This window comes from Achromobacter sp. JUb104 (genome assembly GCF_024806975.1).
GTDB classification, from domain to species: domain Bacteria; phylum Pseudomonadota; class Gammaproteobacteria; order Burkholderiales; family Burkholderiaceae_B; genus Achromobacter; species Achromobacter spanius.
Map to the genome: position 1 here is coordinate 791,197 of NZ_JANUEY010000001.1, position 109,313 is coordinate 900,509.

Here is a 109,313-nt window from a genome sequence, read left to right on the forward strand (position 1 = left end):
CCGACCAGGTCAAAGATGCCCATCAACGCTAGCAGGCCGGCGGCTTGCACTTCCAGCATGCCGTGGTCGCCGCACAGCGCGATCAGGTGCGTGCCGACCAGGCCATTGGTGGTGAAGCCGCAAATGAAGAACGTGGCGAACAGGAACCAGAAGGTGGGCGTCTTGGACGCGCGCGCCAGGGCGCCGAACGTGGCGGCCAACATGCCGGTGCGCGGCGCAACGGGGGCGGGCGGGGCGTGCGGGTCGCTACCGAAGGGCACTAGCCCGACGTTGGCCGGGCGGTCGGGCACCAGCCACCAGGCCAGCGGCACCATCGCCGCGGCGGCCGCCGCCACCGTCCAGACCACGCGCGTCCAGTCTCCGGAAGACGCCAAGGTGGCAAGAATGGGCAGGAATACCAGCGTGCCGCTGGCGGTACTAGCGGTCAGTAGCCCCATCATCAAGCCGCGATGCTTGGTGAACCAGCGGTTTACGATCGTGGCGCCCAGCACGGAGGCGACGGCGCCGGAGCTCAAGCCCGAGAAAACGCCCCAGCTCATCAGCAGGTGCCAGGGCTCGGTCATGTACGCGCTGACCGCGCTGGAGGCGGACATCAGGACCAGCGCGGTGATCAGCACGCGGCGCAAGCCAAAGCGTTCCATCGCGGCGGCGGCGAAGGGGCCGACCAGCCCATAAAGAAAGATGCCCGCGGCGGCGGCGAATGAAATGGAACTGCGGCTCCAGCCAAAGGCATCTTCCAGTGGTACCAGCAGTACGCTGGGCGTGGAGCGCAGCCCGGCAGATATCAGCAAGGCCAGGAATATCACTGCGACCACAACAAAAGCGTACTTTTGCCCGGCGCGGCGGAAGGGGATTGGGGGGTGAGCTATACTCATGTTACTTACCGGTACGTATCTGGATTTGCGAGTTTGCGAATAGTACGTACCGGTCAGTAACATCGTCAAGCGCTTTTTGATGGATGTGTTTTTTGCGCCGTTTTCAGGAGTCCAGCATGGCCACCAAGCCCAACCCCGCGTCCGATATCCCGCCCGATACCGCGGCACAACCCGCCGCCAAGCCGCTGCTTGCGGCCGACCGCATCCGCAAGACGGCGCGCGAAATGTTCTACCGCGATGGCATCCGCGCCGTGGGCGTGGACGCCATCGTCAACCAAGCCGGCGTGACCAAGCCCAGCCTGTACCGCAGTTTTTCGTCCAAGGACGAATTGGCGGCGGCCTATCTGCGCGACTATGACGCCGAATTCTGGGCGCGTTTCAACGCCGCTTGCGACGCACATCCGGGCGACCCGCGCGCGCAGTTGCTGGACTACCTGTCCGGCCTGGGCAAGCGTGCGGTCGTAAACGGCTACCGCGGTTGCGGGCTGACCAACGCGGCAGTCGAATACCCCGAACCCCACCATCCGGCCCGCGCGGTGGCCGTGGAGCACAAGCTGGAGCTGCGGCGCCGCTTGAACGAGATGGCGGCAGGCATGGGCGCACACAACCCCGAGGCCTTGGCCGACGGCTTGCTGCTGTTGATTGAAGGCGCCTTTGTTTCCAGCCAGCTATTCGGCGAGGGCGGCCCGGCCGGGCGAGTGGCGGACATGGCCGACAAGCTGATTCAGGCGCATCGAGTCGGCTGAATGGGGGACGGCGCTGCACAAGACTAGTGCTTAACGTGGTGCCGCCTGCACCGCTTTGGTGGTGTTTGTACCCATTGCACAACGATTAAAAAAATGCTTGAAGTTTTTATTGCGACGCAACAAACGCGGATCTAACATGAAGTCGTGTTGTTCCACATCGCGCTTTCTCAAGGAGAGAATCATGAGCGATACCGCGTTGAAAAATGCCCGTATGTCGGATGCGCTGGAGCGGTCCTTGATCCGCGAGGCCGTCAAAGCGGAAACCCTGTCCGGTCCCTTCAACCGTGGCCTGTGGCTGCGCCTGAAGGTGCGCGTGGCCTCCTTCGGCGGCGCTGTCGGCGAAGTTCTGCACGACATGGACGTTGGCCGAAAGCAGCATCCGGTCGTCTCCGCCTACCACTAAGGCGCGAGCCCGCCCGCCGCCACAACGGCGCAAGCGGCAAGCCAAAGAAACGCCAGCAGACGCTGGCGTTTTTTTTGGCCTAGACCACCATGTCGACAAGCAGGTAGCCGTCCAGGATCACGATGCCCACGGTGGCGCTGATGGCGGCCCAGGCCCAGGCGCCGCGCAGCGCATAGTGGCCCATCACGCCCTTGCGGCAGGCCAACACCACCAGCGGGCCCAGCGCGAAGGGCAGGGCCAGGCTCAGGATGACCTGGCTAAGTACGAGCAATTCGTCGGGATCCTTGCCGCCCGTGAAGATCAGCAGGCCGACAGCCGCCGCGCCCGCAATCAAGCGGGTGACCAGCGCACGGCGCCGATCCGACCAGTTGCTGCGAATCTGGAAACCCTTGGACAGGATGCGTCCGGCCAGTACGCCGGTGATCGTGGAGCTTTGCCCGGCGGCGTACAGCGCCACCGCGAACACGACCGCGGCGCCGATGCCCAGGTTGTGGCCGATGACGGCGTGCGCGTCATCCAGGCTGGATACGATCAGGCCCGAGCCGGACAACGAGGCCGCCGCCACGATCATGATTGCCGAATTGATCAGCATGGCCACGCCCAGCGACACGATGGTGTCGTTGCGGGCCACGCGCATCGCCATGCCGCGCGCGGACGACGGCAGCGACTGCGCGCGTTCCGCCAGCGAGCCGGAATGCAGGTACAGGTTATGCGGCATCAAGGTGGCGCCCAGGATGCCCAGCGCAATGAGGAAACCCTGGGGATTGCGCAAGGCTTGGCCGGTTTCCGTCACGCCGTGCGCCACGGCCGTCCAGGCGGGATTCGCCTTGAACAGCAGGAACACGAACGACGCGGCCACCACGCCCAGCAGCACGGCAATGACCCGTTCATGGCGGTCGGCGTTGCCGCGCGTCAAGGCCAGCACGGCAAACGTACCCACGCCGGTGACGGCCACGCCCGCGATCAGGGGCAGGTCGAACAACAGCCGCAACGCGATGGCCCCGCCGATCAGTTCGGCCAGGGCCGTGGCCAGAATGGCGGCTTCGCCCGCCTGCCACGCGGCCTTGGACCAACGCGCGGGCAGATGGCGCGCGGTCAGCGTGGCCAGGTCTTGTCCGGTAGCCAGCGCCAGGCGCGACACCAATATCTGAAAGCCCAGCGCCAGGAATGCCGAGGTGATGACGACCATCAGCAGGCCGTAGCCGAAGCCGCTGCCGCCCGCGATGTCTGTCGCCCAGTTGCCCGGGTCGATGTAGCCCACGGCCACCAGAATGCCCGAGCCCACCATGCGGCGCAGATTCGCCGACACTTGGGCGTCCTGGGCCAGAGCGGCTTTGCCGCCTGAGATCGCGTAGATGAATCCGGTCATGCGGCGCTCCTGAGAATGGTTCTCATTTTCTAGAAGCGACTATCCGCCGTCAAATTGATTTTGGAAAAGCTTGGGATAGGGTGGGCCAATCGGGTGGACCGACCGGGCGGGCCGATCGGGTATCCCAGACACGTGGGCCAATGGCGCCGGCCTGGGCCAGCCCCATCAGCCGGTGTCGCGCTTAGGACTTGAGCTTTGCTTCCATGGTGATCTTGGCGTTCAGCACCTTGGAAACCGGGCAGCCGGTTTCAGCCTTGCGCGCGGCCTCTTCGAAGGCCTGGGCGGTGGCGCCCGGAATGACAGCTTCCACGGTCAAGTGCACGGCGGTAATCGAAAAGCCATCGTCCACCTTGTCCAGCGTGACTTCGGCCTTGGTGTCCAGGCTGGTGGCGACCATGCCGGATTCGGACAGGATGTTCGACAGCGCCATCGTGAAGCAGCCGGCGTGCGCGGCGCCCAGCAGTTCTTCGGGGTTCGTGCCCGGCGTGTCGCCAAAGCGGGTGTTGAACCCATAAGGTTGGGCCTTGAGTGCGCCGCTTTGGGTGGAGATCGTGCCCTTGCCAGTCTTCAGATCGCCCGACCAGGCGGCGGATGCGGTTTTCTTCATAGTGACTCCTTTAAGGGATGGGCGCGTGCGTCGCGGGCGCGCCCGGTGCAAAAATACGACCGCCGGCAAGGCGGCGTGCCTTGCCGTGCAAGGCATGAACGATGATAAGACGAGGCCGGGGGGCGGGCGCGGAATCCACCGGTGCGCAACGGCAAGCCGATGTAACGGCATCGGCTATCTTGTGCGGATCGTGCGCGGTACGACGCGGTCCATCAGGCAAAATAGCGGCATCTGTTTAACCACCCCAAGAGCTGCTGTCATGCCTCGCAATTTTCTTCGCTATGCCTGCGCCGTCGCGCTGGTGCTGCCCACCTTGACGTCCCAAGCCGAAATCGTGATCGGTGTGGATGTGTCCACCACCGGCCCCGCCGCCGCCATTGGTATCCAGACCAACAACGCGATCCGCCTGTGGCCCGACACGCTGGGCGGCGAGCCGGCGCGCTATGTGGTGCTGGACGATGGCACCGACGTCAGCCGCGCGGTGAAGAACCTGCGCAAGCTGACATCCGAAGACAAGGTCGACGCCATCGTGGGCCCCAACACCACGGCGGCTGCCCTGGCCGCGCTGGACGTGCTGGCTGAAACCAAGACGCCGATGATTGCGCTGGCCGCCTCCAGCGTCATCGTGGAACCCCTGTCCGATCCCAAGCGGGCCTGGGCGTTCAAGATGCCGCAGAACGATTCGCTGATGGCCACCGTGCTGGTCGAGGACATGAAGAAGAAGGGCCTGAAGAACGTGGCCTTCATCGGGTTTGCGGATTCCTATGGCGATAGCTGGTGGAAAGAGTTCACCGCCGCGGCCGGCAACGACCTGAAGATCGTCGCGCAGGAACGCTTTCAGCGTACCGACGCGTCGGTGGTGGGGCAGGTGCTGAAGGTAATCTCGGCCAAGCCGGACGCCGTGCTGATTGCCGGCGCGGGCACGCCCTCGGCCTTGCCGCAAAAGACCTTGCTGGAACGCGGCTACACCGGCGCCGTCTATCAGACCCACGGCATCGGCACGCTTGAATTCCTGCAGGTTGGTGGCCGGGATGTGGAAGGCACGCTGTTCCCGACCGGCCCGGGCGTGGTGGCGCGCGAGCTGCCCGACAGCAATCCGGTGAAGAAAGTCGCCGTGGCGTTTGCCGACAAGTACGAAGGCCAATACGGCGCCAATACGCTGACGCAATTTGCGGGTGACGCTTATGGCGCCTGGATGCTGCTGGATTCGGCGGTGGGCCGCGCGCTGAAAACAGGCGCCAAGCCCGGTACGCCGGAATTCCGCGCCGCGTTGCGCGATGCGCTGGAAAACACGCGCGATCTGGTCGTGCCCAATGGCGTGCTGAATATTTCGAAGGACAATCATCAAGGGTTTGACGAGCGCGCCCGGGTGATGGGCATCGTCAAAAACGGCCGCTTTTCGTACGCACAATAGCGTAGCCATGTTTTCCTACGTTTCGTAACGTCTGCTGACGCTCCATAGGGCATCGGCACCCAAAAGCAGGCTTAGGCCTGCTTTTTTTACGACTATATGATTCGTGTCGAAATCATTTAATAGCGTATTATTTTTAGTGAAGCCATGCACCTAGAAATAAATTTGGGAGAAAAAATCCATGACCTTGCTTCAATCCAAACGCTTGCTGCTGGCCTTGGGCCTGGGCGTGTTGGCCGCGTGTTCCGACTCGGGGGGCGACAAGCCCACTGCGGCTGGCGGGGCGCCCGCAAGCGCCACAAACACGCTGGAAGCCGCCAAGGCGGCAGGCAAAATCCGCATCGGTTACGCCAACGAGGCGCCGTTTGCGTACATGGACAGCAAGGAAGCCAAGGTCACGGGTGAATCCGTGGAGATTGCGCGCGTGGTGCTTAAGCGCATGGGCATCAACGAGGTGGAAGGGGTGCTGACCGAGTTCGGTTCCTTGATTCCCGGCCTGGCCGCCAAGCGTTTCGACATCATCGCCGCCGGTATGTACGTGACGCCCGAGCGTTGCAAGCAGGTGGCGTTTTCGGACCCGACCTATGGGGTGGGAGAGGCCTTCCTGGTGAAAAAGGGCAATCCCAAGAACCTGCACAGCTATGAAGACGTGGTGAAGAACCCGGATGCGAAGCTGGGCGTGGTGGTGGGCGCCATCGAGGGCGAATACGCCGAAAAAGTGAAGATTCCGTCGGGCCAGATCGTGGTGTTTCCAGACGCTGTCAGCGCCTTGTCGGGCGTGCAGGCGGGCCGCGCCGATGCCTACGCCGCCACGGGCTTGACGGTCAACGACCTGATGGGCAAGACGCAGGAGGGCAGCGACCTGGAAAAGGCGGACCCGTTCACCGACCCGGTGATCGACGGCAAGGGCGTACGCGGCTACGGCGCCTATGCGTTCCGCACCGACGACAAGGACTTTGCCACGGCTTTCAACGCCGAACTGAAAAAATTCATCGGCACGGACGAGCACAAGAAACTGGTGGCGCCTTTTGGCTTTACCGAAGATGAACTGCCACAGGGCGTGACGGCCGCCAAGCTCTGCGCCGGCCAGTAAGGAGCGCCGATGCAACTTCTCTCGGAACATATCGCGGCGCTGGTGCCGCCCCTGCTTGAGGGTCTGGGGGTCACGCTCCAGATCATGGCGGGGGCCGTCGTGTTGGCGGTGCCCCTGGCGCTGGCCTCGGGCATCGGTCGCCTGTCAACGTTGCGGCCAGTGCGTTGGCTCTCATCGGTGTACGTCGAGGTCTTTCGGGGCACGTCGGCCCTGGTGCAATTGTTTTGGTTCTATTTCGTGCTGCCGCTGTTCGGCGTCCAGTTGCCGGCCATGCTGGTGGGCATTGTGGTGCTGGCCTTGAATGCCGGGGCCTACGGCGCCGAGGTGGTGCGTGGCGCCATCCGGGCCGTGCCGCCCGGCCAACGTGAAGCGGGCATCGCCCTGAACCTGACGCGCGCGCAGATCATGCGGCGCATCGTGGTGCCCCAGGCGATACCGGCCATGCTGCCGCCCGCGGGCAATCTGCTGATCGAACTGATGAAGAACACGGCGCTGGTGTCGCTGATCACCATCACCGACCTGACCTTCCGTGGCCAACTGCTGCGCAGCGAAACTCTGCGTACCACCGAGATCTTCACCTTGATGCTGTTGATGTATTTCGCGGTGGCCTTGGTGATCACGGCCGGCGTGCGCATGCTTGAGCGGAGGGTCCGCGTCCGATGACACCGATATTTGATTGGTCTTTCGCGCTGGAGATCCTGCCGACGCTGGGTTCGGCGCTGGTCATCACGATTCAGGCGACGTTATTGGGCATGCTGGTGGCGATTACGCTGGGCCTGGTCCTGGCCATGCTGCGGCGCTCGCGCTTGCACATTGTGTCGCTGCCCACGGCGTTCGTGATCGAGTTCATCCGCAGCACGCCGCTTCTGGTGCAGATGTACTTCCTGTTCTACGTGTTGCCGCTGACCGGCGTGCAGATGTCGCCGTTGGCGACCGGCATCGTCGCGCTGGGCGTGCATTACGCCACGTATTGCGCCGAGGTCTATCGCGCCGGCATTGAAGCAGTGCCGCGCGGGCAGTGGGAAGCCGCCACGGCGTTGAACATGTCGCGCTGGCGCACGGCGGTGGGTGTGGTGCTGCCGCAGGCGATTCCGCCGGTGGTGCCCGCGCTGGGCAACTATCTGGTTGCGATGTTCAAGGACACGCCGCTGCTGTCGGCCATCACGGTGGTTGAACTGCTGCAGCAAAGCAAGATGATCGGATCCGCGACGTTCCGGTACACCGAACCCCTGACGCTCGTGGGCGTGCTGTTCCTGGCCTTGAGCCTGGTGGCGGCGTGGGGTGTGCGCGGCCTGGAGGCCCGCCTGCAACGATATGGAGGAAAGCGATGAGCGCCAGCTTGACCATCAAGAATCTGCACAAGCGTTACGGAGAGCTGGAGGTGCTGCGCGGCATCAATCTGGAAATTCCGGCGGGCCAGACGGTGGCCGTGATCGGGCCGTCCGGGTCGGGCAAGTCCACCTTGCTGCGCGTGCTGATGACGCTGGACCAGCCCACCAGCGGCGATATCGAAATCGATGGCCAGACGATGTGGACGGACGAACAGGGCCGGCCCGTGGGCGTCAATTCCGAATATCTGCGCCGCGTGCGCGGCAAGATCGGCATGGTGTTCCAGCATTTCAACCTGTTCCCGCACATGACCGCGCTGGGCAATGCCATGGAAGCGCCTATACACGTGCTGGGCATGTCCAAGGACCAGGCGCGCGAACGCGCCGTGGAATACCTGGACATGGTGGGGCTGGGCGACAAGCTGGATGTCTACCCGGCGCAGTTGTCCGGCGGCCAGAAGCAGCGCGTGGGCATTGCGCGCGCGCTGGCCATGTGCCCGGAAATCATGTTGTTCGACGAAGTGACATCGGCGCTTGATCCCGAGTTGGTCGGCGGCATTCTGGAAATCTTGCGCAAGCTGTCGGCCCGCCGCAGCATGACGATGATCATCGTGACCCACCAGATGAAATTCGCAGAACGCAGCTCCGACCGCACGCTGTTCTTCGACCAGGGCAACATCGTCGAGGACGCGGAATCTTCCGTGCTGTTCAGCCAGCCGAAAGAAGCGCGTACGCGGCAGTTCCTGGATTCGGTGATCGAAGGCCAATAGCCGGGGCGTTTAACCCTGACGGGGGCGATGGGATTGCGCTTTGCGTCAAGCGCGGGCGCTATGCTTTCGCATCCCATGCCCGGAGGCGTCCATGAGTCACCTGTTCAGTCCCACGTCGGTCGGCAATGTCCCGCTGGCCAATCGCATCGTCATCGCACCCATGTGCGAATACTCGGCCGAAAACGGCTGTGCCACCGATTGGCACATGATCCATCTGGGTCATCTGGCCTTGTCCGGCGCGGCGTTGCTGTTTACCGAAGCCACCTCGGTGGAGCCCGATGGCCGCATATCGCCGGGAGACCTGGGGCTGTGGTCGGACGAGACCGAGGCGGCGTTGGGCCGCGTGGTGGCCGCGGTACGCCGCTATTCGCCCATCAAGCTGGGCATCCAGTTGGGCCATGCCGGCCGCAAGGCGTCCAGCGACGCGCCCTGGAACGGTGGCCAACTGGTGCCGCCGTCCGAGGGCGGCTGGCAGGGTTGGGCGCCGTCGCGCATTGCGCACAAAGCATCCGAACCGCCGCCGCTGGCGCTGGATGAAGCCGGCCTGGCGCGCGTGCGCGATGCCTTCGTGGACAGCGCGCGCCGCGCCATCCGCCTGGGCTTTGACGCCATCGAGCTGCACGCCGCGCACGGCTACCTGCTGCATCAGTTCTTGTCGCCCGTGGCGAACCAGCGCACGGATGCCTATGGCGGCTCGCTTGAAAACCGCATGCGCTTTCCGCTTGAAGTGTTCCAGGCGCTGCGTGAAGCCACGCCGTCTTCGGTTGCGTTGGGTGTGCGCGTATCGGCCACGGATTGGGTGGAGGGCGGCTGGGATCTTGAGCAGACGCTGGTCTTCGCGCAGCAGTTGAAGGATCGCGGCTGCGAGTTCATTGACGTGTCCAGCGGCGGTGTTTCGTCGCAGCAGAAAATTCCGGTGGGGCCAAACTACCAGGTGCCGTTCGCGGCCGAGATCAAGCGCCAGGTGGGCATGCCGACGATTACGGTAGGCCTGATCACCGAGGCGCAGCAGGCCGAGGACATCCTGGCCGACGGCCAGGCGGATATGGTCGCGCTGGCGCGCGGCATGCTGTATGACCCGCGCTGGCCCTGGCACGCGGCGGCGCAATTGGGCGGGCAAGTGGCGGCGCCGCACCAGTACTGGCGTTCGCAACCGCGCGAACTGAAGGAACTGTTTGGCGAGACGCGCTTCGGCCAGCGCTGAAGCTGAATCGCCGTGCCTGCAATGAAAAATCGCCGCTTGAAGCGGCGATTTTTTTTTACCCGGCACGGTGTGCGGTGGTCTTACAGGCGCGCGTAGGCCTGTTCCAGTTCGCGCGCCATCGCGTCGGCGAAATCCGCGCTGGTGGGGTCCAGTTGCGACAGCAGGCGAGCCAGCACGACGTTGTCTTCTTCGCCGTTCCAGATCTTGATGTAGGTGCCTTCCTTGTAGCCGTGCTGCTGGCGGAAGATGTTCAACACGTTCTTCGACACGTATTGCGTGTAGGCGTCGTTCCAGCTCATTTCGCACGCCGTCATGGTCTGTTCCAGCACCTTGTAGCTGGCGCGGCCGCAGACGGCCAGGCCGCCGATCAGTTCCAGCAGTTCGGGCACGGGCAGGGCGCCCAGCGAATAGGTCTTGCCGTCCAGCGTGACCGAGGCGGGCGTGGCCAGGTCGGCCATCAGCGCGCGCGCGGCATCGGCTTGCTGGCCTTGGGCTTGGACGATGGTGTGCGACAGGTAGAAGTGCAGGATGTCCACCAGTTCCATCTGCACCTGGGGCAGGTCGATGGTTTGCTTCTTCCACCACTTCCAGCCGTAGTGCTCAAGCGCTTCGGCGGACTCAACAAAAGCGGCGCGCAGGAAACGCGATCCGCCATTGACCCAGTCGGGATTGATCATGCTGTTCAAGTGGTCTTGCAGCTTCAGCATCGTGGCCGCTTGGGCCTGGTTCAATCCGACAACGTTATTCACTTTTACTCCGTAATTCTTGAGGGTCTTTGCGACGGCGGCGGAAATGTTAGCACCAATGCCGGGCGGCCCAGCGGCGTCAGTTGTCTTTGCGGTAGGACGACGTTTTCAGTGGCGGCAGTTTGCTCAGCGGCGTGCCGCGCGCCTTGCGTGCGCTGCCGGCAGCCTTCAGCAGCATGACCGCGAAGAACCCCAGAAATACCGCGGGCATCAACTCGTCCAGCTCGAAATGGGGGGTGCGTAGCACGCGGAAGGCAATATTCGCGGCCGCCCAGCCTGCCAGCACGCCGCCCACGGTCAGGATGACGCCGAATTTGCGCTGGCGCGCGCGTTGGGCCATCGAGATTTCAGCCGCGTCTGACGGGGCGGTGGCGCCGGGGGAGCCGGTGTTGCGCGCGGGCGGGGCCGTGTTGCCCCAGGGGGCGGTGGACAAGGAGTCGCCCGACGCGGGGGCCGGTACGGGGACCGGCACGGCAACGCTGGCTTGGCGCGACGCACGGCCCTTTTCGGGCACCTTGCCGGGCGTGACACCGCCCGCGCTCGACAGGTTTTCAATGTAGCGCGCGAAATCGCCGTCTTTCGGCTCCAGGTCAATCGCCATGCCATTCTCCGATCAGTTGCCGCGGCCTTGCCCCGCCCGTTGCCGAGCCGGTTGACGGCGCTTGCGCACCATGGCCAGCAGAAGCCCGCATCCTAGCAGCACTGACAGGCCCGCGCCGATCATCATGGCGATTTGCTGTGCGTTTTCCGCCGTACCCAGGCTGCGCGCGGTGATGTAGCCCGGCGCCAGCATCAAGGGCATCCACAGCAGCGCCGACATGACATTGGCCAGTTGGAAGCGGTGGTGCGCCATGCCCATCACGCCGGCGACGGTGGGAATGGTTGAGCGGATCGGCCCCAGGAAGCGGCCGATCAGCACCGAGGCGAAACCATAGCGATAAAAGAACAGCCGCGCACGCGCCACGCCGGTGCGTTGCTGCTTGAGCGGCCAGCGGCGCAACACGCCAGGGCCGGCCCAGCGGCCCAGCCAATACGACACCGCGTCACCCACAATGGCGCCGGCAATACCCCAGGCGACCACGCCCCAGGGGTCCAGCGTGCCCGCGCCAATCAGGCCGCCCGTCAGCAGCATCAGCGCCGTGGCGGGGATGAACAGGCCCACCAGTACCAGCGATTCCCCCAGGGTCAGCAGGAACGTGATGGGGCCGGCCCACACCTGGTTGGCCTCGATGAAGAGGCCGATCTTGTCGATATATTGATCCATGAAGGCGAAGTCTGAAAATTAGCTGAAAGCAATCGGGTATCTTAACGCCTGGCTTGATGGCCAAATGTTATCTAGGCTGTCTGATTGATGCGGTTGATGGAAGATTCGACTGGGAAACTATGGATTCGGTAACACAAGCCGTGCTGGGCGCGGGCATACAAGGCGCGCTGCTGGGGCGCTTCCAGGGGCGCAGGGCGTTGATCTATGGGGCGGCGCTGGGAACGCTGCCTGATCTTGACGTATTGATGCGGTACCCCGATCCGGTGTCCCTCATGACCTACCACCGGGGCTTCTCCCATTCGGTATTCGTGCTGACCGGCCTGGCCATGCTGCTTGCCTGGCTGATACGCAAATATTGGCCACAGGCACCCTATAGCGGGCGGCGGCTGTTCCTGACGATATGGCTGGTGCTGGTGACGCATCCGATACTGGATTCATTCACCGTCTACGGCACGCAGCTTTTCTGGCCGATGACCACCATTCCCGAAAGCTGGTCGGCCATTTTCATTATTGATCCCGTCTACACGGTGCCGGTGTTGCTGGCGGTGTTCTACGCCATTGCCGTCGGGATGACGCAGCGCGCGCGCCGCTTCCTGGCAGGCGTGTTGGTCTTCAGCACTGCGTACCTGGGCTTTGGCCTGGCCAGCCGCATGGCCGCCGAAGACCGGGTGCGCGAGGCCATGCGCGAACAGGGCATCGCCGTGACCGAACTGCGGGCTGTGTCGATGCCGTTCAATACCCTGGTCTGGCGCGTCATCGCCAAGACGCCGGATGGCCACTACTACGAAGCCGTCAGCAGCCTGTTTGATCGGGGCCCGCCCGAATGGCTGCGTCAGCCGCTGCATCTGGACTTGGCGCAAGCGCTGGATGACGTCCCCCTGCACCAGCGCCTGCAATGGTTTACGGACGATTGGCTGCGTTACGACGCCATCGGCGACGCCTTGGTCGTGAGCGATTTGCGCATGGGCATGGCGGGGCATTACACCTTCCGCTTCAAGATGGCGGAGCGCACGCCGGAGGGCGGCTGGAAGCCGGTCACGCCGTCCAGTTGGCCAAGCGAGCGGGGTGGTTGGGAAGAGTTGAAGCTGGTGCTGGCGCGCATCCTGCATGCGCAGCCGCCGTTGCCGCTGGCGCAGTGGTCCACGCTGGCCGACCGGTAGTTCACAACAGCTGCATTCCCTTAATTAACTTACGGCTGTTCAAGCCCCCGCCTGATACGGGGGCATTTGTTCGCCGCAACATCCCGTATTGACCGCGTTCCCGGCCCTGCATTATGCTTGTTCTCTATTAAGGAACTTTAGTTCCAATTTATGGAACAAACATGAGCATTCTAGACGGAGTCCAGCGCGTCCTGTCGCTCTACGCGGACGGCGCCATGGAACTGAGCTTCACCGATGTCGCGGCGCGCCTGGCCATGCCCAAAAGCACGGCGTCGCGCGTGCTGAACCAGATGCAGCACTACGGCTTGCTGGACCAGGACCCGGCCACGCGCCGGTATCGCCCCGGCGCCTTGCTGGCCCAGGCGGTACGCGCCGGCATGGCCGCCACACCGCTGGACGAAGCTTGCCGCGACGTGCTGGCAAGGCTATCGGAAGACAGCGGCCTGACTGCCTATCTATCCACCTTGAACCAGCGCGAAACCGTGGTGTTGCAGCGCTTGAACGGCTCGCATCCCGTGCAGGTCCTGTCGCCGCCCGGTTCGCGTCGCAATGCCTCGGGCACCGCGATGGGCCGTGCGCTGCTGTCGCGCTTGAGCGATGCCGAATTCCAGGCGCTGTATGGCGCTGACCCCGCGCAGCCCTTGCCCATGGAAGGGCGTGATTGCCCCGCCACCGTGGGCGACCTGGCGCGGTTGGTCGAGCAGACGCGCGCCGATCACTGCGGCGTCGCCATCGACCAGGCCATGCCCGGCATCGGCGCCGTGGCCGCCGCCGTGCGCGATCCCGCCACGGGTGAGTTGCGCGGCCTGTGCCTGTCGTTCGTATCCTTCCAGGCCGATGCCGAGCGCGTGGCGCGCCTGCGCGACGCGGTGCTTACGCAAGTGGCCGGGCTGGGGCGCCAATTGAACGACCCCTACTGGCTTACCTGAATTCTTCCCTTTTGCTTTGTTGACGGAATCTTTTCCATGAACCTTTTGCTACTCAGCAATTCCAGCAGCGACGCCGGCTATCTGGTGCATGCCCTGCCGGACATCCGCGAACTGATCGACACGCTGCCGCCCGGCGCGCCGGCCGTGTTCGTGCCGTTTGCCGGCGTCACGCGCGGTTGGGACGACTACACCGCGTTGGTGGCCTCGGCCCTGGCGGACACGGGCTTGGCCATTGAAGGCCTGCATCGTGCAGCGGACCCCGTGGCTGCGCTGGAAAATGCCGCCGTCATCATCGTGGGCGGTGGCAACACGTTCAACCTGTTGGGGCAATTGCGTCGCCAAGGCTTGCTGGACGTGGTCAAGCGCCGCGTGCGCGCGGGTGCGGCGTATCTGGGTTGGAGCGCCGGTTCCAACCTGACGTGCCCCACCATCTGCACCACGAACGACATGCCCATCACCGACCCGGGTGGCTTCGACGGCCTGGACTTGATCACGTTCCAGATCAACCCGCACTACACCAACGCGCATCCGCCCGGACACCGTGGCGAAACGCGCGCCCAGCGCCTGGCCGAGTTCTGCACGCTGAACCCGGCAATGCCGGTGCTTGGGCTGCCCGAAGGATCGGGCCTGCGCGTGCGCGGCCAGCAGGTCTCGCTGATCGGCCCGCACGACGCCCCGTTGTTCCTGGGCCGCGAAGAGCCGCGCGTGTTCCAACCGGGTCCGCTGGAGATTCCGGCATGAAGCAGGTGATCGACACCATCGAGCTGCTGTCCTCGGCGCACATTACCGGCGACGCGGTGGCCAAGGTGCTGCGCGACGCCGGCGATTGCGAGGTGGAAGTCACCCGCCTGGAACGCGACGGCGCGGCGACCGATTTCCTGTCCATCGTCATTCCCGGCCTGGATGCCTCCGCGCCGCAACTCGGCATCGTCGGCCGTCTGGGCGGGATTGGCGCGCGGCCCGCCGTGACGGGCCTGGTGTCCGATAGCGATGGAGCCGTGGTGGCCATTGCCGCCGCGCTCAAGCTGATGGCAATGGCGCGCCAGGGCGACGTGATGCCGGGCACGGTGCGCATCCGCACGCACATCTGCCCGCGTGCCGGCACCCGCCCGCATCATCCCGTACCGATGATGCGTTCGCCTTTTCCCATGCGCGAAATGATGTCGCACGAGGTGGACCCGCGCATGGACGCGATCCTGTCCGTGGACACCACGCGCGGCAACCGCCTGGTGAACAAGCGCGGCGTGGCGCTGACGCCTGTGGCCAAGCAGGGCTACCTGCTGCGCATTCCGGAAACGATGCTGGACGTGATGGGCTGGGTCAGCGGTGAACTTCCCGTGACCCTGCCGCTGACGACGCAAGACATCACGCCCTACGAAAACGGCCTGTGGCATGTGAATTCGCTGATGCAGCCGACGATCGTCACCGACGCGCCCGTCGTGGGCGTGGCGTTGACCGCGCAAACCACCGTGCCCGGTTGCGCCACCGGCGTGACCAACGCCGTGGATGCCGACGTGGCGATGCGCTTCTGCATCGAAATCGCCAAGCTGTACGGCCAGCGCAAGATGACGTTCTTCGATGACGCCGAGTGGGCCGCCTTGCAGGCGCGCTACGGGTCGATGGCGCACTTGCAAACCGTCGGCCGCCAAGACGGCGGTGCGGCATGAGCGCAGCCCAAACCCGCCGCGTCGCGTTCTTCACGATTGGCCAATCACCGCGCAGCGATGTCGTGCCTGAAATGGCGCGCCTGCTGGGCGATGCCGTGCATATCGATGAGTTCGGTGCGTTGGACGGCCTGGATGCCGCCGCGCTGGCCGCGATGGCCCCGCGCGACGGCGCCTACCGTTTCGCCACCCGCATGCGCGATGGCGCGCAAATCGAACTGGACGCCGCCGCCGCCGAAGCCCGGTTGGCCGACGTGATGCGCCAGGCGGACGGCGCCGGTTATGACGCGCTGGTGCCGCTGTGTACCGGCACCGCCATCGCGCCGATGCGCACGCTGGTGGTCGAGCCGCAGCAAGTGGTTGACCATCTGGTCGCGGGCCTGTCGCAGCATTGCCGCAACGTGGGGCTGGTGGTGCCCTTGGCCGAACAGGTCGACTTCTTTCATCTGGCGGTGCCGCTGTCTTGCGGCACGCAGATCGTGCACGCATCGCCTTACGAGGCCGATGCGGATCAGGCCGCGCGCAACTTTGCGCAAGCGGGGCAGGCCTTGGCATCGTGCGACCTGATCGTCATGCATTGCATGGGCTACAGCCAGCGCATGCGCGATGCCGTGGCCCAGGCCTCGGGCCGGCCGGTGCTGTTGTCCAACCGCATCGTGGCACAGGCCTTGTCGCAGTTATTGGAATAAAGCCGCCGACGTTTCAGTACGGCATGGCGGTGGCGGATTTTTGCCGCCGCCACGCCGGATGAGCGGCATGGGGAGACGAAGCTGTCTTCGTCAATTTAATGTTGGGAGTGTTTTTCATGTTCAGCCGTACCTTGCACCGCGCCGTTGGCGCCCTGTCCGCCGTCGCTGCCCTGACGGTCCTGCCCGTGCTGGCCGCGCCCGCACACGCCGCCGATGCGTGGAAGCCCACCAAGCCCGTGCGGCTGCTGGTGGGTTTTGCACCCGGCGGCTCGGCCGACACCTTGGCGCGCCTGCTTGCCGACCCGCTGTCCAAGCGCCTGGGTCAGTCGGTCGTGGTTGAAAACCTGGCCGGCGCCGGCGGCAACATCATGGCGTACCGCCTGTCGCAGTCGCCCGCTGACGGCTACACCATTGGCATCGCGGCCGCAGGATCCATGGCCATCACGCATGTCTTGAATCCCAAGGGCACGAACTACAAGCCGTCTGACTTCACGCCGATCACGCTGGCTGCCGTGCAGCCCAACGTGGTCATCGTCAACAAGGACGTGCCGGCCAACAACCTGGCCGAGCTTAAGGAATATTTCCAGAGGACGCCGACCGCCACGTACGGCACGGCGGGCGTGGGTATTTCCAACCACCTGATCGCCGAAACCATGCTGTACAAGATGGGCGTGAAGGTACCGCACGCGGCATACCGTGGCGCGGCGCCCGTCATCACCGACCTGCTGGGCGGCCACATCGCCATGACGATGGACAACATTTCGACCGCCGCGCCGCTGGCCTCGCAAGGCAAGGTCAAGGCGATTGCCGTGGCGTCGCTCAAGCGCGCGCCGCAGTTGCCCAACGTGCCGACGCTGGACGAGCAGGGCCTGAAGGGTTTTGACATGCCGACGTGGCAGGGCGTGTTCGCGCCCGCGGGCTTGCCGGCCGACGTGCTGGCCGCTTACTACGCCGCGCTGCAAGACGTGCTGAAGGACCCGACGCTGGTCGAGAAGATGGCGGGGCTGGGCTCCGAGCCGGTCACGGGAATGACGCCGGAGAAGACGGCGCAATTCCTGGAAAAGGACCGCCAGCAATGGGCCGATACCGTGAAGGCCGCGAACATCAGCCTCGAGCAGTAAAAGTAGAAGGGCCCCACGCGGGCCCCTTCTTTTTTTAAGTGCGGAATCAGCCAGAAAGCCTGGCTGACGAACCCCCGGGCTTAAACGAAATCAGGCCGGAAAGCGTGCTGCGATTTCCGCGATCAGGCGGCGCGCGGCTTCCAGCTTGTCGCCCGCCGGCAGCGGGTGCGCGCCTTGCTCGTCGAACAGCACCAGTTCGGTGGTGTCCGCGTCCATGACCTTGTGCGCCAGGTTACCCACCAGCAGCGGGATGCCCTTGCGCTGGCGCTTGGCTTCCGCGTGCTCGGCCAGCTTTTCGGTTTCGGCCGCGAAGCCGACGCACCACGGGCCGTTTTCCAGCTTGGCCACTTCGGCCAGGATGTCCGGATTCGGTTCGAATTCCATCAGCGGCGCGCCGCCGCCTTCGCTTGTCTTCTTCAGCTTTTGCGTGCTGACGTTCTTCACGCGCCAGTCGGCCACGGCGGCCACGGCAATGAAGATGTCGGCATCGGCCGCGCTGGCCATGACCGCATCATGCATCTGGCGCGCGGTCATGACCGACAGCGCCGTCACGCCGCGCGGCACGGGCAGGAAGGTGGCGCCGGTGATCAAGGTCACGCGCGCACCGGCTTCGCGCGCGGCACGGGCCAGCGCGTAGCCGGTCTTGCCCGACGAGCGGTTGCTCAGCACGCGCACCGGGTCGACCGGTTCGGACGTGGGGCCCGCGGTCAGCAGCACGTGGCGTCCCGCCAGCAGCTTGGGCTGGAAAAATGCAATCAGGTCGCTCAGCAGTTCATGCGATTCCAGCATGCGGCCGTCGCCGGTTTCACCGCAAGCCTGTTCGCCGGCCGACGGGCCCAGCACGCTGATGCCGTCCGCGCGCAGTTGTTCAACATTGCGTTGGGTAGCCGGGTTGGCCCACATCTCGCGGTTCATGGCGGGCGCCACCAGCAAGGGGCAGGCGCGCGCCAGGCACAGCGTGGACAGCAGGTCGTCGGCCATGCCGTGCGCCAGCTTGGCCATGAAGTCGGCGCTGGCGGGCGCGATCAGCACCGCGTCTGCGCCGCGCGTCAGGTCGATGTGCGCCATGTTGTTGGGCACGCGCGCATCCCAGGCGTCCACGAATACCGGCCGGCCCGACAGGGCTTGCATCGTCACGGGCGTGATGAAGTGCGTGGCCGCCTCGGTCATCACCACGTCGACGGTGGCGCCTTGTTCGGTCATGCGCCGCACCAGCTCGGCGATTTTGTAGCAGGCGATGCCCCCGGTCAGACCGAGGACGATGCGTTTGCGGGCGAGATCGAGCATGAGGGCGTGGCGGCGGGTTCAGCGCCGTGAAAACGAGGAATGGAGGGTGATTTTATTCTGCATTGCGGCATTGCGCCGTTCGCCATGCATTCAGGGGGTATCAAACACGGCAAAAGCCAGGGGGAGGGGATGGCCGGGGCAGGACTGCCCCGGCGCGAAGTCGTCAAGCCTGCGGCTTCTTGCGGGCGCGCAAAAGCTCGTCCAGCACCAGCAGCACGGCGCCGCAACTGATACCCACGTCCGCCAGGTTGAAGGCGGGAAAGTAGGACTCGTTCCAGTAGAACAGCAGGAAGTCCACTACGTGGCCATAGGCCACTCGGTCGATGACGTTGCCGACGGCGCCGCCCAGAATCAGCGTCAGCGCCAGGCTGAAGCGCGGTTGGCCATGCGTGCGCCGCAGGATGATCGTGATGACCACGGCCGCCACGATTCCCAAGCCGGTGAACAGCCAACGCTGCCAGCCTTCTTCGGACGCCAGGAAGCTGAACGCGGCCCCCCGGTTGTACATCAGCGTGAAGTCGAACACCGGCAGCACGTTGACGCGCTCGCCATATTGGAACGAGGTGTTGAAGTACACCTTGGTCAATTGGTCCAGCACGATGATCAACAAGGCCAGCGCCAGCCAGCCGCCCACGCGCGCCGGCGCGGCGCGGGCGGGCGCCGTGCCCGTCACTCCCGAATCGGAGGGGCGGGCCATGTTCACGCCTTGTCGCGGGCTTCGCCCGAGCCGAACAGGTTGGACACGCAGCGGCCGCAGATCTCGGGATGGTCCGCGTCCTGGCCCACGTCAAGGCGCCAGTGCCAGCAGCGTTCGCACTTCTTGTGCGTCGACGGCGTGACTTCGATGCGGGTGTCGCCTTCGCCCGCATGCACGGTGGCACGCGACACGATCAGCACGAAGCGCAGGTCGTCGCCCAGGCTGGCCAGCAATTGCTGGTCGTCGCGGCTGGCGTAAAGATCCACTTCGGCTTGCAACGACGAACCGATGTCGCCCGCCGTGCGCACTTCTTCCAGCTTGCGCTGGACCTCGGCGCGGATGGCGCGCAGGCGCGTCCACTTTGCCGACAGCGCGTCGGCATCGGCAAACGGCGGCAGCGCGTGATAGACCTCGGTGAAGATCGTCGTGCGGGCGGCGTCGGCCTGGTGCTTGAGCGCCGAGCCCACCAGTTCCTTCCAGGCTTCTTCGGCCGTGAAGGACAGGATAGGCGCCATCAGCTTGAGCAGCGTCTGCGTGATGTCCAGCAGCGCGGTCTGCGCCGAGCGGCGCGCCACGCTATTGGGCGCCGACGTGTACAGGCGGTCTTTCAGGATATCCAGGTAGAAGGCGCCCAGGTCTTCCGAGCAGAACGTCTGCAAGCGCGAGACCGCCGGGTGGAAGTCGTAGCGTTCGTAGTTGGCCTGCACTTCCGACTGCATCTGCGCCGTCATCGCCAGCGCGTAGCGGTCGATTTCGAACAGATCGCCATACGGCACGGCCTGCGACACCGCGTCGAAGTCGGCCACGTTGGCCAACAGGAAACGCAGCGTGTTGCGGATACGGCGGTAGCCTTCGACCACGCGCTTCAGGATTTCGTCCGAGATGGAAAGTTCGCCCGAGTAGTCGGTGGAGGCGACCCACAAGCGCAGGATTTCCGCGCCCAGCGAGTCCGACACCTTTTGGGGCGCGATCACGTTGCCCACCGACTTGCTCATCTTGCGGCCTTGGCCATCCACTACGAAGCCGTGCGTCAGCAGCGCTTTGTAGGGCGGCTGGCCGTACAGCATGCAGCCCGTCAGCAGCGACGAATGGAACCAGCCGCGATGCTGGTCCGAGCCTTCCAGGTACAGGTCGGCGGGCCAGCCGAGTTCAGCGCCATGCGAGCCGGCGAAGTCGCCATCCTTGCCGCCCAGCACCGTTGCGTGCGTGCTGCCGGAATCGAACCAGACGTCCAGCGTGTCGCGGTTCTTTTCGTATTGGTCGGCTTCGTCGCCGAGCAGGTCGCGCGGTTCCAGCGCTTGCCAGGCTTCAATGCCGCCTTGCTCGACGCGCTGCGCCACCTGCTCCAGCAGTTCGGACGTGCGCGGATGCAGCTCGCCGGTTTCCTTGTGCACGAAGAAGGCCATCGGCACGCCCCATTGGCGCTGACGCGACAGGGTCCAATCCGGGCGGTTGGCGATCATGGCGTGCAAGCGGGCACGGCCCCAGGACGGGTAGAAGGCCGTGGCGTCGATACCGGCCAAGGCCGATTCGCGCAGGGTCGGGCCGCCGTCCTTGGGGGCCACGTCCATGCCGGCAAACCATTGGCTGGTGGCGCGGTAGATGATCGGCGTCTTGTGGCGCCAGCAGTGCATGTAGCTGTGCTTGTGCTTTTCGACGTGCATCAGCGCACCGGCTTCGGTCAGCGCTTCGACGATCTTCGGGTTGGCATCCCAGATGGACAGGCCGCCGAACAGCGCCAGGCTGTCCACGTACTTGCCGTCGCCCATGACGGGGCTGATGAAGTCGGTGTCTTTCATGCCGTGCGCCTTGCACGACACAAAGTCTTCAATGCCGTAGGCCGGGGCCGAGTGCACGACGCCCGTGCCCGAGTCTGCCGTGACGTAGTCGCCCAGGTAGATCGGTGCGCGGCGGTCGTAGGCGTCGTTGAACTGCGCCAGCGGATGGCGGAATTCGATTTCGGACAGCGCCTCGCCGGGGGCCGTGGCGATGATTTCGCCTTCCAGGTTCCACGATTTCAGGCAGGCTTCGACGCGGTCTTTCGCGACGAGCAGCAGCGGGCCGAACTTGGGCGCCGGCGACACACGCACCAGCGCGTATTCGATTTCCGGATGCACGTTCAACGCCTGGTTGGACGGGATGGTCCAGGGCGTGGTGGTCCAGATGACGATGGCGCCGTCATCCACCGAGTCCAGCCCGAAGGCGGCGGCCAGCTTGGCCGGTTCAGCGAACGGGAAGGCGACGTCAACGGCGGGGTCGACGCGGTCGGCGTATTCGACTTCGGCTTCGGCCAAGGCGGAACCACAGTCAAAGCACCAGTTCACGGGTTTCAGGCCGCGAAACACGTAGCCCTTGTCCAGGATGCGGCCCAGCCCGCGGATCTCGTCGGCTTCATTGCTGAAGTTCATGGTCATGTACGGGCGATCCCATTCGCCCAGCACACCCAGTCGCTTGAAATCCTTGCGCTGGCGGTCGATCTGCTCAAGCGCGTAGGCGCGAGCCTTCGACTGCACTTCCGCCACGGGCAGGTGCTTGCCGAATTTCTTTTCGATCTGGATTTCGATCGGCATGCCGTGGCAGTCCCAGCCTGGCACGTAATGCGCGTCATAGCCGGCCATGTTGCGGCTCTTGACGATGATGTCCTTCAGGATCTTGTTGACCGCGTGGCCGATGTGGATGTCGCCGTTGGCATAGGGCGGGCCGTCATGCAGCACGAAACGGGGCCGGCCGCGGCTGGCTGCTCGGATCGCCTGGTAGACGTGGTTTTCCTCCCATTGCGAAATCCAGGCGGGCTCGCGCTTGGCAAGGTCGCCCCGCATGGGGAAGGGGGTATCGGGCAGGTTGAGGGTCTTTTTATAGTCCATGAACGGCAAAATAAGCGCGCGCGTTTCGCGCGTCTTCGGCGATGGCGGCAGTCAGGGAAGGGAGGTCAGGAAATTTTTCTTCGTCCCGCAGCTTGTGCAGGAATTCGACGCGTACGAGTTTACCGTAAGCATTGATCGTGTCTTCGAGCAGGTGTGACTCAAGTAGCACTCTGCCACGGTCTTCGACGGTTGGGCGCACGCCCAGGCTCGCCACGGCGGGCAAGGGCCGGTCGGCCAGCCCATAGACCTGCACCACGTAGATGCCCGAGCGCGCGGCGCAGCGTTCGGCCACGCGCAGGTTCATGGTGGGGTAGCCCAGGGTGCGGCCCAGCTTCTGGCCGTGGATGACGTGGCCGCTGATATGGAAGGGATGGCCCAGCAGGTGGCGGGCGCGGTCCAGATCGCCCACGGCCAGCGCCGTGCGCACCTCGGAACTTGAAATGCGATGGCCCTGCTGGTCGGTCACGTCCGCTAGCGTCTGCACCTCGAAGCCGTGGTGCATGCCGGCCTCGCGTAGCAGGTCGATGTCGCCGCTACGCTTGTGGCCAAAACGGAAGTCTTCGCCCACCAGCAGCCATTTGGTCTGCAGGCCCTGGACCAGCAGGTTTTCGATGAACGCATTGGCCGACATTTCAGCCAGCCGGGCGTTGAAGCGCTGCACCACCACCTGAGAGACGCCGTAGCGCGCCAGCGCCGACAGCTTGTCGCGCAAGCCCGAGACTCGGGTAGGCGCCAATTCGGGGCGTTGGTTCAGCGTGGCGAAATACTCCCGGGGATGCGGCTCGAACGTCATCACGGAAGGGGTAAGACCGCGCTCGCGGGCGGCCTGGCAGACGCGAGCCAGCATGGCTTGATGCCCGCGATGGACGCCGTCGAAATTGCCGATCGTCAGCGCGCAAGGAGCGCGCCGGTCGGGCGGAGGCAGGGATCGGTAGATACGCAGCGATGGTTTCACGAGCGAGAGTTTACAATTTTGGATTCCGGGTTTGTTCCAATCCCCTCCAATCATTCACGCGCCGACGGTTTTTATCGTGCTTGGATGAAGGCGGACAAGCCCGTTGCGCCACGCAAATCGCGTCCCTGTCGGGGCGCGTTGGGGGTAATTATTGGATTCTTTATCTTGCCGGACACACAAATTTCCAAGCGCCGCCTTGTCATCCTGATATCGGGGCGGGGCAGCAACATGCAGGCGCTGGCCGAAGCCTGCCGCAACGAGGGCTGGCCGGCCGAAATCGCCGCCGTCATCGCCAGCCGGCCGGACGCAGGCGGCCTGGAGTGGGCCGCCGCCCAAGGCATTCCCAATGCGGCGCTGTATCACAAGGACTACCCCAGCCGCGAGGCTTTCGATGCCGCCCTGGCCGCCGAAATCGATCGCTATGCGCCTGATTACGTCATTCTGGCCGGTTTCATGCGCGTACTGACGCCTGGCTTCGTCAACCATTACGCTGGCCGCCTGGTCAATATCCACCCATCGCTGTTGCCGGCATTCCCTGGCCTGCATACGCATGCCCAAGCCTTGGCGACCGGCGTGCGTGTGCATGGCTGCACCGTGCATTTCGTGACCCCGGTCCTGGACCACGGCCCCATCATTGCCCAGGGCTGTGTGCCGGTTCTGGCTGGGGATACGCCGGAACTGCTGGCCAACCGCGTGCTGGCCGTGGAACATCAAGCTTTTCCGGCAGCCGTGCGCTGGTTGGCCGAAGGCCGGGTTACCCTGACAAACGACCACCGGGTGGACGTGCAGGGGGATCCCGCACGCCTTTTCACCTGGTCGCCGGCCGCCTGAGCGGCCCTGAATCGCTTTTATCGGGCGGAACTCCTCCGCCCCACTGGAACACACCATGACTAAACCCCAATCTCCGCGTTCTCGTCCGGCAGGCTCCCCGAGGGCCGCCTCCGAAGGGCGCGACGGTCGGTCCTTCTTTTCGCGTCCCAAGGGCGAAGCCCGCGAGGCGCCGGTGCGCGAACGCGCCGAACGAGGGCGTGAAGAGCGCCCCAGCCGCGATGCCGGCCGCCCGGCGCCCCGTCCGTCGTTTGACGCCCCGCGCGGCGAAGGTCGTGGCGAACGCGGCGGCTTCGGCGGCGACCGCCGCGAAGGCCAAGGCCAGGGACGCCCCGCGCCCCGTCCGTCCTACGACGCCCCGCGTGGTGAAAACCGTGGCGGCGAGCGTGGTTCCTACGGTTCGGAGCGCCGTGGCGGCCAGGGACAAGGCCAGGGTCAAGGTCAGGGCCGACCGGATTCGCGTCCGTCATATGGCAACGCCCCGCGTGGTGAAAGCCGTGGCGGTGAGCGCGGTTCCTATAGTTCGGATCGCCGTGAAGGCTCGGGTCGACCGGATTCGCGTCCGTCGTATGGCAACGCCCCGCGCGGCGAAAGCCGTGGCGGTGAACGCGGTTCCTATGGTTCTGAGCGTCGCGAAGGCTCGGGCCGCCCGGATTCGCGTCCGTCATATGGCAACGCACCGCGTGGTGACAGCCGTGGCGGCGAACGTGGTTCCTATGGCTCGGAGCGCCGTGAAGGTTCGGGTCGTCCGGATTCGCGTCCGTCGTACGGCAATGGCCCGCGTGGTGATAGCCGTGGCGGCGAACGCGGTTCCTATGGGTCAGAGCGCCGTGAAGGCTCGGGTCGTCCGGATTCGCGCCCGTCGTACGGCAATGGCCCGCGTGGTGAAAACCGTGGCGGTGATCGTGGTTCCTATGCTTCGGATCGCCGTGAAAGTCAGGACCGTTCGGATTCGCGTCCGTCCTATGACGGCCCGCGCAGCGACGACCGTGGCGAACGCGGCCAATATGCTGGCCACCGTGGTGGCGATGCCCATCAGGGCAGTCGTGATCAGAACGCGCCAAAGCCGCAGTTCAATCGTCCCCGCCAGTCTTATGCGGCCATCCGCATCGATCAGGTCCAGCGCGTTTTGGGCGAAATCCTGCAATGGACCTATCCTGCCGATGCCGCGCTGTCGCATTGGTTGCGTCACCACCCCAACCTGGGCGCGCGTGATCGCTCCGAGGTAGCCGAGGCCGTCTATGACGTGCTGCGCCACCTTCGCCGTTATCGCCAGTTCGGCGAAAGCGGCGTGGGTCCCGCATCGCGCCGCCTGGCCATCCTGGGCTTGAACGCGACGCTGGGCGCCGAGGCGCTGGAAGAGGGCATGGACGCCGCCGAAGCCGAATGGCTCAAGCGCGTGTCGCAGATTGACCTGGCAACCTTGCCGCGGGCCATTCGCGGCAGCATTCCCGATTGGCTGGACGAGCGCCTGGCGCTGATGGACAGCCCGGACACCCTCGTCGAAGCGCTGAACCGTCAGGCCAGCCTGGACCTGCGCGTGAATCCCCTCAAGGTCGAACGCGATGCCATGTTGACCGAGCTTCAGCAAAGCGCCGGCCGCTACGAACCCGTGGCGATGCCGTATTCGCCGTGGGGCATCCGCATGGAAGGGCGCCCTGCCATCAACCGCTGGCCGCAGTTCGAAAACGGCAGCATCGAAGTGCAGGACGAAGGCAGCCAGTTGCTGGCGCTGCTGGTCGCCCCGCGCCGTGGCGAAATGATCATCGATTTCTGCGCTGGGGCCGGCGGCAAGACGCTGCTGCTGGGCGCGTTGATGCGCTCCACCGGCCGCCTGTACGCCTTCGACGTCTCGGCCGCCCGTCTCGCGCGCGCCAAGCCCCGTTTCGCGCGTAGCGGCTTGTCGAACGTGGTGCCTGTCGTGATCGACAGCGAAAACGATTCCCGAGTGAAGCGCCTGGCCGGCAAGGCCCAGCGCGTGCTGGTCGATGCGCCGTGCAGCGGCATCGGCACCTTGCGCCGCAATCCGGATTTGAAGTGGCGTCAGCACCCCCAGGCGCTAGCTGAACTGGGGCAGTTGCAAGAGCGCATTCTGAACAGCGCCGCGCGTTGCGTGGCGCCGGGTGGACGTCTGGTCTATGCCACCTGCAGTCTGTTGGCGGAAGAAAACGAAGTGCAGGCCGAACGTTTCCTGGCCAGTCACCCCGATTTCGAACGCTTGGATGCGGCCGAGATCCTGGCCTCGCGCTGCGAAACGCTGAAGTTGGAAGGCCCGTATCTGCAATTGCGTCCCGACGTGCATGGCACCGACGGCTTTTTCGCGGCGGTGTTCGAGCGCAAAAAGAAGGGCGCGGCATCGGAGCCGGCAGCGGAAGGCGTAGCGGCTGACGCTGACCTGGCGGAAGACGACGGCCAGGACGTGCTGGCGGAAACCGGCGTAGACGTCACGCCGGTCGACGCAGAAGCGGCTGAGGTCAAACCGGTGACGGAACCCGTGGCCGCTGCCGAGGCTGCCACCGAGGCCGATACCGACGTGCCAGGCAAGCCGGCCTGAGGCCTCCCGGGGTAGCGCGCGCCGGCTATTTGGCCGGCGTGACGCCCACCGTGGCGCTGTAACGGCGGGTGCCCAAGGTCTTGTTCTGGTATTTCACCTGCCAGGCCAGGGTGTCCGAGCCTGGCTGGTCGGCGATATAGACCACCTGGGATACGGCTACCGACTTATAGGCGCAGCGGCCGGAATCGCTGGATTGCCCGCGAGTCTGCACGATGCTGGCCTTACCCAGGCGCGGCTTTTCCGTGATCACCACGTAGGGCGCCCGCAGCGCCAGGCAGTCCGACCCTCGAATTTCGTAGTACGACGCCAACACGGCCACGTCGCCCGACTTTATTGACTGGGCGGACACGGGGGCGTGTAGCGCCAGCGCAAGGAAGGCAAGGGCCGAAAACAATAAGGGACGGGTTTTTGTCGGTGACATCAGTGGGGCAAATGAGACAGTTCTGCGGCATTTTAGGGGTGAAATTTTGCCCGGTGCGTGTGCCCTGGGAAAAACAATCGCGGCAGAAGCCCCCTTACTCCCCCAGCCCCCTCGCTGACAGGAACTTTAATTGCGGGATATGGCCAAACCCAGGTGTCTTTGCGAATACCCCCATCTACCAGGGGTAGCCGGCCCAAAGCGCCGCATGTCCGCAAGGCTAGCCTCGCGATCTGCCCGAAGTGATCGCGAGCGTGGCTTTTTTTGCTCTAAAAGCAGGGCTTAGTCCTTGATTTCGCTCAAAAACTATTTTGAAACTACCTTGTCATAAGACGGCAAAGGTAAGCTAAACTTCAGGCACTTAACAAGCGAGGCTCATAACAGCTTTATGGATTACATCCTCTCCTTCATTGCCGGCGGTCTGACCCAAGCCACTTGGTGGCAGATTGTCGTTTTCACCTTGGTCGTGACGCACATCACGATTGTTGCGGTCACCGTCTTCCTCCATCGCAGCCAAGCGCACCGCGGTCTGGATCTCCATCCAGCCGTCATGCATTTCTTCCGCTTCTGGCTCTGGATGACGACCGGCATGGTCACCAAGGAATGGGTTGCCATTCACCGCAAGCACCACGCCAAGTGCGAAAAGGAAGGCGATCCTCACTCGCCCATGCTGTTCGGCATCTGGAAGGTGCTGTTCCGCGGCGCGGAGCTGTACCGCGAAGAATCGAACAACAAGGAAACCATGGCCAAGTTCGGCCACGGCACGCCTGACGACTGGCTCGAACGCAACGTCTACAGCAAGCACAGCTTGTGGGGCGTGTTGTCCATGCTTGCCATCGACGTCGCCCTGTTCGGCGCTGTCGGCGTCACGGTGTGGGCGGTTCAGATGGCCTGGATTCCCTTCTGGGCAGCTGGCGTCGTCAACGGTATCGGCCACTACTGGGGCTACCGCAACTACAACAGCCCGGACACCAGCACGAACGTGTTCCCCTGGGGCATCGTGATTGGCGGCGAAGAGCTGCATAACAACCACCACGCCCACGGCACGTCGGCCAAGTTTTCGGCCAAGTGGTACGAATTCGACATCGGTTGGGCCTACATCAACATCCTGAAGTTCTTTGGCCTGGCCAAGATCAAGAAGGTTGCGCCCAAGCTGAAGCTGGACGACACCCGCACCGGCATCGATCTGCGCACCCTGCAAGGCGTGATCACGCACCGCTACGAAGTCATGGCCCGCTATGCGGACGTGATCAAGAGCGCCGCTCGCGAAGAAATGAACAAGTTGAAGGCCTCGCGCCAGGAAGGCAACGCGGATTGCGGCTATACCAAGCTGCGTCAGGTGCGTAGTGCCCTCCACCGCAACGAGGACATCCTCCAGCCGGAAACCCTGGCTGCCGTGGACAGCGCCATTGCCCAGAACAAGTCGCTGTCGACGCTGGTGCAAATGCGTCGTGAACTCGGCCGCATCTGGGAAAGCTCCAGCGCCAGCAGCGAACAGCTTCTTCATGACCTGCAGGCCTGGTGCCAGCGCGCCCAGCAAAGCGGCATCGCCGGGCTCGAGCAATTTGCTCAACATCTGCGCCGCTACGCGGCATGATGCTAGAGAAGCTCAACCCTGAACAACGCGCCGCAGTAACGTTAGAACCGCAGCACGCCCTGGTCTTGGCCGGGGCGGGCAGCGGCAAGACCCGGGTACTCACTACCCGCATGGCCTGGCTGATTCAAACCGGCCAGGCCTCGCCTTTTGGGCTGCTGGCAGTCACGTTCACCAATAAGGCCGCCCGCGAAATGCTGGCGCGTATGTCGGCGATTTTGCCGATCGATACGCGCGGCTTGTGGATCGGCACTTTTCACGGCCTGTGCAACCGCATGCTGCGCGCGCATCACCGCGACGCCGGCTTGCCGCAAAGCTTCCAGATCCTGGATGTCACCGATCAGCTTGCCGCCATCAAGCGCCTGATGAAGGCCAATGGCGTCGACGATGAAAAGTACCCGCCGCGTGACGTGCAGCGCTTCATCAACGGTGCCAAGGAAGAAGGCCTTCGTCCGCAAGACGTCGAGGCCTACGATGCCCATCGCCGCCGCCTGATCGAGATCTATCAGCTTTACGAAGCCCAGTGCCAGCGCGAAGGCGTGGTCGACTTCGCCGAGCTGCTGCTGCGCGCCTATGAACTGCTATCGCGCAATGCGCCGGTACGCGAGCATTACCAGCGCCGCTTCCGCCACATTCTGGTGGACGAGTTCCAGGACACCAACACGCTGCAATACAAGTGGCTGCGCCTGCTGGCCGGCGGTGGCGCGGCGATGTTCGCCGTGGGCGACGACGACCAGTCCATCTACGCCTTTCGCGGCGCGAACGTCGGCAACATGTCCGACTTCGAGCGCGACTACGCGCACGGCACCGTGATCCGCCTGGAGCAGAACTACCGTTCGTTCGGCCACATTCTGGATTCCGCCAACGCGCTGATCGGCCACAACAGCGGCCGCTTGGGCAAGAACCTGTGGACGGACCAGGGCGAAGGCGAACCGGTGCGCGTCATCGAACAGCCTTCCGACGGCATGGAAGCCCAATGGATCGTGGACGAAATCCGTTCGCTCATCCATGACGGCAGCCTGCGCCGCGAGATCGCCGTGCTGTACCGCAGTAACGCGCAATCCCGCGTGATCGAGCACGCCATCTTCTCGGCCGGCATCCCGTACAAGGTGTATGGCGGCCTGCGCTTCTTCGAACGCCAGGAAATCAAGCATGCGCTGGCATATTTGCGCTTGATGGCCAACCCGCACGACGACACCTCGTGGATGCGCGTCGTCAATTTCCCGACGCGCGGTATTGGTGCGCGCACGCTGGAGCAACTGGCCGACGCGGCCCGCGCGCACGACACCAGCCTGTACGGCGCGGTGGCGCTGGTGGGCGGCAAGGGCGGGTCCAACCTGGCCCAGTTTGCCCAACTGATCCATCGCCTGATCGAAGAAACGCGCGACCTTCCGCTGCCGGAAATGGTTGAGCACATGCTTGAGGCCAGCGGCCTGAACGCCCATTACAAGGCGGAACGCGAAGGCGCCGAGCGGCTGGAAAACTTGAACGAACTGATCACGGCGGCTGCCGTGTTCGCGTCGGAAGAAAACTACGACGGCATGCCTGCCGGCGTGGTGCCCGAGCAGGCCGCCTCGTCGACGCTGATGCCCGGCGTGGTCGACGCGCCCATCGTGGCGTCCGACGGCTTGACCCCGCTTGCGGGATTCCTGTCGCACGCCGCGCTGGAAGCCGGCGACAACCAGGCCCAACAAGGCCAGGACGCCGTCCAGCTCATGACGGTGCATGCCGCCAAGGGCCTGGAATTTGACGCGGTCTTCATCACCGGCCTGGAAGAGGGGCTGTTCCCGCACGAGAACAGCATCCTGGAACAGTCTGGCTTGGAAGAAGAGCGCCGCCTGATGTATGTGGCGATCACGCGCGCCCGGCAGCGTCTGTACATCAGCCTGGCGCAAAGCCGGATGCTGCATGGCCAGACGCGCTATGCGATGCGCTCGCGCTTCCTGGACGAAATTCCCGAAGAGCATCTGAAGTGGCTGTCCCCCAAGGCCGGCCTGGCGCCGCTCAGCAGCACGGGCGCGGGCTGGGGCGGCGGCAACCGTGGTGACGCATTCGGCCGCAAGGCCACCAATACCATTGCGCCGCGTCAACCTCGCGGCATTGCAAGCGGTGTCACGGTGGGCGACAAGCAGTATCGTGTGGGTCAGGGCGTGCATCACGCGCGGTTTGGCGATGGCACGATTATTGGCTTGAGCGGGGCCGGTCAGGACGCCCAGGCAGAAATCCAGTTTCGCGATGTGGGCGCCAAGACTTTGGCGCTGGGCATTGCGAAGCTTGATATTGTTCAGGGTTAAACATGGCCACGAATGAATCCCCAAAAGCCGAGCTGGCGTCGCTGCGTGCCGAGATCGATGAAATCGATCAGCAAATCATGCTGCTGCTCGGCGTGCGCTTCCGCTGCACGGACATGCTTGGCGAATTGAAGACCAATCACGGTATGGACCTGGTGGACCCTGTCAGGGAATCCCAGCAGGTCGAGCGCATCCGTCGTTTGGCCGAAGAAGCGGGCGTGCCGCCCGCCTTGGCCGAAACCATCCTGCGTGAAGTGATCGACACCGTGGTCGATAACCACACCCGCCTGCGCGAGCGCCCGTACTCATAACGGCAGGCCAGCGGCGTTCCCGAGCTTGCGCCGTGCAAGCGCCCGGGACGCCGCTTTCTCCTTTCCCTACAAGACTTTCAAGAACGCCAAGAGGGCGTCGATGTCGTCCGCGCTGAGATCCAGTGGCCGGATGTGTTCCGACTTGCGCGGCGCGTAGGCGTCAGTCGGGTCGGCCGGCGCCGGGTCCCGACCCATGCCCGCGTTGTACATGCGCAGCAGGCCCTTCAAATCCGTGAACAGACCGTTGTGCATCCAAGGCCCGGCCCGCGAGACATTGCGCAGGCTGGGTGTGCGGAACGTGCCAAGATCGGCGGGGTCGCGCGTGACCTCAAATCGGCCGAGATCCTGATTGCGGCGGCCATAGAACGACAGCCCGATGTTATGGAATTGATGGTCCGTCAGTAGCGGGCCGTTGTGGCAGTTCATGCATCGCGCCTGCGTGCGGAACAGATGCATGCCCAACAGTTCGCGCTCGTCCAGGACATCGTGCTGGCCATTCAGAAACGCATCAAAGCGGGTGGTTTGCGGGCGGATCGTCGCGACGAAAGCGGCGAGCGCGCGGGCCAGCCGGTCGGTGTCGACCGCCGCGGTATCGACCGCCTTTCCATCAATCCCGCCACCCGGCCCGAACGCCTTCAGAAACTGCTCGGGATACGGCGGCAGGGTTCGCAGGCGGGCCATGGCATCACCCAGGTCATGATTCATCTCGCGGCTGTCCTGCACCGGCCCCAGCACCTGGGCTTTCAGCGATGCCGCTCGCCCATCCCAGAAGAGGCTGGGCGCGAAAGGCGCCGCCAACAAGGGCGTTGAACGCCGCCGACCCATCAGGCGGTCTTCGCCGATTGCCAGCGGACGCCCATCCGAGAAGGCGCGTTGCGGTTGATGGCAGGAAGCACAAGACACCTGGCCCTTGCGTGACAGGTGCGCGTCGAAGAACAGCATCTGCCCCAAGGCCACGACATCAGGCTGTTGAATGTCTTGCGCCAACTGCGCTTGGTCTGCGTTGGCTGCCAGCCATGATGTCGGCGGTGCGCCGGGCGGCGGCACGGTGGCCCATTCGGTCCACGTGATGCCGGCATCAATGTCCGGCGCGGGCCAATCGCTGGGCGGGCCGGCGTATTGCGCGCGCAGGCAGGCACCGTCCCATTCGCCACCGCTGAAGCAAGCCGCAGCCGGCTCCGCCCGCGCGGCCGCGCCGCAAGCCATGACGATAACGAGCGCCGCGCCCGCAATGCCACGGCGAATAGGCACACCGCGCATCAGAAGCGGTAACTCGCTTGTACCCAGATCTCGCGGCCAACTTGGTACGTGCTGCGGTTGGTCGACAGATTCGGGTTGCTGGCGGTAATGGCCGGCGTCTTGTTCAAGACGTTCAGAACGTCCACGGTAAAGGCGACGTTGCGCGCGAAAGTGGGTTCCCAAATCAGGCGGGTGTCCCAGGTCCAGTACGAGGCCAATCGGGCGCTGCGGTAGCTTTGTAGCGATTCCGGGCGCGGGCCAAAGCCCACGTAAATCGATGACATCCGCGAGCTGCGCCACTGGACGCTGTTGTCCCAGGTTAGCCCGGCCTTGGGCCAGATGCCGGTCAGGCTCAACGAGGCTTTCTGCGGCTGATGGAATGTCGTCGGTGGCAGGTCGATGGCGCGCATGCGCTCGCCGTCGTAAAGAATGTATTCATCCGGGTCTCGCGCGCCGCCCTCATAGCCCTCGACCAGATCGGCGTTGACCCGGCGCTTCTGATAGCTCCAGTCGGCGCGCGCCGTCCAGCGCGTGTCCATGAGCCGCCACGGTTCCAGCGTGCGCAGCGTCAGGCTGATGGTGTCGGTGGTGGACTTGCCGTCGTTCAGGTAGCGATAGCCCTGGATGCTGTCGCCAGACTTGCTGACCTGGTCGCGTCCGTTGCGGTGTACGTAGGCGGCCACGCCTTCCATGCCGCCCATGCGCTGCCTGACCGACAGCGCCCATTCGTCGTCGTAGGGGGTGCGCAACCCTTCATAAGACACGTAGTAGGGCTTGGAGCCATCGGCCACGGGGTTGCCGTTGCGGTCCAGCACCTGACGCCGCAGCGTGTTGATCCGTTCTTCCAACGCAATGTTCAGCACGTCGGAACCGTAATAGCGGGCCCAGCCGCCGCTGATCACCGTATTGCCGTCGCCGAAAGCGTCCCAGTCCAGCCGTGTGCGCGGCGACACATTGGTGTTGTCCAGAAACGTCTCGCGGTCGGCACGCAGCGCGCCAGTGAAGGCGACGCGGCCCAACTCCACACGGTCCGACACGTAGACGGACGCGGTGTTGTACTTCGTTGCGACGGTGCCTTGCAGGTTATGCACCTTGCTGGTTTGACGTTCGCCTCCGTTGGCCAGATGGTTTGCAATGTACGAATACGAATCGCTGAATCGCTCGAAATTCACCGCCACACGCTGCATGTCCACACCCACATAGGGCGTGTGCATGAAGGGCCCCGTGCGTATCGGGTCCAGGTCTATCCGGCCTTTCAATGTCCAGGTGTCCTGTTCCTTTTGTTCCTTGCCGTAGCCGCCCGTGGTGAATTGGGGAATGGAGGGAAACTTGTGCGTGACCAGCTCGGTGGCATCTGATGAGCGGTTGCTAAGCGCATTGTCCCAACCCGCCTGCACGGACGCGCGCCCACCCTGGAAAGCGTGATCCAGGTTCCAGCCGACGCCGCGCGCGGCGTGCGTGTTGTCCCATTCCGTGTTGCGGAACGTGTCGCTTGCCAGGGTTTCGCGGCGGTCGCTGAACTTCAGGGTCAGGTCGGAAATGGTGTCCGCCGTGGCGCGCACGGTGAACTTGCCCAGGAAGTTGTCGATGCGGTCGGTGTAGTTGTCTTCGCCTTGCATGGGCTGGTCGGCGTCCACGCCCATGTTCCAGCGGCGGATGCTGGATTCGCGTCGCGACATGCTGAGTACCGCGCCGGTCTTGTCGTTGATGGCGATGTCGCCAATGGCGGTGTAGAAGCGCTTCTTCCATTCCGGCGAAAAGCCCGGCTTGCCTTGGCCCCAACCTTTTTCATCCCCTTCGGCGATCTTCTGCTGGGTCATTTTTGACGTGTTCCAACGGTAGTCCAGTTGCAGATGGTTTTCACCGGACGGCCGGCGCAGCCGCGCATCGACCACACCGCCCGTGAAGCGGCCGTATTCCACGGGCACAAAGCTGTCCATCACGCGCACTTCGCCCAGCAGGTTTGTGTCCACGAAGTACGACTGCGAATTGCTGGGAATATTGCCGATCTGCAGGTTCAGGTTTTTACTGGCGGGATCAACGCGGTTGGTCGCATCCATGCCGTCGATCTGGAACAGGTTTTGATATGGGCTGGAGCCGTGGAAAGAAATGTCTTCCACATTCATCGAGCCGCGGTTCGTTGAGCCATTGGCCGTCGCGTTCGTTCGCACGGCGGGGTGGGTGGCCACAAGCGAGGTCAAGTCCTGGTTAGCCGTAGGCGTGGTGGCGATTTCTTCCTGCGTGTAGACGCGCTCGTCGCTGTGTTCGCCATAGACCTTCACCGCGTCCAGCCGCAGCGCTGAAAACTGGTTGGTCTTGTCGACGTAGATCACGTAGCGGCCCGGGCCGTCATTGCGCAGGGCAAGTCCCGAACCGCGCAGCAACTGGTCCAGCGCGTCCAGCGGCGACAAGGTGCCGTGCAATGCAGGCGCCGATTTGCCCACGACCGCCGCCGGCACGAAGGACACTTCCAGATTGGCTTGCTGGCCCAACGCGAGCAGGGCGGAACCCAAGGCCTGGGCCGGAATGTCGAACGCGACAGCGGTGGCGCGCGTCTGCGCCAGCGCCGGGTTCACCAAGGTCAGCGCCATGCTCAAGGTGGCCGCGGCGGCCGCGCCGGAAGGCAGGCGGCGGAAGAAAAAGCGGGAAGCCATGCGTAAGTCCTAAGCAGTAATGTCAGCCGTAGGACGTCGGCACTGCCCAAACCCCTCATCAAAATCGTGATGAATAATTTATATCGATTCTCATTTACCGATTAAGTACGGATGTAGACATGGACGCCGATCTTGGGGCTGGTGCGGCTTCGGCTTCGTGCGCGCGGCCGGGGCGCCCTCAACGCAAGATCAGCAAACCCGGCAAGTCCGTCACGCGCACCGGCGTCTGCGCCAACAGCAATTCCAGCGCGCGGCGGGCGTCAGCCACATTGGCGGTGCCCGACACGCGCTGTGCCCGGGCGGCATCGCCCATCACCATGATGTGTTTGCCGCTATAGCGGGCCAGCGCCTGCGCCGCGGTCTGCAAGGGCACGTCGTCAAAGCTCAACAGCCCGCGCGTCCAGCCGGGCGATGCCGTACCCGCTTCGGCGCTGCGCTTGATACCCGCATCGGATACGTCAACGGCTTCGCCCGCCGACAAGGTCGCGCTTTGGTCTTCAAAGCAAGGCAGGCAATGCACCGCCACCTGATGCGCTTGCACCGCAACGCGGGTGCCGTCGTCTTGCAGGTCCACCGTGAACCGCGTGCCAAGCGCCGTGGCCGAGGCGTCGCGGGTGAGGACCGAGAAGGGGGCCATGCCGTCTTGCCGAGGCGCGGGCTCGAACTGCGCGCGGCCCGCCAGCAAGCGAACTTGTCGTCGGCCGTCGGTGTAGTCCAGCGCCAGCGCGCTGTGCGCGTCCAGCACGACGCTTGAGCCATCAGGCAGCGTCAGCGCCAAGACGCCGGCGCCGGCCACATAATCGGCCTGCTGCGTCGGGCTGCTTGACCCGAACCAGCCCGAGAACGCGGCCGTCAGCAGCGCCAGCATCGCGGTTGCCCGCAGCTTGCGCGCGGGGCGCTTGCTGAGCTTGCCCCGATCAATTTCACCCATGCGCCGCCACAGTCGCGACAAGCGGTCATAGGCGGCCGCGTGCCGGAAATCCGCGCGATACCAGGCTTCAAACGCCGCATGCTCGGCATCGTCCAGACGCTGGCCGCTTTGCCGGATGACCCAGCGCGACGCTTCTTCCACGGGGTCGCCGGGACGGATGCGGGAGGTCGCCATCAGTCGGCCAACATCACTCAGCCAACGCCACGTCGCAGGCTAGCAGGATGCGCATCATGTGCTTTTCAACCGCGCTGATGGAAATGCCGAAACGCTCTCCAATGGCGCGATAAGTCAGCCCTTCGTGGCGATGCAGAACGAAGACGTCCAGGCTGCGGCGCGGCTGGGTGAGCAGGGCGGCTTCCAGGCGCCGCAAGATCTGATGGGCAGAGGCAACGTCGAAGGTGTCGGCGGCATACGCCACGGGCAGGGCGGCGGCGTAGTCCGCGGTGGCCGTCATTTCACGTGTGCGGCGGCGGTGCCAGTCGGTGGCGATGTTGGCGGCGACCCGGAATACGTACGCGCGGTCATTGTCCGGGCGGGTGCGGTCGTTGAATTCCGCCAGCTTGATCCAGGTGTCTTGGGCGCAGTCCTGGGCCACATCGCGCGAGCCTGTGCGCATCGACAGAAAGCCCAGCAGTTCGCGGTAGTGGCGGAGAAATACGTCCGTAAGGGTCGACATGTTGCTGGCGTCCGGCGCCAGAAGGAGTCAAATTCGGGACGAAGTATAAATGATAATGCTTATTATTAATAGTTGAGGGAAAGGGGCTTGGACGGCGTGCAGAGTCGCCACCCACATGCCCCTTCCATGCCCCTCGTCAGGCTTCGCTTTGGTCGATTTCTTCCAGGGAACCCTGGATTTCCAGCCATTGCTCTTCAAGATCGTCCATGCGCTTGGCGTGTTCACCATGCTCGGCCATGACCTTCTGGCGTTCCGCGCGGCGCGCATCGGAATACAGGTCCGCGTCGGCGATGATGGCGTCCAGCGCGTGCAGCTTGGTGCGCAGTTTTTCCATCTCGGCCTCGACCTTGGCCAGCTTCGATTCCAGCGGCTTGCGCAGCGCCGACAGGCGTTGGCGCTGTTCGGCCTCGGCCCGGCGTTGCGCCTTGCGGTCCACGACGGGTTCGCTGCCTTCAGCGCTTTCGCGCGCGGCTTCCGCGCGTTCACCGGCATTGCGGGCAGCCAGCCAATCCCGATAGTCTTCAAGGTCGCCGTCGAACTCGCGCACCGCGCCGTCCGCGACGATCCAGAAGCTGTCCACGGTGGTGCGCAGCAGGTGCCGGTCGTGTGACACCAGCAGCATGCTGCCGCCGAAGTCGGCCAGCGCGGCAGCCAGGGCCTCGCGGGTTTCCACGTCCAAGTGGTTGCTGGGTTCGTCCAGCAGCAGCAGGTTGGGCTTTTGCCAGACGATCAAGGACAGCGCCAGGCGCGCTTTTTCGCCGCCGGACATCGGGCCGACCTTGCTGGTGACGGTGTCGCCGGAAAAGCCGAAACCGCCCAGGTAATTGCGTAGTTCCTGTTCGCGCGTTTCCGGCGCCAGGCGCGCCAGATGGGCGATAGGCGTGCTGTCCACGTCCAGCATGTCCAACTGATGCTGGTGAAAATAGCCGATGGCCAAGCCGCGCGAGGCGCGGCGTTCGCCGGCTTGCACGGGGATTTCTTCCGCCAGGGTCTTGATCAGCGTGCTCTTGCCCGCGCCATTGGCGCCCAGCACCCCCACACGGCTGCCCGCGCGCACCATCAAGGTGACGTCGCGCAGGATGGGAATGGCATTGCCGTCCGCGTCCGTATAGCCGGCGGACAGGTGCTCCAGCGTCAGCAGCGGGTCGGGTACCTGGTCAGGCGAAGGGATGCGGATGTCGATGCCCGCTTCCGCATGCAGCGGCGCCAGCACCTGCATGCGCGCCAGCGCCTTGACCCGGCTTTGCGCCTGCTTGGCCTTGGACGCCTTGGCCTTGAAGCGGTCGATGAAACCTTGCAGACGCGCGGTTTCGCGGGTCTGGCGTTCGTAGGCAATGTTGGTCTGGCGCAGGCGCTCGGCGCGTTGGGTCAGGAAATCACCATAACCCCCGCGATAGCGCACCAGCTTGGCGTGGTCGAAATGCAGGATGGACTTGGCCACCGCGTCCAGGAACTCGGTGTCGTGGGAGATCAGCATGACGGTGCCCGGATAGGCGCCCAGCCATTTCTCCAGCCACAGCATCGCGTCCAGATCCAGGTGGTTGGTGGGCTCGTCCAGCAGCAGCAGTTCGGACGGCGCCATCAGCGCGCTGGCCAAGGCCAGGCGCATGCGCCAGCCGCCGGAAAAACTCTCGACCGGCAGCATCCATTCGCTGGGCTTGAAACCCAGGCCGGCCAGCAACTGTTCGGCGCGTGATGCGGCGCTCCAGGCGCCCGCTTCGATCAGCGCGGCTTCCACTTCGGCGATCTGCGTGCCTTGGTCGTCCGTGAGTTCAGCGCGGCGCGCCTGCAATTCGCGCAGGTGCGTGTCGCCGTCAATGACGAATTCGCGGGCAGGGCGGTCGTCGGCGTCCAGTTCCTGCTTGACGCTGGCGATACGCCATCCCGCAGGCAGGTTCACCGTGCCGGCGTCCAGGTCCAGCGCGCCGGTCAGCAGCGCGAACAGCGAGGACTTGCCCGCGCCGTTCTTGCCAACGATGCCAACGCGCTCGCCCGGGTGCACGACAAATTCAGCGCTATCCAGCAGCACTTTCGTGCCACGGCGCAGGGTCAATCCAGTAGCGCGTATCACAGGCTGAGTTGCTCTCGGGTAAGCAGCAGAAGCTGGTCCGACGCTTCTTCCGTATCCAGCCACACGGGCGACAACTGCGGGAAGGCGGCTTCGAAGAAGTCGCGCTCGTGGCCGATCTCCAGCACGATCACGCCGTCGGGCGTGAGGTACTGGGGAGCCGCCGCCAGAATGCGCCGCACGAGGTCCATGCCGTCCTCGCCGCCGGCCAGCGCCAGATGCGGTTCATGGCGGTATTCCTGCGGCAGCACATCCATGGAGCCGCTGTTCACATAAGGCGGATTGCAGATGATGACGTCGTACTGGCGCGCGGGCAGGGCGTCGAACAGATTGCTTTCGTGCAGGTCCAGCCGGTCTTGCAGACCGTAGTCGTCCACATTGCGGCGGGCCACTTGCAGCGCGTCGGCGGACACGTCCACCGCATCCACGTGGGCGTAGGGGAAGGCCATGGCCGACAGGATGGCCAGGCAGCCCGAACCGGTGCACATGTCCAGCACGTTTTCCACGGCGGTCGCGTCCTGCACCCAGGGTGAAAGCCCTTGGTCCAGCAGTTCGGCGATGGGCGAGCGCGGCACGATGACGCGCTTGTCCACATAAAAGCGGTGACCGCGCAGCCAAGCCTCGTTGGTGAGGTAGGCGGCGGGCACGCGCTCGGTGACGCGGCGTTCCAGCAGGTCCAGCACGCGGTCGCGTTCTTCACGGACGACACGGGCATCCAGGAACGGTTCCAGCGTGTCCAGCGGCAGGTGCAGGGCGTGCAGCGTCAGGTAGACCGCCTCGTCCCAGGCGTTGTCGCTGCCGTGCCCCAACGCCACCTGGGCGCTGTTCAGGCGCGACACCCCATAACGGATGAGGTCGCGCAGGGTGTGCAATTCTTGGCGGGCGGATTGATACATAACAGGCCTTTTGTTCCCGATTCAGCGTGCCGAACCGGGAAAAAACACCCCCCTCTGAAAGGGGGGCAGAGCGTCCGCGTAGCGGCGTTTTATTTGGGTACCAGCAGGTTTTCCAACGTGCGCCGATAGATGTTCTTAAGCGGCTCCAGCGACGCCACTTCGATGCGTTCGTTCACCTTGTGGATCGTGGCATTGCCAGGACCGAACTCAATCACCTGCGGGCAGATCTTGGCGATGAAGCGGCCGTCGGACGTGCCACCGGTGGTGGACAGTTCGGCGGTGACGCCGGTTTCAGCGTGAATCGCCTGCACCAGCGCATCCGTCAACGAGCCGCGCGGGGTCAGGAACGGCTCGCCGCCCAAATCCCAGTCCAGGTCATATTCCAGGCCGTGCTTGTCCAGCACCGCATGCACGCGCGCCTTCAGGCTTTCCGGCGTGCTGGCCGTCGAGAATCGGAAGTTGAACAGCGCCACGGCTTCGCCCGGCACCACGTTGGTGGCGCCCGTGCCCGAATTCAGGTTCGACACCTGGAACGTCGTGGGCGGGAAGTACTCGTTGCCCTGGTCCCATTCGATGCTGACAATCTCGGCCAGCGCCGGCGCCAATTGGTGCACCGGGTTGCGTGCCAGGTGAGGGTACGCCACGTGGCCCTGGATGCCCTTTACCGTCAACTTGCCCGACAAGGATCCACGGCGGCCGTTCTTGCAGGTGTCGCCCAGCACATCGCCGGAAGTCGGCTCGCCCACGATGCAGTAATCCAGCTTTTCGCCGCGCGCCTTCAGGGCGTCGCAAACGATGGCGGTACCGTCGATGGACGGACCTTCTTCGTCCGACGTGATCAACAGCGCGATGGAACCGCCATGCTGGGGGTGGGCCGCCACGAATTCCTCGGCCGCCACCACGAAGGCAGCGATCGAGCTTTTCATGTCGGCCGCCCCACGGCCGTACAGCCAGCCGTCGCGTTCGGTGGGTACGAACGGGTCGCTATCCCACTTTTCGCGCGGACCCGGAGGCACCACATCCGTGTGACCGGCAAACACGGTCAGCGGCGCGGCGCTGCCGCGCCGGGCCCACAGATTGGTGACGCCGCCTTGTGCGATGGTTTCGCACGTGAAGCCGATGCGCTCCAGCCGGGCGGCAAGCGCCGCCTGGCAATCTTCATCCGCCGGGGTGACCGACGGACGGGCGATCAGGTCCTTGACCAGATCCAGTACGGCAGACGTGCTCATTACGCCCTCAGCAGATCATTGATGCTGGTCTTGGCGCGCGTTTGCGCGTCGACACGCTTGACGATGACGGCGCAAGCCAGGCTGTGCGAGCCATCGGCCGACGGCAGCGAGCCGGGAACAACGACCGAACCCGAGGGCACGCGGCCGTACATGATCTTGCCCGTGGCGCGGTCATAAATCTTGGTGCTTTGCGACAGAAACACGCCCATGGCCAGCACCGAGTTTTCTTCCACGACCACGCCTTCAACGACTTCCGAACGGGCGCCGATGAAGCAGTTGTCTTCAATGATGGTGGGGTTGGCTTGCAGCGGCTCCAGCACGCCGCCGATGCCGACGCCGCCCGACAGGTGGACGTTCTTGCCGATCTGGGCGCACGAACCGACGGTGGCCCAGGTGTCGACCATGGTGCCTTCGTCAACGTAGGCGCCGATGTTCACGTAGGACGGCATCAGCACCACGTTGCGGCCGATGAAGGCGCCGCGGCGGGCGACGGCGGGCGGCACCACGCGGTAGCCGCCTTGCTTGAAGGCGTTGTCGCCGTATTCCGAGAACTTGAGCGGCACCTTGTCGTAGAACTGCAGCGGCGCTTCGCCCATGATGGCGTTGTCGCTCAGGCGGAACGACAGCAGCACGGCCTTCTTGATCCACTGGTGCACAACCCAGTCGTCGTTGATTTTTTCAGCTACGCGCAGGCGGCCCAGATCCAGCCCGTCAATGGTGTGTTCCACCGCTTCGCGCACCTCGGCGCTGGCGTCGGCGGGCGTCAGGTTGGCCCGGTCATCCCAGGCTTTTTCGATGGTGGTCTGCAGGTCGAGAGTCATAGCGGCTCAGCTTTTAAAGGTTGATCAAACAGAAGTGTGTACAAAATGGGCGATGCGCTCGGCTGCCTGCACGCAGTCAGCCAAGGGCGCCACCAGCGCAATACGAATGCGGCCCTGGCCGGGATTCACGCCATGTGCCTCCCGCGCCAGAAAACTGCCCGGCAGAACGGTAACACCCGTGCGGCCGTAAAGGTCGCGCGCGAACGCCGTATCCGAGCCCGGCGTGGCCGCCCACAGGTAAAAAGAAGCCTGCGGCCGTGACACATCCAGCACGTTTTCCAGAATGGGCACCACCGCATCGAACTTTTCACGGTACAGGCGCCGGTTGTCTTTCACGTGCGCCTCGTCCGTCCAGGCGGCGATACTGGCGGCGGACACCAGCGGGCTCATGGCACTGCCATGATACGTGCGATACAGCAGGAAGCGGCCGATAAGCGCAGCGTCACCCGCCACGAAGCCGGAACGCAGGCCGGGCACGTTGGAGCGCTTGGACAAGCTGGAAAAGCACACCAGGTTGCGGTAGTCGTCCCTGCCCAGGCGGCGCGCGGCCTGCAAGCCGCCCAGCGGGGCGTCGCCTTCGTCCAGGTAGATCTCGGAATAGCATTCGTCCGACGCAATGACAAAACCGTGGCGGTCAGACAGCTTGAACAGCGTCTCCCATTCGTCCAGCGACATGACGTTGCCGGCCGGGTTGCCCGGCGAGCACACGAACACCAGCCGCGTTTTCTTCCAGATGGCGTCGGGCACCTGGTTCCAGTCGCTGGCGAAATTGCGCAGCGGGTCGGCGTTGACGAAGTAGGGCGTGGCGCCCGCCAGCAGGGTGGCGCCTTCGTAGATCTGGTAGAACGGGTTGGGGCAGATCACCACCGAACCGGCCGACGGGTCGATCACAGTCTGGGTGAAGGCGAACAGCGCTTCGCGCGAGCCCAGCGCCGGCAGCACCTGGGTGTCGGCGTCGGGCGCGGGAATGCTGTAGCGGCGGGCCAACCAGTCGGATATCGCCTGGCGCAGCGCCGGATCGCCCTTGGTAGAGGGGTAGACCGACAAGCCTTCCATGTGGTTGCGGATCGCCTCCGCCACGCGCTCGGGCGCGGCGTGCTTGGGCTCGCCAATCGACAAATTGATAGGCGTCAGGCCGTCCGGCTGCGAGCTGGCAGAGGCCAGCAACGCGCGCAATTTTTCGAACGGGTAGGGGTGTAAAGCATCGAGGCGCGGATTCATGACGCAAGATTTTAACAAGCAAGCTACAATAGCGGGCTTGACCTTTAGCGAAGGTGGCGAAATTGGTAGACGCACCAGGTTTAGGTCCTGACGCCGTAACAGGTGTAGGGGTTCGAGTCCCCTCCTTCGCACCATACAACTGAGAATCGTTGAATCCCTATAATCAGGGTCTTTAAAATCAACGGTTTAGCGGGAAGGGTGGGTGATCGGTTGACTGCTAAAAATCAAGAATTCGCAGCTTCCGGCCCCATCCTGGCCCCATCTCAGGCCCCACATGGCAAGCATCCAAAAGACGGCAAAAGGGTATCGGGTCCAGGTCAAATTATTGGGCCAACGCGATAGCCAGGTGTTACCCACGCGGCGCGAAGCCGTCGAATGGGGTGCTAGGCGTGAGGCGGAAATCCGCGACAAGGCCACAAAACCGGCCGGCGACTTGCACACGTTGCGCGAAGCGTTGCGAAAATACAGCGATGAGATTTCACCTCTCCGAAAGGGCGAGCGGTGGGAGCAGGTTCGCCTGGCCGCCTTCGAAAGCTACCTTCTACCCTTGGACCTTCCGATATCCAAGGTCACGCCGCAGCACGTTGCGGCATTCCGGGACGCGAGAAGCAAAAAGGTTGGCCCCTCGTCCGTGCTGCGCGAATTGAGCCTGCTGGCGTCCGTATTTGAGGCCGCGCGCCTTGAATGGGAGTGGGTTGACCTAAATCCATGTCGGGGCATCAGAAAGCCACTTAAGGGCAAGCACCGCGAACGGACGATACATATCTGGGAGATTCGAAAGATGCTCCGCGCGATGGGGTATGACCGTCGCGCCCGCGTTGCCAGCATGGGCGAGGCCATCGCACATTGTTTCCTTCTGGCGCTTCGCACTGGTATGCGCGCCGGCGAGCTTTGCGGCCTGACCTGGGAGCATGTCTACGACCAGCATGTCCACCTTCCAAAAACAAAAAGCGACCGTCCGCGTGATGTGCCTCTATCCACGCGGGCGGTCGCAATTCTGAAAAGAATGCAAGGGTGGGACGACAATCTGGTGTTCGGCGTCAAGTCGGCTTCGCTGGACGCACTGTTTAGGAAGTACCGGGGGCGCGCGGAGGTGGAAGGATTTACCTTCCACGACAGCCGCCATACCGCAGCAACGATGATTTCCAAGAGGATTGACGTGCTGGACCTGTGCAAAATGTTTGGATGGACCGATCCGAAGATGGCGATGGTTTACTACAACCCTCACGCATCAAGCATTGCTGCGCGATTGGGTTAGATACCGACGGAGTTCCGCGCCGGTAATACGCCCGTCCACCGGGCGAATCTTCCCTTCGAGAATGCGCTTTTGCAGCGTGTTGTAGCTGACGCCAAGGCGCGTGCAGGCATCTTTCAGGTGGTAGCACACCATGTCCTCAATTGCGTAGTTCGCGCCGATCCTTGCGGCTTCCACCAGCATCTGTTGAAGTTCGTGCTGTTCAAGTGTGAGTGTCATTGACGTCCCTTGCTTCTTACGCCGTCTTTGTCTGCCTCGGCTTGTTCGGCCCGCCAATTCCGGTAGCGCTCCAGGCTTCCCTTAGCGCTGGCGGTCGGCGGCGTGATGCCCTGATAGTTGTCCAGCCACGCCTGCACCTCGCCGCCTGACCACATCTTGCGCAGGTAGGAGGGGAATAGGATGCGCACCGCCTTGCTGGCCTGGGGCGCGGCAAACGCCAGCTCTAGGCTATAGCCCTTCGCGCGCATTTCTGCCTCGTCGGGCGGTGCTACGTTGCGTGTGTCGCGCCAGGCTGTCGCCCCGGGCGTCGGCAGCGTCCAGAGGGCACGCCACGCCACCGGCTGCGCCTCCCCGGCTACAGGGGCGCGCAGCGCGGACAGTGCCTTGTGCGCCTCGTAGATGAGGAGGGTCAAGCCGTTCTCGCCGCCGTGCAGGCCGATCCATTGGTAGAGGCGGGCGCCGACTGCTTCGATGCTCTGGTAGCCGTACTTCTGGATGACCGCATTGACGTACTCGTCGCTGAGCGGGCGGGCGGCGGGGGCGGTGTGGTTTTGGTCGGTCATGATCTAATTCCGTTGGGTATCTGACGGCGAGGTCGCGATGTTGCTTGTTTTATGGTTTCTCGGTGCTGGTTTCGCCGGGGTAATGTGGGGAATCGTGATTGCGTCGCTAGACACATCGGTCAAATGGTGGGAAGCCCTGTCCGCAATTGGCACTTGTGCCACTGCGTTTTTGGCTATTGCTGTGCCTTGGTGGCAGAACCGTGATCGTCGGCGAGAGGGCGTCCAAAGTCGAGAAATGCTCAATTGGGCTATGGCGAATGAAACGGAACAGATCGCTCGTGCGCTAGAGGGGCTAATTTCCAATTGGCAAGATAACGGTAGGACGCCCACTGCTGAATCGATGGCCCCCATTCATAATCGGATCATCGCCGCGAAACAGAGGATCGCGGACGCATTCGGCATCAACATGCTCAGCGATCTGGCGCAGGTGTTGGCCGAAGTTGAGCAAAAGACCAAAGACCACCGAAAAATCGGCTCGTGTACGGACAAAGACTTCTATCAGGACATCAAAATCAGAATCCGTATGACGACGGAGTTCATTCATCACTGGATGAGGCAGATTGCAGAACGGGCGAACGCGGCTGGCCTACTATTGACGGCGCATGGAGTCACTGACGTGCCCAAAGCTGCGCCCATGAGATCGCTGACGGGTGCGTTCATGCGGTGGATTTCTCCTGATCGAGTGCGATAAGGGCCTGGGTATCGGGGGCGGCTTGCTGGGCGTCCTTGGCGGCCTTCTCGGCGCGTTTGGCGCGGACGGTCTCGACGGCGCCATGGGCCTGGAACAGATCCAGGAGGGATGCGGCCGGGATAGTGATGGTTTCGCTGGCTACGCGGCCTTTCTGGATATCTAGGAGGGTGGCGCGCTGGTTGGCGTCCAGTCCCTTGATGAAGGCATCAACGCCGCTGATGAGCGGGGACACGACCTTGCGGGGCAGGGGGCGGCCCTTGATGTCACCGACAGTGGTCTTTCCCCGATTACGCAGAAACTCGCCGGCAGCCTCGCCATATTTTTCGACTGCGGCAATTGCTACGGTGGGCTTGACCAAGTCAGCCAGGATGAGGTCATGAACGTCGGTATTTGCGTTCGCCAGCGTCAAGAGCTTGCCGACCCACACGGAAGAGACTCCTTCCTCGGCGGCGATGCGTTCGCAGTCCCACTTGAATCGCGCCAAACGTGCATAGCCGAAGGCGGTTTCCAGAGTGAGCAGGCCCTGGCCTTTCGAGCTTGAAATAACGCGCTTCGTCCGCTCGGCATCGTTGCCTTCGAACGCAACGACGTCGATCATCACGAAGCCTTCCTTGTCCTGGAGCGGAGCGCCGGCAGCAATTGCCCGCCCGATGTTCCTGTGTCTGCGGTGGCCGTCAACGATCCACACGCCACCCTCGGCGCGGGGGCGAACCTCAAGTGCGGGGTACTGCCCCCCGGCCATGATGTGCCGAAACAAGCTTTCCTCGGCCGCTTCTGCCTGCTGGCGCAGCTTGCCGCCCAGGCGTTCTATGGGGGCGCGGAGATTGAATCCGGGTTCCACGTGCAGATCCTCATACCGGACCTGCATTGCGTGGGCGCGCTTGATTTCTTTATTGAGGATCTTTTGTCGGAACGACACGGGGGCGCTGAAATCGGTCATGCTGGCACCTTGAGGGACTTGGGGCGGCGGCCAGGCCGCTTTCCGGAGGGTTGGAGAGGATGGCGGCGGCCTTCCCAGATGTTGCGAATGGTCTGCGGGGTTACTTGGTAGCAATGGGCCAATTCAGTGCTGTTAAGCGCTCCTTTGACGGACCGGATGAACGCGACCTCCAAGCGGGTAAGCGGCTTGGGCTTCGAATCAACCCAGCGGAATCGGCTGCGCGGGATAGGCAGCTTGGGCACCCAGCCGGCGCGATCCCGCAAAATGAATTCGATCCCGTTCATATCGCGAAGCTCAGGAGCCAGCCGAGGATCGGGCGCCCGAAGAGGACGAATCCCGCGAAGCCGACACCGGCGGCCCATGCCCACACAGCGGGAATGTCCGCGTCTTTGTTCCAATTGCCTCGGCCTGCGTGGTCACGTGGGGCAATGAGGTTGGTCAGCTTGCACACGGCTTGCGTGATGGACGGCAGCTTGCGGCGGCGCGCGGCAGGCGCGGTTGCAGTGATTGCGTTCATGTTGCTTTCCAAGGATCGGCCGCGACATAGCGGCGGTTGAGGTATTCGCAGGCGGGGACCAGGGCCACCGCCGCCAAGGCGAGCAGGGCCAGGCCCCACCAGATGGCGGGAATATTCGTAGGCATGGAGATCTGCGCAGAATTGCGCGGAGGTTAAGCGGTGGCGGGCGACCGGAGAGGCAATCGCGAGTGTGGCGCGCCGCCGCTGTGCATAGTTTCAGTTAAGCGAAGTTTGCTGCGTCAGCGCTGCACTTATGTTGCTGTCGTATGGCAGCAAAAAGTTCCACTCTTGCGTAGCCGTGCACATGTCGAATTTGTCCCCCCATTTCAGCTCGGGAGTGGGTTTGTATGGCGTCGTCGTGGTGTAGGAAAACATGAGCTTTCCCGATTTACCTGTGGAGTCACGCCATTCGCCGATACTCGAGAATGCCGGACGATTCTGCGGATCACGGACATGCCCTTGGATAACGATGGTTCCATTGGGCTTGCCTCGATGGCCGAAACTGGCAGTCCTTCCGTCTCTTGCGAAGCGGATCTCGCCCCATACTTTGCCGCCGCTCAGCACTTGTGAGCCAAGGAGTTTTTTGATCTCCTCCGCCTCGCCTTCCGAAAGTCTGAAAGGTTTAGCGCCGAGCAAAAATTGTGACGATTGATCTGCGAAGAAGTCCTTGGTGTATTCGTCGTATTTTGGCGGAAGGGTTGGGTACGGTAATAGAGGGGCGTATAGAACTAGGGAGACAAACAACGAAATGGGTGAGACGAACTTTGGAATTGAACCCCAGCTTTCTGGCAATTTCGGAATCTTTAGAGGTCCGATCTCGACCCCTCCTAGCCACGGTGCGATAGCGACGACGAACAACGTCGTCGACACGATACCTGAAAAGGCATCGGGCACGCCCATCCACGCGTAAATGCTCTGCATTGCGTACTCACTTTGTCAGCAACACCTCTTTTCTTGGGCAGAAGATAGTCAATGCGGTGGAATTTGTCTTTACCTAGAATTGACTACGTGGCGGTGCGGCCTGAGTGACATTTTGAGCGTGGAAATGCGGTGGTTTACCTGTTGATGGCATTGCCGAAGTTGAGGATGTCGATCAGTTCTTCGATGAAGCGGATGAGCATGGTGACCATGGGGAAGCTCCTGGTAGATGCGCGCCTTGACTAAGGCTAGGTGGGTTACAAAATGCTATAAACAGGATTCCGTGGTGGGTTGAGTGCCACGTCCTGCCGAATCAAGCGAGATCAAAAAATGAAAAGCGTTTTGGCGAGTGTCGCCGTGGGTTTGCTGGTGCTTACCCAGGTGTCCATTGCCGCTGAGGTCCGCATCCCGCGAAGCATGCCGGGTGATAAGGGCAAGTATTACTTGCTGGAGAAGTCCACGAAGGGTGGAATCATCACGGCCGTTGCGAGGCGAGACGGTGTCGACAGCGTTGTTTTTACGCGCACCGAGACTAACTGCAAAGCCAGAAAGATGCGTGTGTTGGGCGAAAGCGAAACCTCGATCCGGGACATCAACAACACCCCGTCGAATTGGTTTGATCTCGTCCCAGGGTCGAGCAAAAGTGACCTTTTCAACTATCTATGCAAGAAGTGATCACTCGGTAAGCGGCTCCGCACGCGTGGCATGAGCGGGGGGCTGTCAGGCTTCATCCTGGGTGCCGCGTTGAAACTGTCCAGGCATCCATCCGTCCCATAGGTCGGACGGCTCGGGATAGTTCAGCATCGCGGCGTAGCATTCCGGATGCATGCGGTCGGATTGGGGGCCGTCCTCCCAGATGTACGAACGCGCCTGCGCCCGTTCCCCGGCTTCGATGCGCTCAGCGCACCAGCCGCATTTATGCGGCTTGCGCACCTTCACTTCCTTGTTCGAAAGTTCGCGGTATTCCACGTCATTTCCTCAGTGCAGGGGATCAGTCGTCGTACTGCTCGGAAGCAGCCGATTCCACGTCGTCCGCATCCATGTCGAATTCGAGGCGCGTGCGGCCGACGTAGAGGGCGAGCAGGGTGGCTTCGAATCCGCCAACAGCATTGGGTAGGCTCCCAGGAGTGATTTGCTTGCCGCCCAGCTTCATCGAGTAGCAGCGGCCCTCCTTATCGAAATCAAGTCTGTAATCTGCGGCGTACTTCTTGGTCTCGCTGGTCCCGGTGCCGTAAAGGCTCCCTTTGTTTTTTTCGCGATCAAGGTAGATGTGCGAGAACCCGTACTGTTGCTCAAACAGCGCGTAAAACGCCTCGCGTTCCTCGACGTGCAAGCCGTGTCGCGCATCCTCCAACAGCTGGGACAGCTTGACCGTGGCGGGTACGTCGGGCATCACGCTAGCGACAGCCTTCTCCAGCGCGGTGTTTAGCGCGGCTGCGTTCTGGCCGTGAACCGCATTGCGCAGAACTTCATTCAATACGTGCTGGAACTTGGCGACATCGGCTATTTCGATGCCGTGGGGCAGTGCGCCAGCAAATTGTTCCTTGATTGCGGTGCGGAAAGTGCTGCGGTAGCCCGTGGCGTCATCAATGGCGTCGGTGATGGCCCCAATGATGTGCTTGTCCAGAATGGGCTGGAGCTTTTCGGGGGCGAGTGCCTGTGCCAGTGCTGCTTCCAGGTCGATGCTGATCTTTAATTCCATGGGGCGGTTCCTTTGCGCGGGCATGCGCTTGGGTGTGGGAGAGCTTCGGTAAGCGCTGACTTGCAGCGCTGACCGAAACCCGCTTTTCAGCCGCTGGTTACACTCAGGCCGAAAGCGACTTTTGGGAGTGGATGTGCACTTAAAGCTATTTGCGGCGGGGGTTGCCCTCGCCGTCTGTTCGTCGGCGTTTGGCGCTTCGGTTAGCACGGAGGACAGGAAGGCATGCGCTGTTACGTCCAGTCTGGGGAAAACCGTAATGGAGGCACGGCAGGCTGGTATGCCTATGTCGGAGCTGATGGACCTCTTTTCCAAGCCTGACAGAGCGGACGATGGAGAATTGAGCAGAGCTTTGGTGGAATGGGCCTTTGAAGAACCAAGGTATTCCACCGAAGCGGCTAAAGAGCGAGTCATTAGAGACTTTGAAAACGAGGTGTATAGAGCTTGCTATCAAAGGGCTAAGGAACGGTCCCAGCGGAAGTAAAGCTCGCCGGGGTTATCGTCGCCACGCCCGGCTGGGCGTTGCTTGGCAGTTGAAGCCCAAGCACACAGGGTCCGGGGGCGTGCTGGCGCCTGGTTGTCCTGTTTCGCCCTTCCTCCCTCTCGGGGGCGGGCGGCCTAAGTTGTTAAAGAGCATGCTGCCGTCCTGCTTCCCGTGCCCACCCGACTTTGTCGCGGTAACGTCCTCTCGCTGGGATACGAGGCCGAGGGCTTCTTGCGGCGCAGTGTTTGCAACGCGTAGATGAATATTAGGCGTCGCCTAATTTATTGTCAATAGGCTATGCCTAATTATTGAGGCGTGTGGGTGCTCGCGTGAAGTACGAACGCGCTAACAGCAGACCATCATGAGGAAGTTTGGAAGCGCAGCTTGGGCCATTGCGCTTCCCGGCGGGCTATGGGCACCGGCGGGTTTCGGGCAGACTGATGCGAACGCCCGAAATCAGAGATGCATTGATCTTGCAGCCGCACACAAGGTTGTGGCCGGCTCGAGGAACGTTAGGATTTACCCAGATCAGGCGCATGCCCAGATGAAGGCGGACAAGTCTTTCAAGTTCTCGGAGACCGAGCTGAAGGGCATCGTCAACAATGTGTACTTCGGTGGCGCTAGCGACATCGGCCACCCAATGGCGGTCTATAAGGCGGTCTACGATTCGTGCATGCGGGGCGGCCCAGATCCGCGCTGGAAGCCGCTGCAATAAAAAAGCCACCCGGAGGTGGCAATTCCAAAAACACGACACTAGCTATGCTAGCCAACCAAATCCCTTCGCCATTAGCCCCGCTAAGCCTAAAGCTACAGCGATCAGCGCGCCAAAAAGCAACCGAAAATCGGTACGAGCGTCCGAACGGATCCCCCGAACCTCAGTCTTCAGTTCGGATATCTCGCGCTGGATGTAATCCACCGACGCTTCCAATTTGGCTACACGCGCTTCCATACCGCCATTATCCCCTCCGTTTCCATTGGCGGCAATAGGAGGTGCTGGCGGGCCACCGGTGTTCGGCAGCGGTGCCTGCGCCTTTAAGCGGTCAAGTAATTGCCGCGTCTCCTTCACATCAGCCGATTCAATCATGATGCGTCATCACCTTCTTTTCCCGGAGGAGACAGCGATTCAGCCAACAACTGTCTAACCAAAGGGGCGATTGCGTCTGCGCGGATAGTGTCTGAATTGGTTCTGACGGCTGCTTCTAAAATAGGCACTACTCCCGAACCAAAGTCGACTATGGCCTGCCGGAGTTTCATGTATTCACGCGCCAGCACTTTTTGGGATGCGTGTAATTTCTGATACTGACTAATTAGGCGACTTAGGTCGGTCTGCTGGGTTGGATCGTTGCCTAGATCTGCGAAGATCTTTTGCATGTCTTCGTAGGTGGGGCGATCGTTCGGTTTGGAATTTTCATTCATATCTAGCGCCTAGCTCCGCAATAACCGCTCATCCACGCCGTTCCTAAGGTCGTAAGGCGACCAAAGGATGTGACCGACTATCCGCACGTCCTGACCGTTGTCCAGCTTCAGGGGGAAGGGAGGGTGCGCGGGGTTCAAGGACTTGGCTAGTAGCGTTCCATCGCGCTCTCGTTGGATGCATTTCACTACCATCTTGCCGCCTAAGTTGATCGCGTACACGGTGCGTGAGTCGATCTTGCGAACGTTCGTTATCGGTTCTTCGAAGAACAGCATTGGCCCTTCATTGCGAATTACCGGCTCCATGCTGTCGCCATCCGCATAGACGATCTTCATGCGCTCGATGGGCAGCCTGAACGATTCCAGGAAGGATCGGCGGAACAAAATTCCGCCGATTTCCGTCTCGTGGTAGTTCTCGATACCCAGACGCCCGGCAGCCAAGCGCACGTCCAACTCAGGGATCGAGAGGAATTCTTGATCGTTAGCCGAATAGCCGGCATGCGGCACGTGGCCCACATTTGGCATCTGATTGAGGCGGAGCGTGGCGCCGACCTCTCGTGCCGCAGCGCCGCGTTCCCAATGTTGGGAATCCGAGCTGGCCCGCATCGGGAATTCGTCACTCGCGTTGTCCATGTTGATCAGGCGAGATGCGGCCTTTGGCGTCTCGGTGACCTTCACGCCGAGCTTGAGCTGGGCAATCACTACCGCGAGCGCACCTTGCAACGCATTGATGTGGGCCGGGGGCAACGCCCGCACATCTCTCTCCGAAATGTCTGGGAAGGGCCAGGGCTGGGGCTCAGGCGCCGTCGCTTCTGGCGTCGCTGCACCCATGTCGGGCCACGCCTTTAGCCCCCAGTGGTCAGGACCAACCACATCCGAGAAGTAGCGCCATAGTTCCGGAAGCTTGTCCTTCGATATCGACCCCTTCTTGATCCAGTCATGGATGGAGGGAGGCTTCACATTGAAATGGCGTGCGATCGCAGCCTGCGACGCGACTGCGCCGCTAGCAATCTTCTTTTCAATTGCCGCTTTTATCGCGGCGCCTAGGTCAGTTCCATTAAGCATTGCCTAACTTTCGCCTTGTGGTGCCGCATTAGGCAATTCCTATTGACATTAATTAGGCGTCGCCTAATAATGCGGCATGGACATGAAAAAACGACACGAAGCCCTATCCCGGGCATGCGATGTAGCCGGCGGTCAGGCGGCGCTCGCTCGAATTCTTCGGGTCACTCCCGTCAGCGCTCATGACTGGGTTCATCTGAAGCGACCGCTACCTTCCGAACATTGCCCCCTAATCGAAGAGGCGACGGGCGTGCGCTGTGAGGAACTACTGCCTACGTTCCGATGGGACGTGCTTCGTAAATCTGCGCGCCGGCTCAAGAAGCGGTTGGCGGAAAGCGGCGGGGCGAGGGCGGCATGACATCAATGCACGCATCCAATCGTGTTCGGCTGTCGCTCGGCGGGAGCCCTCCCATGCATAGCCGCTGCCTAAAACGAAACCACTGTCGCACGAGCGCTGGGTGCGGATTGGTATTCGGTTTTGCATTCAGGGCACGCGAGCTTCGAATGCCAGCCGTATGCGATCTGGAGTACCGCCTTCTTACCAAGGTTGTCCATGCAGGGTTGGCAAAGGCTGTGCGGTGGCTCTCCATTTGCGGCCGATTCCTTCAGGCGAAGGACGAACGTGCCTGGATGGATTTCTTTCATCTCATATCGGTCCCTGTCAGTCGCTTGCTTTTCCAGCTCAGCGACACGTTGGCGAAGAGCGCGGCATTCGTCTTCCGCCGAGCGTTCCGCCTGGGCGCTCGCAAACAGTTTCTGTTGGAGGTCCAGACAGGAGTTCTGAACCTCGATCAATACCCGTGTGATTTCCTGCTTGGCGTCGGAGATCTTGCGCTCATCTCGTGCACTGAGTGCGTTTTGCGCCAGGCCGATGGCGGCGCTGAGGCTGCTGAAGGCGGAAGCAATGTCCATGGTGCCCCTTATGTCGGGAGTCAATGACAGCATCGGCTCGACATCCGGGGGCGCGGAGCCTGATGCGAGAAGCGAATTTCTTGTCAGTGCGTCGGCCCTGGTTGGCCTTGAGGAAGCTCGCTTTCCAGCTTCTGAAGTGCCGACTGCATTTGCTCTATCAGGTCTCGAAGCTGCCCAGGCGTTAAAGCGTAGTGCCGGCCGGGGTTGGCCTCTTCCGGGCGTTGCATTGGATTCGTCAGGAAATCGAACTTGATTACCGCCAAGCCAAGTTGTGGGACGGGTCCAGCCGTCCAATTCGCGACAGGGAAAAGCGGAATGTTTTCAGCCATGGTCAGCCCCCTCCAATAGGGGCGAGAGTTTTGTGTGAGAGCAACCATTCTAAGGGGCTGACCACCCATTTTCAGGAGAGAGCGCATGGACAGCGCGACGACGCCGGCCCAGCCGGCACCGCAGCCGGCGGCACTGGCAAAGCCTAGCGACAAGATCCAGATTGGACCGCTGGACGTGTAGGGCGCTTGTTGTTTTTCCATGCGGCGAATCGTAAAGCCGCTGCTTAGCAATAGATACGTTCAGGAATCGAAGAAATGAACATCACCACTGCGGCCGATCTGACGGTGCATGAATACAAGGGCGGCAGCGAGTCGCTGGGTCCGCTGGTTGGGATTTCGGCCGCCGTGCTGCGCAACAAGGTCAACCCGAACAACACCACGCATCACCTCACGCTTGCTGAAGCTGACCGTGTTGTGCGGATGACGGGTGACGCGCGGATCTTGGCCGCGTTTGCGCACAGCAACGGCTATCTGCTGGTCAAGGCACCCGACAACTGCGCTGAAAGCGACGTGTCCGTGTTGGAACAGGTGGCCGCGCTGATGGTCGCCCACGGCTCCTTTGGTCAGGAGGTCTACGACGCTTTGGCAGATGGAGGTGTCGATCAGCAGGAAATGATGCGCGTGAATGCGGCCGGCCGTGCCTTGATGGAAGCGGTGGCTGGTGTGGCTCGTCGCCTTAGCGGGATGGCCGACCAATGATGCAGCGTGGAACTTCTGGTGTACCCGTGCGGGCGCGTATCGCGTCCACGGAGCGTAAGGGGGCGGCGCTGTCGCGCGCGGCTGCAATGATGTGCAACGGCGCGAAGTTTCAGCGGTGGGTTGTTTCCCGCGTTGGCGCCGCCCCCGATGGCGTGTCGGCCCAGCAGCACGCCGCGCAGTTCGTCCGCGACGTGTGCGGTATCACCAGCCGCGCGGATCTGGACCACAACGCCGAAGCGGCCACGTTGTTCCATACAGCGGTTCGCATCCCGTTCGTAGATTGGAGCGGGATCTATGGCTGACTGCTTGCACATGTTCCGGGGCTACCGCGTGCCGTCTGCGACCGTGCAAGCGGTCAAGCAGGCCATTATCGACACCCAGCGCCGCGTCGATATCAAGGCGCTGCAGGGAATCGTCCAGCCCGCCCTGGTGGCCGTGGACCCGTGGCCCAGCACATCGCGTGCTGATGCTGCCGCTCTTGCGGTTCAGTCGTTCCTGTTCGACGCGACCCAAGCAGGATTGGTCACCCGGCGTATGAACGGCTGGAAGTTCCCGTACTGGTGGCGGGTCAAAGCTGCATCGGGGGCGGGATGTCGTTGACGCGCCGTACGCCCCTGAAGAACAAGACCCCCATGAAGCGCAGCGCGCCGATGATGCGTGCTGCGCCGATTCGGACCACCCCAATGCCGCCGCCCCGTGCCGCCATCAAGGCGCGCAAGAAGCGCAAGAAGAAGCCCAAGACCGTCTATCGCAACCCCGCTCTGTTGGCGCTTGCCAAGGGCGAGGAATGCCTCACGCGGGTTCCAAGCTACTGCTGGGGCGGAACTGAAAGCACGGTATCGGCCCATTCGAATCGGACGCGAGACGGCAAGGGGAAGGGCATCAAGGCTCATGACTGGGCCATCGCGTTCGCCTGCGGCGGTTGCCACTTCTTCCTGGACCAGTCCAAGGCTCCGAGAGAAATGAAGCTGAGCTATTTCATCCCTGGATTGCGCCTTACGCGCCAGCGAATCATCGACCTGGGCAAGTGGCCCGAGGAAGCGGAGCGCGGCTTTCAAGCGCTCTATGGAGTCACCGAATGAACTACTACAGCCACAACATCGGCGACTACGCCCAGGCCACGATGCACTTGAGCCTGGTTGAAGACGCCATCTACAGCCGCCTGCTGCGTCGTTACTACGCCGAGGAACAGCCCATCAAGGACGATCTGCCACAGGTCTGCCGGTGGGTGGGGGCGCGCAGCGAGGAAGAGCGCGCGGCTGTGCCGATGATCCTGCAAGAGTTCTTCGAGCTTGTGGATGGGGCATGGCGCAATAAGCGAGCGGATAGCGAAATCGCCGCGTACCAGCAGAAGGCGAAAACCAACCGGGATAACGGGAAGGCGGGCGGAAGGCCCAAAAAGAAACCCAACGAAACCCAGTCGGTTTCTGATGGGTTGCCAGAAGAAACCCAAACGGATGCGAAAGCAAACCCAGTCGGGGGCCAGCAAGAACCCACTCGTAACCCTAACCAAGAACCAAGAACCAATAACTATTCCGTTCCTAGCGGAACGGGCGGCACGCCGCCGCAGCCGCCATCAGCCGTAGAGAAGATTTTCGCCTTGGGCCTGCCCTTGCTGATCGCTGCCGGCCAGCCCGAGAAGCAAGCCCGCTCCATGCTGGGCATGTTCCGCAAGGGCCACGACGACGCCGACATCGTGCGGGCCATCCAGCAATGCGTGGACGACCAGGCCATTGAACCGGTTGCCTACCTGCAACGTGTCCTGCGCTCCGGTGCAGCACGGCCCAGCCGCCCGCAGAGCGCGGCCCAACGCCGGGCGTCTTGGAATGAAGAAATGGGCGCGTCGCTTTCGCAAGGCGTGCCGCAAACCGAAATCGACATGGGGATCATCGATGTCACAACTCACTAATCCGACCGCTGGCAATGGCATTGGCGATCTGGTGGTCGCTGAATTGCGCCTCATGTACGGCACGAAGTTTGCTCAGGCGTGGGAAGGGCTCACACCTCGCGAGGTCAAGCAATCTTGGAATCAGATGCTGGCCGGCTTTACCGAAGCCGAGGCCCGCGTGGGCATCGTTGCATGTTTGAGCCGTGACTGGCCGCCCACGCTGCCCGAGTTCATCCGCTTGTGCCGCCCCTGGATGACGCCCGAGGTTGCGTTCCATGACGCAGTGGCCGGAATGACCGCGCGCCGCCGTGGCGAAATTGGGAACTGGGCGCATCCGGCGATTTACTGGGCAGCGGTGGCCGTTGGTACGCATGATTTGCTGAACTGCGGCTATGCGGTGCTGAAGGCGCGGTGGGAACGGGCATTCGGTGACGAGATGGCGCGCGGCCAATGGCACCCGGTCCCCACGCCTGCGGCCGCCTTGCCCGCGCCGGGTGCTACCCAAGCCACGCCGGAAGAAGCGGCCAAGGCACTGAAGGCGATGGGGGCGGGCGCGATCCTGAACGAGTCGGGACGCGACCCCCGCCGAGGGGCAAAGCGCATTCTGGACGCTGTGAAGAAGGGCGGCACGCAGTACTCGCCCACGGTGATTGCCATGGCGCAGGCCGCGATGGACGCTTACCCCGACCAGGGGGCGCGAGCATGAGCGCAATGGCACGCAACAAAGGCGCGTCGTATGAGCGCAAGGTGGCCAACATGCTGACCGAGGCAACCGGCAAGGTTTGGCGGCGGCGCGTGCGCAACGCGGTTGGTGATAGCGATGTGGTGGCGGACGATCCGGCCTTCGCGCGCATCAGCATCGAATGCAAGCACGCCAACACGCTCTGCTTGCCCGCATGGTGGCGTCAGGCGCAGCAGCAGGCCGGCGAACAAGGCGTACCGGTGTTGATCTACAGGCAAACCGGGGCGCGTGGCGAATCGGTGATGGTCGATGCCCACGACGTGAACCCAAAGATTTTTCCTGTCCGGGGGCGGCACACCGTAATCCTCGGATGGGAAGCGGCAATGCAATGGATGCGGGAAATGCTGCCCGCGAAAGTGACTTATTCCCCGGGGATTATCTGATGACCACCTTGACCCTTTCCCGCCTGGCTTCGACCCCGGTCGTGGAGGCGAAACCCAGCCGACTGTTTGCGACCGCTCATGCGGCGCTGACCTTCGCCTATAACCACACCGACCAGGTGTATGACAAGCCCATGATGGCTCGCATGGCGCGGGCGCCGTCAGAGGGTAAGGGCTTGGGCGGCACTGACGGGGCAGGGCAGGCCGCCTTTGTCTTCGGGGCGCTGGATCCGTTGCCCCGCCTGTACCGAGCCATCCTAGTTGCGCGCTTTGTGCCCCGAACGGACCGCTGCAAATGCTGCCAGGGCACCGTTGATCGGCATGATTGGCTCGCGGCGGTACGCGAAATCTCTGACGCGGCTGCGTGTGGTGCCTTGTCGGCGCATCCGACACCGCGTGTGCTGCGTGACGCGATTGTGGCGCGCTACTTTGGCAAGGATGTGAAGCTGTCAGATGCCGCCGAACGGGCGGGCGTCAGCGCCGCGACTGCAACCAACCACAACGGGAAGATCAAGCTTTGGCTGTATGGCACGCGGACCACGAAGCAGAAAGGTGGCGAACGCAGCGCGGGCCAGAAGGGAGTCGAAGCGCTGGCGATGGAGCACGCGGCGGATCTGCTGTCTGCAAAAGGCCTTTGTGATTGAGATCTTGCGAGGTTGAATTTTCTCTGCTAAAGTTCGCCCTGTTTAGTCACTTTGAATAAGTGCGTACATAGAAAGCCCGCCAGCGAAAGCAGCGGGTTTTTTCATTGCTGACGGGTTTTTTTTACTTCTGACCGCGCTCATATCGAAGTATCTTCAATGCTCCTACTTGGAATTCCTCGGGGATGTGAGCATGAAAATGAAAGTGAGCAAGTTCGGGCGCGCCGCCCTCCTAGCATGCGTTCTGGTTGTGCCTGCGATACAGGGGTGTGCGACAAATACTGACCCCCGCGTTGCGGCGGCGGTGGACGACAAGCCCTTCTATACTTGGTTTAACGGTCTGGTGGACCAGATCAAAGCAGACCCGAACTACAAGCGCATGCCCATCGATACAGAAGCCGAGGCGAACCAGTTTATGGTGGAGTTGCACGACGCTTACCGACACCGAATCTCCAAGAAAGACTTCGCCGCGCTCCAAAATAGTCGATATCCTAACCATCAAAACGAAGTTTCGTTCATCGTATCGAGGCTTCCATAAACGGCGCTATGTCTTCCGATTGACAGCCGTTTTGGCTTTAAATGCCCGCCAGCGAAAGCAGCGGGCTTTTTGCATTTCTAGCGGGCTTTAGTTGGGGTCGGTGAGGCGACAGGCAACTGCGAGAAGAGTGGTGCCATCCGATAGCTGGTAATGGTTTTGACCCATCCAGGACACAGCACTCCCGTCTTGCAGGCAACAATAAAAAAACGCCTGCTCCCCATCGTCGCAAGGCAGCGATCGGCATCGGCGCTCAATAACGTACGTGGTTCCATTTGGGCTTACCGCAATCAACTCGGTAGTGCGCTTTGTGTAGACCGTATGCATGGCACGATTCCATTTGACTAGGTGGCCGATCCCGCCCCGTCCTCATTTGGTCACTCTGACGTATGACGGTCAATACGTCTTTAGCCCACATCCGCCGCCCTCGCGGGGCAGGGATTAGGGTTTGTCCCAGATTTGCGGGCACGCTCAAGGGGAGCTACCGGCCTTCCAAGCCTCATACGCAGGTTCGATCGGGCCAGCCCGCTCCAGGGCTAATTCCAAGACGAGTGCGTGCCCACGGCCTTGGCGATCTTCCCATCGGGCATTTTGTAGATTCCTTTGCCAAGCCATCCGACTGGCTGCCCATCAGGGAGGCAACAGTAGAAAAATGCATCCGGTCCTTCGTCACCGGTCAAACTTCTACATCTTCTCTCGATACGGTAGGTTGTTCCGTCTTCAGCCATTGCAATTACTGCAATCAAGCGCTTGTTGTGATTTGCCGGCACTCGCTCGCTCCTTTTTAAACAGGATTTAGTCTTCGAGTTTCGCCCGGCACGGTGGGTTTGTGAATCGGACTTTTGGTCTCGTCCGGTCCCAATCGAACGAAGCCCCGATACGGGTCGTCCGGTCGGGGCTTTTGCATTGCCGCTGAAGAAGACGGCGACAGCAGGAGAATCGCGAGTCCCTGACTAACAGCCGAAACACGGGGTAAGCAGTAATCGACCCAAGGCTGACGCACTTATACAGGCGGCGGCCAGGTTACATGGAGATTCTCAAGTGGCAAAGCCGATCATTCATCAGGGTTCTCCCCGACTGCCAACTAAATTGCGTGAGTAATAAAGTGCGTCACACGGTCAGAGGGAGCCGCCATGAAGCAAAGAAAGTCGCTGAGAGTATTGTCCGCAGAAATCGGTCAGTTGGAGCATCGCGTGTACGCGCTACGTGCAAAGAGGAAAGCGTTGGCTGTCCGCGAAATTGTTCGTTTGATGCGTGAATCCAAAATCATGCCGGATGAGATAACGGCCGCGTATCAGCGTCTTTCGCCGAAACCCCCGGATGTTCAGGTACCGCGCTTGGATAGGCGTTCCCAAGTAGCGCCCAAGTACCGAGATCCTGAGACGGGACACACATGGACAGGGCGAGGCGTCACTCCACGTTGGCTTGCGGCCGCAGAGTTAGACGGCCGCAATCGTCAGCACTTTATCGTCGAATCGTGCACCCGACACTAGGCCCCGGACGCATTCCCAGGTCGTTTCGAACGAGGCCCATCGGGGCAGGACAGCTGGGGCTTTGCGTTTCTCGCTGCCGCCGCAAGCGCAGACCTGACTGCGAGCGCTCATTGGTCAGCCTCGCGGCTGGCCGCTGCCGCGCCTTTTAAAAGCGCGGTGATATTTGTGGTTTTGACCTGAATGACGGGGCCTGGCGCCGTTGAGTACCGAATGTCTACCCAGTTGCACTCAGCGATACGATGGAAATGATCTTCAATGGTTGCCAGGTCGACGTCGAAGCCCACGGTTACCAGCACCCACAAAGAGGTGCCGCCTCGCGCAGGCAGGTCTTCTAAGGCCAAGGCGAACAGTAACGCCGCCGTATCCGCTCCCAAGTCTTGATCCGCAACAAAAAACACTTGGATCAGCGGGTTTGGAGTCTTCTTCCAGCCCACGAAATTCTCTTCGAGGGAAATGCCTTCTGGGCATCTGGAACATATGCCGTTTACCGTCTCCTGATCTCCAACCAACTCCACCAGGAATTTTGTTGTGCGAGGGGCGGCGTGGCCCATGTGCTTTGGCTCCAATTCGTAGCGGTGAGGGATCCGCGACTTAAGCACTGCGTCTGCCTTCTGGTCTCCTGATCGGCCTGATGACCGGAGTCTATCGGCCGAGTGTATATCGGCTTGAGTCAAAAGCCGTCGGTTGATTTGGCCGAGCCCACAGCGCGGCGAGGAATCGATGCCCTCTGCCCGCTTCACATATAACAAAGCCCCGGTACGGATTCTCCGGTCGGGGCTTCTGCATTGCAGCTATAAAACTCCAACCTTCGCCGAGGGCCGCGCGCTGGGCATGGCGTGTGGGGAAGGGATCATCGCGCCGTGCGGTGTGCAGTTGGTGGCACCCGGCAAGGTTGGCGCTGAGGGTTAATTCAGTTCCGCCACGTTTGCCGGAACTCCTGATCGAACCACATTTCGGCTACGTCCACGGCGGGCATCACTGAACGGAACCGAAGCAGTTCTGGATGGGATTGTTCCAGCCAGGCTCGGAAGTCTGAGAACCGCAAGTTCTGATCGGGAAGACCGGCATAGTCGGTGCGCTTCCATTGATGGCACAGCTGTCGGATGGCCCGTTCGCACTCAGCTTTTGTCACTGTTGGCTCGATGTCGGTAGTGGTCTAGGAGGATTCGATATGTCGCGAGAAATGATGGCAAGCGCACGGCGAGACATCACACAGGCGAGGCGCGCAGGCGCTGATCCGGAGTTTTGTATGGCTGCGCAGCAGGCACTCGAAGATTGCAGCCGAATGTACCAGCATAAGCTCAAGGGCTTGCCGAAGCTTGAGACTGGTATGCGGCGGGAGCGTCGAGCGTATTACATGGCTCAGTATGTCTTCCGCCTGGATGCAATAGCGGCAGTGGCGCGCGCCTACGCTGCGCGAGTTCGGGCTGTGAGAGCGTAGGCATGAAGCTAAAGACACTTAAGCCGCGCATTGTAATGGCTGGTTCAAGGTTGACCGCAGCGCCCACGCCCAGCGCCAAGCGCATGACAGGCCGCAAGCTGCAAAACCGTCGGTTGCGCGTTTGGTCCGCTGATCCGCACTGCGCGCGTTGCGGAACATTGACCCTGTACCCGAACGGCTTCGAGCTTGACCACAAGGTAAGCCTATTCGATGGCGGCGATGACACCGACGCAAACACCCAGGTGCTGTGCGTGTCCCGTGACGCGCACGGACGCAAGGTCGGCTGCCATGACGCCAAGACGCGGCAGGACATGGGATATAGAGCAAATGGGAGGGCGTGATAAGGCGGTCAGAAAAATCCAGCTAAAGCTTCGACCGCCTTATTTGCATATCCCAGAAGCTGCTGGCCCGCTCCAGCAACTTTTGCTGTTTTCTCCACGAGGTCGGCGCCACGTTTGATGGTGTCAAAGTGCTTTTGTATACCTCGCTTTTCTTCGTCGGTCGCCGTTGCGACAGCAGCGGCAATGGTCTCTTTCTCGAGTGTGAACTCGCCCATTGCGGCATTCAAGGACTGCCGCAATGGCGCGATACCCGAAATGGAGTAATCAGCTAATGCTGCATTCATGGAATCGAGCTGGCGTTTGATCATTTGCCGCAAGGACCGCGGTAGCTTCCCGCTTTCGAGTGTGGCCCTCATGGCTTCGAGATGTTCATTGAACTGCTTCAGTTCGTCATCAGATGCAGGCGCTTCGGTCATGCCTATTGTGTGGGCGGCCCACCGTAGTGCCATAACGTTCTCACCGCTGAAAGCGCCTCGAATTTGATCCCATTGCTTGTTCAACGAACCGGCCGATGTCGCGGATTTCAGCTGTGCAATGGGCTGGAGATAGAGGTTTCCAGGAAGGCTTAATTCGTTGAGAGTCTGTGCAAGGTCATTCAGCTGATTCTGAATGGAGTCGAGCCGTTGCGAAATTGAGTGGAGTTCCTCGGAATTTGGATTGGCCTTTTTTTTTAGAAAGATCTGGGCCCATTGCACGTTCGCTTGGACACCTGGGATGTCGTGCCGCTGAGCATCTTCCACAAAGTTCAACAACCGAGAGGCGGGGTTCATAACTTGCTGAGTTCCAGTCTGAGGATTTACCGACCATGAATATACGCCAATTTGTTACCAACCCTCGCAACGCGGCGATCCAATGGAAATGGATCGCGGCCTACGCGGTCTTTCGGACGTGCCGAATGCGAGTTCCGGCTCCGACTGCCAGATTTCTCGTAACCATGAACTTGGCTGTTGGCAGTTCTTGGTGCGGCGCAGTATGGAGAGCGATCCGATCGAAATCAGTTGTCGTTCTTTAGTACCCGAGGCCCCCGGGGGGGCGTCGAAAGTTGGGCGGGCTTTCCCGTTGGAAACCACCTGTTCCCTCACGCACAGAAAATTTCCCCGTTTCGGAAAATTGTTAACCCACTTTTGTTAACCAAAACCTATGGCATTAACCGACAAAAAGCGCCGCTTCGTCGACGCGCTGCTGTCGGGTCTATCCGGTGCGAAAGCCGCTATCCATGCGGGTTACAGCGAAAACGGGGCGGCCCAAGCAGCCGCTCGATTGATGCGTGACAAGCATGTGCTGGCCGCTCTGGGGCGGACTGCCCAAGTTAACAAAACAGTTAACAAAAATTCGGTTAACAAAAAGCCGGGTTCTGCACCGCCGGCTGACGTTACCAGTGACGAACCATGCGCCGCCGACTCCGGCGAAAGCATGGGCCTAAAGGCGCTGGGCCTGACCTCAGACCCACGTGCCGTGCTTGTGGCGATCATGAACGACCTCGGCGAAGAACCAAAGCTGCGGATGGAGGCTGCGAAGGCTCTGATGCCGTTCACGCACGGAAAGATTGCTGAACAGGGCAAGAAGGGCGCCAAACAGGAGGCAGCGACCAAGGCGGCGGGCGGTCGGTTTGCGCCACCGCCGCCGCCTACGCATCTGCGCGTTGTCGGGAAAGGCTAGGTCATGACCTGGACAACCGCGTGCCCGGATTGGGCGGAACGTCTGCGCACGCGCAAGTCGATCATTCCGCCGCCCGTCTATCCCGACCAGGCCGAATATGCGCTGGGCATCTTCAAGCAGCTCAAGGTCGTTGATCTGGCCCAAGTCTATGACGAAGCCATTGGGACGTACCGACACCAGACCTTCGGGGAATGCTCCGAAGAATGGGTTTTTGACTTTGTGCGGGCGATCTTCGGCGGATATGACGTCGAAACCGGAAAGCAACGTATCCGGGAATATGGGCTGCTGATCAGCAAGAAGAACACGAAATCGACTATTGCCGCCGGCATCATGTTGACGGCGGTAATCATCTGCTGGCGCCAGGAAGAGGAACACTTGATCCTGGCCCCAACCAAGGAAGTCGCAGACAACAGCTTCAAGCCGGCGGCGGCAATGGTTCGGGCGGATGAGGAGCTGTCGGACATGTTCCACGTCCAGGACCACATCCGCACCATTACCCATCGCACGACTCGCAATAGCCTTAAGGTGGTAGCTGCCGACACTGACACGGTGTCGGGCAAGAAGTCCGGTCGCATCTTGGTGGACGAATTGTGGCTATTCGGCAAGCGTGCTAACGCTGTGGCGATGTTCCTTGAGGCGCTTGGCGGCCAAATATCGCGTGATGAAGGCTGGGTGATCTACCTGACCACTCAAAGCGATGACCCGCCCGCAGGCGTCTTTAAAGAGAAGCTGGCGTACTGGCGCGATGTCCGTGACGGGAAGGTGGTCGACCCGAAGACATTGGGCATTCTGTACGAGTTCCCGGAGGATATGTTGGAGGCAAAGGCCTATCTTGACCCGGCCAATTTCTACTTCACCAATCCCAATATCGGCCGCTCAGTCAGCGCCGAGTGGCTGGAGGATCAGCTCAAGCTGCTGCGCGCCAGGACGGACGGCGCGTTCCAGCAGTTCTTGGCAAAGCACCTCAACGTCGAAATCGGCCTGAATCTGCGGTCTGACCGTTGGGCTGGGGCGGACCACTGGCAAGCGCATGGCGACCCGAGTCTGCGCCACCTTGATGATTTCCTGCTTCGCGTGGAGGTCATAACAGGAGGTATCGACGGTGGCGGCCTAGACGACTTATTGGGGCTTGGGTTGGTAGGCCGAGAGCCTGGGACGGGGCGCTGGTTGCATTGGGGGCGAGCTTGGGCGCATCCGTCCGTGTTGGAGCGCAGAAAGGAAATAGCGCCGCGTTTGCGGGACTTCGAGCAGGACAAAGACCTGGTCATCGTCAACCGGATTGGGGACGACGTGGCCGAGTTGGCCGAGATCGTCAAGAGGGTGTATGACGCCGGGCTATTCCCCGAAAAGGAAGGGGTCGGGGTTGACCCTAGTGGCATCACATTTGCGGAAGCATTTGCAGATGCGGGCATCCCAGACAACGTTCTTGTCGGTGTTTCGCAAGGTTGGCGCCTTGGAGGCACCATCAAGACCGTGGAGCGCAAGCTCGCGGAGGGGGCCTTTTCTCACGGCGGACGCCCAATGATGGCGTGGGCCGTCAGCAATGCGCGCATCGAGCAGCGCGCGAATTCAATTCTCATCACGAAGCAGGCCAGCGGCACGGCAAAGATTGACCCGCTGATGGCGCTTTTCGATGCCGCGCAACTGATGGCGCTGAACCCATTGGCCGGCCCCAAGAAAATTCAACAAGGATTCGTGGTGATGTGATGGGACTACTTTCCAGATTCTTCGGCTCGGACGGCCAGGCAGTACAGCCAGACAGCCGACAAGAGCCAGCAATAGGCAATATCGCCGACGGCGGGACGGTCTCATCGTCCGACATCCGCATGTTTGAGATTTTTGGTGATCCTCGGACAGCGGCCGCCGCTGTGGTCAATGACCAGACCGCAATGCGGGTGTCGGCCGTGTATGCGTGTGTCTCGCTGATCGCCGGATCGATCGCCCAACTGCCGCTTCCCGTCTTTGAGCGCGTGGGCGGGGCACGTCAGCAAGTGGACCACGCGTATTGGTGGACGCTGAACGAGCAGTTTTGCCCCACCTGGGTGGCGTCTGCGGCGTGGGAATTCTTGGTGACGCAGATGCTGCTGCGGGGCGATGGTATTGCATACATCGTCCGCAATCGTGCCGGCACCATGACGAACCTTATCCCCTGGCCCCGCTCTCGTGTGGAGATCCGGGAGCAGGAGCGCGAAAGCCCGCGCGAGCTGCGGCGGTTGCAATACACCTTCTACGATGACAAGGGATTCTTCACGGTCGATCAGGATGACGTGATCCACATTCCCGGATTCGGATTCAACGGCATCAGTTCGATGTCCGTAATTCAGTGGGGCGCGCGCAACGGCATTGGCATCGCCATCCAGGGTGACGAGCATGCTGGGAAGTTCTTCAGCGAAGGGGGCAAGCCCGAGGTCGCCATCAAGGCGCCAGCAGCCATGTCTTTCGACATGCAGGAAGACTTCCGCGCCGCCTGGGTTGCCAAGTATGGAGGTATCCAGGGGAACCGCCGTATTCCGCTGATTCTGACCGAAGGGTTGGACATCAAGGAATTGACTATGTCGGCGGTGGACCAGCAGCTGCTGGAGTCCCGGCAATGGCAGGTGATCGACATGGCGCGCGCCTTTGGTGTCCCGCCGCACATGATCGGCGAAATGACGAAGTCCAGCAGCTGGGGTAGCGGTATTGAGCAGATGGGTATCGGCTTTGTGAAATACACATTGGCCCCTCACTTGAAGCGGATCAAGGGCGAGTTGAACCGAAAGCTATTCCGCACCGCGCGGTATTTCACCGAGCACAACACAGATGGGCTCATGGCCGGCGATTCCAAGGCTCAGGCGGAGTACTTCGCTAAGGCATTGGGTGGGCCAGGTGCGCAGGGCTGGATGAGCGTAGATGAGGTCCGCCGCGTGAAGAACCTCCAGCCGTTGGGCGGCGAGTTTGACCGCCCGACGCGGGCGGGCGAGCAAGCGCAAGCCGAACCCGAGCACGACAACGATCAAGACAGGGAAACCCAGAATGAAAATTCCGAAACTGCTTCAGATGGCGCGTGACAACGCCTCTGGATCGAAGCCGCTGCGCGCCGAGTCGAGCAACGGTGAGCATACGATCTACCTGCATGGGGTTATAGGCGGTTGGTGGGGCGATATCGACGCGACCGAATTTGCCAAGGCCCTTTCCAGCATCACGGCCGAAACGATCCACTTGCGCATTAACTCGCCGGGGGGCGACGTGTTCGACGCGCGCGCGATGATGACTGCCATCCGCCAGCATTCGGCGAAGGTAGTCGCCCACGTGGACGGCCTGGCTGCTTCCGCAGCTACCGACGTTTGCATGGCCTGCGACGAAGTAGAGATCTCGCAGGGGGCGTTCTTCATGATCCACAACGCCTGGACGGTTGCCATCGGCAACAAGGCCGACATGCGGGAAACTGCCGATCTGCTTGAAAAGGTGGACGGCGCGATCATGGCTGACTACGTGGCCCGCTCCGGCCAGTCGGCGGATCAGGTCAAGACCTGGATGGACGCGGAGACCTGGTTCAGCGCCGACGAGGCGCTGGAGCATGGCTTTGTCGATCGCATTGTTGACGCCGCTGCGAAGAAGTCGACCACATCCAACGCATGGAATCTGGCGGCTTACCAGAATGCGCCCAAGGCGCTGACCAAGCCGAAATCTCCCGTTGTGGATGATGCCCAGGTCAAAGCCTTGCGAAATGATCTTGAGAGGCGGTTTTCGCTGATCGAGGCCACCCCTGCATAAGCGGCTCCCGCACGCAGGACAACCCACCGCCTTCGGGCGGTTTTTTTTCGACTGAAGGAACCTAAGTTATGGCTTTCAATCTTCAAGCCGAGCGGGAGCGCCGCAACGCGCTGGCCAAGGAAACTCGCGCCCTGCTGGACAACAACCCCGGCGCCAACTGGAACGCCGACCACCAGAAGAAGTACGACGACAACACGGCTGAAATCGACCGTATCGACGCCTCCATCGAGCGCCATCAGAAGATGATGGACCTGACGGCCGAAAGCGACCTGCATGACGCTGGCGTGCGTGAACATGATGCCCGCCCCGGCGCCAAGGGCAATCGCGGCACCGACGTGGCACTGTTCGATAAGTGGTGCCGTGGTGGCGACAACGCACTGAGCGCCGAGGACTGGACGCATATCCGCGGCGCCATGAGCGGCAATCCGGCGGTCAACCCGGAGCAGGGTGGCTACACCGTGCCCACCACTGTGGCCAGTTCCATCCTGGATGCGCTGAAGGCGTTCGGCGGCATGCGCGCCGTGGCCAACGTCTTCACGACGGGGGGCGGCGAGCCCATGCAATATCCGACCAGCGACGGCACCAACGAAGAAGGCGAAATCGTTGCCGAGAACCAGTCGGCGACCGACCAGGACGTAAGCTTCGGCACGAAGGGCCTGCAGGTCTACAAGTTCAGCTCCAAGGTTGTGACCGTGCCCTGGGAACTGCTGCAAGACAGCTCGTCCGACATCGAAGGCTTTATCACGCAGCGCCTGAATACCCGCCTCGGTCGCGTCACCAACCGCCACTACACGATCGGAGCCGGCACGTCCGGCCCCATGGGCGTGGTTACCGCCGCCGGTGTCGGCAAGATCGGCGCCGTCTCGGCAATTCCGGTGATCACCTACGACGACCTGGTGGACATCGAGCACAGCGTGGACCCGGCGTACCGCCTGGGCGCGAAATGGATGTTCCACGACGACATGCTGAAGATGATTCGCAAGATCAAGGATGATCAGGGGCGACCGATCTTCGTGCCGGGCTATGAGCAGGGGAACCCCGGCGGCGCGCCGGATCGCTTGCTGAATCGTGACATCCAAATCAACCAGCACATGCCGGTGCCGGCGGCCGCCGCCAAGTCCATCGCGTTCGGCGATTTCAGCCTGTACAAGATCCGCGACGTGATGGCGATCACGCTGTTCCGCTTCAACGACTCGGCCTACGTGAAGAAAGGCCAGGTTGGCTTCCTGGCGTGGATGCGCTCGGGCGGCAATTTGATCGACGTGGGCGGCGCAGTGAAGCTGTTCCAGCACGGCGCCGCCGCTTAAGCGGCCCCGGGTGATCGCAGGCCGGCGGGTGATCCTGCCGGCCTTCTCTTTCAAGGAAGAAACCATGGCACGAAAAACGACAGCCCAGGCCGCGCCGAGTGGCGATCCGCCGGCCCCGTCCGCTCTGTCTGACCAAGTGGACGCAACGTCGCCCGCTGCCGCTTCGCCTGGGGTTGGTGAGGCCGGAGGCACCGAACCGGCGGCGACACTGCCGGGTCCGCCCGATGCGCCGGCTCCCGAGCCGGACACCCGGGAACGGGTGAAAGCTCTGGTGTTGCACGACAGCATCTACGGCAAGTGCGGCGAAGTGCGCGAGTTTGACGCCGACCATGTTTCCGCGCTGAAAGGCGCTGGCTACATCGACCCCCACCCGAAAGCGGTTGAATCGGCAGGAGGCTGACCATGCTGCGCCTGATTACTGCCGCGTCGGTTGAACCCGTGAGCATGGCGCAGGTAAAGCGGCTTCTGCATATTGACCACGACGCACTGGACGAGGATATCCCCGGCGTCATTACCGCCGCGCGCGAACTGGTCGAACGCAGAACGGGCTTTGCATTGGCCGAGGCATCGTATGAATGGACGCCGGTCGGCGGCCGAGAGTCCCCGCTGCCTATCTGGCCCGGTGAAGCCACCAGCGAAGCCGGCGCTTTCCCGATTCTGTTCACAAGCAAGCCGGGGCCAGTGCCGGAGCCGTTAAAGCTCGCGATTGTCATGTTGGTGGGAGACATGCTTGAAAACCCCGAGGCTGCGGGCGAAAAGGTACTCCATGAGAACCCAGGATTCGCGCGCCTCGTCTTTCCCTACACGCGAGTATTGCCATGACGGCTCGAGAGCGGAATCGCCGAATTCTGGTGCAGCGCCGCTCCGGCGCGACTGATGAAGCGGGCCAGCCGCTGGATGACTGGAAGGAAGCAGGCTCGCTTTGGGCGGGCATCGCGAATGAAACCGGCCTCGGTGCTATTCGGTCCAGCTTGCAGGGCAACGTGTCGCCGTCAATCGCGCGTTACAGCTTCCTCGTGAGCTTCGATGCGGCCAAGGCGCTGGGTATTGATGAGGGAATGCGCGTCATTCACGACGGGACGATTTTCGAAGTCAAAGGTATCACCCGCGACTTCAGGGACCGAAAGAGGGCATTCCTGATCTGTGAGCAGGGGGGCAACGATGGCTAGCGGCATTCAGGCGAAGTTCGATAGCACCGGCTGGACGGCGGGCCTGGATCGTCTATTGGGACCGGCACGGGTCAGCCTGGCGCGCTCTATGGCTGTTGCGGGGGGCGAGGTGCTGCGCGATGAGGCCAAGACGCGGGTCAACACCCACAACGGGGTGCTGGCCGGGGCCATCTATCTGGCCTTCCGTGACAAGTATTCGACCGAAAAGGAAGTCCAGTACGCCGTCACCTGGAACAAGAGCAAGGCACCCCACGGGCACCTGGTGGAGTTCGGGCACTGGCAAATCTACGCGGTGATCCGCAAGCCGGATGGGAGCTATGTCACGGACAAGCGCCGCAGGCTGGCGACTCCGAAATGGGTGCCCGCTTATCCGTTCCTGCGGCCGGCATACGAGGCGGCCTCGGCACGGGCGCGTGCGGCAATGATCCAGCGGGGGCGCGAGCGGCTACCGCAATTGCTGGCGGGCCAGGGGGGCACCGATGGGCCTTGAAGCGAAGTTGAATGCGCTCCTGGGGCCTTTGGTGGCCGGACGCACTTACCCCGACGTTACGCCGGACAAGCCCGTGTTTCCGTTGATCGTTTACCAAGGCGCTGGCGGGAAAGATCAGTGGTACGTCGAGGGAAAACGACGCGAAAAGCGGCATCAGCGCGTGCAGTTTTACGTTTGGTCCGCAACCCGCGCCGAGGCGAACGCCATTGCCGACCAAATCGGCACTTTGCTTTGCGAAAGTGACTTTCCAGCCGTGGAACCCTACGGCGCGCACACCAGCCTCTACGAAGAGGCCATCAAGAAGTACGGCACCCGCCAGGATTTTGGTATCTGGTTTCTTCCCGCCTGATTTTTCCACCCTGCTTAAACACTAGACCCGGCCGCGCGCCGGGTTTTTCTTTTGAGGAAAGCCATGTCTTCCATTTTTATCAACGGCTCGCAATTCCGCTTTTCTACCGCGCTCGCAGCGGCAGTGGCGATCAGCGCCATCACGAACGGAGAGGACCCGGTCGCCTCTGTCGGAACCCCTCCAGAAGATGGCGACATCCTCGTGCTCGGCTCGGATTGGGCCGCGCTGAACGAGTCGGTATATCGCGCCATCGGTGCTACCGCTGACGGCTTCAAGATCGAAGGCGCCGACACCACGGCGCTACGGCTGTACCCAGCAGGCCGTGGCGCCGGTTCCTACCGCAAGGTGACCGACTGGGTGTCGCTAGACCAGATCACCGACGTGCAGATTACGGGCGGCGAACAACAGTTTCACACTTTCCAGTATGTGGAAGACCCGACGAAAAAGCAGCGTCAGAAGCCTACGGTCAAAACGCCGACGGTGCTGACCTACACCATTGACCATGACCGGAAGAAGGCCTGGTACAAGGCGCTGATCGTCGCGGATCGATTGGGCGAGCCCATCGTGCTGGAAACGATGTACCCGGATGGAAGTGTCACCTATTACTACGGTTATCCGTCCTTTCGCAAAGATCCGACTGGCGGCCAGAACGTCAACCTGCAGAACGGCTTCACGCTGTCGCTGAGCACTGACTCCGTGACCTACGACGAGGCGTAAACCATGACGTTCATCATTAAAGGGAATCCCGTCATTGAAGCTACGGTGACCATCACGGGCCAAGGCCGTACTCAGAAGTTGGAGTTGGCGTTTCGACATAAGACCGACGATGAGTATCGAGCGCTAATGGCGAAGGTCGAGAAGGGCAAGCTCACCTCGGGCGGGTTGTTGCTGGAACTGGTTGCCCGCTGGAATGCGGACATGCCGCTGGATGAGTCGGGTATTAACGCGCTGCGCCAGCACCAGCCGGGCGCCGACCTTGCCATCGTGCAGGCCTACAACAGGGCACTACAGGTCGAACTGGAAAAAAACTAAAGGCGGCGGTGGCGGCGTTCTATTGGGCGCCGCCTTCCGCCGATGCGCTCGCGCGAGCGGGAATCCGATCCAAGGCTGCACTTTTCAAGAGGCCGCCAATCGAGGTGTGGCCGGATCTTGCTGACGCCTTTGCGCTTTTCGTCCGCAATCAAACTCAATGGCGAGTCGGCTCCGGGGGGCCTATTGGGTTGGACTACACCGTGCTGTATGCCGATTTAAAGCTGTGCGGCTTTCGCAAAAAGCAGCAACGGCGGGTCATGGGCCAACTGCGAATAATTGAGCGTGCCGCCCTGGAATTTCTTCACAAGAGCTAAATATGGCACAGGAAAGCATTGGCACTGCGCGGCTCGACATCGTCGTCGATACCTCCCAGTTCGATAGTGCGATTGCGTCGGCCAAGCGCGGCACCAGCGACATGTCGCAGGCCGCGCAGGCGGACTACACCAAGCTGGCCGCTGCGGAGCGCCGCCGTGTTGACGCGCTGGTGAATCAGGCCAACATGATCGGGATGACCCGAAAGGAGCAGATCCTCTATAACGCGGCTCTGCGCGGTGTTCCGACTTCGATCCTGGATGAACTCAAGACCAAGCTGGCCGCGACTGGTACCGCAGCGGCCGGCGCCACGAAGCAGTTGAACCAGTACGGGGTTAGCGCAGCACAGCAGACGGCGGCCCTTCGCGGCGTGCCGGCGCAGTTGACCGATATCGTTGTGTCGCTTCAGGGCGGCCAACAGCCGCTTACCGTCTTGCTTCAGCAGGGCGGCCAGTTGAAAGATATGTTCGGAGGCATCGTTCCAGCAGCACGGGCGCTGGGCAGTACCCTTGCGCGCCTTGTGAGCCCCTGGACAATTGCGGCGACGGCAGTCGCAGCCTTTACGCTTGCCCTCTCGTCGGGCCGCGCCGAACAGGAACAGTTCACCAAGACTCTGATCCTGAGTGGTAATGCTGTCGGTCAGACGGCGGCGGGCATGTCGAACCTTGCTACGAGAATTGCCGATGTAGCTGGTTCGCGTGGGAAGGCGGTGGACGCGCTGAACCTCATCGCAGGCTCTGGCAAGATCGCCGGCCAGAACATGGAGGCTGTCGGCGTCGCTGCGGTGGCGATGAACCGCGCAACCGGCAAGGCCATCGCCGACACCGTGCAGGAATTCGAATCCCTGCGCGGCAAACCGGCCGAGGCGATCGCCGCTCTGAATGAGCAGCAGCATTTCCTGACGCTGGAGATCTACCAGCAGATCGCCAGCCTTGAGCGGCAAGGGCGCACGCAGGAAGCCGCCGCGCTTGCACAGCGCACATATGCGGACGCGGCGAAGCGGCAGGCCGAGGAGGTGCGGCAGAACCTGGGCACGCTGGAAACCGCCTGGGATGCGGTCAAGCAGGGGGCCAGCGGCGCCTGGGAGGCGATGAAGAGCCTGGGGCGCGCGCCGAGCTTTGATGACCTCACGAGCAAGCTACGCGCTGTCAATGCAGAGCTCGTGCAGATGCGCGCGAACGCGACCCCGCAAACGGACGAGTCGCAGGCGTTCTTCGGGGATGGTGGTCGCGGTGGGCGCCGGCGCGCTCGCCCGCTGGAGCGGGAGAGCAGCCGCCTGAATGCTGAAGCGTCAATGCTTCAGCAGCAGGCCGACCAAGCGGCGATCGTGGGCTGGCAGAAACGCCAGGAAGCCGAGAGGATAGCCGCCGCAGCCCGGTTGTCAGCTCTCGCCAAGGAAGCGGAGACCAACCGCCAGAAGCGCGAAAGGGAGATTGCGCAAGTCAAGAAGGACGCTGATCTCACGGGCGCGACCCTGGAGACGCAAAAGAAGCTGATCGACCAGATCAACGAGAAGTACAAGGACCCCGCCGTCAAGGCGAATACGGAAGACTCCGCAACTAAGCTGTTGCAGCAGTACCGCGAAGCTGAAGCGTCCCTTCAGACGCAGATTACAAGCGAGGGGAAGCTTGCGACGTGGGGGCAGAAGCGGGCCGAGTTTGAACAGCAGATTGCCGACCTGAAGGACAAGAAGGTTCTGACGGCAGATCAAAAGAGCCTGCTTGCTCAGCAGGACCTGCTGCGCCGCCAACTCGATCTGAACGTGGCGGCAGAAAAGGAGCTTCGCACCAAGCAGGAAACGGCCAAGGTTGATGCGCTGCGTGCCAGCCTTGCTTCGTCACGCGACCTTGAGCAGCAGCAGTACGTCGACCAGGTGGCCGGCGTGGGTCTGGGCGACCGTGCACAAGAGGAACTGCGTGCGCGGCAGGGGATCTTGCGGGACCACCAGCGCCAGCAGGCGCAGTTTGATCGCTCAATGGCGTCGGGACAGATCTCGCAGGAAACCTACCGGAGCGAGACGGCGCTCTTGCAAGAACACTTGGGTCTGCGGCTGTCCATGCAGCAGCAGTACTTCGATCAGGTGCGTAAGGCACAAGGGGACTGGAAGAACGGCGCCACGTCGGCGCTGGACAACTATCTGGACTCCGCCGCGAACGTGGCCGATCAGACCAAGGGCATGTTCTCCAGTGCTTTTCAGGGCATGGAGGATGCAATTGTCCGGTTCGCCACCACGGGGAAGCTGTCGTTCAAAGACTTTGCGACTTCAGTGCTCTCGGATCTGGCGCGAATTGCAACCCGGCAGGCGATTGTGGGCATGGTCGGCAGCATCGTCGGCGCCTTGGGTGGGGGAGCAGCGGGCATAGGAAGTGCAACAGCCGCTGATGTGGGTGCCGCTGGGGATGGACTTATGTTCCTTGACGGCGGTGGCTATACCGGGGATAAGCCACGCGATCAAATCACGGGCTTGGTGCATGGGCAGGAGTACGTATTGAATGCCGCTGCGACAGCGCGGATCGGTCGCGGCGCGCTTGACGCCATGAACGCAGGAGTCGGGTTGCCATTTGGGGGCTTTGAGGGCGGCTTTGTTGCTCCCTTGATGAGGTCTGCCCCGTCAGCCAGTGCAGGGCAACCACCACGGATAACCATCCATAACAACGGTACACCCCAAGAATATACGGCCGAACAGTTGACCCGTGACGATGTCGTGTTGATTGCGCGCGACCAGGTTTTTGCGCAGGGACCTCAAATGATCGAGTCGCAACTCGGTCGGCCCAATTCGAGGGGGGCGCGGGCTATGACGAAGAACTTCAAGACTGAGCGAAAGCGATGAGCAACTTTCCTGTAATGCCTTTTCGGCCGCTTCAGGCCGGCTATGGGCCGAACCTAGGTGATGGCTCGCAGCGTATCAGCCTGGAAGGCGGAAGTGGCCGCTATCGAGCCGGCGTGCAAGGCGCTCCGCACATGGTTCCCGTCACGTACGTTGTCTTCGGAGAGGAGTACGACGTGCTGATGGGATTCTGGCGAAACATGCGACGGCTGGGTGGCGGCCCATTTTATGCGGACTTGATCATCGACAGCAGCACCAGCCGAAGGTATGTCGCGCATTTCATGCCCGGGACGGCCCGGCCGGTGCCAATCGGCGGCAACGGTTGGACAGTAACGTTCCAACTGGAGGTTGACTCGCTGCCTGAGTTTGATGACGCCACCCTGGATTACTGGGGCTCGCTGGTGACCATGCTGTCGATATACGGCAGCGTTCCGGCGGCAAAGGAGATCCTGGACCTATTGTCGAAATTGGTGAACGAGGACTTGCCCTATGCTTGACGACAATGACGCCCAATACATCGACTTCTACTTCGGCGCGCCGCAGAGTACCGCCGAACTGGAAACTCTGGAAATAAGCCAGCCGGCCTTCTCGCAGGTTTGGCGGCTCCAGTCGCAGTATCGAGGGGGATTCTGGGCTCGCCTAGAGTCCGGCGAGCTAGTTTTCTGGCAGTACGTGCCCATGCGACTCAGGCAGTTGGACGACCGCGGCAACCTGGATTTCGGGATATCGGTCACGCTGGGGGATCTGGGCGAGATCCTACCTGACGAGATCGAGCGCGCGCGGCAGGCGGGCACACTGCGCACGTTTCCCCCTACAGTCCGGTACCGGGCCTACCGTTCGGATGACCTGGAAACGCCGATGGTTGGGCCCGTCACGCTACAGGCTCGCAAGATCGTCAGGAACCGCGACGGCGCGCAGTGCGACAGCATGGCGCCGCAGACGAACGTCACGAAGACCGGGATGCTGTATCGCACGGACCTGTTCCCGATGCTGCTGGGGTACCTATGAGCATCGACTTCCTGCTGTGCAGGGTCTACGACCGGAAGACCTACAACTGCCTGCACTTCGCTGCGGACGCTTGGGAGCATTTGACTGGCGACCGGCGGCTGCATCAGGTCACAGAAGAGGATTTTGCAGCCGGGCGGCTGTCGAGGTTGTTTCGCGGCATGCGCAAGCTGCTAGGCCCCTCGGTGCTGCCTTCCATCGCGCTCATGGAAACTCTTCACGGCGACGCCCATATCGCCGTGTGCGTGCGTGGGCGGTTGCTTCACATCAATGAATCGGGCGCTTCGTTCTTCCCGGTTGAGGCGCAGACGGCGCTGTATCGCAATATGAGGTTCTACGCATGACGACAGTTCACCTATACCGGGCTCCTGACGGGAAGCGCGAGACGTATCAGGTGGCGGACCTGCATGCGTTCCTGAAGGCGGAGTTGGGACCGCGCCTGCCGGCTGGCTGCCGCATCACTGACATGGCTACCGGGCGTTCCGTGCGGCCCGAGAGGCCGGCGGATATCACCGATCTGCGGGCACTTCCTGGCCCGTTCGTGGTAGAAGCTTATCCGCTGGGGCCGCAGTTCCTGCCTGCTCTGGCGGTGGCGCTAATCACGACCGCCGCATCCATGATCTTGACGTCCATCCTGGCACAGGATCCGCCGAACCAGACCGCTCGCAATGTACAGAAGGAATCGCCGAACAATGGTCTCTCGGAGCGCACCAACCAGGTGCGCGTCAATGGCCGGGTGCCTGACATTTATGGGCAGGTCCGATCAACCCCGGACTTGCTCGCACAACCCTACTTGGTGTTTGAGAACCATGTAGAAAAGGAAGTCTCGTACATGTGCGTCGGGCGCGGCGCCCACGAGGTGTACGACGTGCGCGACGACACCACGCTGATCGCGGAAATCCCTGGGGCATCGGTGGAGGTCTACGCGCCGTTCACGTCGGCGAACAGCGGCCATGCTCCGCAACTGCGGATTGGGAACGCGATCAATTTGGCGGTGACGACGGCAAAGCGTGCGAACAGCGTCAACGGGCAGTCCCTACAGCCGCAGGACTATGGCAGCGTAATCCGGCGCGGCATGGTGTTCAGGTCGCCGAACGAGATTGTGTCGCAGGATGCGGATCTAGACTTTTCCGAGCTGTTTATCCCTGGTGACGTGATCGCGGTGCAGAACGCCCGGCAGACGCAAGGGACGTTTACCTACACGCCTCCAGCAGGCGCCATTTTTCGGACCGATCCCTCGACGTCGCCGTCATGGGGTGAAGTTGACATCGTTGGGAACCACGCAGCCGAATGGTCGGAAGGCCAAATTCTCACGCTTTCTAACGGATACGTGACGTGGACCGACACCACGGGTGGGGACGGCGATTTCACGTATACCGCAAATAGCAACGTTACGGGCATCTATGGCGTGTTGAGTGTCAGCTACCTGCCTGGGACTGACGTGACGCGTTTGCGGATTGATGTGTCTCAAAACTCAGCGGCTTGGAATGCCTTTCGTACAGCCCCCACTGACGTGGAGGGGGCCCCCGCGCTCACAAGGCCGTCGGACATTGTTCAATTCGATCTGTCCGGAACCTATGCCGTGACCACTGTGACGTCTGCGTTGTTGACGTTGAACACCCCTTCCGCAGTAAATCCCAACTGGACTGTGATGCAAGAGAGCTACGGTGGTCAGTCGTCTGTGCTTAACCCGACGATCACCACCACCGGCGAGCGCTGGATCGGCTGGTTCATTGTGGAGAGCGTGCGGCCCATTACCCGCATCATTTCCAACGTGATCGCGCTAAATGGCCTGTACAAGGACAACGGCCGCCAGCAGTACCGCCGTGAAGTGACTTATCGCATAGAAGCCCAGCGCGTGGATGCCGCTGGCACGCCCTACGGGGATGTGTTGGCCTTCGAAAGGACCATTCTGGGGTCCGCAGTAACGCGCTCGGTTCGGGCGGATACGCTGGACGCTCAGCTCACGGGTGCGGCCAGCGCGCGCTGGCGGTTCCGGGCGCGGCGGTTGACGAATTCTGATACCGACTTTGAGGGGTCAGTGGTTGACGAAATCAAGTGGCGCGACCTGTATGCCTGCTCGTCGGTCGAGCAGGCGCACTTCGGCGATGTCACGACGGTGCAGTCTGTGACCCTGGCCACGGACGGCGCGCTGGCGGTCAAGGAACGCAAGCTGAACCTGCTGGTGACCCGCAAACTGCCGCAGCGGATTTCTGGCTCGACGTTCACGACCGAGCTCTACCCGACCACCAACGTGGCCGAGATCATTTCGGCGGTCTGCCTTGATCCACTCATCGGCAACCGCCCGCCGGCCGAAGTGGACTTTGACAATATCTATGCAACGGCGCAAGACATTCGCGATTACTTCGGTGTGGACGTGGCGCGCTTCGACTACACCATCGACAGCGACAACCTCAGTTTCGAGGAGACGCTTTCGATGATCGCGGAGGCGGTGTATTGCAGGGCCTATCGTCGCGGAAGCGTCATTCGGCTGTTCTTTGAGCGCGCCACCGAGGATTCAACCGTGCTGTTCTGCCACCGGAACAAGCTGCCAGGATCAGAGCAGCGCACCGAGGGAAGCGACGACGAGTATGACGGCGTCGAGTTTCAATGGATTGACCCGGCGAACGACGCGCCGGTCACGATCTACTTGCCGGCGGACAGGTCGGCCGTGAACCCGCTTCGCGTGGAGTCCGTGGGCGTGCGGATGGAAGCGCAAGCCACCATCCATGCCTACCGGCGGTGGAACAAGATCCGCTATCACGATGAATCCACGGAGTTCGATGGGCTGCCGGAGGCTAATCTGCTGCGCGTAAGTGAGCGGATCCTATGCGCCGACAATACGTTGGCGAGTAGCCAGGACGGCGACATCACGGACGTCGATGACGAAAACGGGCGCTTGGTGACCTTGTCCCAGCCGTTCGAATGGGGCGTCGGCCCTTACGTGATCTTCCTGCAAAACAGCGACGGCTTGGTCGAAAGCATGGGCGTAAGCCCTGGTGGTGCCGTGCGGCTGGCGCTGCTGGAGCGCCAGCCGCGCACGCCGATCGTTTGCCGAGGCGAGGGCTACAACGCAACTGGCTACATCATCACGGAGGCCAGCGATACGCGGGCCGCCAAGGCTTTCATCTTGACCGAGAAGGATGCTGCCAATGACGACGGAACCATTCCGCTGAAGGCGATTAACTACGACGCTAGGTACTACCAGAACGATTTCGATTTTCACGCATAGTTCTTGACCATCCCCAGACGAGCCCCGCCCAGTGCGGGGCTTTTTTACTGAGAGAGCCAAATGGCTGTATTTCTTACCAAGCAGGAATTGCTCAACGGCAGCGTGGATGCCGGTACGTTGGGCGAGTTTGCGAACGGTGCTGTGGGTGCGCCCAACATCAATCGCGCCGGCAGCGATGTCAAAAACCTGCATACGCTTCGTGTGGAAGCCCTGGACGCTGCCTCTGCTGCGGCGGACATCAAGACCTATCTGACGAAGGCGGCCATGCAGGCAGATATCGGTCGCCCCGTGCCCAGCACCGGACGAGTCACGAGCGATTCGACTCTTGAAAACAATGGCGACTATGTTTGGAATGGTGCGGACTGGGTATGGTCTGAAATCCAGCCCGCAAGCACGTTGGCGCTGCAAGGTGTGCGGGACCAGACTGAAGGAAACGCGGAGCGTGTTCAGTCGTTGGAGACACTGACGTCAGACCAGGCCAAACTGGGTATCGACGGGTGGGCGTTCGCGCACACGGATAAGAGCACTGGCAAACTGCTGTTCGGGATGGACCGAGACGCCAAACTACGCGCGACGGGCAGCTTGCAAGTGGACGGCAGTCTTCAGGCCAAAGGTGTAGCTGTGGCCGCGCCTACCGTGGGCGACTACCTGGAGGTAAACGTCGGAGAGGGGGACCGGGCAATCAGTTTCTGGACTCGGGGTGGCCAGCGCTGGCAAATGACTTCGGCCACGGACTTCAAAAAGATCTATGACCCCTCCTGGATCTCGGAATTGCAATTGGAGGTCGACGCGCTTGTTAGTGGCGCGGCCGTCGCGGAAAGCGGCCTGCAGGAGATGGTCCTGCGGTGCTCGAATGTTGCCCAGGACGTGAATGCACACCTGATCGGGGACAGTATCACGTGGGGTGTTGGCGCCTCCAATACCGGGCCATCCAGCCCTCGCGATCATCGGCTTACGGATCCTCGATCAAGCTTGGTGGCCACGTCTTGGGCAAACTTGCTGCGCTACTACCTTGGGCGTCGCTATCTGAACATCGCATTGGACGCCGAGCCCGTTGTAGAGGTAGCGCCTGGGGCTGCTGCCGGCGGCTCTGGGTCGTTTTCCCAGCTCCAAGTTGCAGGTTTTTCGGACGCATTTTTTATCGTCTTGCGTGATGGTGATGGAACGGCGATTCCGCGACAGACTGTGGCGACAGCCGAGCCAGCGGTGGCGGCGGCGGCTCTTGTTGTTCCGCCGGCTGGATACGTCGAGTTCGACTGCTTGGCCGAGAGCTTCGAATTGATCTATGGGATGGTCGCGGACGCGGCCACGCGACTGTTCACTGTGGCCGTGGACGGGGTCCGGGTCGCCGAGCAGGCATTCAACGATGCGGCGGAGTCATGGGGTAACGCGCTGGTGATCAGCATGCCCGCTTATCACCTATCCCGCGTGCGGATTACTAACACCTCCGGCGTGAGCCTGAACGTGGAAGGAATGCGGCGCAATAAAGTAATCCGAGTTGTGAACCAGGGCATAAGCGGCACATCCTCAGCGTCCTGGCTGCCGACACCCGCGACCGATCGCCTATTGCTCACGGAAGGGATTGCGCTGAGCGCGACGGACTTCATCATCGCTCTTGGGACGAATGACCGCGGGGCCTCCACGCCGCCTGCCAATACGACTTGGCATCAGAGCAACATGGCGCAGATTCTCAGGTGGTTGCAGACGAATCGACCCCATGCCACGGTCACCATGGTCGCCGGGTACGCGACCCTCGAGGAAGAGGGCAAGTTCTACACGCAGCGCGAGTTGGCGCGATGCCAACAGAACCTGGCGCGGCTGTTTGGAGTCAGCTTCTTGAACCTGTATCCGCAGATGCGGGATGCCCTCGACGCCGGACAGCAACTCTTTAGCGAGGCCGACCCGCTTCACCCCAACGAGGCAGGTCACAAACTGGTGTTCCAAATCATCAAGCAACACGCCGAACTCTTTAACGCGAGATAATTTATGACGTCCCTTATCACTCGCCATATTGGCGTTAATGCCCCGGCTACCGCGCCTGTCGTCGCTGTGTCGGACCTAGAGGTACAGGTGTCGCGCATCCCCAGCCTGAAGGCTTGGTGGCGCGCGGACACGATGTTCAACCCTGCTGCGGGCGATGGAGCTTGGCGCGACCGCGTGAACGATATCCCGCTCACATTGCGGCGCGCCGCTTGGCCCGTGCTGACTCCGGGCGGGCAAAACGGTAAGTCCTACCTCCAGTTCAATGCCGCCCTGGGCACGATCTTGAGTACGCCTGCGGACGCCGCTTTGTGGCCGCTTGGCCCGAGTCCTTGGACGTTTGGCTGGATCGGACAACCAAGCGGGGCGGCGCAGGCTGCAAACGAAGGGGTGTTCGGCAACGAGCAGGGCGGTGGAACTGGGTCGCTGGCATCGGCGATTTTCTATGTCGGCACCGAGGACAAGACGGTGTGGGTCCGGGAAGCTGGCGCCGCCGTGGTGACTGCGGCATCGGGTTACCCGGCCTCCGGAGGTCCGCATTTCATGCTTGCGGCTCGCCAGCCAAACGCCAACCCCGCTGCCAACCGCCTGAAGTTTTATGTGGATGGCGTAGAGGCTCCCACGAATGCGCCGGGAAACCCGATGAACACCAACAGCCGCATGCTCATTGGCGGCAATCTTAGCGCGGCTGGTTCTTCAGTGACCAACGCTGCATTCGGTGGCCGCCTCTACGACCTGTTTGTCTTTCATTCGGTGCTGACGGCAGAAGAACGGGCGATTTTGGCCGCCTATTCTGAAAGCCACTACGCGCTGCCTGCGTAGCGCCGGCCATAGATTCTTGCCCGCCACATTGGCGGGCGTTTTTTCGTCCAAACGGGAGGCAATCATGCGCACCGTCTACAGGAGCAGTGCAACTATGGAACCAGGTTCTACGGGGCTGGGAGGCCTCGCGGCTTTGAAGGTCGCGGCCGCGTATGGCGTGCCGGCAGCGGTTGCGGCCATGCTTGGCCTGCTCATCATGCCGCCGCGTTCGGCGCGGGAATTTACGGTGCGCACCATATCGACTGTGGCGTGTTCATTCCTGTTCGGCCCGGCTCTGGCTGGCGCGGTCATTGCGTGGAAGCCCGGCCTCATGGAGGCGATGACTTGGCTTGCGCACCACGGGGCAGGTAGCGATGACGCGCTACTGGCGAAGTTCTACGTGTTGGGGCCGAGCATGCTGTTGGCTGGGCTTCCTGCATGGTGGGTATTGGGGGCGTACATGCGATGGATGGCAAGCATGCGCCAGAAGGGGCTGCTTGAGTGGGTGGCCGAGGTCCGCGCGAAGATTCTGGGCGTGCGGCCTGGTGGGGAGGGGTGATTGTGGATCTGCAAACCGTTATCGAGACTGCAATCAAACCCGCGCTATCCCTACTGCCGGACCAGATGGACACGCCGGCCGCGCGCGTGATGCTGCTGGCCATCGGGTTGCAGGAAAGCCGGTTCGAACATCGCCGCCAACTCGTTGGCAACCCGCCGCGCCTTACTGGGCCAGCCAAGAGCTTCTGGCAGGCAGAGCAGGGTGGGGGCATGGTGCATGGCGTCCGCTTGCACCCTGCAACACACGCGGCAGCTGCGGCGCTGTATCAGGCGCGGGGTGTGCCTGCGCGCGATGCCGAAGTCTGGGATGCAATCGAGAACGACGATGTGCTGGCCGCTGGCCTGGCGCGTTTGCTTCTATGGAGCGATCCGGGCCGCCTGCCGGCTGTGGGTGACGCTGATTCCGCCTGGGCGTTGTACCTGCGCACCTGGCGCCCCGGTAAGCCGCACCCGCAGACTTGGCCGGACCTCTACCGCCAAGCTGTCGCCGAGGTGGCGCCATGAACGCGCTGGCTAAGCTGACAGGCGCATTAGTGGGCTGGAAGGGCTATGCCGTGGCCCTTGTGGTGGGCGCCATCGTTGCCGGTGGCGCGGCCTGGAAGGCGCAGGGCTGGCGGTACGACGCACAGTTGTCGGAACTGCGCCGGGAGAATGCGGAAGAACGGGCCGATCACGCCCAGGCCACTGTTGCAGCCGTCAACGCGGCTTTAGAAGAAGGAAAGCGGCGCATTGCCGCAGTGGAGAAATCTCGTGATGATGCAACGAAACAAGCCGCGGTCGCGGCGGCTGATGCTGCTGGTGCTCGCGCTGAGCGTGACGGGCTGCGCGCCCGCGCCTACACGTTGGCTCGCGCCGCAGTCGCCCGAGATCCCGCCGCTGCCGACGGAAGCCCGACAGGGGCGGCCGCCGTCGATTTGCTCGCCCACATGCTCGGCAGGGTTAGCGACCGAGCTGAAGAACTTGCGAGCATTGCAGACCGCGCCCGCATCGCAGGATTGACGTGCGAGGGGGCGTATGAAGGCGTGCGCGCCGCGCCGTAGCTATTTCTTAAGATGCTCTTTCACTGCCTCGACGGAGACGCCGACTGATTTCACCGCCTCTTTCAGTCGCTGTTCGCTCACGCCCAGTTCTTTGGTCCAGTAGCGCAGCTCGTGGTCTTCGTTCACGTTGATCCGAGCCCGGTCTTGTGGGCCTCGGTTCGTAAGATCGTCTGACATGCGAATCCTCCTTATAGGAACGGGCGGAGCAGCAAGCGGTGTTCCTGCGTATCAGTCGACGGGCCGCTTGTGGGCCACAGCTACGGCGATGCAGCCGTTCGGCAGTCGGTATTTGCCATCGCCTAGCCACATGACAGCCTCGCCTGATGGGAGGGTGCAAACGTACTGGTGGACCGACGCGCAATCAGGGCTGCGCTTTATAACTAGGCGCCTTTCTACCCGAAAGGTGGATCGATCGGGCAGCTTAACGATGACATCGGACAGGCGGGAGCCGGACGCCATAAATGTCTCCTTCTAAAGCTCGCGCGTCCGCATCGGGATGGATTTTGTAGGCCAACGGCCAGCGCGTTCTCCCGTGGCACTTCATTGTTAGCACCGCCCTAACAGTTCGGCATATCAGCCATGAGGTTGAGGGCCAAGCTAGCGCCAGGCTTTGGCAAGAAAAAGCGCCCCGTCGCTGGGGCGCCAGTCGGGCAGGGCCCGCCGTAGGCATTGAAATTGCTGCACACGCGCTCGGTGCGGAAATTGAAAGGTACGACCAATGCTACGAGACGAACTACTTGCAAAGATGATCGTTCAAACTTCCCCTGGTCGCAATTTTGACGACTGGGCTGACGTACTGACAGAGTTCGCAAACTGTGTCGTCGAAGTCAGCCCGAAATTGAGTCCGGACGAATGCGCTAGGTTGGTGGCAGTGGGGGCCTCGTTTTATCGAACGTTAGCTCGCGCCGAGGACTATCGGCGGACTTCGGTGTTGGGTGACTAAGCGGTGAGCCCGGCTCCTGACGGCAGACGGGCGGCTCCGCACCTCTTTGCGCCAACCGGCTTCCCATGCCTCCACTTTTTCTCGCCACTCGGCAATCGAGCCACCGCAGTGGCCTGGCATCTCCGAAGTGCGTAAATAAGGACAATCCAACAGGCTAAGACCCTCTCGGGCGGCTTGCGCGCCGAGCTTCTGGATGTCATCGCGTTGCATTGCCATTTCCTCCAAAAGAATGGTGATTGGAGAGGCCAGTATTGCCGACTTGGAATGACGTTCGCAATAGTGTTGCAAGACTACTTGAGAAGGGTCGGGCGCATCATTCGCCAATCCACTGCATCCACCAGCCTTGGTAGTAGCGTTTGCCGTCGATTTCTTCGAAGCCGCAGACCATCATGCCTCGGTCGGACGCGAACGTTAGCAGTTCCGGCTGGAGCAGGTCGGGAATGGGACTTTTCTTTGTGGCGCCGAACGTGGCGAGGCTGTCCATGGTCATGACGCGCACGTAGCGCTTCAAGTCATCGCGCATGATCGAGTACATGCGGACGGTGCCGGTGATGGTGGGGCCGGGATCGCGGTCGGGGCGCTTTTCGCCCAGGCAATGGGTGCGGGTGACGGTACAGAGCATCGTTTGCAGCCTAAATACTGTATAAAAAAACAGTATATTGCAGCAAAAACGGGGTCACTTCACCGGAGTTGCGACGAGCTTGTCGGAGGGGAAGGGGACCAGGAAGTCCCGGGTCGCCTCGGTCGGCGCGGTCAGCCAGTCGCCGTAGGCGCCTTCCGGCAGGATGACGACCATGCGCTTTTCCTTGCCGGCCTGGTGGTAATGCCGAAAGAGCGGGTCATCGTCCGCATTGATGGTCAGCATGGTGTAGCTCTCTTGCCATTGGCCGGCAGCATCGCGCCACCGGTCCCAAAGGCCCGCGATGCCGAGCGGCGCGCCATCAGCCCGTGTGAACCGGGTGGGCACTGCCGACCCGGAACGCCAGTCCGGTTCGAAGATGGCATCCGCCGGGATGATGCAGTGTTGTGCGCGACGCCATGCGTTGCTGAAGGTGAAGGACTTGGGGGCGGTCTCGCTGCGAGCGTTGAAGGTGGACAGCTTGCCGGCTTTGTCTAGCCCTTCGGGCTTGGTCATTGCGCTGATGAGACCCCAGCGGCCGGCCACGGCTTCGCGCTCCGGCACCGCCTCGTCGCCCGCGTCATGCTCCACGGGCCTGCGCACAAACACGCCCTGATACCTGGGCCACATGTCGTACTTGCCAACGGCGGACGGCTTTGTGGGCGCGCCGAACTTTTTGAGCAGCAATTCGGCGTCTTTCAGCGTCTGATAGTGGCTGCACATAGAACCCTCGCTATTGAACGCCCAGTATATGTGGTTGCCCATGGCGCTAAAATGGATGGCCACGCTACGGCGTCGTTGGCGAGCGATGCTGACGGACTGGGGAGTCGCTTCGGGACTGGAATTTGTCCACGACGAAGTTTGATCGAGTGGCCCCAAATTGGCCCCAAAATACCCGGAAAGCCGCGCCAATAATAGCTTTTCGAGTCCCCTCCTTCGCACCACTAATATGACAAAACCCCCTGGCTGTTGAGCCAGGGGGTTTTTTGTTTTTGGGCCAGCTTGGAGCTGGCCGCGGAACTGTCGCGAATCCTGCGGAGTAGGCGCGAATCCTGCGGAGCTGTCGCGAACCTCCGGATTCAGCCGGTCAGTTCTTGAACTTCACGCGGTCGCGCCGCTTTTCCGTGCGCTGCTCAACATCGCGGCCCAATTCCACATCCGACTGGATCGCCGCGTGCACCTTGGCGCGGGTGGCTTCAATGCGGTGGGCGCAGGCCCAGCCACGGCTGGCCGCCACTTCAAGCTTCTTATCCAGTTCCATATGACGACGACGCTTGTTCTCGGTCGACATATTGCTGAGTTCTTGATCGGTGATTAAGCGCATGGAAATCCTCTTTCGGCTTGTTGGGTGGAATTTCAGAATGCGCGTAGTTTGCCTGCTTGCAAAATTAATGCAAGTCATTGAAAAATAAAGAAAAAAACATATAAATTAATCGCGTTCCTTATACTTTTCTGGTGCTTTGGATACTTTTTCCCAGCGCACAAAAGCGTCGGGAAACAGGGTTTATCCCGATACGCCTTCTTCTTGACACCCCTGTGCGCAACCCATAAAGTCACCGCACAGATTTAGATAAAAGACCATCTGTAGGGTGGTCTTTTATTGCGCGCAGTTTGCGTCGACCTCTTACAGAAATAATTCCAAGAGGAGACGACTGTGCAATCATCGACCGTAAAAATACGTGGCATCGACGATGTCATCGCTTATATCGATTCACGCCCCGGTATTACTGGCCGGGCCGGCCTTATCTGGTGGCTGGCGCTGGGCGGACTGTTTCTGGATGCCTTCGCCAATTCCGCTTTGAGCGCGGCATTGGGCCCCATGACGCGCGACCTGGGTTTGACCGCCGGGCAGGTGGCGCTGATGACGTCGTTCGCGGCGTGGGTCGCCATCGCCTTCAACCCCATCGGCGGGTGGATGGCTGACCGCTGGGGCCGCATCCGGCCCTTGATCATCGCCAAGTTCCTGGCCGTGATCGGCGCGCTGCTGGTGATGTTTGCGCCCAGTTTCGAAGTCATCCTGGTGGGCCGCTTCTTTGTCGGCGCGGCCTACGGCATCGACTTCGCCATTGCGATGGCTGTGCTGGCCGAGTTCACGCCGCTGAAATTCAAAAGCCGGCTGAACACCTGGCAGGGCATGTGGTACACGGCCGTGTGCACGAACCTGCTGCTGGCGATGCTGTTCTTCTCTTGGGACGTGGGCGATTCGATCTGGCGCTATTCGGTGGCGGCCACCGCTGTCTTCGCCGTCGTCATCCTGGTGCTGCAACTGAGCTACATGATCGAAAGCCCGATCTGGCTGGCCCGCAAAGAGCGTGTCGAACAGGCGGCGCGCGCCATGACCCGCATTTATGGCCAACCCTTCGCCGCCGCGCCGGTGCATGAACGGGTGCCGGTGACCAACCAGGCCAAGCGCGGCATGGCCAACGTGTTGCTGATCTTCCGTGGCGTCTACCTGCCGCGCACGATTCTGGCGGCCACCGTTCAGATCGGCCAGTCGATCCAGTATTTCGCCGTGGGCTGGTACTTGCCTTTGATCAGCGCCGCCCTGTTCGGCAAGGACTTCATCTTCGCCACCATCGGCGCTCTGGTGTTCAACGTGTTCGGCATCTTTGGCGGCTTCTTGTCGCCGTACATCGGCCGCAAGCTGGGGTTGCGGCGCGCGTCGGCGTTCGGCTTCGCCGCGGTGTTCCTGATGCTGCTGATCCTGGGCACCTTCCACGGCAAGATGCCGCTGTGGGTGGCCGTCATCGTGCCCTCGCTGTTCATCCTGTTCCACTCCGGCGGTCCGGGCGCCAATGGCAAGAGCCTGTCGTCGCTGTCGTTTCGCAGCGAATTGCGGGCGGGCGCCAACGGCATCATCGGCGCGCTGGGTTCGACGGGCGCCGCGATCGGGCTGCTGGTGTTCCCGCTTTTTCGCGAGAACTACGGGCTGGAAAAGACCTTCCTGATCCTGTCGATCGTGCCGCTTGTCGCCAGCATCATCTGCTTCGTGATCAAGTGGGATCCCACCCGCACCGCCATCAACCCCGATAACGAAGCCGGCGCGCCGCAGTTCAAGGACGACGTTGTGCTGCCCGCCCTGGACCCCGCCATTGGGAAAGCCTCGCGATGACAAACAAGAATGTGATTTTGGCCATAGACGAAGGCACATCCGGCACGCGTGCCGCCACGGTGTCCGCCGATGGGCAGGTGTCTTGCCTGCAGTACGCGGTGTTGCATGTGGACTCGCCCAGGCCGGGTGTGGTGGAGCAGGACGCCAACGACATCCTGGACCGGACCATCGACGTCTGCCGCGCCACCATCGCGGATGCCCAGCGCGCCGGGCAGGAGATCGTTGCGCTGGCGCTGGCCACGCAGCGTGCCACGGCCGTGCTGTGGGATACGCATACGGGCCGCGCACTGGTGCCGGCCATGGTCTGGCAAGACACCCGTTTTGTGGATGAATTGGACCGGCTGGCGCCGGAATGGGATGCGCGGCTGCGCGAGCGCGTCGGTCGGCCGGTGGGCGTGCGCTCGCTGTATCTGTGGGCCGCGCGCCATCTGCGAGATACGCCGCAGGTGGTGGATGCGTGGCGCGACAAGCGGCTGGCGTTCGGCACCGTGGACACCTGGTTGCTGTGGCACTTTTCGCAACGGCGCGAATGCGTGACCACGCCGACCAACGCCACGTCCGCGGGCGCCTACGTGCTGGCCGACCATCGCTACTACCTGGAATGGGCGCAGGAACTGGGCTTCCCGCACGAGCTGTTGCCCACGCTGCGTCAGGACGCCGATGACTTCGGGCGCACCCGCCCCGAGGTCCTTGGCATCGACGTGCCGATTCTGGCGTCTGCCGGCGACCAGCACGCGGGCGCCATCGGCCTGGGCTGCCTGGACCGTGGGCAGGCGATGTGCGTGCATGGCACCGGCAGCTTTGTGGACCTGATCATCGGTACCGAGCCGCCCGCGAATGCGGGCATGTCCGACGGCTCGCTGACGATGACGGCGCGCCGCCAGGGCGGGGTGTCGCACTTTGCGGTCGAGACCTTTGTGGCGACGACCGGGTCGGCGTTGAACTGGGTGTGCGAAAAGCTGAAGTGGTTCAAGGACGCGCACGAGATCAGCGCGCTGGCGCAAACCGTGGACTCTTCAAACGGCGTGACGTTCGTGCCGGCCCTGACCGGCCTGCGCGTGCCACGTATGGAAGCCGCCGCGCGCGCCTCGCTGACCGGCGTGTCGATGGCCACCACGCAGGCCGAAGTGGCCTACGCCATTCTGGAAGGCATCGCGCACTCGGTCGCCAGTTGCATCGAGGCGGATGAGGAAGCGTCGGGCGTTCGGGTGTCGGAACTGGTGGTGGGTGGCGGCCTGTCGCGCAGCGATCCCTTGTTGCAGATCCAGGCCGATCTGATCGGCATCCCCATACGCCGCATGCAAGAAGCGGACCGCGCCAGCCTGCGCGGTATCGCCTATCTGGCGGGGGCGTCCGGTTTGCTGTGGCCCTCGCTGCACGAAGCCCGCAAGACCATCGTGACCGACGCCGTGTTCGAACCCGCTGTCGATGCCGGTGAACGCGCGCGTCGACGTGCCCTGTGGCACGCCCGCGTCGGGTCGGAATTGGGGCACGTAAAACAGTTCAAGCAAGACAACCAGGAGGCATTGCAGAAATGATCGGGTGGCTATCCAGACAGCCCAGAAAGGACCGGGCCGACATGACCAGCACCGAGCCATTACGCCTGAATCGGCAGGAACATTTGGACCGGTTGGGCAGTGAACAATTCGACATGTTGATCGTGGGGGGTGGCATTACGGGCGCCTATGCGGCCTTGGATGCCGCCTTGCGCGGATACCGTGTCGCCGTCATCGAGAAAGACGACTTTGCCTCGGGCACGTCGTCCAAGTCCTCGAAGATGGTGCATGGTGGCCTGCGTTACATCGAGCAGGGCAACCTGGGCCTCGTGCGCCATTCCCTGCACGAGCGCCAGCGCTTGCGGCGCAATGCGCGGCACCTGGTGCAGCGCTTGCCGTTCCTGTTTCCCATCCTGGAACGCGACGGGGTGTTCGACAAGCGCTTGTCCAAGGCGTTTGAAAGCCTGCTGTGGACCTACGACATGGCCGGCGGCTGGCGCGAAGGCATCCTGCACCAGAAGCTGACCGCGGCGGAAGTTCTGTCGCATTGTCCGACCTTCAAAGAGGACGGCCTGCTGGGCGGCTTTCTGTACTACGACGCACGGGTGGACGACGCGCGCCTGACGCTGACGGTTGCGCGCACCGCCGCCTTTCACGGCGCGGCGGTGGCCAACCACGCCAAGGCGGTGGCGGTAACGCGCGACGCGCAAGGCAAGGTCGATGGCGTGATCGTGCACGCGGACGGGCGCGAAATCCGCGCGCGGGCCCGTGTGGTGATCATGGCCACGGGGGTGTGGCTGCGCGACTGGACCGGCGCGAAAAAAGGCGATGAGCCCGCCTTGCATGTGCGTCCGGCCAAGGGCGTGCACGTAGCCGTGCCGTGGATGAAGATCCGCAACGACTGCACCGTCACCATCCCCGTGCCCGGCCGAAGCCGCCGCGCCACCATCACGCGCTGGGGCGACGTGTCGTACCTGGGTACGACCGATGAAGACTACGACGGCAATCTGGATGACGTTTACTGCACGCGGCGCGAGCTCGACTTCCTGCTGGAAGGCGCGCGCTCGGCGTTGAAGACCGACCTGCAAGCCGAAGACGTGGTGGGCAGCATCGCGGGTTGCCGTCCGCTGGTGGCGCCGCCAGGCGGCAAGACGCTGGAGATCAAGCGCAACCACGAGATCCGCGTGTCGGCCGACGGCCTGGTCACGATCGTGGGGGGCAAGCTCACCACGTCGCGGCACATGGCGGAACAGACCATCGACGCCGCGCAGCAGGTGCTGGGGCAGCGCAATGCCTGCCAGACCAAGAAGGCCTATTTGCTGGGGGCGGCCGGCTACGACCCGCAAGCCATCGTGGCGTCTGGTGGCATGTCGGCACATCTGGGCGAACGCTACGGCACCGAGGCGCGCTTTGTCAGCGACCTGATGCAGGCGTCGCCGGCCTTGCTGGCGCCCATTGTCCAGGGCCTGCCTTACACCGAAGCCGAAGTGCTTTACGCGGTGCGCCATGAAATGGCAGGCACGGTCGAAGACGTACTGGCCCGGCGCATGCGTACCCGCCTGATGGCGCGCGACGCCTCGGCGCAAGCGGCCGACCGGGTGGGACAGATCTTGCAGGCGGAACTCGGTTTGCCGCCAGCCACCATCACGCAGCAGGTCAGTGATTACCTGGCTGCCATCAAGCTCGAAAAATCCATACTCATGGGAGAGGAACAATGATCAGTAAAGAAGCCATCAAGCGCGGCTACAACCGGGGCAATTACGTGGTGGGCGCGCACACGCCGCCTGCCTATGCCGCCACCTTGGCAGGCACCGGCGCTGAAGCCGGTTTGCAGCGCGACCCCGTACGCGTCACTGACGCGCAGCTTGACGCCTTGCGCCACGTGGCTGACAACGTGTTGACCGCCACGGGCGACGTGGTGGCCTGGACCCGGGACTGGTGGGCCGGGTCGATGGTGTCGGAGACGGGCGGCAAGCCCGCCACGCCGCACGCGGTGATCGTGGCGGTGTCGTCGGTGGAGCAGGTGCAGGCGGTCATGCGCATTGCGCATGCCGGAGGGATTCCGGTCACCGTGTCCGCCGGCCGCAGCAACGTCACGGGCGCGGCCTTGCCCGTGCGCGGCGGCATCGTGCTGGACGTTTGCCAATTGAATAAGCTGATCGGGGTGGACCGCGACAGCCAGATCGTGGACGTGGAAGCCGGCATGTTCGGCGACGTGTTTGAAGAGACCATCCAGAAAGAATATGGGTTGACGATGGGCCATTGGCCGTCGTCGTTCGGCATCAGCACCGTGGGCGGCTGGGCAGCCTGCCGTGGGGCGGGGCAACTGTCCACACGCTACGGCAAGATCGAAGACATGGTGTTCGCCATGGACGTGGTGCTGGCGGACGGCAGCCTGGTCACGGTGGGCGGCTACTCGCGCGCGGCCGTGGGGCCGGACCTTCAACAGTTGTTCATCGGATCGGAAGGCACGCTGGGCGTGATTGTGCGGCTGCGTTTGAAGCTGCATAGGCTGCCCGACTATGGCCGCGCCATCGCCTACGGTTTCAAGACCTTTGCCATCGGCCTGGAGGCCTGCCGCGAGATCATGCAGCGCGGCGCAAACCCCGCGGCGCTGCGCCTGTACGACGAATTGGAAAGTGGCGTGCAGTTCAACCGGCCTGACCTGAACGTGTTGCTGGTGGCCGACGAGGGCGCGCGCCTGATGGTGGACGCCGTCATGCAGATCAGCGAAGGCGTCTGCGAGGAGCTGGGCGAAAAGCTCGACGGCGAGGCCATCTTCGAACGCTGGCTGGAAACGCGCTATTTGACCGGCAAAAGCGCCGAAGGCTTCAAGCGCAGCCCGGGCTTCGTCGCCGATACGCTAGAGATGTCGGGGCGCTGGAGCGACCTGTCCGCCATCTACGACGAGGTGGTGGCGGCGGTGAATGCGGTGCCCGGCACGCTGGCAGGGTCCGCGCATCAGTCGCATGCCTACGTCGATGGCGCCTGCCTGTATTTTTCGTTGCGCGGCGACGTCGCGGTGGAGCAGCGCGCCACGTGGTATCGCGCCGCCTGGGATGCCGCCAACGCCGTGCTGATTAAATATAATGCCGCGCTCAGCCACCATCATGGCGTGGGCCTGTTGCGGGCGCCGTACATGCAGGAATCGTTGGGCGGCGCGTTCAACCTGATGCTTGCCGTCAAGCGCCAGTTGGACCCGCAGAACCTGCTGAATCCCGGCAAGCTGGGCTTGAGCGATCAGCGCTTTTACGGTCAGGAAGATCGATAACCATGGATAGGTCATTTGGGGCATGTCTGGCGCGTCACCCGGTCATTGCGACCCTGTACGGGCTTGAGCAGATCAACACCTTCGTGGGCAGCGTGGCCGAAATCGGTATCGTCGCCAACGTTGAACTGCGCAAGCTGGCGCCCGTCATCGCCACCTTGAACCGCGCGGGCAAATTCGCCATCGTCAATATCGACAGTTGCGAGGGCCTGTCGCAGGACAAGGGCGGGGTGGAATACCTGGCCGATATCGGCGTGGCCAGCCTGGTATCCACCCGCGTGGCCACCATCCAGCGCGCCAACCGGGCGGGCATGGTCACCATGCAAAAGGTGTTCGTGACCGACCGCTCGACCTGGCCGCGCAGCGTCAAGGCGCTGGAGCAAAGCGACCCGAACCTGGTTCAGCTGATGCCGGCGCCCATGCTGACGCACATGGCCAAGCAAGACTTGAAAGCCCTGCCGCCCATCGTTGCTTCGGGGTTCGTGTGCAACCAGACGGACATCGGCATCGCCATCAAGCACGGCGCGGTGGGTGTATCCACAAGCGACCCGGCGTTGTGGAGCCTGGAGGCCAGGCAGATCAAGGGTTGAGATGGGCCGGGAGGCCGCCGCCGACCGTGCGAGGGCGGTGTCCTCCGGCGTTACCGATCAGCGCGTTGGCGCACGATTACGGCACTTCGTCCAATTCGGCAAGCTGGGCGTCTTCGGGGAAGCCGCGCGTGCGATACCGAACCGGGTACCCAGGTTCTTTGGTCAGCAGGGGCTCCAGCAGATGTGCCGACTGTTCCCAAGACACCACCCGGACTTCGCCGAGCTCGTCTTCGGCCTCGGGGCGCACCAGGGCCAGGCGGTCTACCTTGGGCAGCGACGTGTCGACCCCGCGCGTCCATGACGCCAACGAGAACGACATGACCGGGTCGTCGTCCGCCGTGAACAGGTTGTAGTTGGCCACATAGATATCCATGCCCTGTTCTTCGTGGATATGGTCCAGCGTGGCCTTCTGCGCGTCGTAGTCGGACTTGTCGAGCAGGCGGGCAAGATGCGCCTGGCGTTGCGCAAGCGACGAATCCCTGGGCACATAGCGCAGCGCTTGCCGCTCTTCGTAGTGGTACATGTGCGCGCTGACCGAACGGCCTTGCGTCAGCGCCTGATGGCAAAGTTCAACCATCGTGGTCAGGCCATTGGGGTCGTTGTCACCGGTCACGAGCAACACGTCGCGCGTGGGCATCATGAAGACCGGCCGGCCGCGCACCGGCACGCGTTCGATCATGTCGGGCAGCAGGGCGCGGCTGATGTCGTAGCCGTCGCCCCATGCGCCACGGAACACGCCGGGCGCAAGTTCGGTGAAGTTGTCCGGCGCGTCGCGCAGGTTATCGATGGCAATGGCCAGGGCCTCGTCGTACGTCAACTGCCAGGCGGCCTCGGGGCCGTTGGTCAGGGTAGAGATCGCGTCGGGGTGGTCCAGCGCCAGCAGCACCACGCAATCGTCTCCAAACGGCTGAAAAGCAGGGTGGAAGGCGCTATCGTCGCCTTCGGTACGCACGTGATGCAGGCGCACGTCTTCCAGCGCAGTACGGCTGCGGATCACGGCGCGAAGCATCGGCCTGATCACCGTGGCCAGCTGCGGCGTCGCCTGCTTGCTGCCGGCCAAGGCCGAGACAAAACCCTGCAAGGCGCGCTTTTGCTGCGCGCCCTGCGTGTTGCAGTAGGCATGGTAGGCGTTATGCAGGTTGAAGTACGAACCTTCGCCCAGCAGCAGGCGGAATTCATCGGCCTTGTAGGCCACGTCGCCCTCGAAGCCTTGCTTGCGCGCCGCCGCCACGAACAGCTTGGCGAACTGGTCCGGCGAGGGCGTGCGCCGGAACAGCGTGTCTAAGAAACCCATGAGCCCGCCTTTGATTCAAATGCTGGCCGGCGCAATGGCCGGGCCGCGACGGGTCATTGTGGACAGGGATATCCACCGCGTCCAGCGATAACGCCGCGCATGGCTGGCAGGGCGATGACCCGCGCCGCACGGCCGGCTTGGGCCGCAAGCGCGTTTTTCGGCTTGGGCTAGTTGTACATTACGCACTGTCACTCGCAAAATTTATACAGGATTCGCCCATCATGACCGCCCCAGAAGTCGTTATTTCCTCGTCGATCCACTGCGCCAATGATCGCCCCTTCGTGCTATTTGGCGGTATCAACGTACTGGAATCCCTGGATCTGGCGCTGCGCGCGTGCGAGGAATATCAACGCGTCACCCGCAAGCTGGGTATTCCCTACGTGTTCAAGGCGTCGTTCGACAAGGCCAACCGCTCTTCCATCCATTCCTACCGGGGGCCGGGCCTGGAAGAGGGCATGAAGATCTTCGAGGCGGTCAAAAAGGAATTCGGCGTGCCGGTCATTACCGACGTGCACGAACCCTGGCAGGCCGCGCCGGTCGCGGAAGTGGCCGACATCCTGCAGTTGCCGGCTTTCCTGGCCCGGCAGACTGACCTGGTGGTGGCGCTGGCGCAGACTCAGCGCGTGGTCAACATCAAGAAACCGCAGTTCCTCAGCCCGACCCAGATGCTGAACATTGTTGAAAAGTTTACCGAGGCCGGTAACGACAAGCTGATCCTGTGCGACCGCGGCACCAGCTTTGGCTACGACAATCTGGTGGTCGACATGCTGGGCTTTGGCGTCATGAAGAAAGTGACGAACAACCGTCCGCTGATTTTCGACGTGACGCACGCCTTGCAGCAGCGCTCGGCGCTGGACGCTGCGTCCGGCGGCCGACGCGCGCAGGTGGCCGAACTGGCACGGGCCGGCATGGCGGTCGGCCTGGCGGGCCTGTTCCTGGAAGCCCATCCCGACCCCAAGAACGCCAAGTGCGACGGCCCCAGCGCGTTGCCGCTGGACAAGCTTGAACCTTTCCTGACCCAGCTTAAGCAACTGGACGATCTGGTGAAATCCTTTGCGGCCATCGATATCGAACCCTGACGCGGGCGGGTATGCCACCACCGGCAACTTGCTATACGATCCTGGCCACACCACTTTAGGGAGGCCTGGATGTCTTTTTACGTGATCGTCGCCGTTCGAAAAGAGCCCGTCAGCGGGCACATCACCTATGTGCGCTGGGGCCAGGCCGAGCGCGGCGTACCGGGCTGGGTCACCGAACCCGGCACCGCGTCGGCTTCCGAGGTGATCGACGCGATCAAGGCCGGGGCGGATGTCGAAACCGCCATCAGCGTGGACGGCACCAGCGTTGCGCTGCGCCCCGTCCGGGTGCTGGTGACTGACGACGGGCGCGAGCGGCTTGCGTCCGTGCCCGCGCCCAGCTCCACGCTGCACACGCTGTTCGATCTGCCCGAGTTCTAGACGGGCTGGCGGCGGCCCTCGGCGAATTGCTTGAGCGCATCGTCCGTCAGGCGGTAGCGCACCCATTCATCCAGCGGTCGCGCGCCGATCGACACATAGAAGTCAATGGCCGGCTGGTTCCAGTCCAGCACGCTCCACTCCAGTCGGCCACAACTGTTGGCCACGGCTTCCTGCGCCAAGTGGCGCAACAGGTCGCGTCCGGCGCCAATACCGCGGTGCTCGGGCGTGATGTACAGGTCTTCCAGGTAAATGCCGTTCTTGCCTAGCCAGGTGGAATAGCTGTAGAAATAGACGGCGTACCCAATGGGTTTGCCGTCCACCAGACACATCAAGGCCTTGGCCGGCGCCCCGGGGGCGAACAGGGTGCGGGCGACGTCGTCGGCGCTTGCGATCACTTCATGCGCGGCGCGTTCGTAGACGGCCAGTTCAGTGATGAAGGCGTAGATCTGGGCCGCGTCCGTAGGGGTCGCGGGGCGGATGGCGATATTCACGTTGACTTCCTCCAAATAGGAGGGCCATGCTACCCGCTATTCCAGGCGCTTGCTGGCGGGCGATTGGGTCTGCTGCGTACACGAAGGAGATATCCTCGATGGCCGAGTCTGGTTCCGCAGCACCCGCAATTCCGCCGCGCAAGGCACGCCGCATATCGTGGATATGGCTGGTGCCCGTGATTGCCGTAATCGGCGGATTGCTGCTGGTGGTGCAGGCCTGGCTCAACGCGGGGCCCACGGCTACCATCCACTTCCAGACGGCTGAAGGCCTTGAGGCCAACAAGACGCAGGTCCGGTACAAGGAAGTCACGGTTGGGCTGGTGGAGCGCGTCAGCCTAAATCCGGAACGCAACGGCGTGGTGGTGACGATACGCGTCGATAATGACGCCGCCAGCCTGCTGCGGGAAGGCACCGTGTTTTGGGTGGTGCGGCCGCGCCTGACCCTTAGCGGTGTCTCCGGCCTGGGCACGCTGCTGTCCGGCTCCTACATTGGCCTGGACCCGGTGGGTAACCAAGGCAAAGAGGGTGCGCGGGGCGAACGGAAAACCGAATTCACGGGCCTGGAAGTGCCGCCTGAAGTGGCTCAGGACCGCGCCGGCAAGCGTTTCACGCTGCATGCGACGGATCTGGGCTCCCTGGATATCGGCTCGCCCGTTTATTACCGCCGCATTCCCGTGGGGCAGGTGGTGAACTACGGTCTATCCAAGGGTGGCGGTGGCGTGGACGTGCAAGTTTTTATCGACGCGCCCAATGACGCCTACGTCAACCCCAGCACGCGCTTCTGGAATGCAAGCGGCGTGGATTTCAGCGTGGACTCGCGTGGCCTGCAAATGCGGTCGCAATCCCTGGTGTCGGTGTTCATCGGCGGCGTGGCCTTTGATACCTTGGACCAGGACGGCCCCCAGGCTGCCGCTGACGGCGCAACCTACACCATTTTTCCCAATGAAGCGGCCGCCCGTGCCCAGCCAGATGGCGTGCCGCTGCGTATTCGCATGCGTTTTGATCAGTCGGTGCGCGGCTTGGCGGTCGGCGCGCCCATTGACGCCTACGGGGTGCTCATCGGGCAGGTCGATGCGATCAACCTGGATTTCGACGACGCCACCAAACAGTTCTTTGCGGAAGTTTCCGCCACGGTGTATCCCGAACGCCTGGGCGGACAGACATTCCGACGTATCAGGGAATTCTCGGGCGCCGACACCGCCCACCCAAGCGGCAAACTGCTGACGGCGATGGTGGCGCGCGGTACGCGGGCGCAGTTGCGTATCGGCAATCTGTTGACGGGACAACTCTATGTGGCGCTGGCCGAGTTTCCCGATGCGCCGCCGGCGACATTCAAGATGGAAGACCGGCCGTTCATCCCCACGGTGCCCAACAACCTGGATCAGTTGCAGCAGCAGTTGAACAGCATTCTGACCAAAGTCGACAAGGTGCCGTTTGATGCCATCGGCACGGAGTTGGCGGGTGCGCTGCGTGGCGCGTCCCGTCTGGTCAAGCGGCTGGATACGCAGTTGGCTCCCGAGGCGCAGGCAATGCTGCGCCAAGCCAACCGGTCGTTGGTCGTCTTGAGCGCACTGCTGACGCCGGATTCGGGGTTGCCGTTAAGCACTGAAACCGCACTGCGTGAGCTGGGCCGCGCGGCCCGCTCGTTGCGGGAATTGTCCGATTATCTTCAAACAAACCCGGACGCGCTTTTACGGGGCAGGGCGCCGGATGCGGCGCCGCGGCGGTAGGCGCCAGATGTCTTCCTGACCGGATGCCATTCACGGCGGATGGGGTTGGGCATGCCACTTGCTGGGTATTGCGCACGCACGGTCGTCGCGGTGCGGCGTCAGTGCGGTATCCAGGGGGGACATCGAATGGACCATAGTGAAATGATGGCGCGCATGATTTCTCAGCCCGTAGCGCCCGACCAGTTGGATGGTTGGGATGGCGTGTTGTCGGCGTATGCGGATTGCCTGTTGCAGGTGCAAGGCAAACTGACGGATGCGGATGTGGACCGATTCCTGGACGTTGGCGCCTTGGTTTTTCGCTCGTGCTGCCAAGACGAGGCGCGACAGCGTTGGACGGCCGAGGAAATGGCGACCTTTCAACGCAAGCCCGGCTGAGGTGCGTGAACAGGGCATTGACCCCGGCCCTCTGCGTTGGCTATCAACGCCGGGCTTCACCCCAAGCATCAGTCGCACGCCGCGCGCATCATCCAGAAACGGCTAATACAGGCACTGGCTAAGCGCAAACTTGCGGCCAAACGCGTGGACCTCGTCGCCGTCTACCGACGCCGTCACATCCCAGTGGCCACCGCGTGTCACCAGGAATGACTGACCGAAGAGCGCATGCCGCATTGCGAAACGCCAGAAGGCCGATTCCGATCCGATCGGTTCCAGGTCATGCGGACCGATCATCAGCCGAGTAGGGCGCGGGGTAGCGCCCAAAGACCACCGCAGGGCGATCGCCATGAAGGCGAATCGCGCGGTGATGGACGACGGTTGAACGCAAAGGACTCGAATCTTGTTGCTCATGGGCGCCACCTTCTTCAGGTGCCTGTGAGCGTAGCAAAGACCCGTGTGACGTTCTATACCGCCTTTGCTGTATTTCGGGTCCGAATAGTGCGAATTTTGATGGCAATGCCTGCTGCGGCGCACGCGCGCGGAGCGCGTCAGGCCGCGCGGGTCACTCGGGGCAGCAGCGCCAACGCCAACGCGGGGGCCAGCGCAAAGGCGGCAAAGAGCCAGCGTGCCGCGTGCCGGGCACCTTCGACGCCACCCGGGTCGGCTAGGCCGGCGCTATTGACCACCACGCCCGCCAGCGCCGCGGTGACCGCGGCGGCGTAAAGCTGCACGGTGGTAATCGACGACGACGTCAGCGTTTCCTCGCCCTTGGGCGCGGCGGTGAACACTTTTGTCAGCAGATGCGGCCAGGCCAGGCCAATACCGAAACCCACGCCCATCAGCGCAACAATGTAGGCGGCGAGCCCGGCGGCAGACGCCAGGATGGATGCTTGCGGCGTCATCACCGACAAGCCGATCAGCGCCGCCAGGATCACGACGGGGCTGATGCGCACCAGGCGGTCGGCGGCGGCCCCCGAGCGTGTGGCGCTGGGCATGGCGGAAAGTGTCCAGCCCGCGCCCATCGCGGCCGTCATGTAGCCGGCGGTCAGGGGTGTCATGCCGTGGATGACCTGCAGAAAGTAGGGCACGAATATCTCGGTGGCGATGGCCGCCACCACCAGGCACATCACGGCATACAAGGCGCCTAGCTGCGCGCTGATTGAGTAGGCGCCCGTGGGCAGCAAGCGGTTGCGGGCGCGCGAATCGACGCGCGCAACAGACGCCGCGATGGCCAACCCCACCGCGATGCCCGCCGCGTTCCAGCCCCACTGCGTCGAGAGGCTTGCCAGCGTGACGGCCAACACCGACGCCACCAGCAGCGCCAACGTGCGCAGCGGCAAGGAAGAGGGCGGCGCGGGCGGCACCGACGCCCGTCCACCCACCTTGAATGCGACGATCAAGGCCAGCGCGGCCGCTACTGGCAGCAGCGCCCAGAATGCCAACCGCCAGTGTCCCGTTTGCGCAAAAATGCCGCCAATCGCAGGGCCGGATAGCGTCGCCACGCCCCACATGCCCGACACCAGTGCCATGGCACGCGACCAGAGCGGGGCGTCGAACACCAGCCGGATCAAGGCATAGCTCAAGGCGAAGAGTATGCCGCCGCCCAGTCCTTGTACGCTGCGCCCCGCCAACAGCACCGGCATGCCGGGCGCCAGCGCACAGATGATCGCGCCCGCGCTGAACACGGCAACAGCAAAGAGATAGGCGTTGCGAGGCCCCAGCGTTTCGATCAGCTTGGCGGACAGTGCCGACCCGATGATGGAGGTCACCACGAACAGGGTCGTGTTCCACGCGTAGTACTCCAGCCCCCCGATGTCCTTGATGACGCTGGGCAGGATGGTGGTGACGATGTACACGTTGATGGCATGCAGGGCCACGCCACCCGCCAGGGCGATCGATCGCAGCGCATTGGCGCCCTGCAGCAAGTCGCCCCAGGATGCGCTGGACTCAAGGGTCGGGGTGGTGGTCACAGGCTCTCCGAATTATTTAAACAAGTTGTGGCTTGGATAATAAGTGAGTTATGTATGCCGCAGCAAGCCACGCAAGAGCAGGTCCAAGGCGTGCAGCGCGCGATCCAGCCGCAGTGAATCCGACGCCGCGTCCGCGTCGGCAATCCAGAATGCGCTTTCCGTCAGGCCACCGTTGATCAGTTGCGCCAGCGCTAGCGGGTCGGCAGATTCGATTACGGATTCGTCCATCAAGCGCTGCAGTAACGCAGCCAAGGACGCGGCGCACCGTTGCTGTGCCGCGTAGGGGGCCATGCCCAGGACCGCCCTGGCGTCTTGCAGTACGATCCGGCGGATCTCGGGTTCCGCGGCCATCCGCAGATAAGCCCGGCAACGTTCGCGCAGCGCGGTCCAGGTGTCTGGCGCCTTGTCTGAAATGGCGTTCAGGCGTTGGTCCATTTCATCGTCGATCTGTCCGACCACGGCCGTCAGCAGGCCTTTTTTGTCACCAAAATGGTGATACAACGCTCCTCGCGTCAACCCTGCCGCGGCGGTGAAATCGTCCATCGATGTCGCGGCATAGCCCTCGCGCTCAAAGGCCTGCCTGGCGGTGGCAAGCAGCTTGCTACGGGTGGACTCGATCATTTCTGCTCGGGTGCGGGGCATGCGGGTCTCCAGTGACATACGGTGCGTATCTTAATTGACATACGCAATGTATGTGAATACGATCTGCCCGTCTACTCAATGTTCAAAAGGTTATCGGTGCCCAATCCGTATCGTGAGTTGTTCAAAGCGCCTGGCGCAATCGGCTTTGTTTTGGCTGGCGCAATTGCGCGTCTGCCCTTGCCGATGATCGGAATCGGCATCATCACGATGCTTTCCGAGGTTCGCGGCTCTTATGCGCTGGCCGGCGCCGTGGCCGCGACCTTTGCCTTGGCCACCGCCTTGCTGGCGCCGCGCATCTCACGCCTGGTAGACCGCCACGGGCAAGGCCGGGTGCTGCCGGTGGCGGCTGCCGTCTGCGTGGCGGCGTTGATCTGCCTGGCTGCCTGCGTGCAGTGGAACGCACCCGACTGGACGCTGTTTCTATTTGCCGCCTTGGCCGGCACCTTGCCCAGCATGCCCGCCATGATCCGCGCGCGCTGGACCGAAATATTCCGCGATCAGCCCCAACTGCGCACGGCCTATGCGTTGGAATCGGTAGCGGACGAACTCAGCTTCATCCTGGGGCCGCCCTTGGCCGTGGGGCTTAGCGTGGCGTTCTTCCCGCAAGCAGGGCCGCTTGCCGCCGCGTTGCTGCTGGCGATCGGCGTGACGGCCTTTGTGCTGCAGAGCGCCACCGCGCCCGCGGTGCAAGTCCGGCAGGCGGGGCGCGAGGCGTCGGTGTTGCGCATGCCATCCATGCGCGCGCTGGTGGCCATGATGTCGGCCATGGGTGTCATCGTCGGCACCATCGACGTGTTGAGCGTGGCCTTCGCGCGCGCGCAGGGCGTGCCGGCGGGCGCCAGCCTTGTGCTGTCGGCCTATGCGCTGGGGTCGTGCGTGGCGGGGTTGGTATTTGGCGTCATGAAGTTTCAAATGCCGCTTGCCCGCATGCTGTCGATCGCGGCGGCGGTAACGGCATTCACAACCGTGCCGCTGTTGTTGGTGAACGACCTGATCACGTTGTCGCTGGGCGTGTTGCTGGCCGGCTTGTCGTTCGCGCCGACCATGATCATCGCCATGGCGCTAGTCGAAAGCAGCGTGCCGGGCCAGCGCCTGACCGAAGGGCTGACCTGGCTGGTGACGGGGTTGGGGGCGGGCGTGGCCGCTGGTGCGGCGATGGCGGGTTGGGTGGTGGACCACTACGGCGTGCAAGCGGGCTTCTGGACGGCAGTCGTGGCGGGGGCGGTTGTGCTGCTGGTGGCTTTGCCTGGCGGGCGGTCGCGCGCGGCGGCAAGCGCGGCGTAGCGCCACACCTGTCGCTAGAATGGCCGCTTTGGCGCGCTGCGGGGCGCGCCGTTCACAGGAGCGCAGCATGTCCAGAACCGTCGTCAATCCCGATACCGTTTTCAACACCGTTCAATACGGGTTCAGCCAAGCGGTGATCGTCACCGGGCAGCGCAGGATGCTGCTGTCGGGCCAGGTCGGCGTTGACATCAACGAAAAAACCGTCGGCCCCGGCCTGCAAGAGCAGACCGAGGCCGCGCTCGACAATATCGCGCGCGTGCTGGCGGCCGCGGGCGGCACGATGGCGCAGGTGATCATGCTGCGCATCTACATTTGCGAAACGGCGCGCGAGGATCAGGAAGTCATCGCCCAAGCGCTGCGCGACCGCTTTCCGGCCGAGCCTCCGCCGTCGTCGTGGGTGATTGTCAGCGGCTTGTCGCTGCCTGAATGGCTGATCGAAATCGAAGCGGAAGCCATGCTGGATTAACGTTGCGCGGCGCTGTCCAGCCCTTAAGGCTGGTCGCGCCAGGGAACCGTCGCAAAGGCCTCACGCAGGTACGCCAAAAAGCCCGCGGTTCGGGCCGACTGTTCCTGGCGCGACTTCACCAGCGCCACCACATTGGCATCCGGCAAATTCCAACCCGCCAATAGTGGCACCAGCGTACGCGCCTTCAGGTGCTCGGCGACATCCCATTCAGACCGCGCCACGATGCCGTGGCCAGCCAAGGCCCATTCCAGGGCGGCGGCCCCCGTGTTACTGGACAGAACGGGGGTAATGCGAACCCCAACGGCAGGGCCCCGGCCACGCTTGAAGCGCCACAGCGTTACGTCTTCATCGTTTTCGCGCAAGGCGATGCAATCATGGTCTCGCAGGTCTTCCGGTTTCGCGGGGGCGCCGTGGCGTCCCAAATACGCGGGGGAGGCGCACAGAATGCGGCGATTGGGCGCCAAGGGGTAGGCTACCAGCGTGGAGTCGCGCAGTTCGCCGATGTGCACCATGACATCCCAGTCGTCGGTAGCCATTCTGGGCGGCCCATCCGACAGCAACAGGCTGGCGGTGATGTTCTCGCTACTTGTGCGAAAGCTGGCCACCAGGCCCGCTAGATAACGTTGTCCGAAGCCCAAGGGGGCGACAACGCGCAGATGTCCGGCAACAACACCGCGCCGGCCTGCCAATTCATCAGCCAGATCGCCAAGCTCTCCGCAAATCTGCCCCGCGCGCAACGCCAACAATCGGCCTTCGTCGGTCAGTGCGGTGCCCCGCCCGGAACGATTCACGAGCCGGACGCCAAGGCGTTTTTCCAATGCATGCAGCCGCTGCGTGACAGCGGGGGGCGTCACGTCGAGGGCGCGCGCTGCTTGCGCAAGCGACGGGGTGGCGGCCAGGCTCAGGAAAAATCGCAGGTCGTCGCTCGTGATCATTTAGTTTGGAATTAATAAAAAATTAAGATCACATTAAACATGCTGGAGCGGCAGCACGCCATACTTCGAGACATCGATTCAGAACTTTCCGTATTTTCCGCGGATTTTCCGCGTACCTTCTGCGCATTCTCCGAGGCTTGCCCATGACTTCCGCCAGCAATCCAACCCCGCTCGACAGCCTGGATACCCCGTGCCTGCTGTTGGACGAAACGCGCATGACGCGCAACATTCAGCGTTTGAATGCGCTGATGGCCAAACACGGGGTGCAACTGCGCCCGCATCTGAAAACGCCCAAGTCCATTGATGTCGCGCGCCGTGTCATGAGCAGCCCGCAGGGGCCGGCCGCCGTGTCCACGCTGCAGGAAGCCGAGCAGTTCGCGGCCGCTGGCGTTACCGATCTGCTCTATGCGGTGGGCGTGTCGCCGGGCAAGCTTGCGCGGGTGCTTGCCCTGCGGGAGCGCGGCGTGGACCTGACGATTGTGGTCGACAGCATCGACGCGGCAGAGATGGTAGCCGCGCAGGCCAAGGCGTCCTGCATGCCCCTCCCAGCGCTGATCGAAATCGACTGCGACGGCCATCGCGCGGGAGTGCAACCCGACAACCACGAACACCTCTTGGCAATTGCCCAGGTGCTTGCCCAGGCGGATTGCCTGCGCGGCGTCATGACCCACGCCGGCGAATCCTATGGCTGCCGCAGCCTTGAGGCAATCGCCGACATGGCCGAGCAGGAGCGCGCCGCGGCGGTCGGTTGCGCCGACGCCATCCGCGCAGCCGGGCTACCGTGCCCCGTCGTCAGCGTAGGGTCCACGCCCACCGCGCATTTCGCCCGCAGCTTGGCGGGCGTGACGGAAGTGCGCGCGGGCGTATACGTATTTTTTGACTTGGTGATGGCCGGCTTGGGCGTGTGTTCCGTGGATGACATCGCGGCCACCGTGTTGACTACCGTCATCGGACATCAGCCGGACAAAGGCTGGATTCTGGTCGACGCCGGCTGGATGGCCATGTCGCGCGACCGCGGCACCGCTAAACAGCCGGTGGATCAGTTGTACGGCTTGGTGTGCGATGCGCAGGGCAAGGTCTACCCCGACTTGCTGTTGGCGGAAACCAACCAGGAGCAGGGCATCATCAAGCTGCGCGCGGGCAGTGCCGCCAGCTTGCCGGACCTGCCCTTGGGCACCAAGCTGCGTATCGTTCCGAATCACGCCTGCGCCACGTGCGCCCAGCATGACGCCTACCACGTCGTGCGGGAAGGCGAGCCGGGCGTGGTGGCCCACTGGGAGCGGTTTCGCGGTTGGTAAGCGGGGATTGGCTCGAGCAGGGCAGGGAAGTCCCTACGAGCTTCTGGGAGCATTGAGGCGCAGGGCGCACGCCTATAATGCGGGCGCCTCAACACCCCAGGGGGAGTCGCCTGATGCAGTACGAATATTTGTTCTGGTCCATGGCCGCGATGGTGGCGGCCGCGCTGGTGGGTGGCTCGCTCTGCGGCCGTCTGCGCTCGGTCAAGCAGGTGCTGCTGGGGGTGATTGCGCTGGCCACGACGATCTGCGTCGCCGTGGTAGTGCTGGCGCGCCAAGGCGGCTTCAGCGACTTGGCGGCCATGCTGGCCATTGCCGCCTTCATGTTCAGCCTGGTGATCGGCACCGCCGCATCCTTGCTCACGCGGCGCATCTTGCAGCGCCGCTGAGCTCCAGGCTTTCTTCTTACTCTTCGGCGTCGAAAATCTCGCCGTCGTCCTCGTCCTCGTCATCCTCATCCTGCTCAAGGGCGTCGTAGCCCTTCCAGGTGATGCGCCAACGCGCCGCGCCTGCATTGGCCGCCGTTTCGCTCACCTGTTTGACCAGGCCGGCATCGGCCAAAAGGTCCAGATGATGCGCAATGACCTGCAAGCCCTGTTCTTCCGGGTGCGGGGCCAGTGCGACGATCTTGATGTCGTGCGTGCTCAGGTTGGGGCCGGGCGCGTCGCGCAGGGCGCCCAAAATCGTGACGACCAGATCGAAATCGCGTTGCATGATGTTCACCGTAAGGAAAATAGTAGGCCGACGATAGCAGAGTTCCCTGGCGCCAATGCGACGGGGCGCAAGGCCGGGTTACAGTCCATGGTTCTAGACAACCGACACCTACGTACAGAACTTTATGAAGAAACCCGCTGAACGCGATTGCCTTGCCGTGGTCCCCGGATATTCGGGCCAGGCTGCCAAGCTTTACCTCACGCGCGGTGAAGACGAACGCATCGACGGCGTGACAATTTTCGACCTGTTGGGCCACGTCAAGCTGCAGGCCGACCCCGAGGCCGCTTCCGCCTGGATCGGCGACTGGCTGGCTCAAGAGGCCGACAACCGACGCGCGCGCCGGACCCAGTTGCAGGCGCAGATGTTCATCTGCAAGCTGACTGGCGACGAGAAAGACGCTTTCCTGGCTGCCCAGAAGCCGCTCATCGCCGTCCTGACCGACGCCGGGGTGCGCTGCCGTCGCGTGGCCGCCACGTCTGGGGCTGCTCGGCAGTCGTTGGGCCCGAATGTCAAAAAACATTAGGCCAAGGCTGTTATAGTCGCGCCTGGGCGTGAGATTGCACCTTCACGGTGCGTGCGTCCAAGCGGGCCAGGCCCGCTGATCAAGGAAGATTGAACATGGAAATAGTAAGTCGGCACCTTGCCGACGTAGCGGGCGGCGTCGAGCTGCTCACGACGCTGGATGGCGAGCCCATCAGCGTCTATGTGGTGGTGGGCGTAACCGATCTCAATGCGATCGCTGACATCGTCCCCATCGAGAAAGTCGAGGCTGGAGCGGATATACACGCTTCAAATGTCGACAATGTTGATAATGCGCAAGAACAAATCGACCAGGTCCTGGAGAATATGAATCCCGGCGACGTGGCGGTTTTCCTTTGCTCGGGTTCCGATGCTTTTGGCGCGGCACTCGATCTGTTGGGTTTACCTATCGACCAGTAAGCCTGACGGCAAACCAAAGTGCTGATCCAAAAGGCGTATGAATGACATGCGCGTTAACGACAGCATTTAAATAAGCCCCGATTGTTTTTTTATGTTGTATGGGTGTTTACACCTATGCAGGGACAAGTTTTGCCTATGAAAACGTGCAAATTTTCAACGCAGTTTCTCTTTGTTGCATTATTGGCACGTATTTTTTAGGATTATGTTGACTTGCGAGGGGAATATAACGATAGTGTCGGCACACGATCACAAGCGTTGCGATTTTCGTTCAGTGCCGTGCCTTTTCCGGCTCAGCGTTATTGTTCTACTGTCCCCTCCTTGATTGATTCGTGACCTCCGGGCATTTGCCCATTATCTCTAGGAAATACAGTATGGAAACCGGCGTCGTTAAGTGGTTCAATTCGGAAAAAGGCTATGGCTTCATCACCCCGGAAGCGGGTGGTAAGGATCTGTTCGCTCACTTCTCCGAAATCCAGGGTTCTGGCTTCAAGTCTCTGGAAGAGAACCAGCGCGTCAGCTTTGTGACGGCCAATGGCCCCAAGGGCCCGCAAGCCACGAAGATTCAGGTCCTGTAAAGGTCTGATTTTTCGCAAAAAAGCCCCTTCGGGGGCTTTTTTTGTTTTTGCGCGCTATGCTTTGCACGTTCACGCAGCAAGCCCGCGCCCGTGTGGCCAGCGCCGCGCCGTAGGCCCTCCAGGATCGTTTCCCCATGACATCTCCCACGCCCAAGCCCCTTATGCCGCAGCCCCAGGATGTGGTGGCTTTCTGGACCGATGCGGGCCCCCAGCAGTGGTACACCAAGAGCGATGCGTTTGATGCCGAGTTTCGCCGGCGCTTCGAAGCCGCGCATTGGGCAGCCGCTTCTCGGCAGTTGGATGCCTGGCAGGAAGATGCTGACGGCGCGCTCGCCTTGATGATCTTGCTGGATCAGTTTCCCCGCAACGCCTTTCGCGGCACGGCGCATATGTTTGCCACCGATCCTTTAGCTCAGTACTTCGCGGAGCGAGCCATCGCCGCGGGCCACGATTTGGCGGTGGCGAGGCCTTTGCGGCAGTTCTTTTATATGCCGTTTGAGCATTCGGAAAGTCTGGCGATGCAAAATCGTGGCGTGGCTCTGATGGAACCGCTGGACGCGGATACGCTGCGATGGGCGGTTCTGCATCGCGACATCATCAAGCGCTTTGGCCGTTTTCCGCATCGCAATGCCGCGCTAGGCAGGCAGACGACCCAAGCTGAACAAGATTTCCTTGCCGAGGGCGGCTTCGCCGGTTGACGCAAACCGCGGTGCTGGGGCGTGACTGCCCGCTTATCGGGTATCGACGTGTATCCATTCCTGCCAAGGTGAAAATATTCGTCAATTTCGTGCGGTTGGTAGCGGCCCTCAAGCCATCTCGATTCGACCATTCGCGTGTTTGACGTTTTTCAAGGTTCACCAATACACTGGGTTCAGCGAGATTTTCAAGCGACGCGGTCTGCGTCAACTTGTCGCCGTCAGTGGTGCTGCGGTTGCTTCCTCTCCCATCCTTGATGATCTGGCGCCCCGCGAGCAATCGCATCTTTTAGGTTCAAGGACACTCCATGGCAACCGGCATCGTTAAGTGGTTCAACGCCGAAAAGGGTTACGGCTTCATCATGCCCGACGACGGCAGCAAAGACCTTTTCGCCCATTACTCCGAAATCCGCAGCGAAGGCTATAAGTCGCTGCAGGAAAACCAGCGCGTCACCTTCGAGGTCGGTACCGGTCCCAAAGGTCCAAGCGCCAAGAACATCAAGGTCGCAGCCTGATACTTTAGGGGTGGCGTGCCGGGCGCACCCCGGTGTTCGACCCATGAAAAAGCCTCCACACGCAACGTGTGGAGGCTTTTTTTGTCACTGGCGCCAAGCGCCGTGAGCGGGTCTTAGTGCTTTTGGGTGGGCGAGGTGGACAGTTTGTCCACCAGCGCGATGCCCAGCGCGGACAGAATGAACAGTGCGTGAATGATGGTCTGCCACATCACACCCGCCTCGGTGAAGCGTGCATTGGGGGTGCCGATCGTGCCTGCCTCGATGAACGTGCGCAAAAGGTGGATCGATGAAATGCCGATGATGGCCATCGCCAGCTTCA

125 protein-coding genes and 1 tRNA gene (2 of these 126 only partly in view) are annotated in these 109,313 nt (G+C 62.4%); 77 read left to right on the forward strand and 49 right to left on the reverse strand.

The features are described from left to right. Positions 1-875, reverse strand: the 5' portion of a protein-coding gene (locus tag M2361_RS03595) for an MFS transporter (RefSeq protein ID WP_259246257.1). 409 nt of this gene lie to the left of the window's left edge; 875 of the gene's 1,284 nt are visible here — the first part of the coding sequence; the start codon lies at positions 873-875; the stop codon falls past the left edge of the window. Positions 876-991: 116 nt separating this feature from the next. On the opposite strand from M2361_RS03595, the gene M2361_RS03600 reads away from it, so the two are divergent. Next, entirely contained in the window at positions 992-1,621 is a 630-nt protein-coding gene (locus M2361_RS03600) for a TetR/AcrR family transcriptional regulator (protein ID WP_259246258.1), read from the forward strand. A 30-nt stretch (positions 1,622-1,651) separates the two neighbouring features. On the opposite strand, the gene M2361_RS03605 is transcribed toward M2361_RS03600, so the two are convergent. Continuing rightward, complete coding sequence (locus M2361_RS03605) at positions 1,652-1,804, reverse strand: hypothetical protein (protein WP_164741270.1); 153 nt, start codon at positions 1,802-1,804, stop codon at positions 1,652-1,654. Here M2361_RS03605 and M2361_RS03610 point away from each other — a divergent pair. Continuing rightward, entirely contained in the window at positions 1,803-2,024 is a 222-nt protein-coding gene (locus tag M2361_RS03610; protein ID WP_100856347.1) for an XRE family transcriptional regulator, read from the forward strand. The genes M2361_RS03605 and M2361_RS03610 overlap by 2 nt on opposite strands. 79 nt (positions 2,025-2,103) lie before the next feature. On the opposite strand, the gene M2361_RS03615 is transcribed toward M2361_RS03610, so the two are convergent. Continuing rightward, positions 2,104-3,393, reverse strand: coding sequence for an Nramp family divalent metal transporter (locus M2361_RS03615; RefSeq protein WP_259246259.1), 1,290 nt, complete (start codon positions 3,391-3,393; stop codon positions 2,104-2,106). 181 nt (positions 3,394-3,574) lie between these two features. Then, positions 3,575-4,000 (reverse strand): OsmC family protein, encoded by a 426-nt coding sequence (locus tag M2361_RS03620; RefSeq protein WP_259246260.1) that lies wholly within the window; start codon positions 3,998-4,000, stop codon positions 3,575-3,577. 259 nt (positions 4,001-4,259) lie between these two features. On the opposite strand from M2361_RS03620, the gene M2361_RS03625 reads away from it, so the two are divergent. From M2361_RS03625 to M2361_RS03650, 6 genes are all read left to right on the forward strand, one after another. Continuing rightward, the gene (locus M2361_RS03625) at positions 4,260-5,414 is read left to right on the forward strand and encodes an ABC transporter substrate-binding protein (RefSeq protein ID WP_259246261.1); all 1,155 of its coding nucleotides are present in this window, start codon (positions 4,260-4,262) and stop codon (positions 5,412-5,414) included. Between the two features lie 178 nt (positions 5,415-5,592). After that, positions 5,593-6,504, forward strand: coding sequence for an ectoine/hydroxyectoine ABC transporter substrate-binding protein EhuB (gene ehuB, locus M2361_RS03630; protein ID WP_259246262.1), 912 nt, complete (start codon positions 5,593-5,595; stop codon positions 6,502-6,504). A gap of 9 nt (positions 6,505-6,513) precedes the next feature. Further along, on the forward strand, positions 6,514-7,167 hold the full coding sequence (gene ehuC, locus M2361_RS03635) for an ectoine/hydroxyectoine ABC transporter permease subunit EhuC (RefSeq protein ID WP_100856342.1): 654 nt from the start codon (positions 6,514-6,516) through the stop codon (positions 7,165-7,167). Next, positions 7,164-7,835, forward strand: a complete 672-nt coding sequence (gene ehuD, locus M2361_RS03640; RefSeq protein WP_100856341.1) for an ectoine/hydroxyectoine ABC transporter permease subunit EhuD — start codon at positions 7,164-7,166, stop codon at positions 7,833-7,835. Before ehuC ends, ehuD begins: the two co-directional genes overlap by 4 nt. Beyond that, entirely contained in the window at positions 7,832-8,602 is a 771-nt protein-coding gene (gene ehuA, locus M2361_RS03645) for an ectoine/hydroxyectoine ABC transporter ATP-binding protein EhuA (RefSeq protein ID WP_259246263.1), read from the forward strand. Before ehuD ends, ehuA begins: the two co-directional genes overlap by 4 nt. A gap of 91 nt (positions 8,603-8,693) precedes the next feature. Further along, the gene (locus tag M2361_RS03650; RefSeq protein ID WP_259246264.1) at positions 8,694-9,806 is read left to right on the forward strand and encodes an NADH:flavin oxidoreductase/NADH oxidase; all 1,113 of its coding nucleotides are present in this window, start codon (positions 8,694-8,696) and stop codon (positions 9,804-9,806) included. Between the two features lie 80 nt (positions 9,807-9,886). Here the strand turns inward: M2361_RS03650 and M2361_RS03655 are convergent, their stop codons facing one another. The 3 genes from M2361_RS03655 to M2361_RS03665 form a co-directional block, all read right to left on the reverse strand. Beyond that, on the reverse strand, positions 9,887-10,537 hold the full coding sequence (locus M2361_RS03655; protein ID WP_259249230.1) for a dUTPase: 651 nt from the start codon (positions 10,535-10,537) through the stop codon (positions 9,887-9,889). Between the two features lie 94 nt (positions 10,538-10,631). Next, entirely contained in the window at positions 10,632-11,153 is a 522-nt protein-coding gene (locus M2361_RS03660; protein WP_259246265.1) for a hypothetical protein, read from the reverse strand. Between the two features lie 12 nt (positions 11,154-11,165). After that, on the reverse strand, positions 11,166-11,816 hold the full coding sequence (locus M2361_RS03665; protein ID WP_259246266.1) for a DedA family protein: 651 nt from the start codon (positions 11,814-11,816) through the stop codon (positions 11,166-11,168). Between the two features lie 119 nt (positions 11,817-11,935). Here M2361_RS03665 and M2361_RS03670 point away from each other — a divergent pair, with 119 nt between their 5' ends. The 6 genes from M2361_RS03670 to M2361_RS03695 all read left to right on the forward strand — a co-directional run bounded on the left by M2361_RS03670 (position 11,936) and on the right by M2361_RS03695 (position 17,379). Next, complete coding sequence (locus M2361_RS03670; RefSeq protein WP_259246267.1) at positions 11,936-12,976, forward strand: metal-dependent hydrolase; 1,041 nt, start codon at positions 11,936-11,938, stop codon at positions 12,974-12,976. A 161-nt stretch (positions 12,977-13,137) separates the two neighbouring features. Next, positions 13,138-13,905 (forward strand): IclR family transcriptional regulator, encoded by a 768-nt coding sequence (locus tag M2361_RS03675; RefSeq protein ID WP_259246268.1) that lies wholly within the window; start codon positions 13,138-13,140, stop codon positions 13,903-13,905. A gap of 36 nt (positions 13,906-13,941) precedes the next feature. Continuing rightward, entirely contained in the window at positions 13,942-14,646 is a 705-nt protein-coding gene (gene pepE / locus M2361_RS03680; RefSeq protein ID WP_259246269.1) for a dipeptidase PepE, read from the forward strand. Beyond that, positions 14,643-15,572 carry a DUF1177 domain-containing protein gene (locus tag M2361_RS03685; protein ID WP_259246270.1) on the forward strand — a complete coding sequence of 310 codons (930 nt, stop codon included), beginning with the start codon at positions 14,643-14,645 and terminating at the stop codon, positions 15,570-15,572. The genes pepE and M2361_RS03685 overlap by 4 nt, the downstream gene beginning before the upstream one ends. Continuing rightward, positions 15,569-16,258: an AroM family protein gene (locus M2361_RS03690; protein ID WP_259246271.1), complete on the forward strand. Its 690-nt coding sequence runs from the start codon at positions 15,569-15,571 to the stop codon at positions 16,256-16,258. The genes M2361_RS03685 and M2361_RS03690 overlap by 4 nt, the downstream gene beginning before the upstream one ends. Before the next feature lie 116 nt (positions 16,259-16,374). Continuing rightward, positions 16,375-17,379, forward strand: coding sequence for a tripartite tricarboxylate transporter substrate binding protein (locus M2361_RS03695; protein ID WP_259246272.1), 1,005 nt, complete (start codon positions 16,375-16,377; stop codon positions 17,377-17,379). Between the two features lie 90 nt (positions 17,380-17,469). On the opposite strand, the gene coaBC is transcribed toward M2361_RS03695, so the two are convergent. From coaBC to M2361_RS03715, 4 genes are all read right to left on the reverse strand, one after another. Continuing rightward, positions 17,470-18,666 carry a bifunctional phosphopantothenoylcysteine decarboxylase/phosphopantothenate--cysteine ligase CoaBC gene (coaBC, locus tag M2361_RS03700; RefSeq protein WP_259246273.1) on the reverse strand — a complete coding sequence of 399 codons (1,197 nt, stop codon included), beginning with the start codon at positions 18,664-18,666 and terminating at the stop codon, positions 17,470-17,472. A gap of 163 nt (positions 18,667-18,829) precedes the next feature. Then, positions 18,830-19,363 carry a signal peptidase II gene (gene lspA / locus M2361_RS03705; protein WP_259246274.1) on the reverse strand — a complete coding sequence of 178 codons (534 nt, stop codon included), beginning with the start codon at positions 19,361-19,363 and terminating at the stop codon, positions 18,830-18,832. A 2-nt stretch (positions 19,364-19,365) separates the two neighbouring features. Continuing rightward, positions 19,366-22,227: an isoleucine--tRNA ligase gene (gene ileS, locus M2361_RS03710; protein ID WP_259246275.1), complete on the reverse strand. Its 2,862-nt coding sequence runs from the start codon at positions 22,225-22,227 to the stop codon at positions 19,366-19,368. Next, entirely contained in the window at positions 22,217-23,182 is a 966-nt protein-coding gene (locus tag M2361_RS03715) for a bifunctional riboflavin kinase/FAD synthetase (RefSeq protein WP_050445250.1), read from the reverse strand. Before M2361_RS03715 ends, ileS begins: the two co-directional genes overlap by 11 nt. A 165-nt stretch (positions 23,183-23,347) precedes the next feature. On the opposite strand from M2361_RS03715, the gene purN reads away from it, so the two are divergent. Further along, a complete protein-coding gene (gene purN, locus M2361_RS03720; protein WP_259246276.1) occupies positions 23,348-24,013 on the forward strand; it encodes a phosphoribosylglycinamide formyltransferase in 666 nt (221 codons plus the stop codon). Positions 24,014-25,118: 1,105 nt separating this feature from the next. Further along, entirely contained in the window at positions 25,119-26,564 is a 1,446-nt protein-coding gene (locus M2361_RS28980; RefSeq protein WP_310508905.1) for an RsmB/NOP family class I SAM-dependent RNA methyltransferase, read from the forward strand. Positions 26,565-26,589: 25 nt separating this feature from the next. On the opposite strand, the gene M2361_RS03730 is transcribed toward M2361_RS28980, so the two are convergent. After that, positions 26,590-26,913: a hypothetical protein gene (locus M2361_RS03730; RefSeq protein ID WP_404976254.1), complete on the reverse strand. Its 324-nt coding sequence runs from the start codon at positions 26,911-26,913 to the stop codon at positions 26,590-26,592. 457 nt (positions 26,914-27,370) lie between these two features. Between M2361_RS03730 and M2361_RS03735 the strand changes: the two genes are divergently transcribed. Genes M2361_RS03735 through M2361_RS03745 form a run of 3 tightly spaced genes read left to right on the forward strand, consistent with a single transcriptional unit; the run spans position 27,371 to position 31,178 of the window. Then, positions 27,371-28,579 (forward strand): fatty acid desaturase, encoded by a 1,209-nt coding sequence (locus M2361_RS03735; RefSeq protein ID WP_050445253.1) that lies wholly within the window; start codon positions 27,371-27,373, stop codon positions 28,577-28,579. Further along, a complete protein-coding gene (locus M2361_RS03740; protein WP_259246279.1) occupies positions 28,576-30,870 on the forward strand; it encodes a UvrD-helicase domain-containing protein in 2,295 nt (764 codons plus the stop codon). The genes M2361_RS03735 and M2361_RS03740 overlap by 4 nt, the downstream gene beginning before the upstream one ends. A 2-nt stretch (positions 30,871-30,872) precedes the next feature. After that, the gene (locus M2361_RS03745) at positions 30,873-31,178 is read left to right on the forward strand and encodes a chorismate mutase (protein ID WP_259246280.1); all 306 of its coding nucleotides are present in this window, start codon (positions 30,873-30,875) and stop codon (positions 31,176-31,178) included. Positions 31,179-31,244: 66 nt separating this feature from the next. On the opposite strand, the gene M2361_RS03750 is transcribed toward M2361_RS03745, so the two are convergent. From M2361_RS03750 to dapC, 9 genes are all read right to left on the reverse strand, one after another. Then, a complete protein-coding gene (locus M2361_RS03750; RefSeq protein WP_404976345.1) occupies positions 31,245-32,384 on the reverse strand; it encodes a cytochrome-c peroxidase in 1,140 nt (379 codons plus the stop codon). Positions 32,385-32,437: 53 nt separating this feature from the next. Beyond that, a complete protein-coding gene (locus M2361_RS03755; protein ID WP_259246282.1) occupies positions 32,438-35,071 on the reverse strand; it encodes a TonB-dependent receptor in 2,634 nt (877 codons plus the stop codon). A gap of 178 nt (positions 35,072-35,249) precedes the next feature. Next, positions 35,250-36,176: a FecR domain-containing protein gene (locus tag M2361_RS03760; protein ID WP_259246283.1), complete on the reverse strand. Its 927-nt coding sequence runs from the start codon at positions 36,174-36,176 to the stop codon at positions 35,250-35,252. Between the two features lie 13 nt (positions 36,177-36,189). Further along, positions 36,190-36,678: an RNA polymerase sigma factor gene (locus M2361_RS03765; protein ID WP_259246284.1), complete on the reverse strand. Its 489-nt coding sequence runs from the start codon at positions 36,676-36,678 to the stop codon at positions 36,190-36,192. A gap of 136 nt (positions 36,679-36,814) precedes the next feature. After that, positions 36,815-38,749: an ABC-F family ATP-binding cassette domain-containing protein gene (locus tag M2361_RS03770; RefSeq protein ID WP_259246285.1), complete on the reverse strand. Its 1,935-nt coding sequence runs from the start codon at positions 38,747-38,749 to the stop codon at positions 36,815-36,817. Further along, positions 38,746-39,642: a 50S ribosomal protein L3 N(5)-glutamine methyltransferase gene (gene prmB / locus M2361_RS03775; protein ID WP_259246286.1), complete on the reverse strand. Its 897-nt coding sequence runs from the start codon at positions 39,640-39,642 to the stop codon at positions 38,746-38,748. Before prmB ends, M2361_RS03770 begins: the two co-directional genes overlap by 4 nt. Positions 39,643-39,731: 89 nt before the next feature. Beyond that, entirely contained in the window at positions 39,732-40,871 is a 1,140-nt protein-coding gene (dapE, locus tag M2361_RS03780; RefSeq protein WP_259246288.1) for a succinyl-diaminopimelate desuccinylase, read from the reverse strand. After that, a complete protein-coding gene (gene dapD, locus M2361_RS03785) occupies positions 40,871-41,692 on the reverse strand; it encodes a 2,3,4,5-tetrahydropyridine-2,6-dicarboxylate N-succinyltransferase (protein ID WP_100856316.1) in 822 nt (273 codons plus the stop codon). Before dapD ends, dapE begins: the two co-directional genes overlap by 1 nt. A 24-nt stretch (positions 41,693-41,716) precedes the next feature. Continuing rightward, the gene (gene dapC / locus M2361_RS03790) at positions 41,717-42,913 is read right to left on the reverse strand and encodes a succinyldiaminopimelate transaminase (RefSeq protein ID WP_259246289.1); all 1,197 of its coding nucleotides are present in this window, start codon (positions 42,911-42,913) and stop codon (positions 41,717-41,719) included. Between the two features lie 47 nt (positions 42,914-42,960). Here dapC and M2361_RS03795 point away from each other — a divergent pair. Together M2361_RS03795 and M2361_RS03800 are read left to right on the forward strand one after the other, a co-directional pair. Further along, positions 42,961-43,047, forward strand: a tRNA-Leu gene (locus tag M2361_RS03795). Between the two features lie 140 nt (positions 43,048-43,187). Further along, entirely contained in the window at positions 43,188-44,171 is a 984-nt protein-coding gene (locus tag M2361_RS03800; protein WP_259246290.1) for a site-specific integrase, read from the forward strand. Here M2361_RS03800 and M2361_RS03805 read toward each other — a convergent pair. Then, positions 44,145-44,387, reverse strand: coding sequence for a helix-turn-helix domain-containing protein (locus M2361_RS03805; RefSeq protein ID WP_104144457.1), 243 nt, complete (start codon positions 44,385-44,387; stop codon positions 44,145-44,147). The two genes, M2361_RS03800 and M2361_RS03805, sit on opposite strands and share 27 nt — an antisense overlap. After that, a complete protein-coding gene (locus M2361_RS03810) occupies positions 44,384-44,950 on the reverse strand; it encodes a hypothetical protein (RefSeq protein WP_259246291.1) in 567 nt (188 codons plus the stop codon). The genes M2361_RS03805 and M2361_RS03810 overlap by 4 nt, the downstream gene beginning before the upstream one ends. Positions 44,951-44,987: 37 nt before the next feature. Here M2361_RS03810 and M2361_RS03815 point away from each other — a divergent pair, with 37 nt between their 5' ends. Next, positions 44,988-45,641 (forward strand): hypothetical protein, encoded by a 654-nt coding sequence (locus tag M2361_RS03815; RefSeq protein ID WP_259246292.1) that lies wholly within the window; start codon positions 44,988-44,990, stop codon positions 45,639-45,641. Here M2361_RS03815 and M2361_RS03820 read toward each other — a convergent pair. The 4 genes from M2361_RS03820 to M2361_RS03835 all read right to left on the reverse strand — a co-directional run bounded on the left by M2361_RS03820 (position 45,607) and on the right by M2361_RS03835 (position 48,019). After that, complete coding sequence (locus M2361_RS03820; RefSeq protein ID WP_259246293.1) at positions 45,607-46,581, reverse strand: hypothetical protein; 975 nt, start codon at positions 46,579-46,581, stop codon at positions 45,607-45,609. The genes M2361_RS03815 and M2361_RS03820 overlap by 35 nt on opposite strands. Before the next feature lie 280 nt (positions 46,582-46,861). After that, a complete protein-coding gene (locus M2361_RS03825) occupies positions 46,862-47,098 on the reverse strand; it encodes a hypothetical protein (protein ID WP_259246294.1) in 237 nt (78 codons plus the stop codon). Continuing rightward, positions 47,095-47,223 carry a hypothetical protein gene (locus M2361_RS03830; protein WP_259246295.1) on the reverse strand — a complete coding sequence of 43 codons (129 nt, stop codon included), beginning with the start codon at positions 47,221-47,223 and terminating at the stop codon, positions 47,095-47,097. The genes M2361_RS03825 and M2361_RS03830 overlap by 4 nt, the downstream gene beginning before the upstream one ends. Positions 47,224-47,314: 91 nt before the next feature. Next, entirely contained in the window at positions 47,315-48,019 is a 705-nt protein-coding gene (locus M2361_RS03835) for a hypothetical protein (protein WP_259246296.1), read from the reverse strand. A 327-nt stretch (positions 48,020-48,346) separates the two neighbouring features. Between M2361_RS03835 and M2361_RS03840 the strand changes: the two genes are divergently transcribed. Then, positions 48,347-48,691: a hypothetical protein gene (locus M2361_RS03840; RefSeq protein ID WP_259246297.1), complete on the forward strand. Its 345-nt coding sequence runs from the start codon at positions 48,347-48,349 to the stop codon at positions 48,689-48,691. A gap of 45 nt (positions 48,692-48,736) precedes the next feature. On the opposite strand, the gene M2361_RS03845 is transcribed toward M2361_RS03840, so the two are convergent. Together M2361_RS03845 and M2361_RS03850 are read right to left on the reverse strand one after the other, a co-directional pair. Further along, positions 48,737-48,985 carry a hypothetical protein gene (locus M2361_RS03845; RefSeq protein ID WP_259246298.1) on the reverse strand — a complete coding sequence of 83 codons (249 nt, stop codon included), beginning with the start codon at positions 48,983-48,985 and terminating at the stop codon, positions 48,737-48,739. Between the two features lie 22 nt (positions 48,986-49,007). Beyond that, complete coding sequence (locus M2361_RS03850) at positions 49,008-49,718, reverse strand: hypothetical protein (protein ID WP_259246299.1); 711 nt, start codon at positions 49,716-49,718, stop codon at positions 49,008-49,010. Between the two features lie 1,025 nt (positions 49,719-50,743). Between M2361_RS03850 and M2361_RS03855 the strand changes: the two genes are divergently transcribed. Beyond that, positions 50,744-50,914, forward strand: a complete 171-nt coding sequence (locus M2361_RS03855; RefSeq protein ID WP_259246300.1) for a hypothetical protein — start codon at positions 50,744-50,746, stop codon at positions 50,912-50,914. Between the two features lie 42 nt (positions 50,915-50,956). Here the strand turns inward: M2361_RS03855 and M2361_RS03860 are convergent, their stop codons facing one another. Genes M2361_RS03860 through M2361_RS28985 form a run of 3 tightly spaced genes read right to left on the reverse strand, consistent with a single transcriptional unit; the run spans position 50,957 to position 52,677 of the window. Then, complete coding sequence (locus M2361_RS03860) at positions 50,957-51,283, reverse strand: hypothetical protein (protein WP_259246301.1); 327 nt, start codon at positions 51,281-51,283, stop codon at positions 50,957-50,959. Beyond that, positions 51,280-51,615, reverse strand: coding sequence for a hypothetical protein (locus tag M2361_RS03865; protein WP_259246302.1), 336 nt, complete (start codon positions 51,613-51,615; stop codon positions 51,280-51,282). Before M2361_RS03865 ends, M2361_RS03860 begins: the two co-directional genes overlap by 4 nt. 9 nt (positions 51,616-51,624) lie before the next feature. Then, positions 51,625-52,677 (reverse strand): S24 family peptidase, encoded by a 1,053-nt coding sequence (locus tag M2361_RS28985; RefSeq protein WP_310508889.1) that lies wholly within the window; start codon positions 52,675-52,677, stop codon positions 51,625-51,627. 82 nt (positions 52,678-52,759) lie between these two features. Between M2361_RS28985 and M2361_RS29035 the strand changes: the two genes are divergently transcribed. Further along, entirely contained in the window at positions 52,760-53,032 is a 273-nt protein-coding gene (locus M2361_RS29035; RefSeq protein WP_404976258.1) for a YdaS family helix-turn-helix protein, read from the forward strand. Between the two features lie 68 nt (positions 53,033-53,100). Here the strand turns inward: M2361_RS29035 and M2361_RS03880 are convergent, their stop codons facing one another. Both M2361_RS03880 and M2361_RS03885 read right to left on the reverse strand, forming a co-directional pair. Then, complete coding sequence (locus M2361_RS03880; RefSeq protein WP_259246303.1) at positions 53,101-53,586, reverse strand: hypothetical protein; 486 nt, start codon at positions 53,584-53,586, stop codon at positions 53,101-53,103. Positions 53,587-53,669: 83 nt separating this feature from the next. Further along, the gene (locus M2361_RS03885; protein ID WP_259246304.1) at positions 53,670-54,116 is read right to left on the reverse strand and encodes a hypothetical protein; all 447 of its coding nucleotides are present in this window, start codon (positions 54,114-54,116) and stop codon (positions 53,670-53,672) included. Between the two features lie 54 nt (positions 54,117-54,170). On the opposite strand from M2361_RS03885, the gene M2361_RS03890 reads away from it, so the two are divergent. From M2361_RS03890 to M2361_RS29040, 10 genes are all read left to right on the forward strand, one after another. After that, positions 54,171-54,614: a phage regulatory CII family protein gene (locus M2361_RS03890; RefSeq protein WP_259246305.1), complete on the forward strand. Its 444-nt coding sequence runs from the start codon at positions 54,171-54,173 to the stop codon at positions 54,612-54,614. A gap of 26 nt (positions 54,615-54,640) precedes the next feature. After that, positions 54,641-54,916, forward strand: coding sequence for a hypothetical protein (locus M2361_RS03895; RefSeq protein ID WP_259246306.1), 276 nt, complete (start codon positions 54,641-54,643; stop codon positions 54,914-54,916). After that, on the forward strand, positions 54,909-55,214 hold the full coding sequence (locus M2361_RS03900) for a hypothetical protein (protein WP_259246307.1): 306 nt from the start codon (positions 54,909-54,911) through the stop codon (positions 55,212-55,214). The genes M2361_RS03895 and M2361_RS03900 overlap by 8 nt, the downstream gene beginning before the upstream one ends. Positions 55,215-55,246: 32 nt before the next feature. Next, the gene (locus M2361_RS03905; RefSeq protein WP_259246309.1) at positions 55,247-55,696 is read left to right on the forward strand and encodes a DUF1364 domain-containing protein; all 450 of its coding nucleotides are present in this window, start codon (positions 55,247-55,249) and stop codon (positions 55,694-55,696) included. Then, positions 55,693-56,523, forward strand: coding sequence for a YdaU family protein (locus M2361_RS03910; RefSeq protein ID WP_259246310.1), 831 nt, complete (start codon positions 55,693-55,695; stop codon positions 56,521-56,523). The genes M2361_RS03905 and M2361_RS03910 overlap by 4 nt, the downstream gene beginning before the upstream one ends. Then, entirely contained in the window at positions 56,507-57,208 is a 702-nt protein-coding gene (locus tag M2361_RS03915) for a hypothetical protein (protein WP_259246311.1), read from the forward strand. The genes M2361_RS03910 and M2361_RS03915 overlap by 17 nt, the downstream gene beginning before the upstream one ends. After that, the gene (locus M2361_RS03920) at positions 57,205-57,627 is read left to right on the forward strand and encodes a hypothetical protein (RefSeq protein ID WP_259246312.1); all 423 of its coding nucleotides are present in this window, start codon (positions 57,205-57,207) and stop codon (positions 57,625-57,627) included. The genes M2361_RS03915 and M2361_RS03920 overlap by 4 nt, the downstream gene beginning before the upstream one ends. Next, positions 57,627-58,268 (forward strand): hypothetical protein, encoded by a 642-nt coding sequence (locus tag M2361_RS03925; protein ID WP_259246313.1) that lies wholly within the window; start codon positions 57,627-57,629, stop codon positions 58,266-58,268. The genes M2361_RS03920 and M2361_RS03925 overlap by 1 nt, the downstream gene beginning before the upstream one ends. 190 nt (positions 58,269-58,458) lie before the next feature. Further along, positions 58,459-58,803: a hypothetical protein gene (locus M2361_RS03930; RefSeq protein ID WP_259246314.1), complete on the forward strand. Its 345-nt coding sequence runs from the start codon at positions 58,459-58,461 to the stop codon at positions 58,801-58,803. Between the two features lie 1,265 nt (positions 58,804-60,068). Further along, positions 60,069-60,293, forward strand: coding sequence for an H-NS family nucleoid-associated regulatory protein (locus M2361_RS29040; RefSeq protein WP_404976346.1), 225 nt, complete (start codon positions 60,069-60,071; stop codon positions 60,291-60,293). A gap of 107 nt (positions 60,294-60,400) precedes the next feature. Here the strand turns inward: M2361_RS29040 and M2361_RS03940 are convergent, their stop codons facing one another. After that, positions 60,401-60,844, reverse strand: coding sequence for a hypothetical protein (locus tag M2361_RS03940; RefSeq protein WP_259246316.1), 444 nt, complete (start codon positions 60,842-60,844; stop codon positions 60,401-60,403). Positions 60,845-61,736: 892 nt separating this feature from the next. On the opposite strand from M2361_RS03940, the gene M2361_RS03945 reads away from it, so the two are divergent. Then, positions 61,737-62,075, forward strand: a complete 339-nt coding sequence (locus M2361_RS03945; RefSeq protein WP_259246317.1) for an HNH endonuclease signature motif containing protein — start codon at positions 61,737-61,739, stop codon at positions 62,073-62,075. Between the two features lie 8 nt (positions 62,076-62,083). On the opposite strand, the gene M2361_RS03950 is transcribed toward M2361_RS03945, so the two are convergent. Next, a complete protein-coding gene (locus M2361_RS03950; protein WP_259246318.1) occupies positions 62,084-62,845 on the reverse strand; it encodes a hypothetical protein in 762 nt (253 codons plus the stop codon). Positions 62,846-63,215: 370 nt separating this feature from the next. Here M2361_RS03950 and M2361_RS03955 point away from each other — a divergent pair, with 370 nt between their 5' ends. The 23 genes from M2361_RS03955 to M2361_RS04065 all read left to right on the forward strand — a co-directional run bounded on the left by M2361_RS03955 (position 63,216) and on the right by M2361_RS04065 (position 83,589). Beyond that, a complete protein-coding gene (locus M2361_RS03955; RefSeq protein ID WP_259246319.1) occupies positions 63,216-63,734 on the forward strand; it encodes a terminase small subunit in 519 nt (172 codons plus the stop codon). Between the two features lie 3 nt (positions 63,735-63,737). Next, complete coding sequence (locus M2361_RS03960) at positions 63,738-65,441, forward strand: terminase large subunit (RefSeq protein WP_175169313.1); 1,704 nt, start codon at positions 63,738-63,740, stop codon at positions 65,439-65,441. Further along, positions 65,441-66,781 (forward strand): phage portal protein, encoded by a 1,341-nt coding sequence (locus tag M2361_RS03965; protein ID WP_259246320.1) that lies wholly within the window; start codon positions 65,441-65,443, stop codon positions 66,779-66,781. Before M2361_RS03960 ends, M2361_RS03965 begins: the two co-directional genes overlap by 1 nt. After that, complete coding sequence (locus tag M2361_RS03970; RefSeq protein WP_259246321.1) at positions 66,747-67,487, forward strand: head maturation protease, ClpP-related; 741 nt, start codon at positions 66,747-66,749, stop codon at positions 67,485-67,487. The genes M2361_RS03965 and M2361_RS03970 overlap by 35 nt, the downstream gene beginning before the upstream one ends. Positions 67,488-67,555: 68 nt before the next feature. Further along, a complete protein-coding gene (locus M2361_RS03975; RefSeq protein ID WP_259246322.1) occupies positions 67,556-68,794 on the forward strand; it encodes a phage major capsid protein in 1,239 nt (412 codons plus the stop codon). A 28-nt stretch (positions 68,795-68,822) separates the two neighbouring features. Beyond that, complete coding sequence (locus M2361_RS03980) at positions 68,823-69,194, forward strand: hypothetical protein (protein ID WP_259246323.1); 372 nt, start codon at positions 68,823-68,825, stop codon at positions 69,192-69,194. A 2-nt stretch (positions 69,195-69,196) separates the two neighbouring features. Next, positions 69,197-69,616 (forward strand): head-tail connector protein, encoded by a 420-nt coding sequence (locus tag M2361_RS03985; protein WP_259246324.1) that lies wholly within the window; start codon positions 69,197-69,199, stop codon positions 69,614-69,616. Continuing rightward, complete coding sequence (locus M2361_RS03990) at positions 69,613-69,963, forward strand: phage head closure protein (protein WP_259246325.1); 351 nt, start codon at positions 69,613-69,615, stop codon at positions 69,961-69,963. Before M2361_RS03985 ends, M2361_RS03990 begins: the two co-directional genes overlap by 4 nt. Then, positions 69,956-70,453, forward strand: a complete 498-nt coding sequence (locus M2361_RS03995; protein ID WP_259246326.1) for an HK97 gp10 family phage protein — start codon at positions 69,956-69,958, stop codon at positions 70,451-70,453. Before M2361_RS03990 ends, M2361_RS03995 begins: the two co-directional genes overlap by 8 nt. Continuing rightward, positions 70,443-70,802, forward strand: a complete 360-nt coding sequence (locus tag M2361_RS04000; RefSeq protein WP_259246327.1) for a DUF3168 domain-containing protein — start codon at positions 70,443-70,445, stop codon at positions 70,800-70,802. Before M2361_RS03995 ends, M2361_RS04000 begins: the two co-directional genes overlap by 11 nt. A 63-nt stretch (positions 70,803-70,865) precedes the next feature. Beyond that, positions 70,866-71,519, forward strand: coding sequence for a phage tail protein (locus tag M2361_RS04005; protein WP_259246328.1), 654 nt, complete (start codon positions 70,866-70,868; stop codon positions 71,517-71,519). Positions 71,520-71,522: 3 nt separating this feature from the next. Continuing rightward, positions 71,523-71,834, forward strand: coding sequence for a phage tail assembly chaperone (locus tag M2361_RS04010; RefSeq protein ID WP_259246330.1), 312 nt, complete (start codon positions 71,523-71,525; stop codon positions 71,832-71,834). A gap of 8 nt (positions 71,835-71,842) precedes the next feature. Further along, on the forward strand, positions 71,843-72,148 hold the full coding sequence (locus tag M2361_RS04015; protein WP_259246331.1) for a DUF1799 domain-containing protein: 306 nt from the start codon (positions 71,843-71,845) through the stop codon (positions 72,146-72,148). A gap of 2 nt (positions 72,149-72,150) precedes the next feature. Continuing rightward, positions 72,151-74,976, forward strand: a complete 2,826-nt coding sequence (locus tag M2361_RS04020; RefSeq protein ID WP_259246332.1) for a phage tail tape measure protein — start codon at positions 72,151-72,153, stop codon at positions 74,974-74,976. After that, positions 74,973-75,470: a hypothetical protein gene (locus tag M2361_RS04025; RefSeq protein WP_259246333.1), complete on the forward strand. Its 498-nt coding sequence runs from the start codon at positions 74,973-74,975 to the stop codon at positions 75,468-75,470. Before M2361_RS04020 ends, M2361_RS04025 begins: the two co-directional genes overlap by 4 nt. Next, positions 75,463-75,981, forward strand: coding sequence for a DUF1833 domain-containing protein (locus M2361_RS04030; RefSeq protein ID WP_259246334.1), 519 nt, complete (start codon positions 75,463-75,465; stop codon positions 75,979-75,981). Before M2361_RS04025 ends, M2361_RS04030 begins: the two co-directional genes overlap by 8 nt. After that, the gene (locus M2361_RS04035) at positions 75,978-76,322 is read left to right on the forward strand and encodes a hypothetical protein (RefSeq protein WP_259246335.1); all 345 of its coding nucleotides are present in this window, start codon (positions 75,978-75,980) and stop codon (positions 76,320-76,322) included. The genes M2361_RS04030 and M2361_RS04035 overlap by 4 nt, the downstream gene beginning before the upstream one ends. After that, positions 76,319-79,210 carry a host specificity factor TipJ family phage tail protein gene (locus tag M2361_RS04040; protein WP_259246336.1) on the forward strand — a complete coding sequence of 964 codons (2,892 nt, stop codon included), beginning with the start codon at positions 76,319-76,321 and terminating at the stop codon, positions 79,208-79,210. Before M2361_RS04035 ends, M2361_RS04040 begins: the two co-directional genes overlap by 4 nt. Before the next feature lie 60 nt (positions 79,211-79,270). Next, positions 79,271-81,193 (forward strand): SGNH/GDSL hydrolase family protein, encoded by a 1,923-nt coding sequence (locus M2361_RS04045; RefSeq protein WP_259246337.1) that lies wholly within the window; start codon positions 79,271-79,273, stop codon positions 81,191-81,193. A 3-nt stretch (positions 81,194-81,196) separates the two neighbouring features. Beyond that, positions 81,197-82,012 (forward strand): hypothetical protein, encoded by an 816-nt coding sequence (locus M2361_RS04050; RefSeq protein ID WP_259246338.1) that lies wholly within the window; start codon positions 81,197-81,199, stop codon positions 82,010-82,012. A 94-nt stretch (positions 82,013-82,106) separates the two neighbouring features. Continuing rightward, positions 82,107-82,550 (forward strand): hypothetical protein, encoded by a 444-nt coding sequence (locus M2361_RS04055; protein WP_259249232.1) that lies wholly within the window; start codon positions 82,107-82,109, stop codon positions 82,548-82,550. Positions 82,551-82,552: 2 nt separating this feature from the next. Then, the gene (locus M2361_RS04060; RefSeq protein WP_259246339.1) at positions 82,553-83,053 is read left to right on the forward strand and encodes a hypothetical protein; all 501 of its coding nucleotides are present in this window, start codon (positions 82,553-82,555) and stop codon (positions 83,051-83,053) included. Further along, positions 83,050-83,589: a DUF2514 domain-containing protein gene (locus M2361_RS04065; protein ID WP_259246340.1), complete on the forward strand. Its 540-nt coding sequence runs from the start codon at positions 83,050-83,052 to the stop codon at positions 83,587-83,589. Before M2361_RS04060 ends, M2361_RS04065 begins: the two co-directional genes overlap by 4 nt. On the opposite strand, the gene M2361_RS04070 is transcribed toward M2361_RS04065, so the two are convergent. The 5 genes from M2361_RS04070 to M2361_RS04085 form a co-directional block, all read right to left on the reverse strand. Next, on the reverse strand, positions 83,590-83,766 hold the full coding sequence (locus M2361_RS04070; protein WP_259246341.1) for a DUF3606 domain-containing protein: 177 nt from the start codon (positions 83,764-83,766) through the stop codon (positions 83,590-83,592). 718 nt (positions 83,767-84,484) lie between these two features. After that, positions 84,485-84,748 carry a CrpP-related protein gene (locus M2361_RS28990; RefSeq protein ID WP_310508906.1) on the reverse strand — a complete coding sequence of 88 codons (264 nt, stop codon included), beginning with the start codon at positions 84,746-84,748 and terminating at the stop codon, positions 84,485-84,487. A 97-nt stretch (positions 84,749-84,845) separates the two neighbouring features. After that, a complete protein-coding gene (locus M2361_RS04075; protein WP_259246342.1) occupies positions 84,846-85,154 on the reverse strand; it encodes a hypothetical protein in 309 nt (102 codons plus the stop codon). Positions 85,155-85,208: 54 nt separating this feature from the next. Next, positions 85,209-85,874 carry an SOS response-associated peptidase gene (locus M2361_RS04080; RefSeq protein WP_259249233.1) on the reverse strand — a complete coding sequence of 222 codons (666 nt, stop codon included), beginning with the start codon at positions 85,872-85,874 and terminating at the stop codon, positions 85,209-85,211. 364 nt (positions 85,875-86,238) lie between these two features. After that, positions 86,239-86,475, reverse strand: a complete 237-nt coding sequence (locus M2361_RS04085; protein ID WP_259246343.1) for a toluene tolerance protein — start codon at positions 86,473-86,475, stop codon at positions 86,239-86,241. 330 nt (positions 86,476-86,805) lie between these two features. Here M2361_RS04085 and M2361_RS04090 point away from each other — a divergent pair, with 330 nt between their 5' ends. Genes M2361_RS04090 through M2361_RS04110 form a run of 5 tightly spaced genes read left to right on the forward strand, consistent with a single transcriptional unit; the run spans position 86,806 to position 93,617 of the window. Next, positions 86,806-88,263, forward strand: coding sequence for an MFS transporter (locus tag M2361_RS04090; RefSeq protein ID WP_259246344.1), 1,458 nt, complete (start codon positions 86,806-86,808; stop codon positions 88,261-88,263). Further along, complete coding sequence (locus tag M2361_RS04095; RefSeq protein ID WP_259246345.1) at positions 88,260-89,801, forward strand: FGGY-family carbohydrate kinase; 1,542 nt, start codon at positions 88,260-88,262, stop codon at positions 89,799-89,801. Before M2361_RS04090 ends, M2361_RS04095 begins: the two co-directional genes overlap by 4 nt. Further along, positions 89,798-91,477 carry a glycerol-3-phosphate dehydrogenase/oxidase gene (locus M2361_RS04100; RefSeq protein ID WP_259246347.1) on the forward strand — a complete coding sequence of 560 codons (1,680 nt, stop codon included), beginning with the start codon at positions 89,798-89,800 and terminating at the stop codon, positions 91,475-91,477. Before M2361_RS04095 ends, M2361_RS04100 begins: the two co-directional genes overlap by 4 nt. Beyond that, positions 91,474-93,030: an FAD-binding oxidoreductase gene (locus M2361_RS04105; RefSeq protein WP_259246351.1), complete on the forward strand. Its 1,557-nt coding sequence runs from the start codon at positions 91,474-91,476 to the stop codon at positions 93,028-93,030. The genes M2361_RS04100 and M2361_RS04105 overlap by 4 nt, the downstream gene beginning before the upstream one ends. 2 nt (positions 93,031-93,032) lie before the next feature. Further along, positions 93,033-93,617, forward strand: coding sequence for a glycerol-3-phosphate responsive antiterminator (locus M2361_RS04110; protein ID WP_259246352.1), 585 nt, complete (start codon positions 93,033-93,035; stop codon positions 93,615-93,617). A 76-nt stretch (positions 93,618-93,693) separates the two neighbouring features. On the opposite strand, the gene M2361_RS04115 is transcribed toward M2361_RS04110, so the two are convergent. Next, entirely contained in the window at positions 93,694-94,911 is a 1,218-nt protein-coding gene (locus tag M2361_RS04115) for a hypothetical protein (RefSeq protein ID WP_259246353.1), read from the reverse strand. Positions 94,912-95,132: 221 nt separating this feature from the next. Between M2361_RS04115 and kdsA the strand changes: the two genes are divergently transcribed. Both kdsA and M2361_RS04125 read left to right on the forward strand, forming a co-directional pair. After that, positions 95,133-95,990 carry a 3-deoxy-8-phosphooctulonate synthase gene (kdsA, locus tag M2361_RS04120; protein ID WP_100856300.1) on the forward strand — a complete coding sequence of 286 codons (858 nt, stop codon included), beginning with the start codon at positions 95,133-95,135 and terminating at the stop codon, positions 95,988-95,990. Between the two features lie 69 nt (positions 95,991-96,059). After that, a complete protein-coding gene (locus tag M2361_RS04125; RefSeq protein WP_100856299.1) occupies positions 96,060-96,368 on the forward strand; it encodes a carbohydrate isomerase in 309 nt (102 codons plus the stop codon). On the opposite strand, the gene M2361_RS04130 is transcribed toward M2361_RS04125, so the two are convergent. Then, on the reverse strand, positions 96,365-96,859 hold the full coding sequence (locus M2361_RS04130) for a GNAT family N-acetyltransferase (protein ID WP_259246355.1): 495 nt from the start codon (positions 96,857-96,859) through the stop codon (positions 96,365-96,367). The two genes, M2361_RS04125 and M2361_RS04130, sit on opposite strands and share 4 nt — an antisense overlap. Positions 96,860-96,957: 98 nt before the next feature. Between M2361_RS04130 and M2361_RS04135 the strand changes: the two genes are divergently transcribed. Next, positions 96,958-98,589: an intermembrane transport protein PqiB gene (locus M2361_RS04135; RefSeq protein ID WP_259246356.1), complete on the forward strand. Its 1,632-nt coding sequence runs from the start codon at positions 96,958-96,960 to the stop codon at positions 98,587-98,589. A 126-nt stretch (positions 98,590-98,715) separates the two neighbouring features. Further along, entirely contained in the window at positions 98,716-98,964 is a 249-nt protein-coding gene (locus tag M2361_RS04140) for a hypothetical protein (protein ID WP_100856297.1), read from the forward strand. A gap of 102 nt (positions 98,965-99,066) precedes the next feature. Here the strand turns inward: M2361_RS04140 and M2361_RS04145 are convergent, their stop codons facing one another. From M2361_RS04145 to M2361_RS04155, 3 genes are all read right to left on the reverse strand, one after another. Further along, the gene (locus M2361_RS04145; RefSeq protein WP_259246357.1) at positions 99,067-99,375 is read right to left on the reverse strand and encodes a hypothetical protein; all 309 of its coding nucleotides are present in this window, start codon (positions 99,373-99,375) and stop codon (positions 99,067-99,069) included. A gap of 137 nt (positions 99,376-99,512) precedes the next feature. Beyond that, a complete protein-coding gene (locus M2361_RS04150; protein WP_259246358.1) occupies positions 99,513-100,934 on the reverse strand; it encodes an MFS transporter in 1,422 nt (473 codons plus the stop codon). A 48-nt stretch (positions 100,935-100,982) separates the two neighbouring features. Then, positions 100,983-101,576 carry a TetR/AcrR family transcriptional regulator gene (locus tag M2361_RS04155; RefSeq protein ID WP_259246359.1) on the reverse strand — a complete coding sequence of 198 codons (594 nt, stop codon included), beginning with the start codon at positions 101,574-101,576 and terminating at the stop codon, positions 100,983-100,985. A 96-nt stretch (positions 101,577-101,672) separates the two neighbouring features. Here M2361_RS04155 and M2361_RS04160 point away from each other — a divergent pair, with 96 nt between their 5' ends. Together M2361_RS04160 and M2361_RS04165 are read left to right on the forward strand one after the other, a co-directional pair. Further along, the gene (locus M2361_RS04160) at positions 101,673-102,860 is read left to right on the forward strand and encodes an MFS transporter (protein ID WP_404976347.1); all 1,188 of its coding nucleotides are present in this window, start codon (positions 101,673-101,675) and stop codon (positions 102,858-102,860) included. A gap of 67 nt (positions 102,861-102,927) precedes the next feature. Beyond that, positions 102,928-103,326 (forward strand): RidA family protein, encoded by a 399-nt coding sequence (locus M2361_RS04165; protein ID WP_259246361.1) that lies wholly within the window; start codon positions 102,928-102,930, stop codon positions 103,324-103,326. Between the two features lie 23 nt (positions 103,327-103,349). Here M2361_RS04165 and M2361_RS04170 read toward each other — a convergent pair whose 3' ends face one another. Further along, the gene (locus M2361_RS04170; RefSeq protein WP_259246362.1) at positions 103,350-104,261 is read right to left on the reverse strand and encodes a LysR family transcriptional regulator; all 912 of its coding nucleotides are present in this window, start codon (positions 104,259-104,261) and stop codon (positions 103,350-103,352) included. A gap of 143 nt (positions 104,262-104,404) precedes the next feature. On the opposite strand from M2361_RS04170, the gene M2361_RS04175 reads away from it, so the two are divergent. Together M2361_RS04175 and M2361_RS04180 are read left to right on the forward strand one after the other, a co-directional pair. Beyond that, on the forward strand, positions 104,405-105,559 hold the full coding sequence (locus M2361_RS04175) for a DSD1 family PLP-dependent enzyme (protein WP_259246363.1): 1,155 nt from the start codon (positions 104,405-104,407) through the stop codon (positions 105,557-105,559). Positions 105,560-105,672: 113 nt separating this feature from the next. After that, the gene (locus M2361_RS04180) at positions 105,673-105,945 is read left to right on the forward strand and encodes a hypothetical protein (protein ID WP_100856290.1); all 273 of its coding nucleotides are present in this window, start codon (positions 105,673-105,675) and stop codon (positions 105,943-105,945) included. Positions 105,946-105,961: 16 nt separating this feature from the next. On the opposite strand, the gene M2361_RS04185 is transcribed toward M2361_RS04180, so the two are convergent. Further along, positions 105,962-106,270: a DUF2513 domain-containing protein gene (locus M2361_RS04185; RefSeq protein WP_259246364.1), complete on the reverse strand. Its 309-nt coding sequence runs from the start codon at positions 106,268-106,270 to the stop codon at positions 105,962-105,964. 124 nt (positions 106,271-106,394) lie between these two features. Between M2361_RS04185 and M2361_RS04190 the strand changes: the two genes are divergently transcribed. From M2361_RS04190 to M2361_RS04210, 5 genes are all read left to right on the forward strand, one after another. Then, positions 106,395-106,793, forward strand: a complete 399-nt coding sequence (locus M2361_RS04190) for a hypothetical protein (protein WP_100856289.1) — start codon at positions 106,395-106,397, stop codon at positions 106,791-106,793. Between the two features lie 95 nt (positions 106,794-106,888). Beyond that, positions 106,889-107,209 carry a hypothetical protein gene (locus tag M2361_RS04195; protein WP_050445282.1) on the forward strand — a complete coding sequence of 107 codons (321 nt, stop codon included), beginning with the start codon at positions 106,889-106,891 and terminating at the stop codon, positions 107,207-107,209. Between the two features lie 371 nt (positions 107,210-107,580). Beyond that, positions 107,581-107,784: a cold-shock protein gene (locus tag M2361_RS04200; protein WP_006220190.1), complete on the forward strand. Its 204-nt coding sequence runs from the start codon at positions 107,581-107,583 to the stop codon at positions 107,782-107,784. Positions 107,785-107,945: 161 nt separating this feature from the next. Further along, the gene (locus M2361_RS04205) at positions 107,946-108,482 is read left to right on the forward strand and encodes a DUF924 family protein (RefSeq protein ID WP_404976261.1); all 537 of its coding nucleotides are present in this window, start codon (positions 107,946-107,948) and stop codon (positions 108,480-108,482) included. A 305-nt stretch (positions 108,483-108,787) separates the two neighbouring features. Then, positions 108,788-108,994, forward strand: a complete 207-nt coding sequence (locus M2361_RS04210) for a cold-shock protein (protein ID WP_006225311.1) — start codon at positions 108,788-108,790, stop codon at positions 108,992-108,994. Positions 108,995-109,107: 113 nt separating this feature from the next. Here M2361_RS04210 and M2361_RS04215 read toward each other — a convergent pair whose 3' ends face one another. Next, positions 109,108-109,313: the 3' end of a TIGR00645 family protein gene (locus M2361_RS04215; protein ID WP_259246366.1), read on the reverse strand. 340 nt of this gene lie beyond the right edge of the window; only the last 206 of its 546 coding nucleotides appear in the window; the start codon falls outside the window, past its right edge; the stop codon is at positions 109,108-109,110.

Bases quoted from the DNA above. Each gene is read 5' to 3' on its own strand.
- M2361_RS03600 (WP_259246258.1), top strand. From the start codon at position 992: ATGGCCACCAAGCCCAACCCCGCGTCCGATATCCCGCCCGATACCGCG.
- M2361_RS03610 (WP_100856347.1), top strand. From the start codon at position 1,803: ATGAGCGATACCGCGTTGAAAAATGCCCGTATGTCGGATGCGCTGGAG.
- M2361_RS03605 (WP_164741270.1), bottom strand. From the start codon at position 1,804: ATGATTCTCTCCTTGAGAAAGCGCGATGTGGAACAACACGACTTCATG.
- M2361_RS03615 (WP_259246259.1), bottom strand. From the start codon at position 3,393: ATGACCGGATTCATCTACGCGATCTCAGGCGGCAAAGCCGCTCTGGCC.
- M2361_RS03620 (WP_259246260.1), bottom strand. From the start codon at position 4,000: ATGAAGAAAACCGCATCCGCCGCCTGGTCGGGCGATCTGAAGACTGGC.
- M2361_RS03625 (WP_259246261.1), top strand. From the start codon at position 4,260: ATGCCTCGCAATTTTCTTCGCTATGCCTGCGCCGTCGCGCTGGTGCTG.
- ehuB (WP_259246262.1), top strand. From the start codon at position 5,593: ATGACCTTGCTTCAATCCAAACGCTTGCTGCTGGCCTTGGGCCTGGGC.
- ehuC (WP_100856342.1), top strand. From the start codon at position 6,514: ATGCAACTTCTCTCGGAACATATCGCGGCGCTGGTGCCGCCCCTGCTT.
- ehuD (WP_100856341.1), top strand. From the start codon at position 7,164: ATGACACCGATATTTGATTGGTCTTTCGCGCTGGAGATCCTGCCGACG.
- ehuA (WP_259246263.1), top strand. From the start codon at position 7,832: ATGAGCGCCAGCTTGACCATCAAGAATCTGCACAAGCGTTACGGAGAG.
- M2361_RS03650 (WP_259246264.1), top strand. From the start codon at position 8,694: ATGAGTCACCTGTTCAGTCCCACGTCGGTCGGCAATGTCCCGCTGGCC.
- M2361_RS03660 (WP_259246265.1), bottom strand. From the start codon at position 11,153: ATGGCGATTGACCTGGAGCCGAAAGACGGCGATTTCGCGCGCTACATT.
- M2361_RS03665 (WP_259246266.1), bottom strand. From the start codon at position 11,816: ATGGATCAATATATCGACAAGATCGGCCTCTTCATCGAGGCCAACCAG.
- M2361_RS03670 (WP_259246267.1), top strand. From the start codon at position 11,936: ATGGATTCGGTAACACAAGCCGTGCTGGGCGCGGGCATACAAGGCGCG.
- M2361_RS03675 (WP_259246268.1), top strand. From the start codon at position 13,138: ATGAGCATTCTAGACGGAGTCCAGCGCGTCCTGTCGCTCTACGCGGAC.
- pepE (WP_259246269.1), top strand. From the start codon at position 13,942: ATGAACCTTTTGCTACTCAGCAATTCCAGCAGCGACGCCGGCTATCTG.
- M2361_RS03685 (WP_259246270.1), top strand. From the start codon at position 14,643: ATGAAGCAGGTGATCGACACCATCGAGCTGCTGTCCTCGGCGCACATT.
- M2361_RS03690 (WP_259246271.1), top strand. From the start codon at position 15,569: ATGAGCGCAGCCCAAACCCGCCGCGTCGCGTTCTTCACGATTGGCCAA.
- M2361_RS03695 (WP_259246272.1), top strand. From the start codon at position 16,375: ATGTTCAGCCGTACCTTGCACCGCGCCGTTGGCGCCCTGTCCGCCGTC.
- coaBC (WP_259246273.1), bottom strand. From the start codon at position 18,666: ATGCTCGATCTCGCCCGCAAACGCATCGTCCTCGGTCTGACCGGGGGC.
- lspA (WP_259246274.1), bottom strand. From the start codon at position 19,363: ATGGCCCGCCCCTCCGATTCGGGAGTGACGGGCACGGCGCCCGCCCGC.
- ileS (WP_259246275.1), bottom strand. From the start codon at position 22,227: ATGGACTATAAAAAGACCCTCAACCTGCCCGATACCCCCTTCCCCATG.
- M2361_RS03735 (WP_050445253.1), top strand. From the start codon at position 27,371: ATGGATTACATCCTCTCCTTCATTGCCGGCGGTCTGACCCAAGCCACT.
- M2361_RS03740 (WP_259246279.1), top strand. From the start codon at position 28,576: ATGATGCTAGAGAAGCTCAACCCTGAACAACGCGCCGCAGTAACGTTA.
- M2361_RS03745 (WP_259246280.1), top strand. From the start codon at position 30,873: ATGGCCACGAATGAATCCCCAAAAGCCGAGCTGGCGTCGCTGCGTGCC.
- M2361_RS03750 (WP_404976345.1), bottom strand. From the start codon at position 32,384: ATGGCTTGCGGCGCGGCCGCGCGGGCGGAGCCGGCTGCGGCTTGCTTC.
- M2361_RS03755 (WP_259246282.1), bottom strand. From the start codon at position 35,071: ATGGCTTCCCGCTTTTTCTTCCGCCGCCTGCCTTCCGGCGCGGCCGCC.
- M2361_RS03760 (WP_259246283.1), bottom strand. From the start codon at position 36,176: ATGGCGACCTCCCGCATCCGTCCCGGCGACCCCGTGGAAGAAGCGTCG.
- M2361_RS03765 (WP_259246284.1), bottom strand. From the start codon at position 36,678: ATGTCGACCCTTACGGACGTATTTCTCCGCCACTACCGCGAACTGCTG.
- prmB (WP_259246286.1), bottom strand. From the start codon at position 39,642: ATGTATCAATCCGCCCGCCAAGAATTGCACACCCTGCGCGACCTCATC.
- dapE (WP_259246288.1), bottom strand. From the start codon at position 40,871: ATGAGCACGTCTGCCGTACTGGATCTGGTCAAGGACCTGATCGCCCGT.
- dapD (WP_100856316.1), bottom strand. From the start codon at position 41,692: ATGACTCTCGACCTGCAGACCACCATCGAAAAAGCCTGGGATGACCGG.
- dapC (WP_259246289.1), bottom strand. From the start codon at position 42,913: ATGAATCCGCGCCTCGATGCTTTACACCCCTACCCGTTCGAAAAATTG.
- M2361_RS03800 (WP_259246290.1), top strand. From the start codon at position 43,188: ATGGCAAGCATCCAAAAGACGGCAAAAGGGTATCGGGTCCAGGTCAAA.
- M2361_RS03805 (WP_104144457.1), bottom strand. From the start codon at position 44,387: ATGACACTCACACTTGAACAGCACGAACTTCAACAGATGCTGGTGGAA.
- M2361_RS03810 (WP_259246291.1), bottom strand. From the start codon at position 44,950: ATGACCGACCAAAACCACACCGCCCCCGCCGCCCGCCCGCTCAGCGAC.
- M2361_RS03815 (WP_259246292.1), top strand. From the start codon at position 44,988: ATGTTGCTTGTTTTATGGTTTCTCGGTGCTGGTTTCGCCGGGGTAATG.
- M2361_RS03820 (WP_259246293.1), bottom strand. From the start codon at position 46,581: ATGACCGATTTCAGCGCCCCCGTGTCGTTCCGACAAAAGATCCTCAAT.
- M2361_RS03825 (WP_259246294.1), bottom strand. From the start codon at position 47,098: ATGAACGCAATCACTGCAACCGCGCCTGCCGCGCGCCGCCGCAAGCTG.
- M2361_RS03830 (WP_259246295.1), bottom strand. From the start codon at position 47,223: ATGCCTACGAATATTCCCGCCATCTGGTGGGGCCTGGCCCTGCTCGCC.
- M2361_RS03835 (WP_259246296.1), bottom strand. From the start codon at position 48,019: ATGCAGAGCATTTACGCGTGGATGGGCGTGCCCGATGCCTTTTCAGGT.
- M2361_RS03840 (WP_259246297.1), top strand. From the start codon at position 48,347: ATGAAAAGCGTTTTGGCGAGTGTCGCCGTGGGTTTGCTGGTGCTTACC.
- M2361_RS03850 (WP_259246299.1), bottom strand. From the start codon at position 49,718: ATGGAATTAAAGATCAGCATCGACCTGGAAGCAGCACTGGCACAGGCA.
- M2361_RS03855 (WP_259246300.1), top strand. From the start codon at position 50,744: ATGAAGGCGGACAAGTCTTTCAAGTTCTCGGAGACCGAGCTGAAGGGC.
- M2361_RS03860 (WP_259246301.1), bottom strand. From the start codon at position 51,283: ATGATTGAATCGGCTGATGTGAAGGAGACGCGGCAATTACTTGACCGC.
- M2361_RS03865 (WP_259246302.1), bottom strand. From the start codon at position 51,615: ATGAATGAAAATTCCAAACCGAACGATCGCCCCACCTACGAAGACATG.
- M2361_RS28985 (WP_310508889.1), bottom strand. From the start codon at position 52,677: ATGCTTAATGGAACTGACCTAGGCGCCGCGATAAAAGCGGCAATTGAA.
- M2361_RS29035 (WP_404976258.1), top strand. From the start codon at position 52,760: ATGAAAAAACGACACGAAGCCCTATCCCGGGCATGCGATGTAGCCGGC.
- M2361_RS03880 (WP_259246303.1), bottom strand. From the start codon at position 53,586: ATGGACATTGCTTCCGCCTTCAGCAGCCTCAGCGCCGCCATCGGCCTG.
- M2361_RS03885 (WP_259246304.1), bottom strand. From the start codon at position 54,116: ATGGAAAAACAACAAGCGCCCTACACGTCCAGCGGTCCAATCTGGATC.
- M2361_RS03890 (WP_259246305.1), top strand. From the start codon at position 54,171: ATGAACATCACCACTGCGGCCGATCTGACGGTGCATGAATACAAGGGC.
- M2361_RS03900 (WP_259246307.1), top strand. From the start codon at position 54,909: ATGGCTGACTGCTTGCACATGTTCCGGGGCTACCGCGTGCCGTCTGCG.
- M2361_RS03905 (WP_259246309.1), top strand. From the start codon at position 55,247: ATGAAGCGCAGCGCGCCGATGATGCGTGCTGCGCCGATTCGGACCACC.
- M2361_RS03910 (WP_259246310.1), top strand. From the start codon at position 55,693: ATGAACTACTACAGCCACAACATCGGCGACTACGCCCAGGCCACGATG.
- M2361_RS03915 (WP_259246311.1), top strand. From the start codon at position 56,507: ATGTCACAACTCACTAATCCGACCGCTGGCAATGGCATTGGCGATCTG.
- M2361_RS03920 (WP_259246312.1), top strand. From the start codon at position 57,205: ATGAGCGCAATGGCACGCAACAAAGGCGCGTCGTATGAGCGCAAGGTG.
- M2361_RS03925 (WP_259246313.1), top strand. From the start codon at position 57,627: ATGACCACCTTGACCCTTTCCCGCCTGGCTTCGACCCCGGTCGTGGAG.
- M2361_RS03930 (WP_259246314.1), top strand. From the start codon at position 58,459: ATGAAAATGAAAGTGAGCAAGTTCGGGCGCGCCGCCCTCCTAGCATGC.
- M2361_RS29040 (WP_404976346.1), top strand. From the start codon at position 60,069: ATGCCGGATGAGATAACGGCCGCGTATCAGCGTCTTTCGCCGAAACCC.
- M2361_RS03940 (WP_259246316.1), bottom strand. From the start codon at position 60,844: ATGGGCCACGCCGCCCCTCGCACAACAAAATTCCTGGTGGAGTTGGTT.
- M2361_RS03945 (WP_259246317.1), top strand. From the start codon at position 61,737: ATGAAGCTAAAGACACTTAAGCCGCGCATTGTAATGGCTGGTTCAAGG.
- M2361_RS03950 (WP_259246318.1), bottom strand. From the start codon at position 62,845: ATGAACCCCGCCTCTCGGTTGTTGAACTTTGTGGAAGATGCTCAGCGG.
- M2361_RS03955 (WP_259246319.1), top strand. From the start codon at position 63,216: ATGGCATTAACCGACAAAAAGCGCCGCTTCGTCGACGCGCTGCTGTCG.
- M2361_RS03960 (WP_175169313.1), top strand. From the start codon at position 63,738: ATGACCTGGACAACCGCGTGCCCGGATTGGGCGGAACGTCTGCGCACG.
- M2361_RS03965 (WP_259246320.1), top strand. From the start codon at position 65,441: ATGGGACTACTTTCCAGATTCTTCGGCTCGGACGGCCAGGCAGTACAG.
- M2361_RS03970 (WP_259246321.1), top strand. From the start codon at position 66,747: ATGAAAATTCCGAAACTGCTTCAGATGGCGCGTGACAACGCCTCTGGA.
- M2361_RS03975 (WP_259246322.1), top strand. From the start codon at position 67,556: ATGGCTTTCAATCTTCAAGCCGAGCGGGAGCGCCGCAACGCGCTGGCC.
- M2361_RS03985 (WP_259246324.1), top strand. From the start codon at position 69,197: ATGCTGCGCCTGATTACTGCCGCGTCGGTTGAACCCGTGAGCATGGCG.
- M2361_RS03990 (WP_259246325.1), top strand. From the start codon at position 69,613: ATGACGGCTCGAGAGCGGAATCGCCGAATTCTGGTGCAGCGCCGCTCC.
- M2361_RS03995 (WP_259246326.1), top strand. From the start codon at position 69,956: ATGGCTAGCGGCATTCAGGCGAAGTTCGATAGCACCGGCTGGACGGCG.
- M2361_RS04000 (WP_259246327.1), top strand. From the start codon at position 70,443: ATGGGCCTTGAAGCGAAGTTGAATGCGCTCCTGGGGCCTTTGGTGGCC.
- M2361_RS04005 (WP_259246328.1), top strand. From the start codon at position 70,866: ATGTCTTCCATTTTTATCAACGGCTCGCAATTCCGCTTTTCTACCGCG.
- M2361_RS04010 (WP_259246330.1), top strand. From the start codon at position 71,523: ATGACGTTCATCATTAAAGGGAATCCCGTCATTGAAGCTACGGTGACC.
- M2361_RS04020 (WP_259246332.1), top strand. From the start codon at position 72,151: ATGGCACAGGAAAGCATTGGCACTGCGCGGCTCGACATCGTCGTCGAT.
- M2361_RS04025 (WP_259246333.1), top strand. From the start codon at position 74,973: ATGAGCAACTTTCCTGTAATGCCTTTTCGGCCGCTTCAGGCCGGCTAT.
- M2361_RS04030 (WP_259246334.1), top strand. From the start codon at position 75,463: ATGCTTGACGACAATGACGCCCAATACATCGACTTCTACTTCGGCGCG.
- M2361_RS04035 (WP_259246335.1), top strand. From the start codon at position 75,978: ATGAGCATCGACTTCCTGCTGTGCAGGGTCTACGACCGGAAGACCTAC.
- M2361_RS04040 (WP_259246336.1), top strand. From the start codon at position 76,319: ATGACGACAGTTCACCTATACCGGGCTCCTGACGGGAAGCGCGAGACG.
- M2361_RS04045 (WP_259246337.1), top strand. From the start codon at position 79,271: ATGGCTGTATTTCTTACCAAGCAGGAATTGCTCAACGGCAGCGTGGAT.
- M2361_RS04050 (WP_259246338.1), top strand. From the start codon at position 81,197: ATGACGTCCCTTATCACTCGCCATATTGGCGTTAATGCCCCGGCTACC.
- M2361_RS04055 (WP_259249232.1), top strand. From the start codon at position 82,107: ATGGAACCAGGTTCTACGGGGCTGGGAGGCCTCGCGGCTTTGAAGGTC.
- M2361_RS04065 (WP_259246340.1), top strand. From the start codon at position 83,050: ATGAACGCGCTGGCTAAGCTGACAGGCGCATTAGTGGGCTGGAAGGGC.
- M2361_RS04070 (WP_259246341.1), bottom strand. From the start codon at position 83,766: ATGTCAGACGATCTTACGAACCGAGGCCCACAAGACCGGGCTCGGATC.
- M2361_RS28990 (WP_310508906.1), bottom strand. From the start codon at position 84,748: ATGGCAATGCAACGCGATGACATCCAGAAGCTCGGCGCGCAAGCCGCC.
- M2361_RS04075 (WP_259246342.1), bottom strand. From the start codon at position 85,154: ATGCTCTGTACCGTCACCCGCACCCATTGCCTGGGCGAAAAGCGCCCC.
- M2361_RS04080 (WP_259249233.1), bottom strand. From the start codon at position 85,874: ATGTGCAGCCACTATCAGACGCTGAAAGACGCCGAATTGCTGCTCAAA.
- M2361_RS04085 (WP_259246343.1), bottom strand. From the start codon at position 86,475: ATGCGCTTAATCACCGATCAAGAACTCAGCAATATGTCGACCGAGAAC.
- M2361_RS04095 (WP_259246345.1), top strand. From the start codon at position 88,260: ATGACAAACAAGAATGTGATTTTGGCCATAGACGAAGGCACATCCGGC.
- M2361_RS04100 (WP_259246347.1), top strand. From the start codon at position 89,798: ATGATCGGGTGGCTATCCAGACAGCCCAGAAAGGACCGGGCCGACATG.
- M2361_RS04105 (WP_259246351.1), top strand. From the start codon at position 91,474: ATGATCAGTAAAGAAGCCATCAAGCGCGGCTACAACCGGGGCAATTAC.
- M2361_RS04110 (WP_259246352.1), top strand. From the start codon at position 93,033: ATGGATAGGTCATTTGGGGCATGTCTGGCGCGTCACCCGGTCATTGCG.
- M2361_RS04115 (WP_259246353.1), bottom strand. From the start codon at position 94,911: ATGGGTTTCTTAGACACGCTGTTCCGGCGCACGCCCTCGCCGGACCAG.
- kdsA (WP_100856300.1), top strand. From the start codon at position 95,133: ATGACCGCCCCAGAAGTCGTTATTTCCTCGTCGATCCACTGCGCCAAT.
- M2361_RS04125 (WP_100856299.1), top strand. From the start codon at position 96,060: ATGTCTTTTTACGTGATCGTCGCCGTTCGAAAAGAGCCCGTCAGCGGG.
- M2361_RS04135 (WP_259246356.1), top strand. From the start codon at position 96,958: ATGGCCGAGTCTGGTTCCGCAGCACCCGCAATTCCGCCGCGCAAGGCA.
- M2361_RS04140 (WP_100856297.1), top strand. From the start codon at position 98,716: ATGGACCATAGTGAAATGATGGCGCGCATGATTTCTCAGCCCGTAGCG.
- M2361_RS04145 (WP_259246357.1), bottom strand. From the start codon at position 99,375: ATGAGCAACAAGATTCGAGTCCTTTGCGTTCAACCGTCGTCCATCACC.
- M2361_RS04155 (WP_259246359.1), bottom strand. From the start codon at position 101,576: ATGCCCCGCACCCGAGCAGAAATGATCGAGTCCACCCGTAGCAAGCTG.
- M2361_RS04165 (WP_259246361.1), top strand. From the start codon at position 102,928: ATGTCCAGAACCGTCGTCAATCCCGATACCGTTTTCAACACCGTTCAA.
- M2361_RS04170 (WP_259246362.1), bottom strand. From the start codon at position 104,261: ATGATCACGAGCGACGACCTGCGATTTTTCCTGAGCCTGGCCGCCACC.
- M2361_RS04175 (WP_259246363.1), top strand. From the start codon at position 104,405: ATGACTTCCGCCAGCAATCCAACCCCGCTCGACAGCCTGGATACCCCG.
- M2361_RS04180 (WP_100856290.1), top strand. From the start codon at position 105,673: ATGCAGTACGAATATTTGTTCTGGTCCATGGCCGCGATGGTGGCGGCC.
- M2361_RS04185 (WP_259246364.1), bottom strand. From the start codon at position 106,270: ATGCAACGCGATTTCGATCTGGTCGTCACGATTTTGGGCGCCCTGCGC.
- M2361_RS04190 (WP_100856289.1), top strand. From the start codon at position 106,395: ATGAAGAAACCCGCTGAACGCGATTGCCTTGCCGTGGTCCCCGGATAT.
- M2361_RS04195 (WP_050445282.1), top strand. From the start codon at position 106,889: ATGGAAATAGTAAGTCGGCACCTTGCCGACGTAGCGGGCGGCGTCGAG.
- M2361_RS04200 (WP_006220190.1), top strand. From the start codon at position 107,581: ATGGAAACCGGCGTCGTTAAGTGGTTCAATTCGGAAAAAGGCTATGGC.
- M2361_RS04205 (WP_404976261.1), top strand. From the start codon at position 107,946: ATGCCGCAGCCCCAGGATGTGGTGGCTTTCTGGACCGATGCGGGCCCC.
- M2361_RS04210 (WP_006225311.1), top strand. From the start codon at position 108,788: ATGGCAACCGGCATCGTTAAGTGGTTCAACGCCGAAAAGGGTTACGGC.